We start from the raw sequence: 113076 nt of genomic DNA, 5'->3' as shown, positions 1-113076 counted from the left end.
ACTTCGGTATGGAACAGCGCGGGTCTGCGACTTCAACGAGTAACTTCATTCGTTCGTTAGGAATGACACTAGGCATTACAATCTTCGGAATGATCCAAAGAACAGGTTTCCAAGATCAATTAGAAGAAGCATTTAAAGGGATGAGCGGGGGAATGAATACAAACGCTTTAGGGGATTCAAGAGCTATTCTATCAGAATCGGCAAGATCTCAAATCCCTCCGCAAATATTAGATAAGATTATTGACGCTCTTTCTAGTTCAATTGTTCAAACATTCATGTGGGCATTGGTACCAGCTGGATTAGCATTCATATTCATTTTCTTTATGGGAAATGAGCGCATGGTAATTAAGAAACAACAAACGAATAAAAAGAGTGAAACATCAAAAGCGTAATGAAAAAGCTCCTTTCTAATTGGAAAGGAGCTTTTTCGTATGTACGGATTTAGATTAGCCTTCGATAATTTCGTATTCTTCGTCTGCTAATAGTAAAATTTGTGTTTTCTTACCTTTGTTTTGAACTTCGATTACATCGTAAGCACCTAAGTCTCTTACTTTGCTTTGAGAAGCGTTAACCATAACTTCAATAGAATCAATTAAGATATCTTCTTCAATGTATGATTCAGGCAATGCCATATCTTCAGTATCTAATACACATGCGTATAGATTTTGTAAGTTTTCAGCAGTTGGGTTTTGTTCCTCAACATCAATGATGTTTTTTACTGCTTCCATATTTTCCTCTTTTGCTTGGTATACTTTAATTTTAGCCATTGTTTTAATCTCCTTTATAACGTAATCGTAGAGGCTACACCTTATTATAACGTTTTTTTTATGAAAGATGAAATTGTTATATGTATTTATAGTAAAAATTATGTGTCCTTACTCAAAAATGGTGTGATTTCCATATAAATGTACGAGTAGGTAACGATATTACTACGTTAACGTTATATTGTCCAAGCTTTTCTTATTTTCTTCTCATATATATGTAGTAGCAATTCTATATAGAGAAGGGATGGAGTGTAAGTGGGGTGTGAACCGAAACGTGATTGTGGGTGTTGCCAAAATAGTATATGTGAGTTTTTACAGAGTCTAGAACCGTATACAAAAGTTGAAAGTATCATAATAGCAGGAAACGAAATTGCTGTATCTTATTTTCTTTCATTTAATAAGAAAACAGGTATCGTATCATTCGTACAAGAAGACAATGAGGTTATATTTGTCGATTGTTCAAAGATTGATGCAATTCGAATAGGGAAAGTATGTAGTTGCAAAACAAAAGTTAAATATATTGAAGAGGACTTTAGCTTGCTAGGAAATGTTTGCCCGCATTGTTTAACGGAGGGGAGTACAATCTTTTTCGATTTTAACAATCCTGAATTAAATGTGTCTTTCCAAGCAACAACAATTAATCCACCTAGATGTACTGAATTTACAGATGATCTCGGGAATGTAGTAAAGCAAATTACTATAGTAGGTGAGGCGAGAGTTTCTAGAGATTTTGTTCAAGTACCTGAACTGGTAGGTTTTCGATTACTTTTATCACATCCAGCTGGAGACCCTTTAAACTACGGATTATTATTTATTAATTTTCCTGATACGATTTTTATTTTTATATTGGCATCAAGCGGATACCTTTCCATTTCGAACTGTTTAAAAATAGAGGGCGGAACTGGTGATGCCGAAATAGAAGAGATGAAAAAAATGATAGAGGATGACGTTAACACGTACAAATCAGTTGTTAAATTGACTAAAGTATATAAGAACGGTGAGACGGAATCTTTTATTTATAAAAATGAGTTATAACACATGTATTTAAATGCACCCTCAAACTATTGTTGAGGGTTGTTACATAATTAATTATGTTGGTCCTTCAAACCGTTTGTTAACGGGTAAGAAATATATTTATTGTTGACTTATTTTATATGTTGATCATTTCATAGTTAGTAGATGTTATAATCATTTTATGTTTACTGATATTTTATAAATATTCGAAGTTTTAATTTAATAGTCAATTGCTTTTATGATGAACAGGTGGGTATGTATATGAATACGAATTATGGAGCGCTCATGAAAATGTTAAGAGTAGTTGATTCTAAAGAAGGCGGGAATGTAAATGATGTATGAAGCGAATATACATACAAGAAAAAAACTAGTTTCTATGTTTGAGGATTTCAATAACGTTGTTTTACTTTCTTATTTACAAGGGCATATGGGTACTGCTTGGGTAAATGATCTTGAAAATCCAAAAGTAGCACAAGTTACGGTAGGGATTTTTACATTTTACGCTGGAGACCCAAATACGAAAGAAACAGAAGAGTTATTACGTAATATTCCAGAAAGAATTTTAGTTATCGTAAATAGTGAAGAGTGGAAACAACGCTTAGAAACATTCCATGAAAGAAAAATAGATAAGTTTTTACGTTATAAATTCAAACGAAATCCAGAAGTTTTTAATCGTTCAAAATTAAAAACTTTTATATCAGCACTTCCAAAAGAATATGAGTTAAGAAGAATAGACGAGTATATCGCAAATAGCCCTACATTACATAAGATATCTGAAGATTTCACAAGTCAATTTCATTCGGTAGAAGATTATATAAACCGTGGTATAGGTTATAGCATTTTATATAACGGAGAAGTTGTATGCGGTGCATCCTCGTATAGTATTTATAATGATGGGATTGAAATTGAAGTTGCGACTGATCACAATCATAGAAGAGAGGGCTTGGCAACTGTAGTAAGTGCAGCTCTTATATTGGATTGCTTAGAAAATGGAAAGTATCCAAACTGGGACGCAGCGAATACTACATCTGCTAAACTAGCAGAAAAGTTAGGATATGAATTTGATAAGGCATATGATACTTATTTTGTGGATAATAGATGAGTGAAGGAGTTACATACTAAAAAATAAATACGCCCTAGTACGTAAGTCTAGGGCGCATTTATTAGTTGGTAAATATCTTCATAACAATCATATCATATTTTATCTTTTGAATGTTTGGAATTAAAGATATTTATGTGACTTTTTGAAAAAATAAAAGAGCAGCTAGCAAAAGCCAACTGCTCCTCTCCAAGGGGAAATGGAGAAATACAATCATCTTATCTATAGTATTGACGGAACATAGAGTTTTAATCAAAGCCCGATTGGTGAGGGATTTGATTAAAACTCTCACTGATTAAAGTTTCACTTTATTACATTTACAATTTAAATAGTAGAACGTGTTTATCGTAGTTCTCCAAACACCAATTATATTTTTTTAGAATAATTGGATGGACTGCTTCTGTCGTAGTATCGACTTCAGTATATCCATATTTCTTATAAAAGTTTTCTAATTCCTCAAAAGGAAGACAATATACATTTTGTATTTGTGATTTTTTCGCAGTTTCTACTAAAAATGAAACAAGCTCACCAGCTAATTGAAGCCCTCTAAATTGAGGCAGAATAAAAATCCCGCCCATTTCTAAAGTATCTTCATCTATTTGGACTAATCGGCCAACACCTGCATACTCGTTGTTATATGTAATAATTGCAACTTTATCTCTCTTTAAATCACTTCGTACAAATCCTATTGAGTCATATTGACTATTAATCCATTTTAAATCGTTAGATGTGGCCAATTGAATACTCATATATATCCTCCTTCGGAATACTAGCGCTCTCTTCATTATATAGAACATAAGATACTATATCAAAGGAACCTTGAGGTAGCCCATTTGTTTAAGTTATTAGTTAAAAGTGTGGGGTTGCTGGCATTGAAATGATGGATTCACCAAACATAGGATAATAATCTTGTGAATTTAGTGTTACATAGTCAAAATAAAAATTAATTCATGCGTTCGGTAACGCACGATGGTTTAAGTGTAGAGAAGATCATAGGGGTATTTTAATTAGTAGCTACTGTATTCATTGAAGTTATTAAGGAAATGTCGTAATCCCTAGCCTTAGTGATACAAATCAGGGTTTAGTAAAAAAACTCTTCCTGAAAAAGAGGGGGATTAAAGATAGGAGCACTTCGAAAAGTGCCCTTCAGTAAACGACTACTTATTCTAAAAAGAAAGGATGCAATATATTATATGAAGTTTAGTGTATTTAAGTATGGGTCTTTTATATAAATGTGAAATAAAAGAGGGGTGTCTTCTTATTAGAAGGCAGCCTTTTGTTATTAGAAAAAAGAATTAGAAGTAAAATAGAAAATCAAGTTACTTGTCCAAACAAATTTTTTAAAAATACATAAAATGCTAGTAGTTAGCCAATATTTTCATATTGCTAATTTTTTAGTCTAAAAGGGGTGATTTTATGTGTGAATGTGAAGTTTGTAGAAGAAAGAAAAATCGGGATCCATTAAACCGGGAGTTTGAGCCGAAAAAACGAGTTCCTGAGCCAAAAAAAGAGGATTGCGAGCCAAAAAAAGAAGATTGCGAATCATTAAATGATTATTCGTTTAGTAAAAATGCAAATTTTTTAGAGGAAGCTATACAAACAGATGAAATCGATCAAATTTCTGAGGAATATATTGAAATAGTTGATTCAGCAGATGTACAAGTTACTACTACAGATACAAAAGCTGCGCTATCTATCCAAGCGGCATTACAAGCAGCTATCGTAGTTGTAGTAAGTATTTCTATAGCAGATAGTGAAAAGGCAGATAAAATAACACAAGAATTATTTCAAAAATCAGCTATTAAACAAATTAATAGACAAAAAACATTTATTAAAAATTCTAGAAACGTAACCGTAACAACTACTGATACAGATATTGCAGTGAATATTCAAATTCTCCTTCAAATTTTATTAGCGCTATTAGTTAAACTAAACATTTTATAAAGTTTAGCTATAAGGGTTCACTCTAAGTAAATATTTTTTGTTGTAATATGTGGTACAAGCTTGGACTTCTCATTATGACCGAATTAATATTCAAGATTTATGGGAAATTAAGTGTGGAAAACTACACAATAACAAAGATGAACTTATTATTTAACAGTGAATAAAACTTAAATATGTGAAGTAAAGGAGGGCTGTCTTCGTATTAGAAGACAGCTTTTTGATTTTATTAGTAAAAAAAGTAAAAATAGAAGATTAAGTTACTTGTCCAAGCAATTTTTATTTAAATACATATAATGCTGGTAGTTATTTGAAATTTTTATAGAAAACTGATAGGAGTGAACATTGTAAATGGATGATTTAAATAAATTTTCTTCCTTTAAGTTTGATAAGGATCAAAAGAATATAATTATAGACCTTTTACTCTCAGATATTTTTAATAGGCATGGGATAAATGAAGAAAAATTAAAAAATTTATCACCAGAAAAAAAGCAGCAAATTAAAAGTATTGTTTCTGAAATACAATCACAAGTTAATAATTATTTAGATTGAAGGGGGGTGAACATATGGACAAAACATGTCATTCAGATGAAAATAAAAAGTGGAGTGCATTAGATTCCTCAAATCCTCATCCATCTTTTAAAAATGCTAGCGTTTCAGAAGCAGCTGCGCAAGAAAGTAAAACGTATCAAATTTCTGAAGAATCTATTACAATTGTAGATTCCGCAGATGTAGAAGTTACTACTACAGATACAAAAGCTGCTTTATCTATTCAAGCAGCATTACAAGCAGCTATCGTGGTTATAATAAGTATTTCTATAGCAGATAGTGAAAAAGCTGACCGTGTAGCACAAGAACTGTTTCAAAAATCATCTATTAAACAAATTAATAAACAAGAAACTGTTATTAGAAATTCTAGAAATGTTACAGTTACGACTACGGATACAGACATAGCAGTAAATGTTCAAATTCTTCTCCAAATTTTATTAGCTTTACTAGTAAAATTAAATATTTTATAAAATGTTTAACTTGTTTTTATCTAGTGATTCTTACAGGTGAATATTCACTGTTTTAATTATAGTACAGGCTATAAATATTTATCATAACTGGACTAATATTCAACATCACCAAAGTATGAATGTAAACAAACAATTTGATGGAAAATAAAGTTTGGTTATTTTATGAAAATGTAAAAGCCATTTCCTTTATTGGATTTGGCTTTTAAATTTTAAACAGTATGAATTTGAAAAGATTATATTAAGATAAAGAATTAAAATATAATGATACAAAATACTTATAAAATTATTCGTGTTTTAGAAAAATAATAAGAAAAAGGTGTTTAAAATAGAATCATTTTCATTAATAGTTCAAGTTTTGAAGAATAGTGCATACAATATAAAGTGTTTTCCTTTCTTCATTTAAGTTTTACGTATATAATTTAAAAGTACTATTTTTATTTTATTATTTTATATTTATAACAGAATAGAGGTTTAAAAATGGGTGTTAAAATCATTACGGATAGTGCGGCGGATTTACCAGTAGAATTGCTGCAAGCATATGATATTGATTTAATTCCACTCCGTGTATATGATGAAGCAGAAACAGAGTATTTAGATGGAGTAACATTAGAGTCAGTTACATTATTGCAAAAAATGAGAGAAGGCGCTGTTTATAGAACGTCATTGCCTTCACTTGAAACGTTCCAAGAAAAATTTGTTTCTTATGCAAAAGAAGGTAATCCTTGTATATATTTAGCTTTTTCATCTGAACTGTCTGGTACATATCAATCATCAGTTGTCATTAAAGAGGAAGTAAAAGAAACATATGCTAACTTAGATTTAGAAATTATTGATACGAAATGTGCTTCGCTTGGTCAAGGTCTTGTCGTTTTAGAAGCTGCTAAAATGGCAAAAGACGGCGCATCAAAAGAAGATATTTTAAAGCGTGTTGATTTTCTAATGAGCCATATGGAACATATCTTCACTGTAGCTGACTTACAGTACTTAGTGAGAGGTGGACGTTTAAGCAAAGTCGCAGGATTTATCGGTGGTTTACTAAACATTAAACCGATCTTAAACGTGGAAGAAGGAAAACTTGTACCACTTGAAAAGGTACGAGGGAAAAAGAAAGTATTAAGCCGTATTGTTGATATTATGGAAGAACGTGGTAAAGACCTTAAAGGTCAAACAATCGGTATGACTCACGGTGACGATTTAGAAACAGCGGAAGCATTAAAATCATTAATTACGGAAAGATTTGGCTGTGAAGTATTTATCGTAAATACAATTGGTGCAGCAATCGGTGCACATACAGGACCTGGCGTTATAACGTTATTTTTCTTAAATGAAGTAGAGTAAAGGATTGATCTTTTGATCAATCCTTTTTTATTTTTTAATCTGTGATAATCGGTCGATATGGTATTGATGAAGATAAAATCTTTGAAGTTTTCCTATATCAAATGCAATCTTGTAGAGGGAGTATTTTTTATATGTGTAATGATACTTAATGGTAGAAGAAAAGAGTATAAATAAGAATATATTTATAGGAATTTAAATATTTGGAGATATCAAAATTTTTCCATTTCATATATAATTGTGTGGGGAGAAATATCTGTAACTATTTGTAAAAATAGGAGGCGGCTATAAAAATGCAAGAAAGTGCTAGATGGGATTTAAATCGCTTGTATTTGAATGAGGATATTCTATTTCCGATTTTGGAGTTGAAAGAGCAATATTTTGTAACAAAAGATGTAGAGATTCTTTCAAAGCTTATACAAGCTATTGAAAAAGCAGAATACTATTTGTACTGTCGATCGGTTGAAAAAAGTGTTCCATCTGACCTTACTAAATTGACCGTGAAAGTGAAGGAACTAAAAAGTGAATTACAGCAAGTAATAAAACATAATGAAGTGGAAACTTCAGATAATACTAAGCTAATAAAAGATGAACTCAATGCGTGGGAAAATATGTACATACAATTACGGAATAGGATAGAAATAGAGCACAATAATAAACTATTATCCTTTGGACAAGCAAATACTATTGTAATGAATAGTGATAATGAAAAGGAAAGATTAGAAGTATTCGAGTCATTAACATGTGCTTTACATAAGGAAAAAGAAATCTTTGCTACTGTATTAAATCAAGTAGGGAGATTGCGTAATACAAAGGGTAATGAATTAGAAGATAGAGAGATTTTAGCAAGGTCCCTTCATGCGAATAGTATTTCAGAAACTGTATTATTCCAAATGTGGAATGTGACAGAAGAAAACCTTGATAAATTAGTAAGTGCTTTAAACGTGTATAAGAAAGGGAAAGCTTCGATTACATGGCATGAACTTATGACAGTAAAGGAAAGTAATGAGGTTACTATTCCTTTTTCAGTAGCAGTACAAAACGTTTATGATGCATGTAAGAATATTGATGAAGAATTAGCAGAATTTGCACGTAATGCGATAGAAAGTGGATGGATAGATGCTGAACCGAGAGAGAATAAACCACCAGGTGGGTTTTGTGCTCCATTTTTCAGTGAGAAAGAATCGAGAATCTCCATGCGTTATGATGGGAGTATAGATAGTGTAAGAGTGCTCGCTCATGAATTAGGACATGCTTGGCATTTTTATAATATGAGTTTTGAACAATCTACATCTTTTTTAGATGATTATTTGCCGATGAGTACGGCTGAATCAGCATCTATTTTCTTTGAAACGGTACTCTTAAATTATCTAATTGAAACAACGGATAGTAAAGATATGAAAAAGTCATTACTTAGCTGGAAAATAAGAAATAGTTTTAATTATGTAATGGCAATACGAGCATCGTATCAGTTTGAAAAAACATTTTATGAAAAATGTAAAGAGGGTCCATTAAGTGCTGCTGAAATTGAGAAATTATCTATAATTGCACAAAAAGAAGCTTATGGAAATGCTTTAAGTGAATACCAGCCGTTTGTATGGATGAAATATATTCAATTTTATATAGCAGATGTTCCTTTTTACAATTATCCATACACATTTGGATATTTAGTAAGTTTTAGCTTATTAGAAATAGCTCAAGAAGGTAAAAGTACTTTTCATTCGAAATATAAAGAGTTCTTACGAGAAACAGGAAAGGCTCCAGTAGAGGAGCTTATGAAAAAACATTTTGAAATAGATATAAGAAATTATGAATTTTGGAATAAAGCATTTATTCAAATTTCTAAAGACATTGATGAATATTTACAGCTTATGTAAGGGGAGAGTATAGTGGATCAGCAGTTTATAAAAGGTATACCTTTTTCAACTTTAGAATATGCAAAAGCTATAAGTTTATTAAAAGGTTGGCTACATGAACAACAAGAGAAACCAAGGTTTGTAGTAACTGCAAATCCTGAAATTGTTATGTCTGCAAAGGAAAATACGGAAAAATCAAAGCAGTTTAAAAAGATGTTACTATCTGCGGATTTAATAACAGCCGATGGGATTGGTGTCATAATTGGCTCGAAAATATTAAAAGGAACTTTGAAAGAACATGTTACTGGGGCGGATTTAACTCACGATTTAATAAAATATTGTAACGACAATGAATATCGTGTCTTTCTTTTTGGAGCTGCGCCAGAAAGTAATAAAAAGGCATTAGAAAAATTAAATGAGCAGTTCCCAGGAGCACAATTTAAAGGACAGCATGGATTTGTAAATGGTGAAGAAATAGAAGAAATAAAAATGAAAATTAAGCAATTCAAGCCGCATTTATTACTTGTAGGACTAGGTTCACCAAAACAAGAAGAGTTCATTTATGAAAACATACAAACATTAAACGTTCCGCTATCTATTGGTATCGGAGGAATGATTGATATAATATCTGGTACTGTAAAAAGAGCACCGAAAATAATGAGGGATACTGGAACTGAATGGCTGTATAGGTTACTCTCACAGCCGAAAAGATTAAAGAGACAACTTGTACTTCCGAAATTTTTATTGTCGGTTATGTCAGAGAGGATTAAAGGGATTAATTAATAAAGGGGACTACATACATGAACAGAATCGGCATTATCGGAGCAATGCAAATTGAAATAGATTTACTTTTAGAAAAGCTAGTAATACAAGAAGAACAGACAATAGCGGGAATGCCATTTTATATTGGAGAATTCATGGGAACAGAAGTAATTATTGCACGTTCTGGTGTAGGGAAAGTAAATGCAGCTGCATGTGCGCAAACATTAATTCATAAATTTAATGTAGACTCTATTATCAATACGGGCGTTGCTGGTGGATTACATCCAGATGTAAAAGTTGTCGATTTAGTTATTTCAACTAATGTTACCCATCATGATGTAAGTAAAAATCAAATGAAAAAATTATTCCCGTTTCAAGAGGAGTTTATTGCAAGTAAGGAATTGATAGAGTTAGCACGTAAAGCATGTAACAGTAATAGTTCAAATATTCAAGCTCACGAAGGAAGAATTGTAAGTGGTGAATGTTTTGTTGAAGATTCAAAGTTAAAGGCAAAATTAATAGACGAATACGCACCTCATTGTACAGAAATGGAAGGTGCAGCAATTGGACATGTTGCCTACATAAATGATATACCGTTTCTTGTTATACGATGTATTTCTGACAGTGCAGATGATGAAGCTCAAGTTTCTTATGATGATTTCGCGAAAACTGCTGCAAATTATTGCTCAGAAATTATTATTGAGATGCTTAAAAATATATCTGGTAAAACTATAGTCCAAAAGGAGAGATAAGAATGTTACAGGCATTAATTTTTGATATGGATGGAACATTATTTCAAACAGATAAAATTTTAGAATTATCGTTAGATGATACTTTTGATCACTTAAGATCACTTCAATTATGGGATACGGTAACACCGATTGAAAAATACCGTGAAATTATGGGTGTGCCGCTACCGAAAGTTTGGGAAGCTTTATTACCGGAACATTCTATTGAAATAAGAGAACAAACAGATGCATATTTTTTAGATAGACTAATTGAAAACATAAAAAGCGGAAAAGGCGCTTTATATCCAAATGTAAAAGAAATATTTACATATATAAAAGAAAATAATTGTTCCATTTACATTGCTAGTAATGGTTTGAAAGAATATTTACGAGCAATCGTAACGTATTATGCTTTAGACAAGTGGGTGACTGAAACGTTTAGTATTGAACAAATACAATCGCTAAATAAAGGTGACTTAGTTAAAAGTATTATGAACAAATATGATATAAAAGAGGCAGCGGTAGTCGGTGACCGGCTATCTGATATAAATGCAGCGAAAGACAACAGTTTACTTGCAATTGGATGCAATTTTGATTTTGCGCAAGAAGAGGAACTTGCTCAGGCTGATATAGTAATAGATGATTTAATAGATTTAAAGCGGATACTGCCTGCTGTACAGAGATAAATAAAGTGTGTGCATTTTTTTCGAGTCCTATATGTCTTATTTTATGGAGGGGAATATGCTTAAAAATAATTTTAAAATTAGTAATATTCCTGCGGTTTTGTGGGGAGATAAGAGTGAAAAATTTTTTATTGCAGTACATGGAAATATGTCAAATAAGGAAGATGCAGTTATTCAAATATTAGCTGAAGAAGCCGATCGAAAAGGTTATCAAGTATTAAGCTTTGATTTACCTGAGCATGGAGAAAGAAAGAATGATAACACTCCTTGTAAAGTACAGTTTTGTGTTAATGAATTATCTATAATTATGAACTACGCAAAAGAACATTGGAAAGAAATAAACGTGTTTGCATGTAGTATGGGAGTGTATTTTAGCCTTTTAGCTTTTCAAAATGATGTGATAGAAAAGGCATTATTTTTATCACCAGTAGTTAATATGGAACGAATTATCGAAAATATGATGAAATGGTTTAATGTAACACCGGAGCTTTTACAAAAAGAAATGACTATAGAGACACCTATTGGTCAAAAGTTATATTGGGATTATTTACGCTATGTAAAAGAGCATCCTATTAGTACATGGAATACAGATACATATATTATGTACGGAGCTAAGGATGAACTGTGCGAATTTGAAACTATTAACTATTTTACAAAAAAAAATCGTTGTGAATTAGAAGTTATGGAGACGGGTGAACATTATTTTCATACTGAAGAACAGTTAAAAATATTTGAACAGTGGTTACACAAACATATTGATTAACAAATTACAATTTATCTTGAACCTGTTAGAGAAGAATGGGGAATATATAAACTGATATTATATTTGAGAGACATTATAAATGTATATGTATTCATTTAAGTAAACAGGTGCTTTAGTTCAATAAGAATTACACAACTTTAAAGAGCCTTACCACACACTAGATTGTAGCAAGGCTCTTATATTTTCATAATAAAATTAATTAACTGTATTATCGATTTACATATGAAGTGAAGTATATGCATACTATGAATTAAATAAAGTAACAACCATAAAAATGCTCAGAATAAATGATTCTCGAGCATTTTTATGTATTTTCGTACTTAGGGGGAATGGACTTGAAAGATATACATATTCAACAAATAGAAAATTTAATGGAATATGAATTCAGTCATCTCGTTCAAGACAGTGAAGAAGAAGGGTTTAATTTCCTTATAAGACTAATAAATGAATATAAAAACAAAGTAAATGTATTCAATAAAACTGGAGAATGTTTATATGGTATTTTCCAAGGGGATATGTTAATCGGAGTTGGAGGTTTAAATAAAGGTCCGTACACAAAAGACAATAAGATTGGGCGGTTGAGGAGATTTTATATTTCCAAGGATTATCGGCGTATAGGGTTAGGGAATTTATTATTAAATCAACTATTATGTCATGCGGAAAAGTATTTTGAAGTGATTGTTTTACATGCTGACACGAAGCAAGGGGATGTGTTTTATACTGCGAATGGATTTGTAAAAGGGGGATTATATAAGGGATCGAGTCACTACAAACTATTATAGAGATTGCTATCCAAAGAATAGCTACGAACAGGTTTTTTGTTGGTAAATCGATATATCTTAAAAATCGCTGATATATGAAGTTGCGATCCTTATATTAAAAACCAACTTTTATAATTTCATTTACTAAATTGTTATTATAAAAAAGAGCACCTTAGCTTTTAAAATTTAGCTTATAAGGTGACTCCTTTTCAGTCAATTACGTTTTAACGTTCATTTGTTTCAATAATAATCTTGGTTTACCTTTTACATAATAAAAATGCGGATTATTTTCATCATCATAAAGCATAATATAAGGCTTTTCATTTAGTGGGAGCAGTATAAGTACTTCGTCTATTGTAGTGTGTAACCATTGATTAGTAATAGAAACCGGCTTAGATAAAGGGATTTTTATCATATAGCCATCTTTTGGAACGACATTTAAGTTTTTAAATGGACCAGTTATTGCTTTAGCGTATTGAACTGCTTCTTTTTGGATTACTGGATCTAAAGATTGTTTTTGAATGACCATTTCTTTTTGACAATCAAATACTTCAATTTGTTGATTTGTATTTGCGAACACATTTGTTGATAATAGAAATAAAAGAAGAGAAATGACCCCGATTTTTTTTATCATAATACAACACCTCAACATTACTATCCCCTCAAAAGCTTTAAATATTTTTCTGTCACATTCATGTAACAAAGATGTTGTATGATACAATTGGTTTTTGTTTAAAAGCAATGGAGGAAAAAATATGAAAGTATTAATTGCAGATGACGAACAAGATATGTTAAGGATTTTAAAAGCTTATTTTGAAAAAGAAGGCTTTGAAGTATTATTAGCGAAAGACGGAGAGGAAGCACTTCAAATATTTTATGATGAAAAAATTGATTTAGCTATTTTGGATTGGATGATGCCGAAACATAGTGGTATTACTGTCTGTCAGGAAATAAAAAAGAATTCAAGCGTAAAAGTATTAATGCTTACGGCGAAAAGTGAAAGTGAAGATGAATTAGCAGCGCTTCAAAGTGGGGCAGATGAGTACGTAAAAAAACCATTTCATCCAGGAGTACTAATTACGCGAGCGAAAAAACTTATTCAGCATGATGATATTATTCAAGTACAAGATGTAAAGATAAATTTTGCCAAAAATAAAGTATATAAAAATGATATAGAGTTAGAAATTACAAAAACAGAGCTCGAATTAATAAAATGCTTTTTAAATCATAAAGGAACGATTTTAACTCGTAAAAAATTGTTAGACATTGTATGGGGATTTGACTATTTTGGAGAAGAGAGAACGGTTGATACACATGTAAGAAGGCTGCGTAAAAAAATTGGAGAAAATATTATTAAGACGCATCGTGGGCTGGGTTATAGTTTGGAGGAACAAAGTGAATAAACTTGGGAAAAAGCTATTTCTCAGCATTTCTTTAACCGTTATTCTTATATTTACAATTTCTTTATTATTAATTAACTTTCTCCTGCCGAAATATAATATTTATAAAACACGTGAAAACTTAAATGAATTTACAACTCAAATACAAAATGCGCCAGTCAATGATTTAGAAGATGTTATTCATACAATTGAAAGTGAAAATAACGTTACAATTGCGTATACGCCAATTAATCAGTCAGAAGATGCTATGAACGACGCGTTACGCATGCAACTTACGAAAAAGAAAGTAACGTTAAATAAGCTTTGGATTACGAAAGACGAAGTTATGAAAGTGAAGACGGAAGGTCAATCGAATAAACTGTACGATCAAGGAAAGGTAAAAGCGAGTTTTTTTGCTAAATATATTGCGAAAGATGATACGATAATTTTAATTGGGACTTCCATTGCGAATTCAAATGAAATTATAAATACGTTAAATACATTTTACTTATATATCCTATGTTTCTCGCTCCTTCTTATTATTTTACTTGTGTGGATACTTTCAAAAATAATAACGACACCACTGAAAGAGTTAAGTGATGTGGCTCAGGATATTTCACATTTGCAGTTTAAAAGAACGAAAGTGAAAACGAATGATGAAATAGGAGAGTTGGCCAATAGTATTAATATCATGAGTGAAAAACTACATGAAGCACATCAAGACTTAACTGATCGTAATGAACATTTAAAACGATTTATGGGTGATGTAACGCATGAATTAAAGACACCGATCGCATTAGTAAAAGCATACTCTATGGGGATTAAAGATGGATTAGATGATGGGACTTATGTAGATACAATTATTAAACAAACAGATCAAATATCAAACTTAATTGAAGAACTATTACGATTTTCTAAACTAGAAAGAGATATTTTACAAAAAGAAGAATTCCCCATTGAACCACTGGTTCAGAGTATATTAGATAAGCATCAGATTGAACTGGATTCGAAAGAAATTAACTTGCAAGTAAATTGTAATGCGGGCGATACAATCGTTTATGCAGATTTAAATAAAATGAGAATGGTGTTTCAAAATTTAATTTCTAATGCGATAAAATATACAGCAAATCAAAACATAATAATTACATTAGAAGATAGAAATAAAAGTATATATTTCCAAATAAAAAACGGCATTCCTACGGATAAAATTAAGGATATCGAGAAAATTTGGGAGCCTTTTTATGTACTAGAATCTTCTCGTAGTAAAGAAAAATCAGGTACAGGATTAGGACTAGCGATAGTGAAAAGTATTTTAGAAAGGCATGGTTTTGAATATGGAGTTTCCTCTATAGATGGAGAAATTCAATTTTATATAAATGTGAAAAAGGACTAATGAAAATATTAGTCCTTTTTGCAGCTTTAGAGATTAGCGATATAGGATGAATCACCATAATTTTCGAAATTGATGTATTAAATAGAGAATTAGCAAATGTTCTACTTTCATTAAATTCACGTGAAGTTCACAGGAAAACGTTATATTTACATAGTTATATTTGAATTTAATGAAGTGAGGTATTCAGATTTGAAAAGAAAGAAATTAGTAATTGGTAGCATTTTAATGGGTATGACGTTATCTTTATCTGCATGTGGTTCATCAGATAATATTGTAACGACAAAATCAGGAAGCATTTCAGAAAGTGATTTTAACAAAAAATTAAAAGAAAACTACGGTAAACAGAATTTATCTGAAATGGTAGTAGAGAAAGTATTACATGATAAATATAAAGTTACGGATGAAGAGGTAACGAAACAACTAAAAGAATTAAAAGACAAGATGGGCGATAATTTTAATACATATATGGAATCCAATGGTGTGAAAAATGAAGATCAGTTGAAAGAGAAATTAAAGCTTACTTTTGCTTTTGAAAAAGCTATTAAAGCAACCGTAACGGAAAAAGATATTAAAGATCATTATAAGCCAAAGCTTCAAGTTAGCCATATTTTAGTAAAAGATGAAAAGACAGCAAAAGAAATTAAAGAAAAATTAAATAGTGGCGAAGATTTCGCGGCATTGGCTAAACAATATTCAGAGGATCCAGGTTCTAAAGAAAAAGGTGGGGAACTATCTGAATTTGGACCTGGTATGATGGTGAAAGAATTTGAGGATGCTGCGTATAAGTTAGAAGTTGGTCAATTGAGTGAACCTGTTAAATCTTCTTTCGGATATCATATTATTAAGCTAACGGATAAAAAAGAGCTTAAACCGTATGAGGAAGAGAAAGAGAATATTCGTAAAGAATTAGAACAGCAACGTATACAAGATCCTCAATTCCATCAACAAGTTACTAGAGATCTGCTAAAAAATGCAGATATAAAGGTATCTGATAAAGACTTGAAAGATACCTTTAAAGAGTTAGAAAAATAATAAATGGAATGTAAGGCAATCGATAGAAATATTGGTTGTCTTTTTCTCTATTTATCCCGCTATTTGCCGGGCAGTAAGACCCCATCTCAAAATTCAGCGAAAGCAAAGAAGTGGCCCTGCTGATCGTAAACGCCCAATTGGTGAGGGTTGATTAAAGTTTCACTTTATAAAGAAGGTGGGAGTGGGAAAATAATTTCACACCTCCATTAAATTTTACTTAATAAGAAATCTTTGAGTTTCTCAACTTTTATATAAAAATAAAACTGAATTTTCAGTTATTTTGTTATATAGTAAAAGAGAACGAATAAGGGGAGGGAATATTTTGAGTAAAAAGAAAATGGCAATTACACTGTCAGCAATGCTATCTGCAACAATTATACCTAGCTTTACTATGGATGTGCATGCAGAGAAGAAGGAAGAGACTAAAAATACGAAAATTGAATTAGAAAATGGGATGACAAAACCGATTTATTCTCTCGATGAAGCTATTATCGAAAATTTATATGTAGAGACAGAAGTTGATAGTGATCGAGACGGTAAGAAAGACAGAGTATCGATAAAAGTTATGCGTCCAAAGACAGATCCGAATGTGAAAGTTCCTGTTATTTATGAAATGAGTCCATATCGATCTGGATTAAAAGATGTTCCTGTATATAATGTAGATGAAGAATTGTATGCGTATGAAGGAAAACAGTATGGAGCGATTAATCTTGGTTCGTATGGGAACTATTACGTGCCAAGAGGTTATGCAGTTATTTTAGGCGAAAGTATCGGTACTGGAAAATCAGATGGATGCCCTACAACTGGAGATGAACAAGAGATACTCGGGACAAAATCTGTTATTGATTGGGTAAACGGTCGCGCGAAAGCATTTACAGAACAGGGTGAGGAAGTTCAGGCAAATTGGTCTACAGGCAATGTAGGTATGACTGGAGTTTCTTATAATGGTACATTACCAAATGCTGTTGCGACTACTGGAGTTGAAGGTTTAAAAACAATTATTCCAATCGCAGCAATTAGTAGTTGGTATGATTATTATCGTGCAAATGGTGCAGTCATTGCTCCAGGCGGGTATCAAGGAGAAGATACAGATAATATGGCAGAAGCAGTACTGACAAGGGAAAACCCTGAAGTTTGCGGACAAGTTATAAAAGAGTTAACGGCTGGACAAGACCGAAAAACAGGTAATTATAATGATTTTTGGGATAAACGTAACTATGTAAAAGATGCTAAAAATGTAAAAGCGAGTGTATTTGTTGTTCATGGTTTAAACGATTGGAATGTTAAAACAAAACAGTTCGCGCAATGGTGGGAAGCACTTGGAGAAAATAATGTTCCGCGTAAAATGTGGCTACACCAAGGTGGTCATGGTGGGACATCAAGTAATAGCTGGCAGCAAACACAAAATAAATGGTTAGATTATTGGTTATACGGAATTGAAAATGGAATTATGGATGAACCAATGGTTGATGTGCAAAGAGAAAATAAAACGTGGCAAAAGATAAAAAATTGGCCAGATCCATCAGCTATACCTTCAAAAATCCGTATGTATTTAAGTAATAAATCAGTCAATTTTCCATTAAGTATGGGATCGGCTAATAAAGTTTTCTCATTCTTAGATGATGCACAAATGAAATCAAACCAATTAGTAGCAAATCCAGAATTAGAAGTAGCAAATCGATTAGTATATACAATGCCTGTACTGCAAAAAGATACGCGTATAAGTGGTACACCAAAGATTTCAATTACAGGAAATATTGATCGATCTGTATCAAATTTAACAGCATTACTTGTTGACTATGGAGGAGCGAAGCCGGAAATCGTAACGAGAGGCTGGATGGATCCACAAAACGTAAAGAGTATAGAAAATTCAACAGCGATTCAAGCGGGCAAAGATTATACATTTACATGGGACATGCAGCCAGATGATTATGTATTTAAAGTGGGGCATCAAATCGGAGTTGTTTTAATTGCAAGTGATTATGATTATACAATTAGACCGAAAGCTGGCACGAAACTTACAGTGAAATTAAGTGAAGTGACATTGCCGATTGTGAAATAAATATTTTTTCTAAAGAGCTTACTAAAGTAAGTTCTTTAATTTGTAGTCTGAATTTTTAATTTTTACATTTCAAATTGGAAGGTTATGTAATACAATATCATTATATTCTATGGAAAGTGAGTGATATATTATGATAGTCAGCTCTTTCGAAATCTCATTAAAATTAGAGGTACAGGAAGATTAGTTGAATTGAAATCTTCCGTACGTAAAAACGGAGGAGAAAATAAATGTTTAGCTTTTATAGTACACTTTGTACGGAACTGTATGATTACACAAAACCAGTCGGCTATTCTTTAAATGGTGATATTGAGTATTACAAAGAACGTTTAAAAGATTGTAGAGGAAGAATCCTCGAAGCCGCAGTAGGTTCAGGGCGTGTCATCATTCCGCTTCTAGAGGCTGGTTTTAAAGTGGATGGGATAGATTATTCACCTGAAATGCTAGATTCTTGCCGTAAGCGCTGTAAAGAGAGAGGCTTACATCCTAATTTATATGAAGGAAGCTTGCAACAATTTTCACTTCCGCATAAATATGAAGCAATTATCATTCCTACTGGATCTTTTTGTTTAATTGAAAATCGTTTGGATTCTATAAATGCATTAAAATGTTTTTATGAACATCTTAATCCAGGTGGACGATTAATCGTAGATATTATGCTCCCGCATAAATGGAAGACTGGGGAAATTCATACATCGACTTTCTCTTTGCCAAGCGGAGACGGAATCACATTAGAAAATAAATCAATTGAAATAGATTGGCTGAACCAAGTTACTGTATCATATTTGAAATATGAAAAGTGGAGTAAAGGACAGTTAGTACAAACAGAATTGCAACGCTTTGCGCTGCGCTGGTATGGAATAGAAGAGTTTATACTTCTTTTAGAAAGTATAGGTTTCTCAAACATTACTTGCTCTGCTGAATATGTTTATGAAAAAGAACCGTCAAATGCAAATCAAATGATTACTTTTGAAGCTGTGCGAAAAGAATAGAACTAAAACTATGAATAAAAAATAAGGCAATCGTTTTAAAATCGGCTGTCTTATTTTTTATTTTATGTAATGGTTTATAGAGAAAGATTGGAGGGAAATAAATGAAACTTATATTAATATTTGGCCCACAAGCAGTTGGGAAAATGACAGTGGGGCAAGAATTAGCAACATTAACTGGTTTAAAACTTTTTCATAACCACATGACAATTGATTTAGTAAGTCCAATTTTTGATTACAGTACGAAAGAAGCAAAAAGACTAGTAAGTTTATTTCGTAATGAAATATTTGAAGACGTATCTAAAAGTGATTTATCTGGAATGATTTTTACGTATATATGGGCATTTGACCTCCAAGAGGATTGGGATTATATACATCATGTAGAAAATATTTTTGAATCAAAAGGTGGGACAGTGTATTTTGTAGAGCTGGAAGCGGAATTAGATGAAAGATTAGAACGAAATAAAAGCCCGAATAGATTAGAACATAAACCGAAAAAAAGAGATATTGAGTGGTCTGAAAATAATTTGAAAGAAACGATGAAAATGCATAGATTAAACTCTCTTCATGGTGAAATTGAAAAAGAAGAGTATATAAAAATTAATAACACGTATTTGAGTGCAAAAGAAGTAGCGGAAATGATTAAAGAGAAGTTTCAATTGTAAAATTCCCGAAGTCTATTTCGTTTCTATTGTCCAAGCATTCTCCTACTAATTACATATACTATTTATGTTAAAATCGGTCACTATTTTAGATGGTGCTATTTTAATATATATAACTATGCAGGGAAGAGGGGAGAATAAATTTGGAAAACGTAGAACAAGATAGAATTGAAAATCAAGTGTATTCAAATCGTGTAGTAAGATCAGAATTTGATGCGAATTGGGAAACTTGTATATCAAAGAGTGGTTATGTAATTTATATAGCAACAAGTAATAATGCTGAAGTAATAGTGCTTCTTGCAGATGGTTCAAGTAAATTATTAATTTTCGAAAAAGGCGGTAAAGTAGTTGTAGGTGGCGGTGGAACAAGTCATTACAGTAAGCCTCATATTGCAAGAAATATTTAAGATAGAACATGTTAATTAAGAAGAAACTAGAAAACGGTTGTCATTCATGTTTAGGGCATGATAGACGAACCGTTTTTTATTTGTTTATAAATTTAGAAGAACTTCATTGATTACCAATACATCGAGATGACCAGCGAAATTAGAAGAAAACTTGGCGGATAATGGTACAAAATATTATGTAGGTTTGCAAGAATCTTATAAGCGATATAAAAAAGCATTTCCTATTTGGGGAAACACTACTTCTATGTTATAGTATAATAGTGTTTTTAGATGGTACTATTTTAATATATCTATAATTTTGTTATGTATTATTTTCATATTAAATTAGCACCTAAAGTATTTTTTTATATAAGGAGTAGTAATTAGAGAAATGAAAAATATAGACTTTATACTAGAAAGTGACGAGGCATTAAAACCGTCTGAACGATTAGTACTATTATTATTAGAGAAGCATAGAATGTTATATACGAACGATCTATTGGCATTATCAAATTTATCATATAAAACATTAACAGATTCATTAACGGCGCTAGTTTTAAAATCGTATGTGTTAAAGGAAACAGGTAAGGGAAGAAGACAGAATTGCTATAGATTAGTATGATAAGGCAGCTGTTTTAGAAACTTTTACATATGTTTTTTTCAATTGTAAGGTGAAATTGTATTTTTGTTTTCGAACTAAAAACTTACTATAAGAGGGGCTAAGATAGTAGCGTTTCATTTTTGTAAATATAATTATTCTATCATTGAAAATACAAAAATAAAATAAACCGCATAAAACAGAAATAAAAAAACAATCCATTTTTAAAATGGATTGTTTTTTATTGGAATAATATTATTTGATATGTTGAAAGCATAAATAGCAGAATAAACATTACCTGTTTTAGTTCATGCAACTGAACAAATATGATGAAAACTATGTGTATAGTTTTTTGCTTGCTTTTTCAGTCATTCTAATGAAATCATGGTCTTCATTGTTTAAAGGCAGTATTTTTAACATTATTGCTATTCAGCATTAAGCACAAAAAGTGATATATAATATTATTATGTAAACTTAAGATTTTAAAAGGAAAATATAATAATGAATAGAACATGTAGAAGGAGATGCTTAAATATTTTGAAGGATGGGAGATTATTATGGAGCATTTACAATCAATAGCACAAGCTGTTATAAGTGGTAATAAGGAAAAAGTAGTGAAGTTTATAAAGGCGAGTCCAAGTATTGTTAACGAATGTAGTGAAGATGGATGGACACCACTTCATTTAGCAGCTTATTTTGGACAGAAAGAAATAGCGAGTTTTCTTTTAGAAAGTGGTGCAGATATACATAGTAGAGCGAAAAACGAAAATGAAAATATGCCTTTGCAAGCAGCAATTGCGAACAAGCAAAGTGAACAAGCAAAGTGAACTTGTTGCTTTCTTAATTGAAAAAGGATCAGATGTAAATATTATGCAAAGTGGTGGCTGGACAGGACTTCACGAAGCGGCATTATTAGGAAATGAAGAAATAATTATGTTACTCCTTAAAAATGGAGCTAATAAGATGATAAAGAAAAATGATGGGAAAACAGCGTATGATATTGCATTAGAAAAAGGATATTATCATCTATTACATCATTTGAAACAGGAAGTGAACTTATGATGAATAAATGGAGTGTTGGTATATTTTTATTTAATGAAGTAGAAGTGTTAGACTTTGCAGGGCCATTTGAAGTTTTTTCTGTAACTGAGGTGAATGAAGAAAAACCATTTACTGTTTATACAGTTAGCGAGAATGGGGAAATGATTACAGCAAGGAACGGATTGAAGGTACAGCCAGATTATAGTATTGAAAATTTACCACCAGTGGATATTTTAATAATTCCGGGTGGGCTAGGTGCTAGAGAATATGAAATAAAAAATGAAATAGTAATAAAATGGATTCGCCAACAAATGAAAGAAGTAAAGCTGATGACTTCAGTTTGTACAGGAGCGCTATTACTGGCGAAAGCAGGTTTACTGGAAGGTTTAAAAGCAACAACACATTGGGCTAGTATTGAAAAGTTTAAAAATGAGTTTCAAAATGTTGAAGTTATAGAAAATGTAAAGTTTGTAGATGAAGGACATATTATAACATCTGCCGGAATTTCAGCTGGAATTAATATGGCATTTCATATTGTGAAAAACTTGTTAGGTGTGCATGTTGCGGAGGACACAGCGAAGCGAATGGAGTATGATATTAGTTTCCCAAATTAAAAAGCCCGGATTGGGCTTTTTATATTGAATGAATATAACTAAGCTCTTCATCACTCAACATAGGGCGAACAGATGCATTTGCATTTTCTTGTGCTTGTATTCCTGTTTTGGCACCAGGAATTACAACACTTACTGCCGGATGAGAGAGTACATAGCGAAGTGCAAGTTGCCCTAAGGTCTGATTTTTATTTGAGAGCAACCGAAGTTTCTCTACAGTTTGTAAGTCTTCTTGAAACCAAGTTTCATTTGGCCAATCTTTGCGTAAATCTCCATCCGGAAAAATTGTTTTATTTGTGAATTTTCCAGTTAAAATGCCCATTTTTAATGGACCACGAATAACAGCTCCTAAATTTTTCTCTTGTAAAAATGGTAATATATCTTTTTCTGGTTTTCGATTTAATATATTGTAATCAAGCTGTACGATATCAATTTCGTTGTTGTTATTGAAATGATGAATGTATTGTAAATCATGAGTCGAAACACCGACTGCTCTTACTTTGCCATCACGTTTTAATATGTCAAATGCACGTAGAAATGCTTCTGTTTCCCTACGATTATGCCACCAAATATGACAAAAATAAAGATCAATATAATCTGTTTGAAGACGTTGTAAACTTGTTTCGAATACGGCGATGATTTTTTCGGGAGTATCATATACAGGAACTCCATTAGGGTCGTAGTGATGCCCGATTAAACCACCTTTCGTTGATAGGATAATATCATTACGATGTCCTTTAATCGCGGTAGCCACCAACTTTTCGCTATGTCCTAAACCATACACATCCGCAGTATCAATAAAATTCACACCACACTCAATTGCTTTTTTTATAGCGGTTATAGATTGTTTATCGTTAACAGGTCCCCATTCATCCCCACCGATTGCCCATGCGCCAAAACCTATTTCAGAAACAGTTATTCCAGTTTTACCTAATGTGCGGTAATGCATATTCCCCCTCCTTGTAAGCATGTTATAACATGGATATGTGGGGAAGGAATTTTTTGTGTGAAAAAACTCTTCTACAATAGTAGAAAAAGAATTACAGAAACTACTATTTTATAGCAGCATGTATAAAAAAAATCGGTGTAAATATGGAAATGTCGTCGAATGCTATCTTTAATTGGTTAATTTATGGGATATTTTTGTGAAGGAGTTTATTTTATAAGAATAGAATTTAATTTAGTAAGAAAACGTGCCGATGGTAGTGAAAAATATGGGTTAGGGGGATTTGAATGAGGAAACTCGAGCGAGTAAATGTTCCTAATATACCAGAGCAATTATCACAACCTAGTGACAAGCGTAGGATAAATAAAAAGAAGTTAAGGCGACTTATTTTAATGGTCCTTTTTATTGCGGCAACTACTCTATATGTTCAATATATTTTAACGAAACAACAAGAAGTAATTGATAAAAAGAAAGATACGATTACGGATCAAAAGAAGCAATTAGTATCTTTAAAGAAAGATAAAGATTCTTTAAAGACTAACATAGAAAATTTAACAGACGATGAGGAAGAAATTTTGAAGTTAGCGAGAAAAGAGTATCAATTTTCTAAGTCAAATGAAACTATATTTGTGATGCCAAAGTAATAAAAAAACAGTTAGCCATTGAACTGCACCTCCAATTGTTAGGCAGCGTCTAACAATTGGGGGTGCAGTTTTTTATGTATGAATGTCATGGTACAAGGAACAATCACATATTGTAGAAATGAAGAGTTTAAGCTATTTTCATAAATATGGAATATGCACTAAAATAAATGTTGTAAAAATTCTGTCAATTATATTATAATACAAGGTAAGCGGATACATTTTTTAATCAACGTTGAGTTCCTCGCTCATACGACTATTAAGAAACCCGTTATCCTTGTATAAGAAAGGAAGATAGCTGTGTACGCTTCAAATACAATTTATATCGTAGGGGATGCGAAAGCACCTCAAAATAATCCCATTACTGAAAAGTATAAAAGCTATTTCGTAGCATTTATACTTGTTAAGGATACAGGGGAAATTGTAGATGCAGACTGCTCAGCGACAATTGCATTAACATCTCAATTTGTTAAATATTTATTTCTACATAAAAATATAAATGACCCGGCGTTAGTAATGGAAGTAAAGAACCGATATTTCGGTTCTTCTCAAAAAGCGTTACTTGTAGCGCTAAAAGATGCACAGAAAAAATATAATCAGATTGCTGCTTTGTCTACTCAATCATAGACAAAATCCAGCCGTAAGAATCATTCTTATGGCTGGATTTTTTTATTTCGCATTATCGTCCTACATCAAAAGTAAACGAAAACAAAGTAGAGAGATAGAAGAGTAAATGCCCAATAGGTTTACCTAATAATCCGTGGGTATAAATCTCCGGTGGATTAAAATTTCACTTCATTGGAGAATGAAAGGATGAACAAAATGAAAATTACAGATGTAAAAGTAAATCGTAGACGTATAAAACTGCATACACCGTTTAAAACCGCGCTTCGTACTGTAACAGAAATTGAAAGTATAGATGTTTATATTCATACAGACGAAGGAGTTATTGGTAAGGGGGCTGCAGCCGCAACGCCAGTTATTACGGGGGATTTCACCAGCGGAATGGAAGAAGCGATTTTAGGACCGATGCGTTCATGTTTAATTGGTCAAAATATCATTCAGTTTCAGCAGTTACTACAGGGCATTCAAATGAGTTGTATTGGAAATTCAAGTGCGAAAGCAGCGGTAGATATCGCTTTATATGATGTATATTGCCAATATCAAAATGTGCCGTTATATGCATTGTTAGGCGGGAAGAAAGAAATTCATACCGATATTACAGTGAGTGTGGATGAGCCTGTATTAATGGCAAAAGAAGCGAAGAAACATATAGAAAAAGGATTTCAAACATTAAAGATTAAAGTGGGTAAAGAGGCGCATTTAGATTTGGAACGTATTGAGGCAATTCGAAATGTGGTACCAAGAAATACGACATTACGTTTAGATGCGAATCAAGGTTGGAGTCCAAAAGAAGCGGTCTCTATCATTCAAGAGATGGAAAATCGTAATTTAAATATAGAATTTATTGAACAACCAGTACACGCGAAAGATTGGGGTGGGTTAAAGTACGTCAAAGATCGTGTGCAAACGCCAATTATGGCCGATGAAAGTATATTTTCAGCAAGTGACGCATTAAAGCTCGTTCAAGGAAGATATGCAGACTTCATTAATATTAAATTAATGAAATGTGGTGGCATACGTGAAGCATGGCGTATTGCTGATATCGCAGAAACAGCTGGTGTGAAGTGTATGGTGGGCAGCATGATGGAGTCTTCACTTTCCGTTAGTGCTGTTGCGCATTTAGCGGCAGCGCATCCTAATATTCATTATTTTGATCTTGATGCACCGCTTTGGTTAATGGAAGAGCCAGAAGGAATGACTTATTCTGGATCAAAGGTAAACCTTCAATCGACAGTGAATAGTAAATCTTAGGAGAAGAGACAAGTAAACTATCTTTTAAGGGGGATATATATGAAAAAAGTAGGAACTGCATTTTTAACAACTTTATTTATATTTTCATCGTTTACATCGGCAAATGCTGAAGAAAAGAAGGATAATAAAGCATTTATAGATGTATCTGCTGCAACGTTATGGACAGCACCTGATTCATTAAGACCAATCGATACACCGAGTGCAACAAATCCAGTGGATCTATGGAAATGGACGAAATCAATGACACTTGACGAGAAACTATGGTTAACAAATGCAAATAAATTAGAAACACAAGCTTTACTCGGTCAAGAAGTAACTGTTATTGATAAGAAAGGCGAATGGGTGAAGGTATTAGTGCATGGACAGCCAACACCACGAAATGAAGAAGGTTATCCGGGCTGGATGCCTGAAAAACAATTAACATATAATCAAGAATTTGCAGATAAAACAAATGAACCTTTTGTCTTAATAACCAAACCAACAGCGATTTTATATATAAATCCTTCTGAAAAACATAAATCACTTGAAGTCAGTTATAATACAAGACTGCCGCTATTAAGTGAAGACACAATTTCATACCGTGTATTGTTGCCAAACGGTCAGAAAGCATGGCTACGAAAAAATGATGGAACAGTTTACCGATCTCAAACTGATATTCCAACTCCGGCGGCCAATGATTTAATTAACACAGGGAAAATGTTTTTAGGCTTACCGTATATATGGGCTGGTACAAGTGGTTTTGGATTTGATTGCTCTGGCTTCACACATACGATCTATAAATCGCACGGCATTACAATTCCGCGAGATTCTGGACCGCAATCAAGAGCAGGGGTTGCAGTTGATAAAGAAAATCTACAAAAAGGAGATTTAATTTTCTTTGCACATGATCAAGGGAAAGGTAGTGTCCATCACGTTGCAATGTATATTGGTGATGGCAATATGATTCACTCACCAAGAGCTGAAAGGTCGGTAGAGATTATACCGCTAAATACACCAGGATATATAGAAGAATACGCTGGTGCTCGTCGTTACTTACCTTAAAAATAGAAGGGGGTTTTTAAATGAAAAAAGTTATTCGTTACTCATTAGTTAGTACTCTATTCGTTTCTTCATTTTTAGTTGGTTGCGCAAAAGAAAAAACTGCAACAAAGCCGAAAGATGAGAAGAAAGTATTACAGTTACTAGAAACAGGTGAAATTCCGTCGTTAAATTCAGGGAAAGTAACAGATGCAGTCTCGTTTAACGTTTTGAATAACGTAATGGAAGGACTATTCCGTCTATCGAAAAATGATGAAATAATTGAAGCCGGCGCACAAAAATATGAAGTGAGTAAAGATGGAAAAACATATACATTCCAATTGCGTGATGCGAAATGGTCTAACGGAGAGCCAGTAACCGCTCATGATTACGTATACGCTTGGAAGCAATTGATAAATCCAGATACTGCTTCTCAATATGCATACATTGCGTACGATGTAAAAAATGCTGAGAAGATAAATAAAAAACAACTAGGTCTAGATGAATTAGGAGTAAAAGCGAAGGATGATAAAACATTCGTCGTAGAGCTAGAACATCCTGTACCGTATTTTACGAAATTATTAATTTTACCATCCTTCTATCCAATTAACGAAAAATATGCGAAAGAGCAAGGTGATAAATATGGATTAGAAGCAAATAAAGCGGTATATAATGGACCGTTTACATTATCAGAGTGGAAGCATGAAGCTAGCTTTACAATGAAGAAAAATGATAAGTATTGGGATAAAAAAGAAGTGAAGTTAGATGAAGTAAACTATCAAATTGTAAAAGAAATTTCAACTGCGGTAAATTTATATGAAACAGATAAAGTTGATAGAGCTGTTATTTCTACAGAATTCGTAGATAAATATAAAAATAATAAAGAGCTAAAACAATATACAGATCCAGTTATGTACTTCTTCCGATTTAATGAAAATGTACCGATTCTTAAAAATAAAAATGCACGTCTTGCGCTAAGTACAGTTTTTGATAAGAAGGGACTCGCAGATTCATTTTTAAATGATGGATCGGTTGCAGCAAACTATTACGTACCAAAAGGATTTTTAAAGGGCCCAGATAAGAAAGATTTTAGAAGTACGGCAGGTGAGTTTAATAAAACTGATGTAAAAAAAGCGAAAGAATATTGGGAAAAGGCAAAGAAAGAAACAGGTACAGATGAAGTGACGTTAGAACTATTAAATTATGACTTGGAAAACTTTAAAAAAGTTGGAGAGTACATTAAAGAGCAGCTTGAGAAAAACTTACCAGGATTAAAAGTGAATGTGAAATTACAACCACATACGCAAAAATTAGCACTTGAGAAGAAGAAAGAATATGAAATGTCGTTATCACGCTGGTTACCAGATTATCCAGATCCAATGACTTACTTAGAAGTATTCCTTTCTGGAAGTAGCGTCAATAATACAGAATATGCAAACCCAGAATATGATGCGTTAATTAAGAAGATTAAAACAGAATTAGGTAATGATGAAAAGGCTCGCTGGAAAGCAATGCAAGAAGCTGAAAAAATGCTACTTGATGATGCAGTAATTGCACCGGTATTCCAGCGCGGATTATCTTACTTACAAAAACCATATGTGAAAGATTTATATGTACATCAATTTGGTCCAGCTACAAGTTTAAAATGGGCAGATGTACAAAAATAAAAGAATGGAGAAACAGACTTCATGTATGTGATAGTCTGTTTTTCTTATTTAAAGTTAGAAAAATAGTTCATGGTATAATTTATTAGTCTGTAAACAGTATTTGGAGGGGAAATGATGTCTATGTTTGAAGAAGAGAAAGTAATTTATACAAAAAGATTATTTATGAGGAAACCAATTGTAGAAGATATTGATCAGTTTTATAAAATATTAAAAAAAGATACTGTTGGCAAATGGTTGGCTAAATCAAGAGGAATGTCGAAGGAAGAAACAAATGATTATATTGGGCAACTTATCTTACATTGGGAACAGTATGACTTCGGGGTATGGTTGTTATTTAATAGTGAAACAGGAAAGCTTTTAGGACATTGTGGTTTAAGAAAGGTAGATGAAACAGGTGCAATAGAAATTATGTATCTCCTTGACCCAGAACATTGGAGGAATGGGTATGCATTAGAAGCAGCAGAGGCTTCCATTAAATATGCAATAGAGACTTTGAATGTAACAAGAATAATTGCTAGAGTTAAAGTAGCAAATGAGAGCTCGAAAAAACTTTTACGAAAGCTCGGGTTTATATATACTCATGAAGTTAATCATAGCGGGCGTTTATTATCATATTTTGAACTTCATACATCATCCGAAGAATTCTAGACATTTCATATGTTTTTTTATTGTTAAAAAATAAAATTATTAATGAAATTCCAGTGTGAAATTTATGTAGAATCTTGTATAATTAACGTGTTTCTATGGAAACATTTTCTTGTGCTATTTATATAGGACTTAATAGAACAGTAAGGAAATACATACATGTATATAATAGATAAATAGAATGGAACATGTATAGAGAAAAAGGAGAGAAAAGATGACGTGTCAAAAACAAGGGTTACAATTTAATAACGATAGAAAGAGGGACAGAAGATGAAAATGAAGCATGCTTTTGGTCCTATAATTTTAGCGTGTGTGCTTTTTTTTATTATCATTCTAATCCCATCGAAAAGTTTAGTATCGCTTATTAGTGATAAGAAGGTAGAAGACGCGGCAACTTCTTTACAAAAAGAGAAATTACAAAGTGTTTTCTTACAGCAAAAAATGTTAGAGAATTCACAGTATTTACCGATGTACGGTTCATCAGAATTTTTACGAATGGATGCATATCATCCGTCTAATTATTTCAAAGTAAATCCAGCTGGTTTTACACCGTTTTTAATTGGAACTGGTGGTACACAAAGTTTAGCTCATATTTTAAATGTGACATCTACTATGGATGAATTAGAAGGTAAAAAAGTAGTCTTTGTTCTTTCACCACAATGGTTTACAAAGACTGGTGTATCACAAGGGGATTTCACTAATAATTTCTCCAAACAACAAGCATATCATTTTATTTTTAATGATAAGATAAATCCAGAAATGAAGAAGCAAATCGCGAAACGGCTATTAGATTATAAAGTTGTTCAAGAAGATGATATATTAAAAAATTCATTAGAAGGTATTGTATATAATGATACGAAACATAACATAAAAGCAGGTTTAGTTAAACCACTTGCTTATATGCATCGAAATATTTTAGATCATAGAGATATATTTAACTCTTTATTTAAAATCGAACCGATGAAGGAGAAAACAAATATCGGACTTCGTTCAATTTCTTGGGAAGACGCACGTAAACACGCAGAACAAGAAGGGAAAGCTGAGTCTACTACAAATACATTCGGAATTGAAAATCCGTATTATCATAAGAATAATCTGAAGAAAAAACTAAAAGGTTTAAAAAACTTTAGAGCAAATGAAACATATGATGAATCACCAGAATACGATGATTTACAAATTATTTTAGATTTATTTAAAGAGAAAAATGTCAAACCACTCTTTATTTCTGTACCTGTAAATGGACCTTGGTATGATTATACTGGCTTCCCGAAAGAACGCCGTGAAGTGTATTATAAAAAAGTTCGAGAACAGGTTGAGAAAGCAGGATATCCAGTAGTTGATTTCTCTGGTCATGAATATGATAAGTATTTCTTAAAAGATACGATTCATTTGGGCTGGAAAGGTTGGATTTATTTTGATGAAGCAGTGCAGAAATTTAATTCTGAGAAATAAAGTATAGAAATCGGAATGGCTATGAGCCGTTCCGATTTTTTTAGTATAGAGGATTTTGGTGAGGACAATTTGGGAATGCATGTATATCTTGAATCTGTCTATAATCATAATGTTTCATTGCAAACTGAGCTTGATAAAGGTATTCATACACATATAATTGACCATCATGCGCTGAACATAATACACCAGAAGTTCCTTGCCCATTTATGAAGGAAATGCCGATAGGGCGTCCGATTAAGTACGGTATTTTTTGCTGCCAATGCATAGGGGAATCACTCCTTTTTGAGATAATATACGAAAGAAATGATCAAATGGTTGCTTATCCATGTAAATGTAGATGGAAAGGTATTATATAATTCCTGAAGATTAATTCATATATAAATAAAAAACCGCTATAATTCCGAATGAATTTATAGCGGTTTTTATTATATTCTTAAGCGAGATTTTTACGCTTTTTTGTCCATTTTTTTATAACGAAGTATAAAAGTATAAGTAAGACGCCACCAATTGCGAATGATTTCACATACGGACCAGCAATATCGTTTATATTCTCCCAATTTTCACCTAGTTTTTCACCTAAATAAATGAAAATAATAGACCAAGGGATAATCGCAAGTGCTGTTAATGTAGTGAAACGTAGTAATGGCATTTTTGTAATACCAGCAGGAATTGAAATCGCATGACGCACTACTGGAATGAAGCGTGCTGTAAAAATGACGCCAGTTCCGTAACGATTAAACCAATCTTCTGCAGCATCTATTTGTTTTTTATGTATGAAAATATATTTTCCGTAACGTTCTAATATAGGGCGTCCGCCGTATCGTCCAAGCCAATAAATAAAGATTTGAGCAATAACACCGCCAATTGTACCGAATACAACAGCGCCTATAAATGAGATACTTCCATTGAATACTAAGTATCCTGCATAAGCAAGGACAATTTCACTTGGGATAATTTCAATCATAAGTCCAAGCATAATGCCCCAATAACCTAATCCTTCAAAAAACGTTAATACTGAATGAATAAAACTACTTAACATTGTTGCACCTTCTAGTTTATGAATTTTTGAGTATAAGAACCTTTTATTTAATGACGTAAAATGTTCACTATATGTAGATTATACCTTATTTACATAGGGGATTGCTATTTCAATTCTTTTATGTCTCTCATAATTATTATAGTAATAGATATAAGCCGCGTTTTCATGAAGGGTTAATGAAAAGATTATTAAAAATTTCTCATATATCAATGATAATAGACTGAAAATTAAGTATAATGGTATAGGTCTTTCATTTACAAAAATAGGAGGAGAACGTATGTATATTACAGATCCGATTTATGGACCAATCTCTATTCGTGATAGAGATATCCTTCGATTGATAGATACAAAAGCATTTCAAAGGTTGGCGAATATTAAACAACAAGGACATACTTATTTTTTACATGAGAACGCAATACATACGAGGGAAGAACATTCGATAGGTGTATATGTGCTAGTAAATAAAGTGATAGAACATCTTACTGAGATTGGTGACATACATTTATCGAAATATGAACGAAAGCTAGTATCTACTGTAGCCCTTCTACACGATGTTGGACATGGGCCATATTCACATTGTTTTCAGCAAATATCGGGTGAAGATCATGGTGAGTGGACGGTACGAATCATTCAAGAGGACGAAGAAATACGTACGATTTTAAATCAAACACATAGATTATTAGATGATGTAACAAAAGCTTTAACAGAAGATGGAGTTTTTCCAATTATAGATGAGCTCTTATTTAATTCATTAGGAATGGATCAATTAGATTTTTGGAATAGAGATTTATATTACTCATCGCTTGAATTAGAAGGTTTACAGATAGAAGAATTGATTGCTAACATGCGTTTAATTGACGATAAACTTGTTATTGAAGAATCAGGAATCCCCTTCATCGAACAATTAATGAAAATGAAAGAAGAGCTTTACAATAATGGATTTGGCCACCCGTTTGTGATAGGAAAAGACATATTGCTGCAAACAATTTTAAAAATGATAGAGGAGAAAAATCTTTCGTTCTATACTCCTGAACTTCAAAACTTCTTTCATAAAGGAGAGAAGTTAGAAGTAGAAGACTTTCTTCCGTTACAAGATGAAATGATTTTAAATGAAATAAAGTACTTTGCAAAATCAGAGGACGTACAATTAGCGACGTTAATTCACCTTTATTTTTCAGAAGCCAAAAGTTTATCTTTTGAAAAAGGACTAGAGGGTGATTTTAAAAAGGAAAATAGCACCTTAGCAGTAATAACTGAGAAAAAGGCGTACAGTTCATATGTAGGTGGTATTTACGTCTATAGTGAGGGGCAGTTAGAGGACATTTTAGAGAAATCAAATTTCATTCAAGAGATAGTAAAATTGCCTAAAAAAGAATATGCCTATTCAATTTGATTTGGTTCGAAAATAAAAAATGAATGAGATGGAAACGTAAATTTAGAGGAGGGAATAAAATACATGAAACATAAAATTGCTGTACTGGCAGATGTACATGGAAATGCAACTGCTTTAAAAGCAGTTATCGAAGATTCTATGAAAGAAGGTGTGACTGATTATTGGTTTTTAGGAGATTTAATTATGCCTGGTCCTGGATCGAATGATTTATTTGAAATATTAGAAAGTATTAACGTTGATACTTATGTACAAGGAAACTGGGAAGATAGTTTTCTTGACGTTCTTAATAAAAATATTGATATTGATAACGCAACTGATATTTATGTTTCTAGATTAGTTCAGTATCAATGTGAAAACTTGGATGAAAACTATATTAAGCATGTTAAAAATTTACCATTACATATAACAAAACAGGTTAATGATTTATCAATCAGTATTAGTCATAATCTACAAAATAAAAATTACGGGGGAGATTTGTGGCCCACTAATAATCAGGGACAGTTTGATCGGTTATTTGATCGTGATTATGATATTGCGATTTACGCTCATACCCACCATCAATTATTGCGCTATAGTAGCAATGATCAATTAATTATTAACCCAGGAACAGTTGGACAACCTTTTTACAAGTGGAATAAGCTAAACTCTGACTTACGTGCTCAGTATGCAATTCTTGAAATTGATGAGGCAGGGATTACTGATGTGAGGTTTAAAAAGGTTTTTTACGATGTAGAAAAGGAATATAAAAATGCCATAAATAAAAATCTTCCTTATATTGATTTATATCGTGAGCTGTTAGAGACAGGAAAAACTCATACGCATGATATTGAATTATTACAAGAAATTAATGACAAATATAATTATAAAGATGAAGTAATTAAGTTTATTGAGAAAATCTGATGGGAATTTAATAAAAAGAAATGAACATTGTTGAATGTTAGGTTAGTCATGATTTTTACATAATCAAGAGCTATTGTAGAATGAAACTTAGATGTAAAATGATTTTTGTATTTTATATTGATTGAAAACAAGCATCCCCCTGTACTACGTATATGACGGGGGGATGCTTGTTTTTTAAGGCTTCACATCTAAGTTCTGTAAAAATAAAGTTGCTGTTACGTAACGTTTTGCTAACATTTGTACATATGCGGTATGTACAGAAAGGGTCGCAATAATAATAGCGTTACGAATTGCTTCGCGTTGTTCGTTATTAATTTGATCGAACTTGCTTGCGATTTTATCAGCTTTTTCTTTTACGATGTTTTCAATTGTATGAACGGTATCTGTTGCATTTAATTGTAAGCAATTCCCTTGATTGAGTTCTTCAAATAGAGAAGAGTATGCTACATATAAATGAACAGGATTGATTAAATCATCACTTCGATCGGCTGGGTCATTTACAATAAGGCGTAATAGCTTACGAATGGATTCAAAATCAAGTGCTGTTTTTAAATCTTCGACAATAAATAGTAAGGCTGCTTGTTCAATTGAATATTTTTTCCCCTTTTGAGGAGAGCCAATCATTTCTTTTATATCTCGTTTCACCCAGTTTTGCATAGCAGTTACAGAGAAACTTGTGTTTTCAATCTGATTGCCAAGCGCAACTATTTCATTTAAAGAAAAACCGACATCAGTATCGTCAATTTTAATCAGCTTTTCAAAAATAGGTGAAAGTGCGGTAGTAATAAAAGCTGTAACGCTTTGTCCGCTTTCAATATCTTTTTTATGTGACTTTGCCCAAGCTTCTTGTAAAATACCGAGAGGCTTTTTCGTATTCCATCCTCTTAGTGATAGAAGAAGGGTAGCCATTTCGTTTCGTGTGAGATGAAATGTTTCCATCTTTTCACCTCCAAAATAATAAAAAGTTCTTATGAACTTATAATATGTTTTGTTTCATTTAAAGTCAATTCTGTTTTGCTTAATTTTTCCTTTGTCACCAAACTGTCGGAAGTAAATAATACTTGCATATTTCGACAAAAGTTCATATAATAAGTTCATAAGAACCTTTAAAATGTTCTTAAAAGCAAATCTATCATTCTGAATTTACTAGAAAGATAGATTTCACATATATCTATATAAAAGGAGAATGGATATAATATGTTGAAAAAACTTGTAGCAGTAATGACAGCATTCATGGTTATCTTTGGGGCTAGCAGCTTTATGTTCGTAGATCATGCGGCAGCGAAAAGTTACAAATCTGGTAAAAAATCATTTACACCAAGTTCAGGTCAAAAGTCAAAAGTTGATTTAAACAAAAAAGACTCAAATGTAAATTCTCAAAAAACGACTCCAGATTCAAAAACGAAAGCAACAAATACAGCACCAAAAAGTAATAAAGGAAGCTTTATGAAAGGTTTATTACTAGGTGGTCTTGGTGGTTTACTAATGGGTAGCTTATTTGCAAATATGGGAGCTCTTGGTTCTGTATTAGCGTTTATGGTAAATATGTTAGTAATGGCTGGTATCGTAATGTTAGCAGTTCGTGCATTTAAATACTTCAAAGACCAACGTAAGAAGAAGGCAGATGAAGTAGCATGGAAACAATAAAAATTTCTGAACAAGAGCTTATAAATGCGCTTTGTATATATATCGCTGAAAAAAGACAAGTGGGTCCAGAAGAAGTATTAGTTGAACTTATGTATGATGATGACTACGGTTTCTCTGCGGAAGTAGAGGTAAATGGTCGCCAGCAAATTTTAATTCAAGCAAACTTAATCGAAGCTTTACGCTTATTGCTTGACAGAGAATATAATGTCAATCCATTCGCAGCGAGATTGCAACTTGAATTAGATGATGAAGAAGGAATTTACGCATTAGCGAAATTTAATAACTCAGATGAGTAGAGAAAAGAGCTGTTGAGAATAATCTCAGCAGCTCTTTTTAGTATGTGCATATGTAGAAGAATAATCACGCCAAATTTCATTCATTTTTCGTCTACCGATATCTACCATCGGATTAAACTGAATTGCAGCTTTCTGACGAACAAAGTGAACGTTTTGCATGGCGTGAGATAATTGTTGGTCGACTATATCACGTTTTTTACTTGCATATTTTGCGATAGATAGACCTGCAACTGTTCCTTGCGCCATCGCAATTTTTCCGCTTTCAATGCCTGTAATATTGCCAGCTACAAATAAACCAGGAAGAGGAGTTTCCATTGTTTCGGAATGGAGAGGAACGTGTCCGCCTAATTCTGAAATGTAATGGAAGGGACAACCGGCTACAGCTGCAAGTTCGGCAAGTGGGTATAATCCCCCAGCAATACAAACAAAATCTGCTTCATATATTTTCTCTGATCCATTAATAACATTTCCTTTAGAGTCAATATTAGCAACACATACACCTTCAACTTGATCTGTTCCGATAATTTCAAGAGCTGCTTTCCGAAGGTGAAGTGGCGTTCCGTTTATTTTCATTCCGCTGTTTGGATAGAATGTTAATCCAGCTTTTCGAATCCAATCAAATTTCATAAAGTGGCTACCTATACGCAAAATAGCAGAAGGAGCGAGATGTGCTGCATTTAAAAGAGAGTTTAAAACTTCTTCAGGTTCACCAGCTTTTTGACTTAACTCGCTTTTTTCAGGGAGTATAATATGATCTACTTTAATTCCCGCTAATTGCAATTCACTTAAAATGGCGAAAGACAAAATGTTAGCACCAATAATGATTCCTTTTTTTCCAACTTGCACGCGATGAACATTTGTCATAACTTGAGCTGCTCCAATTGACATCACTCCTGGAAGTGTCCAGCCTGGAAGGGGAATAGCATATTCCGCAGCTCCAGTAGCAAGTAGTACGAAAGGTGCTTCTAACGTACCGATATTAGTATGTACAAACCAATTGTTTTCATCTCTATCTAAATTATAGACCGAAACACCGCATCTGATATGTACTGAAAGTGATTCTGCTTCCTCATGAAGTCGCTTCGATTCTTCTATTCCGTTCCACCATTCTCCAGTAGGCTCTTGATGCAACTGTCCTAACAATCTCCCGCCCGGCTTCATAAATTCATCAATAACGAGCACTTTTAGTCCGAAACGAGCACAAGTGATAGAAGCTGATAATCCAGCTGGCCCTGCACCTATAATAATTACATCACTCATCGCTTTTTCACCATCTCTCTCACGATATTCGGATGCTGTTTCCCGCTTTCAACAACCATGTTTTCTTCTACAACAGTTAAGCATGCGCGTACATTTGTTTGATTATTTACTGTCACGCGGCATTCAGAACAGTGCCCGATATTACAATAAATACCTCGCGGTGTTCCGCTATCTTCATGAAGTCTTAATGTTCTTATTCCATTTGCTAACAGGGCAGCAGCTATCGTTTCATGTTCATATGCTTCGTATTGATGACAGTTAAATTGAAAAGTAATACGCTCACTACTTTGTAAAGTACCTAAAATCGGGTGATGTGTAATTCTACTCATTTACTTTCACCTACTGATCCAAAAGTAACTGCACGTATTGGTGGTTGATATTTTAACGGTAGTTCATTAAGAGTTACGTCAGGATTCGCATTTTCAATCATTCGATCTATCATTATTCTGCATGTGCGACCACCGCAAAATCCCATGCCAGCACGTGTTCTTAGTTTTAATTCTCTTGCTGAGCAGTTATATTCAGCAATTGTCGATTGAAGTTGTCCATATGTAACCTCTTCACAACGACAAACGATTAAGTTGTTTTTATTTGTCATGTGTATTCCTCCTCTAGTTCGGTTTTCACAAATTATATATGCAAAAATCATGCCAATATAGAGGGGGAGAGAGGGCTATCTGTAAACGCCTGACCGGTGCATACTGATTCTTTATTGAAGTCCAAGTTTCTTTAAACGGTTATATAAAGTAGCCCTTGTTACACCAAGTTGTTTCGCGCATTCTAATTTATTCCCATTTAAAATTCGTAAAGCTCTTTCAATAACTTTTTTCTCATGCTCATCCATCTCTTCTTGTAAAGAAAGGATTGTATTATTGTTGCTGAGTAATAGGGAATGGGCTGTATGGTTGTCTAAAGTTTCAGTCGTATGAAATGGTAGATATTCTTGTTTTATAATTCCGTCTGTTGCAAATACCACAAGCCGTTCAACAACGTTTCGAAGTTCGCGAATATTACCTGGCCAATTGTAATGAAGCAGTTCATGCATAATGCTTGAAGGTAAGTCACGAATTGGTCTGTTATAGTTGATTGAAAAATCGTTTAAGAAAGAATAAGTTAATTCAATAATATCCTCGCGTCTTTCGCGCAGCGGTGGAATCTGCAAGCTAACTACATTTAAACGGTAATATAAATCCTCTCGGAAAGTTCCTTTTCTCATTTCTTCTTGTAAATCACGATTTGTAGCAGCGATAATGCGGAAATCAATATTAATTTCTTTTTCACCACCAACTCGGTAATACTTTCGCTCTTGCAGTACACGTAACAGTTTTACTTGCATATCAAGTGGCATTTCACCTATTTCATCAAGAAATAAAGTACCGCCTTGCGCGAGTTCAATTTTACCTTTTTTTCCTTTACTATTTGCTCCAGAAAACGCCCCACGCTCGTAACCGAATAATTCACTTTCAAATAACGCTTCTGGAATTGCCCCGCAGTTAATCGAAATGAAAGGCGCCTTCGCTGCCTCACTTGCTTCATGAATTGCTTTCGCAAATACTTCTTTTCCAACTCCGCTTTCCCCAAGTATTAAAACAGTTGATTTCACCGAACAAACTTTTCTAGCTAATTGTATCGTTCTTTGTATAACAGGGCTTTTCCCATTCATCGCAAGGAATGGATCGGATTCATCTTTATACTTTGCCACTTCTTGTTCTAAACGGTGCATTTCATGTGACATATTAAATAGTTTTTCATTTAAAGCGACTTGATTTGTAACATCTGTTTCTGAAACGACTGCTCCTATAATTTCATCATTACAATAAACTGGATTTGAATTAATTAATACGAATAAATCGGGACGAGGCTGATGGAACTGAGCGACTATGCTTTTTCCATCATGTAAAGATTGTAAAATTTCCAAGTCTTTATAATCAAAAAAACGAGTAATCGGTTGTCCAATAATCTCATTATGGTTGACTGAAAATATTTTTTCAGCACCATCTGTCCAAGTTCGAACGCATTCGTTACTATCAATGACTGTAACAGAAGAGTCAGTTGTTTGTATTACAGTGTCATAAAATGACTGTAGTTCATTGTAGGACTTATAAAGAAATGGAATCATTTGCTGAGAAGTTATACAGCATATCGGCTCATCGTTTTCGTTAAGGATGATAACAGCTAATTCATAAGAAAAAGCGTCAATTAATGCAGTGAATGAGTCATCTGCATAAATAATTGCGCAATTATATTCTTCTGTAGTAGAAGAGAGATAATAAAACCTTTCGTTTATTTTCTTAATGCGATCAAGGCTACATGTATGATGGATTAAAACACTTTCCAAAAACTCTTGTATAGTCGGAAATGAAAATTCCATAATGTCCTCCTGTTATGTATAAAAATTTTGACAGTGATAAAAAAATAATACACCTATTTACTATAAATTTAAAATATTTTTACAAATAAAAATATTTTTTATAAAAATTGTATATGTACAGAATTGGCACGTCAATTGCATAAAAGAAAGTGAGAGGTTTAGGGAAAGGAGGAGTATAGTGTGAGGCACTGCGACGTTTTAATTATAGGTGGTGGAATAATAGGGTGTTCTATCGCTTATTACACTTCAAAATACGGAAGAGACGTAACAATCATTGAAAAAGGAGAATTTGTCAGCGGGACGTCTTCACGGTGTGATGGGAATATTTTGGCCATTGATAAAGACCCAGGGTTTGATAGTCAAATGTCTTTAGTAAGTCAAAAATTAGTAACTGATTTAAGTGAAAAATTAGAGCATTCATTTGAATATAGGGCACCAGGAAGTATTCTCGTATGTGAGTCAGACGAAGAGATGGAAGCTGCGCAGCAATGGGTAAATCGGCAAAAAGAAGCTGGATTACCGTTTCGAATGCTTGATAGGCAAGATATAAGGGAAGAGTCGCCTTTTTTTGCTGAGGATTTATTAGGCGGTTTAGAATGTGCGACGGATTCAACTGTGAATCCATATATCCTTGCTTTCTCGCTTCTGTCAGAGGCACAAAAATTTGGCGCAAAAGCTTTTAAGCAGACGGAAGTAAAGAGTATGGAAATAGAGACGGATGGTTCATTTGTTGTAGAAACTACGAATGGAACTTTTACAGCACAACAAGTTGTAAATGCAGCCGGTGTGTGGGCTCCTAAGATTGGTCAGATGTTAAATATAAATATACCAATTGAACCGAGAAAAGGGCATATTATTGTAGCTTCAAGGCAACAACACGTAGGATGCCGTAAAGTAATGGAATTCGGTTATTTAATTTCTAAATTTGGCGGAAAACGAAAAGTAGATGCTTTAACTGAAAAATACGGGGTTGCGCTCGTATTTGAGCCTACTGAAAGTCAAAATTTCTTAATTGGAAGTAGCCGTGAATTTGTAGGGTTTCATACGAGAATAAACAATGAAGTCATTAAATGTATTGCAAATAGAGCGATTCGCTTTTATCCGAAAATGGCAGATATGATGGTAATTCGTTCTTACGCTGGTTTACGTCCGTGGACAGAAGATCATTTACCGATTATTTCACGAGTGGAACATATTCCAAATTATTTCATTGCCGCTGGGCATGAAGGGGATGGGATTAGTCTTGCAGCAGTTACTGGGAAAGTAATTGAAGAGTTATTAAATGAAAAAGAGACAATTATTCCTATTGAACCACTTCGTTTGAGTCGTTTTACAGAAAGGGTGTTAAACGGATGAAGTCACAAAGAGTCTTTACGACAATTGATACACATACGGGTGGGAATCCAACGAGGACATTAATTAGTGGACTTCCAAAGTTGATTGGAGAGACGATGGCAGAAAAGATGTTACATATGAAAAAGGAGTATGATTGGATTCGAAAATTGTTAATGAATGAACCGCGTGGTCATGATGTAATGTCAGGGGCATTATTAACAGACCCGTGTCATCCTGAGGCTGATATAGGTGTTATATACATAGAGACAGGTGGATATTTACCGATGTGTGGTCACGATACAATCGGTGTATGTACAGCGTTAGTTGAATCAGGTTTAATTCCGGTAGTTGAACCGATTACTTCTTTAAAACTAGATACACCGGCTGGCTTAGTTGAAGTAGATATTGCTGTTCAAGATGGAAAAGCAAAAGAAGTATCTTTCTGTAACATACCAGCTTTTTTATTGAAAAATATTACTGTACAAGTGAAAGACATTGGGACTATAGAGGCTGATATTGCGTATGGAGGGAATTTTTATGCCATTATTGATGCGAAATCAGTAGATCTAGAATTAGTACCAGAAAATGCATCTACAATCATCGATAAGGCGATTCATATAAGAAACACAATTAATGAGAAGTTTGAAATCACTCATCCAGAGTATTCGTTTATAAGAGGATTAACACATGTTGAATTTTATACAGATCCTACTCATGAATGTGCGCATGTGAAAAATACAGTTGTTGTACCACCAGGCGGAATAGATCGATCTCCATGCGGTACAGGAACATCTGCGAAGCTAGCTGTATTATACGCTCAGAAAGAAATCGAAATTGGTGAAGAGTTCATTCATGAGAGTATCGTTGGTTCTTTATTTAAAGGATATGTCATGAATACGACACATGTTGAAAATATTGAAGCTGTCATAACGAAAATTACGGGATCAGCTTGGCTTATGGGTATGCATAAATTTTTTTACAATGAAATGGATCCACTTAAAGAAGGATTTTTGCTAATTCCGCCGATGGAACATGAAACGGAGGATATAAAATGAACATTCAAAAAATGTATACAGCAGTAGACGTACATGTAAATGGCGAGGCATTTCGTGTAATGAAAGACGTACCATGCAAATACTACTACAGTTTGGAGCAATTAAATGAACAATTTTCAGGTGAATTAGCAGAAGAGATGAAGCTTTTATTAAATGAACCACGTGGTTTTATCGGTTTGAATGGGTGTATTGTCGTTCCATCTATCCATAATGAAGTGGATGCAGCTGTATTATTTTTTAATCATGAAGGTTCGATTCCGCTTCATTATGGAGGCATTGTTGCAGTAATAACGATGTTACTCGAAAGTGGGTATTTAAAAAAGAGAGAGTCCAATCAATACAAAATTGAAACGTTATCTGGAATATTTTTAGTTCATGCGTATGTAGAGAATGATGAAGCTATATCGGTTTCGTTTGAAAGCAAACTATGCTATTTGATTGAGGAAAATTTACAGGTTGGTAATGTAAGTTATTCTCTCATACAAGCAGATAAAGTATATGCAGTTGTAGAAAAAGGTGCGTATTCGCCAGAAATTCGTGTTGAAAACATTTCAGAATTGAAAAGATGGGGAGAAGCTACACTGCAGGCTATACAAAAACAGTCGCTAATAAAAAGGCTTATTTTAGTAGATCCTTCGCAAAAAGAAAAGAACCATATAAAGTCGATTACATTTCATGAAGATAACTTTATCGTACGTTCGCCAGGTTTTGTTTCTACTATCGTTTCCTATGTTCATGCGTTATTTAAAAATGATTATATGGCGGATAAACCTTTTAAAAATGAAAGTATATTTAATAGTTTTATAACTGTGGAAAAAGTGAAGAAGGAGGAACTAGGATACATTTTCCGTTTTGAAAGTAGAGGATTTATTACAGGGATGCAGACGTTTCTATTAGACCCTACGGATCCATTTCCGGCAGGTTTCTTATTAAAATAAAATGTGATAAGGAGAGATAAATATGCAAAAAATTAAAGGGGCATTTCCAGTATTAATAACACCGATGGATGAATTTCAGGAAATTAATTGGGATGGGGTAAAACAAAATGTAAATTACTTTATCGAACAAAAGGTTGCAGGTGTCATCATTAATGGAAGTACAGGAGAGTTTGTAAGTTTATCAAAAGAAGAACGATTTAAAATGGTAGAAACCGTGTTGAAAGAAATTGATGGCCGTATTCCGGTCATTGTTGGAACTGCAGCAGAGACGACGAAAGAAACAATTGAATATACGAAACATGCAGAAGCGCACGGAGCGGATTGTGCATTAATTATAAACTCTTACTATTGTAAACCGAAGGAAGAGGAGATTTATTTTCATTTTAAAGAAATCTCAAATTCTGTAAATATACCAATTATGCTATACAATAACCCATTTACTTCTGGTGTTGATATGAGTACAAAGCTAATGCTCCGTATTGGAAAAGAGTGTGAAAATGTTACACATATTAAAGAATCTAGCGGAGATATTCGAAAAGCGAGAGATTTAGTAAGACAAAGTGAAGGGGCTTTCCAAGTCTTCTGTGGTTCTGAAGATTTAGTTATGGAATCATATTTAGTTGGTGCTTCGGGATGGGTTTCAGTAGCAGGAAATATCGTTCCTGGTCTCGTTACAAAAATGTATGAGCATTTTCAAAATGGTGAATTAGAAAAGGCGTGGGAAATAAACGATGCTATTTTACCACTTTGCGAGTTTCTTGAAGGATCAGGGAAATATGTTCAAATCGTTAAACGTTCCATGGAATTACATGGGCAAGCGGGAGGATCTTCTCGCTATCCAAGACTAGGATTAACTGTTGACGAAGATCAAAAGCTTCAAACGATTTTATCAAATATTGCAGCTCATGTAGCTGTTTAAATAAGGAGGAGAACATAATGTTAAAGACAAATATTGAGCTGAAACCAAAAGTGGAAGCGTTTTTAAATGAAGAAATTAAAATGTTTATTAATGGCGAATTTGTTGCTGCTATTGGGGGAAAGACGTTTGAAACGTATAATCCAGCTACAGAAGATGTTCTAGCTGTCGTATGTGAAGCGCAAGAAGAGGATATTGATGCTGCAGTAAAAGCGGCAAGATCTGCATTTGAATCCGGTCCGTGGGCAGAAATGACTACTGCTGAAAGAGCGCATCTTATTTATAAATTAGCAGATTTAATTGAAGAACATAGAGAAGAATTAGCGCAACTAGAAGCTTTAGATAATGGAAAGCCATATCAAGTAGCACTTGATGATGATATTTCAGCAACTGTAGAAAATTATCGTTATTACGCAGGGTGGGCTACAAAAATTATTGGGCAAACAATCCCAATTTCAAAAGATTACTTAAATTACACGAGACATGAACCTGTGGGTGTTGTAGGTCAGATTATTCCGTGGAATTTTCCGCTCGTTATGTCTTCTTGGAAAATGGGAGCTGCACTGGCGACAGGTTGTACGATCGTATTAAAGCCAGCAGAGCAAACGCCTTTATCTTTACTATATACAGCAAAACTCTTTAAAGAGGCTGGATTTCCAAATGGCGTTGTAAACTTTGTACCAGGCTTTGGTCCTGATGCAGGAGCGGCAATTGTAAATCATCATGACATTGATAAAGTTGCTTTTACAGGATCTACTGTTACAGGAAAGTATATTATGCGTCAGTCTGCAGAAATGATTAAGCATGTAACGTTAGAGCTTGGCGGAAAATCACCAAATATCATTTTAGAAGATGCGGACTTGGAAGAAGCAATTAATGGTGCATTCCAAGGTATTATGTATAATCACGGTCAAAATTGTAGCGCAGGATCACGTGTATTTGTTCATCGTAAACATTATGAAACTGTAGTAGATGCACTTGTGAAAATGGCGAACAACGTAAAACTTGGAGCAGGTATGGAGAAAGGAACGGAAATGGGTCCACTCGTATCTAAGAAACAACAAGAGCGTGTGTTACATTACATTGAGCAAGGGAAGAAAGAAGGCGCTATAGTTGCGGCTGGTGGTGAACGTGCACTTGAAAAGGGTTATTTCGTTAAGCCAACTGTATTCACAGATGTTACAGACGATATGACAATCGTTAAGGAAGAAATATTTGGACCAGTTGTTGTTGTTCTGCCATTTGATTCGACAGAAGAAGTAATTGAACGAGCGAACAACTCATCCTATGGCCTTGCTGCTGGTGTATGGACGCAAAATATCAAAACGGGTCATCAAGTGGCAAATAAATTAAAAGCAGGAACAGTGTGGATCAATGATTATAACTTAGAAAATGCAGCTGCACCATTTGGTGGATACAAACAATCTGGTATTGGCCGCGAATTAGGTTCATATGCGCTTGATAATTATACAGAAGTGAAAAGTGTTTGGGTAAATATAAAGTAATAGGGTGTTTTACTGACAAAAATTGAGGGATGAAATAATGAAAGATGCGGACAACTAGAAAGTTTGATAATAGTTGTCCGTTTTCTTATATATAAAATTGCTTTTCCAAAGAATGATAAGGGGGATTTGGATGGAGAATTTAGTAGAATGGTTAGTAGGGCAAGTGTGGAGTATCGGTTTAGTTGTTTTTGCATTAGGGGCAGGCGTATATTTCACGATTGCAACACGTTTTTTGCAAATTCGTTATTTTAAAGAGATGATTAAACTATTATTTGAAGGAAAGAGTTCCGAGACGGGAATATCATCTTTTCAGGCATTTTGTTTAGCCTTATCAGGAAGAGTTGGAATTGGTAATATTGCAGGGGTAGCGACAGCGATCGCTTTCGGCGGGCCTGGAGCTGTATTTTGGATGTGGGTAATGGCTTTGTTAGGGGCAGCGAGTGCGTTTGTTGAATCAACATTATCTCAAGTATACAAAAGTAAAGTAGGGAATGAATATCGCGGCGGTACTCCATATTTCATTGAGAAAGGTTTAAAAATGAAATGGTTTGCAGTCATTGTAGCGGTAGTTGTAACACTTTCATATGGCATGTTGTTACCAGGTATTCAATCTAGTAGTATCGCAGTTGGATTCGAAAACTCTAATGGTATTAACAAATATATAACTGGTATATTTTTAGTCGTGTTACTAGCGGCAATTATTTTTGGTGGTGTAAAGAGAATTGCTGGCGTTTCTCAAATGCTTGTGCCATTTATGGCAATTGGTTATGTAATTGTTACATGTATCATATTAATTGCGAATGTAACGGAGATTCCAAGTATGTTTGCTTTAATTCTCTCTAGCGCATTTGGTGTAAATGAAATGTTTGGTGGAATTGTTGGTGCAGCTATTGCATGGGGCGTAAAACGCGCTGTATTTTCAAACGTTGCTGGTGTCGGAGAAGCGACGTATAGTTCGGCTGCTGCTGAAGTATCGCATCCTGCAAAACAAGGGTTAGTTCAAGCGTTTTCCGTATATATCGATACAATTGTCGTATGTACAGCGACAGCTCTTATGATATTAATTACAGGTATGTATAATGTTATACCTGAAGGGAAAAGCGCTATTGTAAAAAACATAGGAAATGTGGAAGCAGGTCCAATTTATACGCAACAAGCAGTTGAAACTGTGATGACAGGGTTTGGTCCAATATTTATTTCAATTGCAATTTTCTTTTTTGCATTTACAACGTTACTCGCTTATTACTATATCGCTGAAACGACACTTACTTATTTAGATCGTCAATTGAAGTATGGCTGGTTAAAACCAGTTTTAAAATTTGGATTTTTAATTATGGTTTACATTGGTAGTGTTGAATCAGCGTCGCTTTTATGGAATCTTGGAGATTTAGGAATTGGTAGTATGGCATGGTTAAACTTAATCGCAATCTTACTTTTAAGTAAAACCGCATTAAAAGTGTTAAAAGACTATGAAAGGCAGAAAAAAGAAGGGAAAGATCCAGTATTTAATCCTAAAAATGTGGGGATTGAAGGATTAACATTTTGGGAAGAAAGAAGTAAAGAGGTTGAAAGAAAAAGTTCTAGAGAAAAAGTTATTGTAGATGATAATTTAAAATTATAACATAAATTAACTGAAAATTCTTAATTTAAAAGAAGGTATATTGCCTCCATTTCATCACATACTACAATAGGTATGGATAATATGACTGGAGGGAATAAGATGGAACATGAGCAACATAGTTCGATAAATGATATTCTACATCATTATAAAGAAGGTATAGGTAGTTTTACAAATCAAATTCCTGAAATCGCTGAGACATATAATGCGTTCACGCAAGCTTGTTTTCAAGAGGGTGCTTTAACAAAAAGAGAAAAGCAACTTATTGCATTAGGAATTAGTTTAGCAACGCAAGATGAGTATTGTACAATTTATCATACAAAAGGTTGTCTTGATCAAGGATGTTCAGATAAAGAGATTCTGGAAGCATGTGGTGTTTCAGCAGCATTTGCTGGCGGAGCTGCGATGAGTCAAGCGGTAACTTTAGTGCAAGAGTGTTTAACAGAACTGAAAAATCAAAAGCATTGAATAAAAAACGTTTTAAACTTTATGTTTAAAACGTTTTTTATTTGAAATTAAATTTGTATTCAATTTAATATTCTATATCTTCATAAATAGATTTTTCTACATCAGGAAGAACTGTGTATATACTCTTACCGATTAAAGCTTCTAATTCTTTCTTAATCGCATAAAACCCTTTCCAATGTAAAGATGTATGAGATGTTGTACCATGACGCAAACCAACAGAAATTAATCTTCTTTCCAGCGTAGTAAAGCCACCCGCATCAGCAAGAGCGTCACAAAGAGTAATTACTTTATTGTATAAGTCGTAGTTACAATGTTCATTTAATATTTCAACTAACCGGCTTCTCATATGGTCAGGAACGAGACTCCATTCCGCTGCGATATCTATATGTTCATTTTTGCATGGGAATGAGTGTGTCACACAAATAACAGCGTTTCCTGTATACCCTAAATCATTCATATATATATAACCATCATAGGAATGAATGACCGATTTGGTAAAACCTTTGTATCTTCCGATATCATGCAAAAGGGCAGCGTTATATGCTATGTCAGCATCTAGGTTATACCCATTTTTAATAAGTTCTATAATTATGTTTTCAGTTGCATGAGCAACATGTAGTGAATGTTCAAACCAAGGACCCGGGTTTTTTTCATATGCCCATTCGAGTAATTCTTTTGCGTACGTTCTATCTAATATATATTTCATATCGTTATCCTTTCACAAAAAGTCATATCTTTCTATAAATTCATCTTATTATTTCATTATTCCTTCTTTAAAAATTGTTACAATGAAACAAAAGGGGGAAAATTAATGCGAAATTTAGTAATTGAAGAAATAAAGCAACTAGAAAATGATATGGAAGAACTTTCGAAACTTTTGAAAATGGTTGTAAATGATGGGGCATCAATTGGTTTTTTGCCTCCACTGGAACAAAAAGACGCAACAAAGTATTGGCAAACAGTATTAGCGCCAGAAGTGATATTGTATGTGGCTAAAATAAACAACGAAGTAGCAGGGAGTATTCAATTACAATTAGTTACTAAGCCTAACGGAATTCATAGAGCCGAGATTTGCAAATTAATGACTCATCCAAACTTTAGACGTAACGGTATTGGACGATCGCTTATGCAAAAAGCAGAGGAACGAGCAAAGCAAGAAAACAGGTCTCTTTTAGTATTAGATACTAGAGAAGGAGATCCTTCCAATAAACTGTACAAATCACTAGACTACCAAGAAGTTGGAACAATACCAGGGTATGCAATTTCTCCGAATGGTAAGTTAGATGCTACGATTATTTATTATAAAAACATTTAAGGTATAATCAAACGGGGAGAGTGCTTAATTATTAGTAAGTGAATAATAAACGACTATTTTTAACACCATCTATATTTTTCTGGCGGTGTTAAAATAGTTAATTATAATCTAATTAACGCACTAAATGAATTTGAGAAAGTTTCTAGAGGGTTCTTTTAGTAATGATTCTCGTCTTATAATAAATGTAGAGAAGATGACTAGCCAACTATAGTTATTTTCGCTTTATTATCGGAAGGGGATGAAAGTATGAAAAAGAATAGTTTACAAAAGATGAAGAAAGTTATTTTAAGTGGTGGAGTATTACTTACGGGATTATTAACATTTGGATTTTCAGAAAAGGCTTCAGCTCATGGATATGTAGAATCACCAGCGAGCCGATCTTATTTATGTAAGCAAGGGGTAAATGTAAATTGTGGACCGATTCAATATGAACCACAAAGCGTAGAAGGGATAGGTGGATTTCCGCAACTAGGACCTTCTGATGGACAAATTGCAGGGGCTGGTCATTTTCCCGCTTTAGATGTTCAAACTGTAGATAGGTGGAAGAAAGTTACGTTAAATGGCGGGACGAATACATTCAAGTGGAAACTAACGGCTCCTCATAGTACAAAAGAGTGGAAATATTATATTACGAAAAAAGGTTGGAATCCAAATAAACCTTTAACGCGATCAGATTTAGATTTAGTGCCATTCTATGTGAAAAATGACGGTGGAGCTAGACCAGGGACAACAGTAACGCACGAAGCAAATGTACCAACTGACCGTAGTGGATACCATCTTATTTTAGCTGTTTGGGAAATTGCAGACACTGGAAATGCGTTTTATCAAGTTATAGATGTAAACCTTTTGAATAATGGCTTATCCTCAAATTTCGCTTTTAACAATGTAGTGCAAGCTCCTACACTATTTTAATTGAAACATACATTTCGATCATCTAATTCATTTTAGATGATTTTTTTTATGAAAATGATGAAAAATATAGAAGAAAGTGCAATTATTTATAAAAAAATATGCTTTAAATATTGTCATATTTGCTTCTTTAAGATATCCTTTTCATGAAGAGGTGGAAAACATGGAAAAAGTACTAGTTTTCGGGCATAAAAACCCAGATACAGATGCAATTTGTTCTGCAATTGCTTATGCAGAATTGAAAAAAGAATTAGGAATGAATGCTGAGCCTGTACGTTTAGGCGAAATCAGCGGTGAAACTCAATTTGCGTTAGACTATTTTAAAGTAGAAGGACCGCGTTTTGTTGAGACAGTAGCAAGCGAAGTGGACAACGTTATTTTAGTTGACCATAACGAGCGTCAACAAAGTGCTAACGATATCGAATCAGTTCGTGTGTTAGAAGTTATTGACCATCACCGTATTGCTAACTTTGAAACAAGCGATCCTATATACTATCGTTGTGAGCCAGTTGGCTGTACAGCTACAATCTTAAACAAAATGTACAAAGAAAATGGCGTAACAATTCGTAAAGAAGTTGCAGGTTTAATGTTATCTGCAATCATTTCAGATTCTTTACTATTCAAATCTCCAACTTGCACAGAACAAGACGTAGCAGCTGCTCGTGAATTAGCGCAAATCGCTGGTGTAGATGCAAATAACTACGGCTTAGAAATGTTAAAAGCTGGTGCTGACTTAAGCGGAAAAACAATGGAGCAATTAATCTCTCTTGACGCTAAAGAATTCCAAATGGGTAATGCGAAAGTTGAAATCGCACAAGTAAACGCTGTTGATACAAACGACGTTCTTGTACACCAAGCGGAACTTGAAAAAGTAATCTCTGCAGTAGTAGAAGAAAAAGGTTTAGACCTATTCTTATTCGTTGTAACTGATATCTTAACTAATGATTCTGTCGGTCTTGCGATCGGTAAAGCAGCAAACGTTGTTGAGAAAGCATACAACGTATCACTAGAAAACAACACAGCTACTTTAAAAGGTGTTGTATCTCGTAAAAAACAAATCGTACCAGTATTAACAGAAGCATTCCAAGCTTAATCGTATTGCGTACAGATGAACAGTAAGGACAAGTAGTCAGATTGGCTACTTGTCTTTTTTTATCTCTAAAAAACAGAAAATTAAAAACGGGAGGATTGTGTATGTTTAATGATTTGGAGAGTAAATTACAGTCACTTTTAGAACGAAATATTACGTCGGTTTCAGAATTAGAGAGCTGGCTCTCGGAGGAGCTACGTTTAAACGCTGAAATACAGAAGTTGCGTTTGACTTTTTAGAAGAAAGGATATAAAGTACTGTAAGGGTCATTCTAAATTTGATTAACGAATTAAAATAAGGATAGCGTTAGCTATCCTTATAATCGTTTATTCGTAAGATTTTTTCTTGTTTATATAAAATGTAATTATAGCAGTAATGAAGAAAATAGGTATCGCATACACTTGCCCAACAAATAACTTCCAGCCGACATAATTATAGCCTTCAGATGCTGGGATGATAACGGAAATAACGCAAACAATAAAATAGACTAATAGTGCAGGGATAATATTTTTCATTTTTATGGACCTCCTTCCTAATTTAATTTATAAATCATAATATTTCAATTTAATTATAAAAATTTGAAGAAAAAATGCAAAAATTTTTATGGTATTATAATATTTGCAATGAGAGTGATCCATAGTACATATATGGTAAAATGTGTAATTTAAACTTTTCAGAATTATTATATAGTATTTTGAGAGAAAAATGTACAAAATAACGAATTTTATTTACCAAAGTAAAGGGAGTAGAAATATATATGAAAAGGATATGTATAATTCCATGTGGAAAAAAGAAAATTTGGGATAAACATTCAGACTACGGACCGATGGAAGCAAAAGATGTGTATATTAGTCCGTTCGGAAAAGCATGTCAGGCGTACGCAACTATGTTTTTCGAAAACTGGGTTATATTATCGGCGAAACATGGATTTTTAAGACCAAATGATATTGTATTAGAAAACTATGATCTTGCATTTGATTCAAAAAGCGATGAGGTAATAAATATAGAGCAATTACAAAAACAGATGGTAGATAAAAGTTTATTACAGTTTGACGAAATCGTCTTACTAGCAGGGAAGAAGCATAAAAAAGTAGTGACAAAGTTATATCCAGAAGAAATGATTACATATCCGCTAGAGGGGTGTAAAGGGATTGGATATATGTTGCAGAGTTTGAAAGAGGCAGTGAAGGAAGGAAAGGAAGTATAGGTGTAGTTTCGGTCACCATGGTCTTAAACTTTATTTAGGGGACTAAAACGTAAAATAGAGTTTTTAAGCATCGCCAAAAAGGTGATGCTTTTTTGTTTGTGTCACCATTCAAGTTAATGCAATTTAGAGAATAAAGAACCTGATTTGTGAAGTGACATCACTTTTTTATATCAAAAACGAATTGCCGTCACTTTTAGAAAATGTAGGACATATGGGTACAGTTGAGGTTATAAGTAGGAATAGCAATAAGACAAGTTTTGAATATGATATTAAGAAAGGAGATGTTGATAAATAATGGCCAGATATAGCTTGCACGGAGGACACAATAGTATTGTTCAAGGTGCTAATTTTGGGAATCGGAAAGAACACGTTCTAGATAGGCAAGTTAAAGATGCTGTGGCGACTAAGTTAAGATCCCTAGGACACACGGTTTATGACGATACGGACGAGGTAGGGACAACTCAATCACAAAATTTAAATAATATCATTCGGAATAGCAATTCCCATGCTGTGGATTTAGTTATTTCTTTTCATCTTAACGCAAGTGATGGAAATGGACAGGGTGTTGAGGTTTTGTATTATGATCAGAAAGATTTGGCGGCTAAAATCTCAGCTCAACTAGCAAAAGATATTGGATGGCGTAATCGAGGTGCGAAACAACGTACAGATTTAGCAGTATTAAATGGAACGAAGGCACCGGCTATTCTTATTGAATTAGGATTTATTGATAATGAATCCGACATGGCAAAATGGAATGTTGATAAAATCGCTAATTCTATTGTATTTGCTCTTACAGGACAAACTGGAGGAGGTGCAGCGGATTTGCTCAAAGTAAAAACTGGTGGTGTAGCATTTAGTAATTTACAAGCTTTGGCTCAAGCTATGGTAGATGCGGGTATTGATGGACAAATTGTCGTTCAGAAAGATGGCATTGGTTATGCTATAACGAATGACTATCCGTCTGGAAATATCGATAAATTTACAGCTTGGTTAGATGCACGAAAATGGTACTATGAGTACGTGAGATAAAATGAAAATTAGTTTGATTAAAAACTAAAAATTGTCTTATATTTAGTTAGCAAGTATATTAAGTAACTAATAATTATGTAACTATAAAAATATGGACAATGTATATGTAAATTAGTAAACAAAACCACCTGTCAGAAAGGTGGTTTTGTTTATCTAGCAATTTGTGGGCAGTAAAATTCTTATCTCAAAATTCGGATGAAGCTAAGAAATTAAGTGGGAATTTCACTGCTCGTAGCCTCCTACTAATTATAGTTTCACTTTATATAGTTTAGAGCTTTGTAAATCTTTACTTGTTAAACCTGTAATAATATTTTGTTTTCTCAATACATAAGCCGAATTTTAAATTATTACCCAATAATATACTACCTCTCATACTATTTATTAGTTGATAATAGCAAAAAAACAAGCTTTGAATATAATAATGAAAAAGGAGATGTTAAATAATGGGTTATATTGTAGATATTTCGAAATGGAATGGCGACATTAACTGGGATATCGCAGCACCACAATTAGATTTCGTAATTGCACGTGTGCAAGATGGTTCAAACTATGTAGATCCTTTATATAAAAATTATGTACAAGCAATGAAAGCAAGGAATATTCCGTTTGGTAATTATGCGTTCTGTCGTTTCGTTTCAGTAGAGGATGCACGGATAGAAGCAAGAGACTTTTGGAACCGTGGTGATAAAAATGCAACAGTTTGGGTAGCTGACGTAGAAGTAAGAACAATGAACGATATGAGAGCGGGTACACAAGCTTTTATTGATGAATTACGCAGATTAGGAGCTAAGAAGGCTGGTTTATATATTGCTCATCATATGTATGCTCCATTTGGAATGGCAAATGTCAATTCTGATTTTGTATGGATTCCTCGTTATGGTGGTAACAAACCGGCATATCCATGTGATATTTGGCAATACACAGAAACAGGCAATGTGGCTGGTATCGGCAAATGTGATTTAAATAAGCTGATTGGAAATAAGCCGTTAGCTTGGTTTACAAATCAAATTGTTGAGCCGATAAAAAAACAAGAAGGGGTTGGAATTATAGTGAATAAAGATAACAAAGTAGTTACTTATGAATTTGGTGTAAATTTAATTCCTGACATGATTCAAATGATGGATAAGCTTGGATATACTTCTAAAATAATATCTCGTGGAGATAATCAAGGGCTTGTGTATTTCGAAACAGATTATCGTCAAGGGAACGAACTGGACAAAGCAACTGCTTGGTTAGATACGAAAGGAATTAAATATTTTTATACAAAAGAGTAGTTTGCTAAATAAAAAGCCGTCATGTGACGGTTTTTTATTTTTATGTAATCTTTTAACTCTACTTATAATATGGAGAAAATAGACTAATAAACAAGCCTTTGTATACTTTCAAACATAGAATATGATGAATTCTATTAAGGAGGAAGCAGATTCATGGGGAATACTTGTCATTGTGGGCATTCCCGAAATTGTAATACATTTTGGGATAATTTAATGTTTGGGAGATGTAGATGTAGATGTAAACGCAATGATTTTCACGAATGTTGTTGCAAAGAGAAACCGAAATGTGAGTGTGAAAAATGTCATTGTAAAACAAAACCGAAATGCCATTGTATTCATGAAGAGGAAGGGTATTAATAATAAAAAAGAGTACGATACGTACTCTTTTTTTGGGTGATTATATTCCATCTTGAACAGATTTCTTTACAATTACCCATGTGTCTTTCTTTTTAACCGTTATAGCTACATTAGTTCCATTAGATTCCTTATAAAAGATATATCCATTGTTTGAGTTTACATATGTTACTGGTTCGCCTATGCAATCTCGCGAGCAGGATTTGTTGACCAGTTCAATTAGGGATAGTTCACTTGGATCGGTTTTGCTTGCTTCTATAACAGCATCAAGGCTTGTTTTTCGATAACCTTGCAAGTTTATATGAAAAAGCTGCTCTATTTCTCCTGTAATGCTAGTGTTCATTACTTCTACTGAATTCTTTTTTTCTTGAAGAAAGCCGTTTTCATAAAGTAATTTTGTATAGCCAATCCATGCTATTAACACTAGCATGAAAAACATACCCGTCATTTTAAGTATTCGAAGTCGTTTGCTTATAATTGTTTCTGAGTATTTCATTCACTCTAATCCTCCAATGTTTTTAATTTAAAATATGCTTGGATACATACTTTTAGAAGAGGATGAAAGTTAATGAGTTTTCAATAAAAAAGAAAACATCCAGAGTTAGATGCTTTCTTTTTTTGTATTTTTGGCTATCTGTTCGTTACTTGTTTCATAAGTGGTCTTATTTCTTTAACTGGTGGTTTCTTATCATAGGCATCAACGTAAGAAAAGTAGTAGTTTAAGTTTCTTAGAAGACCTTTTCCTATTTTTGCACTTAAGAAAGGAAATACTTGTCCGGTATAATCATCGAGAGATTTACAGTAATATTTTTCATCTAAATATATACTGTATTTACATGTTAGCTCTACTAAAGGATTCCCTTCATCATCAAATACTTCTTTAGAATCAATAATATCTATTAGTGCAAATTTTTCATTTAAGTAAACTTTCTTTTTTTTCTCGTGTTTATTTGTAAGTATAAAAACGAGACCAATCGCGTTAATCAAACTATTTCCTCCTATAAAAAACGGATATTAATAAAATATATCGATATAAGCTAAATGTAAAGAGGAGAGGTGAAATATCATGGAGAGAAAACTAAATAAGCCGATTTATGTTTGGAAACCGACTTATTTTTATCAAGTATTACTTAGTAGTAATACCTACTCTGATTAAAGTTTCACTTTATTGAAATATTTGCGGGAATTGTTTTACGATTGCGTTTGTTATCATGTCGGCCATTTCTAATGCTTCTTTTTCAATTTTATCGTAAAGTTTTACTCCTGCTTCATAATCTTTATTTAGGAAGGAAAGTGCTTCTGCTTTTGTTAGTGCTAAATGTTCATAAAACCTTTTTCTAAATTCTTCTTTATCTATATATGGGTTGATACTGTTAAGAAATGCAATAATTTCATCACCATTAGCGTACCATTTTTTCTCTATAGCGGCCGCTGCATTTTGATTACCAGCTTTTGCGGCTTTAACAAGATCCGCTGCAATTACTAAGTGATCTTTAATTAATGCACTATATTTTTTCACTGCATCCTCACCGTAAAATGGTTCAAGTGATAGTCCCATATGTGTTGCGTTTTGTAGAAGTCGTCCAACAGTAACGTTAACATCTGGTAAATTAAAGACTATACTTATAATAGCCAATCTCGTCCAAGCGACGTGTTGTTCCCATAAAGAACGCATATACCCTTTTAAAAAATTCTCATTTTTACTAATTCGGTAGTTCCGTACGGATAAATCATAGTTTACATAAGGGTTATGGTAGGGGGAGTAATACGATTGCCAATAAGAATACATAAATAGTAACACTCCTTTGAACATGTATAACTCAAAGTATGATGAAGATTTATTTTTAGTTACGTGTCCTAGATTATTTTTAGGGAATTTGAAATGGAGAAATTCAATGAATGATGTTGTGGTATATATAAATAAATTGAATATAAAGTAAAAGAGGGTCTGCAAGGGAAGTTGCAGACCCTCAAAAGGGTATTGCCGAGATGTCGGACTCGACTACGTAATGTTATCATAAAATTCTTTTGAAAAAACCTGGTAAATGTGTCCAAATGAAATTAGGACCTTCATACAGTCAAAGGGACCTGCTTCCCGCGGCAGGCCCCAATAACTAGATAATGTTGATGAGCAAAAAACTCATCTGGAGTACTTTTATAGTAACAAGTAAAATGCCTTTTGTGTATTGAGAAAGAAGAATTGCATAATTATATGTGAACAATTTAACTCCCAACAATTCATGATAATCATGAATTGTTGGGAGTTAAATATGGTTATAAAATGGAGAAAAGACTTGGAAGTGAGATCGAGGTACACAGAAGTATGTAATCATGAAAAAGACCTGCTAATATAAGCAGGTCAACTTAAGGGGTTTATCCAACAGATTATTATATATGGTAACAACTGAATTGTAGTAAGTCTATACATTTAATAGTGAGAAAAATTCTGTGAATGATATATTTTTTGCGCATATATTAACGTCTAAAAAGTTGAGAAAGAAAATGTAAAAGCTTTTTATAAGAGAATAATGGCTGATACTTATAGTATGATTCATATTTCCACGCATCATTATTAGAGAATTGGAGTTTTTGTGTTTTCGTTTTCGCTGTGATGGAACTCATATTACGATGCTTCATATAGTAACCTCCTGAATTTATATGTATACGATTAGTAGTATTCAAGAAAGGGAAATAAAATGAACATTTAAATTGAAACTCTTTCTTCTTGTGTACTGGATTTACGTTATAAATGTTGTAAAACATATAAAACACGGATGCTAATTCATATTAAATATAGAATAATGAAAAAACAATAAGCGTTTATCCATCCCTTTCAAGTCGCATAAGTGATTGATATAATAGAAGTAGATGAAAGATAAAGAAAAGCAGGTGACTCTTTTTTGTTTACTAAAGCACAAGAACTTTTAGCGTCCTACTTTGGTTATTCTTCGTTTCGAAGAGGACAAGATGAAACAATTAAAAACGTATTAGATGGGAAAGATACAGTTTGTATTATGCCAACGGGTGGCGGTAAGTCAATTTGTTATCAAATTCCGGCATTAGTATTTGAAGGCACGACGTTGGTTATATCTCCTTTAATATCACTTATGAAGGATCAAGTAGATACATTGGTACAGAATGGCATTTCAGCTACATATATTAATAGTTCTATTTCTATTGCTGAAGCAAATCAGCGAATTCAATTAGCGAAACAAGGACATTACAAATTACTTTATGTCGCGCCTGAGCGTCTTGATTCGATGGAGTTTGTTGACCAACTTATCGATATGAAAATCCCTATGATTGCGATTGATGAAGCACACTGTATTTCACAGTGGGGACATGATTTCCGTCCAAGTTATTTACATATACATCGCATATTAGATTATCTTCCAGAAAAGCCGCTCGTATTAGCATTAACAGCAACAGCAACACCGCAAGTACGTGATGATATTTGTAATACACTTGAAATTAATAAAGAAAATACAATTATGACAACGTTTGAGCGTGAGAACTTATCGTTTTCTGTTATTAAAGGGCAAGATCGAAATGCATATTTGGCGGATTATATTCGTCAAAATCAAAAGGAATCTGGGATTATATATGCAGCTACTAGAAAAGTAGTCGATCAGTTATATGAAGATTTAATGAAGGCAGGAGTTTCTGTATCAAAATATCACGCTGGTATGAGTGATATTGATCGAAATGAGCAACAAGAACTCTTTTTACGAGATGAAGTAAGTGTAATGGTAGCAACATCTGCATTCGGGATGGGTATTGATAAATCGAATATTCGTTACGTAATTCATTATCAGCTTCCAAAAAATATGGAAAGTTACTATCAAGAAGCAGGACGTGCTGGTCGTGACGGATTAGATAGTACATGTATATTGTTATATTCTTCTCAAGATGTACAAGTACAGCGTTTTTTAATTGATCAATCAACTGGAGAATCACGTTTTTCAAATGAACTTGAAAAATTGCAAAATATGACCGATTACTGTCATACAGAACAATGTTTACAATCATTCATTTTGCAATACTTTGGAGAAGAACCGAAAGAAGATTGTGGACGCTGTGGTAATTGTACAGACAATCGCGAGAGCATCGATGTGACAAGGGAATCACAAATGGTTTTATCATGCATGATTAGAACGAACCAACGCTTTGGAAAGCAAATGATAGCGCAAGTATTAACTGGGTCGAAGAATAAGAAAGTTATTGAATTTAATTTTCATACTTTACCAACGTATGGGCTTTTATCGAACCGTAGTGTAAAAGAGGTCAGTGAGTTTATTGAGTTTTTAATTTCAGACGAGTTAATTGCAGTTGAGCATGGCACTTATCCGACGTTAAAAGTAACTGAAAAAGGGAAAGAAGTATTACTTGGTAAAGAGAATGTTTTACGAAAAGAACGAGTAGAGACAAGACAAATTGTTCAAGACCATCCTTTATTTGAAGTGCTTCGTGAAGTACGTAAAGAAATTGCACAAGGAGAAGGTGTACCTCCGTTCGTTATTTTCTCTGACCAAACATTAAAAGATATGTGTGTGAAAATGCCGCAAAGTGATTCCGAATTGTTGACGGTAAAAGGTATCGGAGAACACAAACTTGTGAAATATGGCTCGCACTTCTTACAAGCAGTTCAGCATTTTATTGAGGAAAATCCAAATTATGCTGAAACGATTAAGACAGAAGTAGTTTCAGAGCGTAAAAAGTCAGGAAAAGCGTCCGCAAATTCTCATTTAGAAACGTATGAAATGTATAAACAAGGTATTGATTTGAATGAGATTGCAAAAGAACGTAACTTATCAAGACAAACAATCGAAAACCATTTAATTCGCTGTTATGAGGATGGAATGGAAGTAGATTGGCAAAGCTTTGTTCCAGCAGAGTATGAATCTCTTATTGAAACTGCCGTTCAAAATGCAGATGGTGGTCTGAAATCTATTAAAGAACAGCTTCCGAATGAAGTGAGTTACTTTATGATTCGTGCTTATTTACAAATAAGAAAGTAGAGGCATATAAAGGGGATAAGAATTTATGTATCATGTTTTCGTTTATGGCACGTTAAGAAGAGGACAAACGAATGCTCATTATATGCTAGGTGCAACATGCATCGCAGACAGAGCTTGGACATATGGCAAATTATTTGATACGAACGAAGGATATCCGGCCATGACTTATTCGATTGAAGAACAGGTGTATGGAGAAGTTTATGTAGTAAATGATGAGATATTGTGTAAGTTAGATGAACTAGAAGAATATACAGGTAATGCGGAGACTGATTTATATGATTGAATCACGCAAACAGTATATGTTGCTGATAGGGAAATTGAGGCATATGTGTATATCGCTCAAGATAAAAAGATATTAAAGAAAGTGATAGACTCTGGTGACTGGCTTATGTATCAAAAAATATAATAAGGTAGTTTTAAAAATTGGAAAGCAGATAATGACGAATTCATTATCTGCTTTTTATTGTGTGAATAATTGTCGTTCTCTTTTTATTCTTATAGTTCTTAGTACGATTCCAATTCCGAGAAATAAAACAGTAGCAGCGACCCCGCTAATAGGATTTAACCAAAAATCACTACTGTTTGTAAGGGTAATAATCCCTGTTATGGTAACTAAAACAGTAGGAACAGCATCCTCGATCGCATGCATGATAACGCATGGCCAGACGGATTTTGTAAGTCTATATATTTCAACATACATAATTGACCAACAAACCATAAGGATACAGCCAGATAAAAGCATATTTAATCTTGAGATAGATTCAAAATATTCATTTGGCAAAAAGACTATATAATATGCAGCATGCCAAAGTGCCCAAATGAAACCAGAAATAATATAAATGTACCAATCGTTTAGATTTAGTTCAATCAACTTTGGAGTTAAATAACCGCGCCAAGAAAACTCTTCAAAAATGTTTTTAATAAAGTTACCAATAGAAGACATGACTATGAGTGACAATAACGTGGATATATCAAAACTAGAAATATGAGCTACTCCAAAAATGAGCGATATGCTTATCGTTATTACTGTAACGAATGGATAAATAAGTAGTGCAGTGAAATACCATATAAAGTTTCCTTTCAAATTTGGTTTGATGCCAAAATCATTCCAATCTCGGCTAATAACTCTAAGTAAAATGCTTACGAGGAAAGGTAATATTAGCCATAATCCCATACCTAAAGTGTTTCCTTCAGGTTGATTTGTTAGAAGAGAATCTAGAAATACCCCAATCCATCCACTGGCCAAAACAGTGAATACAAAAATAAGTAAATATAACTTTAGTGATTTCTTTTTCGCGACATTCATTTGAAGAGCCTCCTTTACTTTTATTTATCCTACTATTTATGGGCAGTAAAACGCCCATTGATTAAATTCTTTAATTTTTACAATGTTTTTTAATAGATAAATTAAATAGGAGACAAATAGAAAGTAGTATCTTTTGCATGCATCATTATACTATATGTGTATTTGTGTGATTTAGATGTTGCATATTCTTTTTAAATTAGAAAGATGAAAAGTAAGTTTTTTCGGAAAATTTAAATGGAAACTATTGACTTTATGATTGGATTTTTAATACAATGATACTTCGACTGAAAAATTAGAACGGACAGGAGGGAATCGTCGAAATGAGCAACATATTTGAAGATGAGTTACAAAAAATGAAGGCTACTTTACATACGATGGATGAGCAATTGGATAAGCTTGAAAAAATCCCAGTTTATTATGGAGAAGATTTTAAAGAGCAAATTCTTGAAAGTATGAGGGAGTCTAATAGACAAAACTTACGTATTGGTGTGCAAGAGCCGTACTTTGGAAGGTTAGATTTTCAGGAAGATGGAAAAGAAGAAGTTATGCCGATTTATATCGGAAAAGTAGGGGTTTCGGATATGGACACGATGAAGCCAATCATTATCGATTGGCGGGCACCTGTCGCAAGTATGTTTTATTCATTTACCGGTGGAGACGAATTAGCATTTTATCAATCACCAGATGGGTTAGTAGAAGGTGATGTGTATTTAAAACGAAACATTTCCATTCGAAAAAGAGAACTTGAACGTGTTGTTGATACATATGTAAAAGGAAATGAAGATGTATCGCATGCCGATGATTTTCTTCTATATCGATTAGGTGAGAATAAAGATAATAAGCTAAAGGATATTGTTTCAACGATTCAATCGGAACAAAATGATATTATTCGAGCGGAAAGAAATTTACCATTACTTATTCAAGGGGTTGCAGGGAGTGGAAAGACAACAATTGCTTTACATCGCCTTGCTTTTTTAATTTATGAATATCGTGAACAACTAGAAGCAGAAAGAATGATCGTATTTGCGCCGAATAGTCTGTTTTTAGACTATATTTCGAGTGTACTTCCTGAATTAGGTGTAGGGAATATTAATCAAACAACGTTTCCGGATTGGGCATTACGTACGTTAGATGATTCAGTGAAACTAAAGCAGACAGAAGAAAAATTGAAAGAAGCATTTTCAATTAATCGTGATGAAAAGAAGGTAATGCTAGGTAAATTAAAGGGTACGTTGGAATTTAAGACGTTTATTGAAGAGAGAATGATCCAATTTGAAAATGAGTTAGTTCCGACAAAAGATTTTGAGGCGTGGGATAGAGCGATTATTCCAGTAGAAGATATTAAAAAATGGATGCAAGTTGAATATAAACATTATCCTTTACAGAAAAGAAGAGAACGATTAGTAGGACGAATGAAGCGCTGGATTGAAATTGAGCTTAAAAAATTCGGGGAAACAAACGAGAAAAAATTACTTAAAAAAGAAGCGACTAAGAGACTGAACGCATATATGAAGTTTTGGCCGAAAATGAGTGCTCTTTCACTGTATAGTTCAATAGTAAAAAGTAAAGAAATACTTGAGGTATTACCTGAAGAACTTGTTAAAGAAACAGAAAAGAGTTGTCGTAAAAAAGAAGTGTATGTAGAAGATTTACCAGCTTTAATATACATACATCATCGTATAACAGGGATTGAAATCGGGCAGAAGTTTCATCACGTTGTTATTGATGAAGCGCAAGATTTTTCGCCTTTCCAAGTTTATGTATTAAAAGAAATTACATTAGGTAATTCTTTCACTATATTAGGTGATTTATCGCAAGCGATTTATGATTACCAAGGAATTGAAGATTGGAATGCTTTTAAGGAAGTATTCCAAGAAACCGGTTATTATGAATTGACAAGAAGTTATCGTTCTACAAAAGAAATTATTGAATTTGCAAATGAAATAATTAAAAATGCAGAAATCCCAGTAGGACTCGCAACACCAGTCTTCCGCAGTGGAGAAGATGTGAAAGTAATTCATGCAGAAAATCAATTTACTGAAATTATGAAGACGGTAAAACATTTGCAAAATGCAGATGTGAAAACAATTGCGGTAATCGGAAGAACAGAAGATGAATGCCGTGATATATATGTGAAATTAACAAATGCAGGATTAACGGTCAACGTAATTGAAGCAAACCAAAGTAAATATGAAGGTGGTATATCAGTAGTACCTGTCTATTTAGCGAAAGGTTTAGAATTTGATGCGGTGCTTTTAATTGATGTGGATGAAGAACATTACAAAAACACAAAACATGATGCAAAATTACTATATGTCGGATGTACGAGATCACTTCATGACTTATGGATTTTCCATAGTGGGGAAGCGTCACCTTTAATTAAAGGATTAAAATAAAGTGGAACTATAATCAGTGGGGAGTTTTACTGCAAGCTAATGTGGGATAAATATAAAAAGAGGATTTCTATTACTGTCTACTTAACAGGGAGATGACTATGAAGATCCTCTTTTTATATTGAAATTAATGTTCAATTTTAAACGAATAAAGCCATTAATATTAAATTTTGATAGCTATCATCCAATTTTACACCCTTTGCTTTTCTACCCTCTTCAAAGAAGCCTAGATTCTTATATAACTGGATTGCACCTAGATTATCTTCCATTACCTCAAGACAAACTTTTTCAATCTTACTGTTATTTTTAGCCCAATTGATTAACGTTTCTAGAAGAGCTCTTCCAATACCATAATTTCGATATTCAGGTAGTATGGTCATCGCAAAAGCCCCTTGATGACTAATTTTTTCTTTGTTTCCGTTCTTAAAATCTATTGCACCGACTAACTTACCATCAACTTCAGCAATAAACTGTACATAATTTGGATTTTCATGATAAGCTTTTAACGTTTTTTGAATAGCATCGATACGTACCTTTTTTACATCCTCAACCGTACTTAGCATGTATGGAGCGTTTATTAAAGCTTTTGAAGCAGAATCTAGTATTCTTTCTGCATCCTGTTCTTTAGCTTCTCTAATTATTACTGTTTTTCCATCCTTAGATTTATAAGTAAAAACATTAGTTGATAAGATACTACACACACCCTTTCGGAATATAATTAATTAAAATTTTCAACTGTTTCGCGATTCTTAAGTAAGAAAAAGTCGTATCACCTTTTTCTGCAATCGTTCTGCTTCAACTTAATAACGATTATTTCAAATATTTCTAATTTTTACAAGGATTCATTCCATTATATAGTCCGATTGTTGAATAACATGACTGGCGTTTTTTAAACAATTTTATTATGTTTTAAACAATTTTATTATCTCTGTACAAGATGAATTAACGACTTGAGCTGTTGTGTAAATAATATACAATGACCATTTCTAATTCCTTAGTTTGTTCTTTTTCCCATATACGAACAGCATCTACTGGAATTTGTGTATGTTTTAACCAATCTAGAATTAAGTGTAGTTGTTCTTGTATTTGACCAATGTTTTGCTCCTTTATGTTCTTATTCTGAATTCTATTAATTAATTGAAGCATATAGGGAAGTTTTTCTATACATTCGCTTAAATCTCCGCAATAACCTGAAGGGAATTCATGAGTACCAAAATCTAAAGTATTGATGTAATTAGAAACTAGGTATATCATAGCTTCTTGTTCGGTATCACCACCTAATTCAATCGCTTTTCGAAGGAATTTTTCTAAATCGTCTTCTTTATTGCTAGAGTCCATATAAATTCCTATCCATCTAAAAGGTCTTGAATCAATCGGGTTGTTTTCTGTCCATCTATATAGAATGTCAATTAGAAAACTATTTAGTGCGAAAGTTAAGACCTCATCTTTTTCGTTTAATGCATCTAAAATAGTAAACAGTGAAATGGCAAACTCTTCTTGATCTTTTGATTCCCATTTCTTTGCATTTGAAATAAATGTCTCTAAATGTTTATAAGCTAATTTTCGAAGTCCCGCTTCGCGATGCTGACAGTAACAAATAAAATCTTGCCAATGCTCATTTGTATTCATATTTATAATAATGGTTTGTAATGCAGTGTGAGGTTTATGTATTATAAGTCCCCCAATCTATTAAGAACGTGTTGAAAATTTAGTGTTATTATATCATTACATAAATTAAAGTAGGAAGAATTTAAGATGGATTTTATTGGTCACGGGATCCAATCGATTGGTAATGAAGCAGTTCTAACAGGACTCATTATAGACTTTGAAGATGAAACGTAAAAAAAATATTATGTTTATCTGAATATTGAGGGAATACAAGAGTTTTATTTATTTAATTTTTAGAAAACATAGACTATAACATTGATAAATGGTATAATTTCCTTGTTATTGGAATTAAAATGAAAATATTAGAAGAAAAAGGATTGGGTTGGTTTTAATGGGGGATTCTGATCACAAAGAAACAAAGGCAATATTAAAGTTATGGTTTATTTATATACCACTTGCATTTGGAGAGTTTGTCTTTTCTAATATCATAGGTTATTTAAAAAAATAAAGATTTTGCATTTGAAAAACAATTAACCTAATTTAATTGTTTTTTTATTTTTCTCTAATAAACCAAATAAAAATAAAGATTTTGAACAAGATGAAGTTTATGAAGGAAATAACGTTGATTAGGTGCTGAAAACGGGAATCATTCAAGCATGGTAATTCGCCATTTTTATAGCTTCCTATAGTGAGATGTTATGTTCACATCATATGTATACGATATTTGTAACTTAATATAGCATTACTGCAACTTCAAAATTAGTAGTTAAGGTTGCTATCTTTTAGAGTGTTATATATATAACTTAGCTAAAAAAGTACAAATCATATAATTTGCGCTTTTCATTATCCGTTTTTCGGTAAAAAATATAGTTTTTGTCACATTAATACTGTACGATACATAGTATAAAACACATACTGTATGACATATAGTAATGGAAATGAGGTGAGTGAATGGATACTTTATTAAACTCGTTAATTACTGAGTTAAGAAGAGGGACATTAACGTTAGCTGTTTTAAGTCAATTAAGAACGCCGCAGTACGGATATTCACTTGTCCAGTTATTGGAGCAATCAGGGATTACAATTGATCAAAGTACTTTATATCCGCTACTTCGCCGATTAGAAAAGCAGGAGTTAGTGACGAGTAGTTGGGATAAAACAGAGAGTAGACCTCGTAAGTATTATGTTTTAAGTGAATATGGATTAGAGATATTTTTACAATTGAAAAAGCAGTGGGTAAAGGATTCGAAAGAACTTTATAACTTATTAAAGGAGGAGGACGAAAATGAGTTTGATTGATATGTATGTCCATGAAGTTGCGAAGAGATTGCCTGAACAAAATCGTGAAGATATTACACTTGAACTACGGTCAACAATAGAGGATATGTTACCAGACGATTATAATGAGGAAGATGTGAAGAGCGTACTCGAAAAATTGGGAAGTCCAGTTTCATTGGCTAATGGGTACTTGGATAGACCAATGCATTTAATTGGACCACGTTATTTTGATGTATATACGACGCTATTAAAAATGATTATACCAATTGCAGCTGTTATTGCGCTCATTTCAATGGTTGCAGAAAATTTTATAGGCTATAATGGTGATCAAGCGGTATTAAATGTTATTTTACAATTGATAGGTAAAGGTATAGGGGAAATTTTTGAAGTGGGTCTCCATGTATTTTTCTGGTTGACACTTGTGTTTGTTATTTTAGAAAGAACAGATAAAGACAAAGGTATCGAGCCGTTGACGACAAGTTTAAAAAAATGGACACCAGATGATTTGAAAAACATCTCGTATATCCCAAAGAAAAAAGCAATCTCGAAGTTTGAAGTTTTTGGAGGTTTAATGTGGACGGCAGTTTGGACTACACTTTACTTTTATGCGAATCATCTTGTAGGCGTATATCATGGTACAGAAAACGGATTGAAGTTTGTCGCGCCAACGTTTAATCAAGATGTTTTGCTTCAATACTGGCCCCTAATTTTGGTTATGATCGTTTTCGAAGTAGCTATATCACTTTATAAGTTAGTACAGGGACAATGGACGAAAAGGTTGGCAATTGGAAATGCTATTCTTCAAGTAGTCGGAACAATCATATTCATTGTAATTGTAGTAAATCCACATTTATTAAACGAAGGATTCATTACGTATTTGGCAAATGCATTTACTATTTCCTCAGAGGAGTTTAAAACGTGGCTCATTGGGGGAGGAATTTTCTTCTACATGTTATCTGCTGCAATAAATATACTTGATGGTTTCCGAAAAGCTAGTATTCGTATGTAGATAAAAATCGGAAATTTCGATAAAATAAAACTATTGAAAAGATATTGAAATAAGATGAACATGATGAAAGGAAGAAAACAATGATAAGGGAAGCAACGAAAAGAGATTTAGCATACATCTTAGATATTTATAACGATGCGATACTTTATACAACAGCTGTATATGCGTATAAACCTGTAACCCTTGAAAATAGAATAGATTGGTATGAACAAAAAAAGGCTGAAGGGTATCCAATTTTCGTATATGAATTAGATAATAAAGTAGTAGGATTTGCGACATTTGGACCATTTAGAGCTTGGCCTGCTTATAAATATTCAATTGAGCATTCGGTGTATGTTGATAAGGATTATAGAAAAAATGGGATTGGGACGTCTTTAATGAAAACATTAATCGAAATTGCAAAGGAAAGAGAGTATATGACCTTAATTGCTGGAATTGATGCAGAGAATGAGAAAAGTATTGCCTTGCATCAAAACTATGGATTTATTCATGCAGGAACAATAAAAAAAGCTGGTTATAAGTTTAATAAATGGCTAGATTTAGCTTTTTATCAGCTGGAACTTAACGGTCCTGAAAATCCTATAGAAGAATAAATATTTTTCGGTAGCAAGAAAAAATTCATGCTACCTTTTTCTTATTTTAATAGCTAATGAAAAGTTTTTTTACATTCAATGTTGAAATATTAGAAGTTAATATAACGATATAAAAAGAGGGATGGAAATGGAAACTGTTATAAATAAAATAAAAGAGGTACAATCTAATTATGTGGGAATGGCAATTTATTCTACAAAAGATAATCGGATAGTTGCTTCATATAATAATGAATTAAATATTCCGTTAGCATCAGCAGCAAAATTAGTCATTGGATTTGTAGTAACGCAAATGGTGAAGGAAAATAAACATAATTGGAATGATATACTTCATCACATTAAATTTAATCCGCATGAAGATAGTGCGCAGTTATATCCGCATTTACAAGGAAGAACTTCTTTAACACTTAGTCAAGCGGTAGAGGTAATGATTGCTTGTCATGATAGTTGCGTTGCACAGTCAGTTGTAATGCACTGTGGTGGATGGGATGTTGTGAAAATGTACGCACAAACGTACTTTTCAAAAATTTATATACAAGAGAATGCTAGAGATGAGAAAAATGTTGGAGAATTAAGTGAAGTTCTTGCCCTTTTCATACAAACCTTTCAAGGTTATAAATCAGAACCAGAATTATGGGAACCAATTATTAGCGGCATGGTAAGACAGCAAGGAGAGTATGAAGAAATCCCATATTATCATTTAGCTCATATGACAGGTGGATTACTCACAGCTACAATAAATATTGGTATTATAGGAATGTTTAACGAATTTCCGCTTCTTTATGTGATGGGGGGAAAAGATTTACCGAATCGACGTGAAAATAAAGAGGTAGATGAAGCTTTTGCAGCAGTTTTAAAGTACATATACAAAGAATATAGTGAAAGCATGCTAGGAGTGAGCGATTGAAAAGAAACTTAAAGACTTCAACAATCATTATTTTAATTTTAACGATTATTGCTCTTGAAGTTGGAATCGCACTATATGATCACAATTTGTCATTAGATACAATTTACTTTGCAGCGATCCTTATTTGTATTGTATTGCTTTTTGGCACACGTGTTTCTGAAGTGAAAGAAAGTACATCGAAACGAGGACGAAGAAAAATAGCTGTTATATTTTGGCCATCTATTTTATTGTCTATCGCTTGTTTTGCAGTTATAAGTTACATAAGGGTAGGCTATGTCTCTGTATCAGGGATAATTGGCTTTTCATGCTTTATTACATATGGTGGATTCGTTTTGATTAGTATTTTAAAGGGGAAAAATAAAGTGTAGCTTACTAAGTTGAAAGGAAGCAATGTATATGAAACATATAGAGAACGGTACACGTATTGAAGGAGAATACATTAAAAATAAAGTTATTCAATATAATATGTCCATCTTAACAGATGAAGTAAAACAGCCGATGGAAGAAGTAAGCCTCGTAGTAAAAAATGAAGAAGGAAAAATATTTGGTGGTGTAACAGGTACGATGTATTTTTATCATCTTCATATCGACTTTTTATGGGTTGATAAATCAGTTCGTCATGACGGTTATGGTAGCCAACTTTTACATAAAATTGAAGAAATTGCGAAGGGAAAAGAGTGCAGATTAATATTGCTAGATTCATTTAGTTTTCAAGCACCAGAATTTTATAAAAAGCACGGTTACAGGGAGTATGGTGTCGTTGAAGATCATCCGAAAGGTCATAGTCAGCACTTTTTTGAAAAGAGATTATAATAATATTATGTATACTGATTGATGGGAGGAAGCATATGTACACGTATAAATTGCAACAAGAACAACCAATCTGTGCAGAAAAAATAAAGAAGCTTTATGATTCTGTCGGTTGGTGGCCAGAAAGAAAAGAAGTCGATATTGAAAAAATGTTAAAGAATAGTATAGCCATTGGAGTATGGGAAGAAAATGAATTAGTTGGATTTGCTAGAGTCGTTTCTGATGGTGTTTTTCGAGCATACATTGAAGATGTTGTCGTACATGAGAGTGTAAGAAATAAAGGTATTGGAGAGAAGATGCTTACAATATTACTTCGAGAAATATCTCATATTCATATTGTTAGTCTATTTTGCGGAGAGAAGCTAATAAAGTTTTACGGTGAGCAGCAATTTCAAGCAACGAAGCAAATTGTGATGCATCGTAATCAAACAGGGAAAGAATAAGAGGTGCCAATTAAAATGAATGCAACAAGAGCGTACTGTTTATCGAAAAGAAAAGCGACAGAAGATTCTCCAGATGGTTGGAGTGCAACATGTATGAGGCTTAATAATAAAATATTTGCGATAGTAAATCATGAAGAAGGCGAAAAAGCTGCGATTACATTGAAGTGTGATCCAGAAGTCGCATTAAGAATAAGAGAAGATTATCCAGAAACCATTATTCCAGGGTATCATATGAATAAAAAACATTGGAATACTGTTTATATTCATAAGGATATAGAGAAGGAGCAAATTAATAAAATGATTGATTGGTCGTATGATTTAGTACTACAATCATTTTCAAAGAAAAAGCAGCAGGAGTTAATGGATTAATATGTATTAGGAGTGTGTGTAATGAAAGATTCGATTAAAGATACGTATGATAAATTAGCGAGTACATATAAAGAAAATCTAGATTTCGCAAATCCATATAACAGTTATTATGAAAGACCGGCGATGATGGAGCTTATTCCAAAGGAACTAGAAGGAAAAAAGATACTAGATGCTGGATGTGCAGCTGGATGGTATACTTCTCAATTCATAAAAAGAGGAGCAAATGTTACAGCAATTGATGTAAGTCCTGAAATGGTAAAAGCAGCAAAAGAAAATATAGGAGAAGAAGCAACGTTCCTTTGTCATGATCTGCAAGAAACATTGCCATTTGAAGATAATACGTATGATGTGATTGTAAGTTCGTTAACTCTTCATTACTTAGAAAATTGGAATCAAGTATTTCAAGAATTTCGTCGTGTATTGAAGCCAGGTGGGGAACTTATTTATTCTATTCATCATCCTTTTATGGATTTCACAAAGTTTCCATGTGAAAATTATTTTGAAAAACAGTTATTAATAGATACTTGGGTTAAACCGAATATTACTATTGAAGTCAAGTTTTTTAGAAGATCATTACAAGACATACTAAATGAAACTACAAATTATTTTGTATTAGAAGAGATAGTAGAACCGAAGGCAATTGAAAAAATGAAAGAAGTAGACGAAAAATCATATTATTATCTAAATACGAATCCACATTTTCTTATCATTAAAGCAACTAATAAATAGCTAGTAAAATAACTTTGTTTTACTAGCTATTTACAGTTTTACATTACATATTAGGGGACTTTAAAATGAATACGAAACGAAATAGAGTAGTATATGCACTATTTACTATAGTTATTATTATTTTAGGTCTTAGCTTAAGAAAGTTTGCTTTTGCACTACCACATCTATTAAATGATTACTTAGGCGATGCTTTATGGGCATTAATGATTTTCACTGGCTTTGGATTTTTGTTTCCTAAAACAGAGACGAAGAAGTTGGCTTTTATTAGTCTAATGTTTTGCTACGGGATTGAAGTGAGCCAATTGTATCATGCGGAATGGATAGATAATATTCGTGCAACGACTTTAGGTGGACTTGTGTTAGGGTACGGATTTTTGTGGAGTGATTTAGTTGCTTATACAATTGGTGTTGGAGTGGGAGTACTGTGTGAGGTTATTTTTCGGAAGACATAAGAATTGTAAAAGGGGTATTTGTAAATGGAACAAGCACTGGAAATTGCAAAGTTTTGGTTTCAAAATGAACATGTCACAGCTACTGTAATTCAACAAAAAGTAGCGAAGGTTATATGCAAGAATAAAGAGTATATTTTAAAGAAAACAGGATCAATAAAGCAACTTCTAGTTGAATTCGATGTTTTGAAGCAACTGTATGAAAAGGGAATTAAAGTACAGAGAGTAGTAAAGACAGAAAATGATGAACAATATGTATTATATAAAGAAAAATATTATTGCTTATATGAGTATGTTGCCGGAAGTGTTTTAGAAATAAAAGATACGAATAAGCTGGAAAGGCTAGCAAGTACAATTGGAGAAGAAATAGCTAATCTGCACAAAGCATTACATTCGGTGAATAGTGACCATGAGTTAATAAAAAGAGATTTATATAGGATGGTATTTGAATGGGCTATACCGATTTTAGAAAAGAATGAGTATGTTCATCGAGAGGTAATTCAAAAGATGGAGCGAATGCACGCAGCTTTCAAGGAAACAGTCCATCCATTACCGAGACAAATTATTCATCGTGATATGCATCTATCAAATGTAATCTTTAAAGATGATAAACTGGAAGGGTTTATAGATTTTGAGATTTTAGAAAATAATGTAAAAATATTTGATTTATGTTATTGTTGTACAAGTATATTAAGCGAGCTATTTAGTGATGAAAGATTAAGAGGGAAATGGTTACATATCGTTAGCAAAGTCTTTGAAGGTTATTATAAACAAAATGATTTAACGAAAGAAGAACTAAAAGCCATTTGGTATGTTATGCTTTCAATTCAAATTATCTTTATTGCTTATTTTGTCCAGTTACCAGATTTATTAAAGTTAAATGAAGAAATGTTCTCCTGGATTTTCGCTAATAAGGAAGCTATTGAAGAAGTTATAGAAGGTATCGTAAAGGTATGAAAAAAATAATATTAATTGGTTCTGGTGGTTCAGGAAAATCTACATTACCAAGGCAGTTAGGGAATAAATTAAATATTAAGGTGCATCATCTTGATGCATTATTTTGGAAACCGAATTGGGAAGGTGTTCCGAGAGAAGAACAAATAGCAGTTCAAAATAACTTAATTAAAGATGAGAAGTGGATTATTGATGGGAATTATGGTGGGACGATGGGTATAAGACTGAATGCAGCTGATACAATTATCTTCCTTGATATTCATAGAACAATTTGTATTTATCGTGCTTTTAAAAGAATTGTAAAATACCGGAATAAAATAAGACCAGATATGGGCGCGGGATGTGAAGAAAGATTTGATTTGCAATTTTTTAAATGGATATGGGAATATCCTAATGCTAAACGACCTACAATTTTAAAAGGGTTAGAGCAATTGCCGGAAGAGAAAAAGGTTATTGTTTTAAAATCTCCAAATGAGGTTCGGAAATTTTTAGAGCACATATAATAATAGAATGTGACACAACAATTCTTTTTGGATCTTACCGATTAGTTTAATTAAACTAATCGGTTTTTATTATGAAAAATTTAACGCTTTTTGAAAATTGTATTTTGTAATGAGTATATGACTTTAAGTTCATATAAAATGAACGTTTGGAGGAATAGAAAATGACTAACGATTTAATTCAACTAATCGATTCATTAATGGTCAATATTCCAGCTGGAGAGGTAGTATTAACAGATGATCGAATAAAAAAAGAATGGCTAGTACAAATTCAACCATTTCTTCTTGCAAAGTATGCTGTAACAATGGAACTATATGATGCTATTACAAATAGTACATTAAATAATTTTGATAAAAATCATAAACCAGTTGTCAATATTTCATGGAACGATGCCATTGCGTTTTGTAATGTACTTTCAAAAAAAGCGGGATTAAAAGAATATTATTCTATTAGTGATGGTGGTCAAATTGTGAAATGTAATTTAGATTCAAATGGCTACCGATTACCATCTGAGGCGGAGTGGCAATATGCATGTAAAGCAAGTACAACCGGATATACATACGGGAAACTTCATGATATAGCGTGGTATAATGAAAATTCAAATGGAGAGATTCATGACGTTGGCCAAAAAGAACCGAATGCATGGGGACTTTATGATATGCTAGGGAACGTTTGGGAATGGTGTTATGATTTGTATGATGAAACAGTGTACGGATCATACCGTATTTTTCGTGGTGGTAGTTGGGCTGAAACAGCGAGAGGGTGCGGCGCTACTTGTCGTCGTCGAAGCCATCCTACATTTCATATAGATGATCTCGGTTTTAGACTCGCTAGGTCAATTTAGTAGGAACATGATACGAACAGCTAGGAAAAGAGTATGGAAAGAATCCGTACTCTTGCCAACATAGAAATGATTTAACGTAAGGAGTGTTTATTATGGCGCGTGTTTTATTTATTAATGCTGGATCAGAAGGACATATAAATCCAACTTTACAAGTTGTAGATGAATTGATTTCTCGTGGTGAAGAGGTCGTTTATTTTTCAATAGAAGCTTTCAGGGAGCGGATTGAGAAGACAGGTGCTACTGTACGAACGATTGATGATCAAAAATTTATAAAAACGTTTCTATCTGGAGGCAGAAATTATTTGCAGGAAAGAATAAATGGCCTTCTACATACAGCGGATATTGTAATACCTAGCGTTTTAGAACAAATTGAAGGTGAACATTTTGATTACATAATTCATGATTCTATGTTTGGCTGTGGCCATTTAATTGCTTAAATCCTTAAACTTCCAGCCATAAATTCATGCACATCTTTTGCGCAGGATGAAAAATCCTTTGAGCAAATGTTAGGTCATCTATCAAAAAATATCCCAGTAGAAATTTATGATAAAATACAGAATGATTTTCAAAACTTAACGAAGGGAATTGCTGAAAAATATGGTGTTGAAATAAAATCATCGTATGAAGTTTTCTGTAATCCTGCACCCCTTACTATTGTATATACAATTAAGGAGTTCCAGCCTTTTGGTGATACGTTTGATGAAACATATAAATTTGTAGGACCATCTATCTCTGCACAAATGAAAAACAGAGACGTTGATTTTACTTCAATTGAAGAAAAAAGTCCGATTTATATTTCATTAGGTACTGTTTTTAATGAAGCGATTGACTTTTATAAACTGTGTATGAAGGCCTTTGAGAATAGTGAGCATACAATTGTTATGTCTATTGGTAGTAAAACAAAAATAAGTGATCTAGGCGAAATTCCTAAAAACTTCATTGTGAAAAACTATGTACCCCAAACTGAGCTGCTTACATATACGAAACTATTTATTACACACGGCGGGATGAACAGTGCGCATGAAGGACTGTATAACGGGATTCCGCTCGTTGTAATACCGCAAAGTGCAGATCAGCCAGTAGTCGCAAAGCAAGTGGAGAGTCTTGGAGCAGGAATAAAATTACAAATGCAAGGATTAACTGCGGATCAACTAAGTGAAAGTGTAGAAATGGTATTAAATAATCCGTCATTTAAAGAAGTTGCTTTGAATTTGAAGAAATCTTTCCAAAAATCAGGTGGATATAAGGAAGCTGTTGATGAAATTTTTATATTTGTAGGTCAGTGAAAAAATGAAATTATACATTAGAAAAGCATCTAAATAGGATGCTTTTTATTTAACTTTATAATTCTTATTTTTAATATCTAGTATGGTTAAAACTAAGGCACTGAGAGATATAAGTATAAGAATAAAAGTTAACCAGTTAAATGTATTGTCAATTATGAAGTAAAGATGATAGATAAATATATTCGAATTTTATTTTAAAATGTTAGGACTTAGTTTTACATGTTAGTAATAATTTCACTGTTTCTGCACAACTTCTGCACATACTCAGGTAATTTCTATGTCATGATATATTCATAAAGTGAAATATTTCACAAGAAAAATATAATTTCACTGCGGTGTATGCATAATTAACACATACATCGGTACAAGTTTGTCTCTTGTTATTCTTTTACATCAAAGCCCACATTCCACTACAAAGTATAACAAGAAGGAGACATGAACATGAATAATCGATTTTTAAAACAACTACAAAATATGAAAATGAACAAAAAAAGTTTAGGAGCTGTAGCATTAACAGCTGGAATTATTAGTACGACACTTATTCCTCAAAATGCTTATGCGCACGGTTTTGTTGAAAAGCCCGGTAGCCGATCCGCTTTATGTAGTTCAACTTATGGTGCGCTAAATGTAAACTGTGGAAGTGTTATGTATGAACCACAAAGTTTAGAAGCTCCAAAAGGGTTCCCAGAAGGTGGTCCAGTAGATGGACAAATTGCTTCAGCAGGCGGAAAATTTGGTGGTATTTTAGATCAACAAACAGCAAATCGTTGGTTTAAAAATACAATCACTGGTGGGGAAAATACATTTACTTGGAAGTATACTGCGCCTCACTTAACGAGTAAGTGGCATTACTATATTACTAAAAAAGGATGGAATCCAAATAAAGCGCTAACAAGAGCAGATTTTGAACCAATTGGAACAGTACAACATGATGGTTCTGCAGCTTCAAATAATTTAACTCATAAAATCAATGTACCTACTGATCGTAGTGGATATCATGTGATTTTAGCAGTATGGGATGTAGCTGATACAGCAAATGCATTCTATAATGTAATTGATGTTAATCTTATTAATGATGTGAAACCAGACATAGAAGCGCCAAGTATTCCAAATGGACTTCAGACGCAAAAAGTAACAGCGAATAGTGTAGAACTAACATGGAACGCTTCTACGGATAATGTAGGGGTAAAAGGATATCAAATCTTCCGTAACGGAGAGATGATTGATACAGTACTAGGCACTCATTTTATTGATAAGAAATTACAACCAAGTACAGAATACTCTTATACTGTAAAAGCAATTGATGCAGCTGGAAATGTATCGAAAGAAAGTGCAGCGCTTACAGTAAAAACGACAGTTGAGACTCCTGATACAGAAGCACCAACACAACCAAAAGGATTACATAGTATGGGAACGACAGCGTCAAGTGTGGATTTAATGTGGAGTCCATCTGACGATAATATTGGTGTAGACCATTACGATATTTATAGAGAAACAGAAGGATCAATGAAAAAAATTGCAACATCCAATACAACTTCTTATATGGATAAAAATCTGCTCGCTAATACTACTTATAAATATGTAGTAAAAGCTGTTGATGTAGCTGGAAATGAATCCGTACAGAGTGATATATTCACAATTACTACAAAAACCGAAAGCGCTTCATATGAAGCGTGGGATGCAAAAAAAGCATATAAAAAGGGAGATAGAGTTCTACACGAAGGAAAAGTATATGAAGCAGTCCAGAGTTATCAAGGAAATAGTGATCCGAACTGGATTTATGCATTATCATTATGGAAAACAGTGTAAGCTTTACCTAGGTATGGACTAAGAGATGATGGGCTTTGATGAAAAAGGGAATCTTGAGAATTCACTTTTCTATTAATAAAAAAGGGTAGTGTATGAATACATAAGATTCATATACTACCCTTTTTATTATGATAACACTTTCGTCATAAGTATATGCGGAATGCCATCTTCCATAAATATATCAGAAGAAGTTTCATAACCTAATTTTTTATAAAATCCTTCAGCTTGTGTTTGCCCGTGTAGTTTCACTTTTGTAGCTTGTTCGTTACGAGCAATTTCTTCTAACGTTTGAATGATGACTTTACCTAATCCGTATGTACGATAATCTTTTAAAATGCAAATACGTTCTAATTTTCCGACGCCATCAACAAATCGTATACGCCCTGTACCTACAGGAAGCTCATGATAATAAACTAAAATATGTTTACATTGCTCTCCGATTTCATCGAATGTATCGAATTCATCTGTAAGAGGAACACCTTGTTCTTTTACAAATACTTCTTTTCGAATATGAAAGGCAGTTTCTAAATCAGTAAGTTCTGTTATAAGTTTGGATTGCAAAATGTTCAGTCCTTTCTAGTGTAATCAGTTTGCGTTTTCCTAGTATATCATAATAAAGCACTATTAAGAGAAGAAGAACATACTAAAAAGCCAACTTTAAAAAGTTAGCTTTTATTACAATTTCTTTATCCCATTTTTAGTACCAATAATTGCTGTACTCGTCATACTTATAAACAACCCTGTTTCAACTACACCAGTAATCATTTTTAATTGGGTGTGTAAATGAACAGGATTAGAAATATGATTAGGGAATATACAATCGATAATCATGTTATTGTTATCGGTTATATAGGTTTCATTGTTTTTCAAACGTAATGTTGTTTGACATCCTAAAGACTGAATTTTATTTTCGGTTTGTTTCCATGAAAAAGGGATGATTTCAATAGGTAATGGAAAAGTACCTAAATGTGTTACAAGTTTCGATTCATCAGCAATGATAATTAGTTCTTTAGAGGAAGAGGCAACGATTTTTTCACGAAGTAATGCACCGCCACCGCCTTTTATAAGTTGTAAATTTGAATCAATTTCATCCGCTCCATCAATTGTAAGATCAAGACTTTGTACGTCGTTTAACGAAATTAGGGGGATATTTAGTTGATGTGCTAATGCTTCAGTTTCCTTTGATGTCGGTACAGCTTGAAATGATAATCCTTCTTTTACACGCTCACCTAATTTTTGTATTGTCCAATATACAGTAGAACCTGTACCAAGCCCAATCTTCATGCCATCATTTACAAAGTTAGCGGCATATTCGCCAGCGAGCTGTTTTAAATTCATCGCTTTACTCCGCTGGACGCGGTCCAGCATCAAGACCTGAATTTTCAACTGTAAGTACCGGACGAACGACTATATCTTTATGTACACGCATTTGACAAGATAATCGTAAATGATCTTCAATCCCTTTTTCCGTCATTGCATGTTTCTCATTCGCACTCGCTTCACAGAAATCACCTGCTAGTATTTCTACTCTACAAGTTGTGCAACGTGCATTCCCGCCGCAACGATGAAGAATGTTGACACCGCTATCTTCAATTGCTAATACTAACTTTGTTCCTTCTTTCACATCAAAAGTTCCCGCACCTTCAATTGTTAATTTTGGCAAATTTGTTCCTCCTCACGTAAAATTGTACATAACATATTTATGACCGCGAATTATTGAACATAAACATTATTTTTTTATATCCCCGTAACTTTTTTTAATGTTGAATCGTTTATTAAGTAAGCGCTGAAAAGGAGTGGTTATTTTGTGCACAAAAGTAACTCATGTTTTAAAGAACCATATCGATATGAATCATTCAAATATAAACTTTTTAATTGAACAATATGGAGAGTTAAAAAGATACTGTACTTTTTTAACGAAAAACAAATGGGATGGGGAAGATCTCGCCCAAGAAACAGTGTGTAAAGTGCTTCAAAAATATAGAAATAAAGATATTTGTATGACACTCGTCTATAAAATAGCAAGAAATCGTTGGTTAGATCAGATAAAGTCTAAGTCTGTTCATGAAAAAATAAGAGAACAAATCACTTTTGAAGAACCACATGAGAACATTGCAGATTTGCATGAAATGGTAGGGAAAGTATTGTCTTCATTAAATGTACAGCAATCCGCAATTTTATTATTAAAAGATGTTTTTCAATATAGTATCGCTGATATTGCTAAAGTGTGTTCTGTATCAGAAGGTGCAGTAAAGGCTTCTTTATTTCGGAGTAGAAATAGGCTGAAAACTGTAAGTGAAGAAGGGATTGAGATAGTCGAATTCACAGAGGATATTGAAGTTGTTGTAACATCTATTCGTGAGGAAAGACCAGAATTGTTAACGAAACTTCTTCCGACAATAGATTTTACTAAGTTACCATCTAAACAGCCAGTGTTATTATTTAATGTGAAAAACCCTTCTTCCTACAGTTGTATGCTTTGCGCAGCATAACAAGTATTGGAGGAATTTAAAATGAATACAATTCCATATGTAGTAGAACAAACAAAATTAGGAGAACGTTCCTATGATATATATTCAAGGTTATTAAAAGACCGCATTATTATTATCGGCTCAGAAATTAACGATCAAGTAGCGAGTAGTGTCGTAGCGCAATTATTATTTTTAGAGGCAGAAGATGCAGAAAAAGATATATATTTATACATCAATAGCCCAGGAGGTTCAACGACAGCAGGTTTTGCAATATTAGATACGATGAATTTAATTAAACCAGATGTGCAAACGCTATGCATGGGCTTTGCGGCATCATTCGGTGCATTGTTATTATTATCAGGAGCAAAAGGAAAACGGTTTGCGCTTCCTAACAGTGAAATTATGATTCATCAGCCGCTTGGTGGTGCACAAGGGCAAGCAACAGAAATTGAAATAACTGCGAAAAGAATATTAAAGTTAAAGCATGATATTAATAAAATGATTGCAGAAAAAACGGGGCAACCGATTGAAAGAGTAGCACATGATACAGAAAGAGATTATTTTATGACCGCAGAAGAAGCAAAGGCATATGGGATTGTAGATGATGTTGTTACGAAAAAATAAGATGAAAAAGGCTAGAGGATATGTTAATTCTCTAGCCTTTTTATTAATCCTTTACCCATTCATCAACTAGCGCTTGATTGTTCTTAATCCATTTTCGTGCCGCTTCTTCGGGATCTTTCGTTTTATTTAACTCGACCATTAATGTACCAAGCTGCTCATCGTTCATTTTCCATTTATCAAAGTATTTTATGATATCCGGGTGATCTTTTTCGAAACCTTTACGAACGGAGTAATAAATGTCATCTTTTTCACCATATACTTTCTTAGGGTCTTTTAAATATTTTAAGTCAAATTCTGAAAAACCCCAATGCGGATTCCAAAGCGTAACAGCGATTGGTTTCTTTTTTGTATATGCTTTCTTTAGTTCACTCATCATCGCAGCTTCAGAAGATTGGACAAGTTTTAGTTTTATATCATATTCTTTCATTGCTTTATTCGTTAAATTCATAAGACTACTACCGGGTTCGATACCGACAATTTTATTATCTAGTTCATCTTTATGAGCATTTAAATCTTCGATACTGTTTATGTTTTTCATATAAGAAGGGACGACTAAACCTAGTCCAGTACCTTCGTACCATTTTGATTTTAAGACAATATCATCTTTATAACGATCGTTTAGCGGTTTATCTGTAACTGGTAGCCATACTTCTAAATTCGCATCAACATCGCCACGAGCGACACCAGTCCAAATTGCGGCTTTTTCTAAATACATGAGCTCAACTTTGTAGCCTTTTTCTTCTAATAAAACTTTCCACATGTTTGCAGTTGCAATATTTTCTTTCCAACTTGTTACACCAAGTTTAATTTTTCCTTTCGAATTTGCATTTGTTGCATTACATGAAGTGAAAATCATAGTAATAAATAATGCAAGGCATATAAACCAAATTTTCTTTCGCATCGAAAACCTCCTAAGTAACGTTTGCCTTATAAAATAAATGTATAAGTAAGCATTCTTATTATGAACGGAAACGAGAATTTTAAAGAAATCTTATGAATGTCATTTTTATGTAATATTTCTTTGTAAAATCGCAACACTATATGAATAGATGGGTAGAAAAGGAGTAGTGACATGGATAATACAAAGGTGCGTGTTGAAAACGTAACAAAAGTATTCGGGAAACATCCGCAAAGAGCCCTTTCCTTATTAAAAGAAGGAAAAAGTAAATCGGAAATTTTAAAAGAGACAGGAATGAACGTTGGGGTGAAAAAAGCAACGTTTGAAGTTTACTCTGGAGAGATTTTCGTTATTATGGGTTTGTCTGGTAGCGGGAAATCTACGCTAGTTCGTATGTTAAATCAATTGATTAAACCAACTGCAGGTCATATATACATAGATGGTGAAGACATCGCAACGATGGGAAAAGAAGAGTTACGGAGAGTAAGAAGAACGAAAATGAGTATGGTATTTCAGAAATTTGCTCTATTTCCGCATCGTACAGTTATACAAAATGTTGCATATGGTTTAGAAATACAAGGAGTTCCGGTTGAAGAGCGAGAGAAAAAAGCGTTAGAATCGCTGCAGTTAGTAGGACTCGATCATCATAAAGATAATTATCCAAGTCAACTTAGTGGTGGTATGCAGCAGCGCGTTGGAATCGCAAGGGCACTAACGAATAATCCAGATGTATTACTAATGGACGAGTCATTTAGTGCATTAGATCCACTTATTCGAAAAGAAATGCAAGATGAATTGTTAGAGTTACAAGATAAAATGGAAAAAACGATTATATTTATTACGCATGATTTAGATGAAGCGCTTCGAATTGGAGATCGTATTGCATTAATGAAAGATGGAGAAATCGTCCAAATTGGAACGCCAGAAGAAATTATGATGAGCCCCGCAAATGAATTTGTAGAAAAGTTTGTTGCGGACGTGAATTTAGGAAAAGTAATTACGGCTGAGTCTATTTTAAAACGACCAGAAACTTTATTAATTGATCGTGGACCTCGTGTGGCTCTTCAAATTATGAGGAATGCAGGCGTCTCAACTGTATATGTTGTAAACAAAAAGTATGAGTTTTTAGGTATATTAACTGCGGATGATGCGAGTAAAGCAGTACAAAAACAGTGGCCGATTGCTGATTTATTACTTAATGATATTCCGCATGTGTATTTGGATACTTTACTGGAAGAGACATATGCAAAAATGGCAGAGATGAAATATCCGTTACCAGTAATCGATGAGAAGAAAAGGCTAAGAGGAATTATTAAACGTGAAAGTGTCATTCAAGCTCTTGCAGGAAACATTGAGGAAGAGGTGAAAGACGATGAATAGTATACCACGTATTCCATTAGGGGAATGGGTCGACTCATTTGTTGCAAGTTTATATGAGCACTTTGAAGGCTTATTCCGAGGATTCTCTTATATTATTGGTGGATTCGTTGATTTACTCACTAATTTTTTAATAATAATACCTGCCATATTGATGATTATTATCTTGTGTTTCTTCATTTGGTACACAACGAGGAAATTATCTTTAGTCATTTTTACGCTTATTGGATTATTATTCATTTTGAATATTAACTACTGGGCACAAACGATGCAAACATTAGCACTCGTACTTACGTCTGTTATTATTTCAATTATTGTCGGAATTCCAATTGGTATATTAGCATCTCAAAATGAACGTTTCTCAAAATTTTTAAAACCAACATTAGATTTTATGCAAACAATGCCTGCATTCGTATACCTTATTCCAGCGATCACATTTTTCGGAGTCGGTGTAGTACCTGGAATTATTGCATCAGTAATCTTTGCAATGCCACCGACAATTCGTTTTACTGACTTAGGAATTAGACAAGTTCCAGAAGATTTAATTGAAGCAGCGAATGCATTTGGATCCACTGCATCACAAAAACTATTTAAAGTACAATTACCACTTGCAACCGGAACGATTATGGCTGGTGTGAACCAAAGTATTATGCTTTCGTTATCGATGGTTGTAACAGCGTCACTTGTAGGAGCTCCAGGACTTGGAGTTGATGTATATCGCTCTGTAACACAAGTTAATATCGGAATGGGCTTTGAAGCTGGATTAGCTATCGTAGTAATCGCAATTATATTAGACCGTATTACACAAGGGTTCCATACGAAAAGAAAATAATGACCAAAAGACACACTTTTATAATACAAAGTGTGTTTTTTATTGCATCCAGATCACATACGAACGATAACAGAACCTCCAGCTGGTGCGCAAACTTGGTTTTTTATTTCATTGATTTAACTCTTCGATGAATAACGATATGTTTGTTTAATAGCGACTTGAAAATCTCTTCTTAAGAAGAGGATTATGCGCTGGAAAAGTATAAGTAATAAAGTACATTTTTTGGAAAATATTAAGTGGAATAGCGAATATATTAGGAGACAGTGAAGTCATGTAAATAGATATTATTTTAGAAGAAATTATGAGAGGAGATGCTATTTTGTCTAAAAAGAAAAAAAGCAATGATGCCTTGGCAATAGGCGTCGGTATAGGGGTTGTAATCGGTGTAGTCCAAGGTTATTTTACAAATAATTTAGTAATCGGAATTGTGATTGGGATTGTAATTGGAGTTGTGGTTTTGAAGAAATAATGAGGTTTAAATTCATTTCAAAAATTGCTGTATCAAAAGAGTGAATCTTCGGAATATAAATCCTGTTTTTCCTTTTTTTATGATATTATATATGAAAAGGATGGTGATGAATATGTCAACAAACGATCAAGTAAAACTAAACTGTTTTATTTGTGAAAAGCATAAAGGAAATATTATAGTTCCAGGTGGAGCTATTTACGAAGATGAACTGGTTTACGTTGGACATGTCCACTGGGATAGTGAAGAAACATACTTGGGTTATGTAATGATAGATATAAAAAGGCATGTACCTGGCCTCGCTGAACTAACAGATGAAGAAGCGAAAGCGTTCGGACTTATAACAAGTAGAGTAAGTAAAGCGCTAAAAGCAAGTGAAGGTGCGGAACATATTTACACTTTTGTTTCAGGAAATGGTGTACCACATATGCATATGCACATTATTCCACGTTATCCCAATACACCAAAAGAATTTTGGTCACCAACCGAAGTAGCGAAATGGACTGGCGCACCATATGGTGACGCAGCGAAAATCAAAAAACTATGCGAAAGAATACGAGAGTATATGGTGAGTGAATATGCATACAAAAAATAATAGACAACATTCATGGGTTGGAAGTAGAGAAATGTGTTTAGACGAAATTTCGGTAAAGCAATATGGTGATATCGTGCTCGGTGCATATGGTGGGAATATTAGTGCCGGAGCGAAAAAGAATGAAGATGGTGCATTAGTTTGGTCAAATGGTGAGTGGGAATTTGCAGCTATATTAGATGGACATAATAGTGCAGAAAGTGTTGAGTTAGTAGTGAATACAATCGAAAAAGAATATGAAAATATAAAAGTAATTTTGAATGAACCAATTAATTCAGTATTTCAGTCTGTTGAAAATCATATACTTACAATTTTTCAGTCATCTTCATTTAAGGAAAAGTGCAAAAAAATTAAAGGTGAAACAGCTTGCTTACTATGTGTAAGAAAAGAAAATTATATATGGTGGCTATCTATTGGAGACTGTTTAGTTTATGTATTTCATGAAGAGTTACATAAGTTAGGACAATATGCATTAAATCAACGTCATTTTTACGAATGGATTGGAAATGTAAACACATTTGATTTACCTGTTCCTTGTTATTCAACAGGCATTCGTGAATTACGTAATGGAAAGAATCGAATTGTAATGGTGACAGATGGAGTATTAGAATGCGGGGAACGTCGGTATGAAACTCCTGTAAATCTGTATAGTGATATGAATAGAAATAATAACGTACTTAAAGTAAATATCCATAATGTTTTAGAACACGTTCACCTGCAATTAGGAAGAGATAGTGCGACGATTATTAGTTGGGACATTGATAATAAAGGAAAAGCTACTTATCCGAGTGATCAGCCAGATAAAAAGTAAAGGAGGAGACATCACTGTTTTTAGTTAAAGGAATTTTATTAATAGTATGGATCATATTCTTAGTTGTTTTGGAAAAAGTAGTGAGAAAAAAATTAAATATACCGAAACAAACAGACTGGAATAGTAAATATGTAAACAACGCTCATAAATGGGGCACTAGGGCTCTTATCGTTTCTTATATAATTGTTACGCTGATATGTGCTACTTTAAATCCTATTTATATTAGTAATTTACCCATTTTATTTTTAATAACCTTATACTGCTTTCAATCATATATGGAATGGAAATTTGATAAAGAATCGAGGGAATATGTCATTTCTTTAGGAACGGTTCCGTTATTAATAATAACAGGAATTATGCTTAATCTTTTCTTTTATAGATATTGGATTTAAGTATATATGGAATGAATGGGGAGACAAAATGAAAATGCCTAAATTACGTGCTGAAGCAATGATTGTAAATAAAGATCATTCTAAAGTACTAGTACAATGTGATTTAAGTGAAACATTTTATCGTTTTCCAGGAGGCTCTATTGAATTTGGGGAACCAGCAAAAGAAGCGATAATACGAGAATTAATGGAAGAATACGATTTGAAAATTGATGTCCAAGAGCTAGCTGTTGTAAATGAGCGTATTTTCGAGTGGAACAACGAAAAAGGACATCATTGTACATTGATACATTGGGGAACTGTTCAAGAGATGGTTACAAATGAAATAAGGCATAAAGAACATGAGAATATTATATTAATATGGATGAGCATAGAGGAATTAAAGGAGAAGCCAACATATCCTGAAGGAATTGTAAGTTATTTAGAAGAGAATAACCATAATATAGTCCACTTTGTTTCTAAAAATATATAAAGTAATTGGAGGGATAACAATGGATACCTCTACAATTTTAATTATTATTATTGGACTGGGTATAGGTGGTTACTTTTTAGAACAGTTTTTAAGAAGAAAATTAAATATGGAGAAAAGAGGCTTCTTTGGATATAAGCATGTGAATAGTTTACATGTAAAATTAGAAATAGGTCTTATTATTATTTATGTAATAAGTAGTTGTTATTATATGTTTAAATTTGAAAACGCTAAAATGGCTCATGTCATGTTCACTTATTTAGGGATATCATGGACTTTAAGAGCATGGATGGAATGGAAATATGATAGAAAATCAAAAGAATATATACTTTCGATAACGGGAATGGTTTCTTTTATATTGATGCTCTCGATACTATTTTATTTCGTTCCACCTGCTGTATAATTAAAAATTTGATTATAAATAATGAGATAACTAATAAATAAGAAACCATTTACTGCTAAATGGTTTCTTATTTAATTTAAACATTTAATTTCGCTAATACGGATTTAATGAAATTTGTTTTATCCTCTGCATATTGATGTTTATCATTAGGATTAGCTTTTGAAAGTTGAATCTTCAACTGTTCATACTGTATACGAGCAGTCTTATTGTCTATTAAGTAATCTCGAAATTGTAATTGTTCTATTAAATGTTTATTCCTTTGTTCATACATATGAATTTGATGAGTTCTTGGTTCACCTTTATTAAAATAATATCTTTCGGGTAATACATCCTTTCTATATTTATAATTTAATAGTTCTAACTTTTGAATACATTTTAAACCGTCTTTATAATCTTCTAGTTCGATTGCAATATCAATAATTGGCTTTGCACTTAAATGCGGAATAGCAGTACTGCCAATATGGTGTATGGCTAAAATATGTTCGCCAATTTGTTTCTCAATGAATTGTTTCTCTTTCATAAACTCAAATTCCCATTCCTCAGTCCACGGAACTAAAAATACTTTCCCGTACGGTAAACCTAGCATTTGTTTAGCACCTCTTTCAAAATGGTTTTCAATAAAGGTAATTATATTTTCTTAAAGCTTCTCAAAACAAGATATTCCCACAATCTCCAAGGAAGAATTTTTCTTGCTAAGATCATAAATTTTACACCTTTTCCAATTGGGTATCGTAATGTTGTGCGCTTAGCTTCAGCAATATCAACGACTTTTTTAGCAACATCTATCGGATTACCAAATGTATCACTACCGCTATTAATATGTTTTTGTATTTTATCCATATATTCTTTGTAAGGAGATGTTGTATCAGATTGGTTTTCAGCTAGTTGTTTACCAACCTCCCATATATTTGTGTTGTAAGAACCAGGTTCAATTAAAGCGACATCTATTTCGAAAGGTTTTACTTCTAAGCGAAGCGATTCACTCCAGCCTTCTAATGCATATTTTGAAGATACATAAGGAGATAAACCAGGGAATCCAACTTGGCCGCTAATGCTGCTTATATTAATGATTTTTCCACTTCTTTGTTTTCTCATATACGGTAAGACAAGCTGGGTAATTGATATAGCTCCAAATAGGTTCGTTTCAAATTGTTTACGGTATTCCTCTACTGGAATTTCTTCTACAAAGCCGCCATTTGCATATCCTGCATTATTAACAAGAAGGTCTACTTTTTGTATTTCTTTTAAAAATAATTGGAAATTATGTATAGAATTTTGATCTGTTACATCTAATTGTTGAACTTTTATATTTTGTTGTAAGTTAAGTTGAGTAACTTGGGATAGTAAGGTTCCTTGTTTTTCAAGGTTTCGCATTGTAGCGATAACTAAATAATCTTTTTTTGCGAGTTCGAGTGTAGTTAATAGTCCAAATCCACTTGAGGCTCCAGTAATTATTGCGATTTTTTTATTCATTTTTCGCCAGCTTTCTTTTTCTTTTATCATAACGAGTTATGATAAGAAAATCTATTATTCTTACATTCATTATGAAATCAATTTGTATGTAAAAAAAGGGGATTATAGGGAATCAGCGTATATAGAGTAGTGTATATTAATATGATAATGAAATGAGGGAAGAAAAATGGTCCATGTAAAAGCTGTATTAGCAGATCAGCTATTAGCGAATGCAAATGATCCCAGTTGGTATATGCCATTTTCAGATGCAGTTAAGGATTTATCTGAGAGGGAAGCTTTCTGGAAACCGAATGAAGAGAGTAATAGTATAGCTGAAATCGTACAACATTTACTGTATTGGAACTCTACGTGGCAAACTAGGTATAAAGAATCAAATGTGAATGCAGTACCCGCTATAGGAGATAATAACAAAAGTTTTATGCTCTCAGATAATCAAACTTTCGATGAATTACGGGAAAAACTACTAGAAAAACTGTTACAATGGCAAAATCTCATAAATGAAGAAAAGGTTGAAAGTGATGTAGTGGGATTTCCTGTTTCTGCAAAGTGGTGGGAAGTGCTAGCGAATGTAACAACTCATAATGCATATCATATTGGTCAAATTATTTACATCCGAAAATTACAGAAGAGCTTTGATAATGAATAAAGTAACAATTCTCTTATTAAGGGAACAAAAGTGGACAAAACGAGACAAACGTCTCATTTTGTCCACTTTTTTATTGTTAAAAGATAGAGAAAACCTATTAAAACAAGGATTCGAAATTGGCACAATACTTGCAATATAAAAGGCGAACAAGAAAATAGGAGGGCTGGACATGTTAAAAACAACTGAAAGTAAAGGGAATGAAATTACGAAAGAACAAGCTCGTTGGATGTACGAAAAAATGTTAGAAATTCGTAAGTTTGAAGATAAGGTGCATGAATTGTTCGCGCAAGGCGTTTTGCCAGGTTTCGTTCATTTATACGCAGGTGAAGAAGCGGTAGCAGTTGGTGTATGTGCCCACTTAACAGATAGTGACAGTATTACAAGTACACATAGAGGTCATGGACATTGTATCGCAAAAGGTTGTGATTTAAATGGTATGATGGCTGAACTTTTCGGGAAAGCGACAGGATTATGTAAAGGTAAAGGCGGTTCCATGCATATTGCCGATTTAGATAAAGGAATGCTTGGTGCGAATGGCATTGTAGGCGGGGGTTTCCCACTTGCTTGCGGTTCAGCATTAACAGCTAAATATAGAGGAACAAAAGATGTAAGTGTTTGCTTCTTCGGTGACGGAGCAAATAATGAAGGAACATTCCATGAAGGGGTTAATTTAGCGGCGATTTGGAAGTTACCAGTTATTTTTATTGCAGAAAATAACGGTTACGGTGAAGCAACTACATTTGAATATGCTTCAAGTTGTGATTCTATCGCTGATCGCGCAAAAGCTTATAATATTCCAGGTGTTCAAGTAGATGGAAAAGATCTTCTAGCTGTATATAAAGCTGCTGCAGAAGCAGTTGAACGTGCGCGTAATGGTGATGGTCCAACAATTATTGAATGTATGACATATCGTAATTATGGTCATTTCGAAGGTGAAGCGCAAACATATAAAACATCAGAAGAAAAAGAAGAACATTTAAACGAAAAAGATGCAATTGTGAATTTCCGTAAGCATTTAATTCATGAAGGTTTATTAACAGAATCTGAACTTGTTGATATGGAAAAAGCAGTAGATGATGCAGTACAAAGATCCATTGAATTTAGTGAAAATAGTCCATACCCAGACGATGAAGAATTATTAAAAGATGTATACGTTTCTTACAAATAAGAGGAGGGTGAAAAATTATGACTAGAACAGTAAGTATGTCAACTGCAATTAATGAAGCGATGAAAATCTCAATGCGTCGTGATGAAAATGTAATTTTAATAGGTGAAGATGTTGCAGGCGGTGCACAAGTTGATCACCTGCAAGATGATGAAGCTTGGGGTGGTGTTCTTGGTGTTACGAAAGGACTTGTACAAGAGTTTGGCCGAAATCGTATATTGGATACACCAATTTCTGAAGCGGGTTATATGGGAGCTGCGATGGCAGCTGCTGCAACTGGGTTACGTCCGATAGCTGAGTTAATGTTTAATGATTTTATCGGTAGTTGTCTTGACCAAGTATTAAACCAAGGTGCGAAATTCCGTTATATGTTTGGAGGTAAAGCAAAAGTACCCGTTACAGTACGTACGATGCATGGCGCTGGTTTTAGTGCAGCAGCTCAACATTCACAAAGTTTGTACGCATTATTTACGAGCATACCAGGTATTAAAGTTGTTGTTCCTTCCACACCGTATGATGCAAAAGGCTTATTATTAGCGGCAATTGAAGATGATGATCCAGTAATCTTCTTTGAGGATAAAACACTTTACAATATGAAAGGTGAAGTGCCAGAAGGATACTATACAATTCCATTAGGAAAAGCAGATATTAAACGGGAAGGTTCTGATGTAACAATTGTCGCAATCGGAAAGCAAGTTCATACAGCGCTTGCAGCTGCAAAGCAATTATCGAAAAAGGGGCTTGAAGTAGAAGTAATTGATCCACGATCTTTATCACCACTTGATGAAGATACTATTTTATCATCTGTTGAAAAAACAAATCGTCTTATCGTCATTGACGAAGCGAATCCTAGATGTAGTATTGCAACAGATATTGCGGCAATTGTAGCGGATAAAGGTTTTGATTTGTTAGATGCACCTATTAAACGAATTACAGCACCACATACACCCGTTCCGTTCTCACCACCACTTGAAAAGTTGTATTTGCCAACACCAGAAAAAGTAATTGAAACTGTATCAGAGATGATCGGAGACCAATCTTTATTACATGTGTAATAAAACGATGAGAAGGGAGAGAGAGACATGGCTGTAGAAGTTGTAATGCCGAAGTTAGGTATGGCGATGAAAGAAGGTATTATTACGAGCTGGAATATTAAAGCAGGCGATAATGTAGCAAAAGGAGAACTAATTGCTAGTATTAATTCAGAAAAAATTGAAACGGAAATTGAAGCGCCAGCTGATGGTACAGTACTTGATATAGCTGTAAGTGAAGATGAAGGAGTGCCGCCTGGTACTGTAATTTGCTACATCGGTAAACCGAATGAAAAGGTAGAAATGCAGGAAAGCACACATGTTGTAGAAGAAAAAACATCTAATATAGAAGTACAAAATGTACAAAATCAAGAAGCAAATGGGAAAGAAGTATCGAAGCAAAGAATTAAAATTTCACCTGTAGCCAAGAAAATTGCAAAGTCTGAAAATCTGGATATCAAGGCATTAGTTGGTACAGGTCCTGGCGGAAGGATTACAAAGGCAGATGTATTAAAAGCACTTGAGGTAAGAGTAAACGTTCCGGAAATATCTGAACAAGAAGAAAGTAACGTGATTCCTGTTACTGGTATGCGTAAAGCGATCGCAAATCGTATGCACGCAAGCTTACAAAATAGCGCACAATTAACGTTAACGATGAAAGTAGATGTAACAGATTTAGTTGCTTTACATAAAGAAATAGCGAAAGTTGTACAAAAAAGAGATGATAATAAATTAACCATTACGGATTTTGTCTCGCGTGCTGCTGTATTAGCACTTGGAGAGCATAAAGAAATGAACAGCGCTTATATAGATGATGCAATTCATCAATTTGAACATGTGCATTTAGGCATGGCAGTCGCATTAGAAAAAGGGTTAATCGTTCCAGCTATTCGCTTTGCAAATAATTTATCTTTAGTAGAATTGTCTAAAGAGATTAAGAATGTGGCACAAAAGGCGCGAGCAGGTAGCTTAAGTAGTGATGATATGCACGGAACGACATTTACAATTAGTAATTTAGGTAGCTTTGGTATTGAATATTTCACACCGGTATTAAATACACCTGAGACTGGCATTTTAGGTATTGGCGCAATTGAACATGTTCCTGTATATAAAGGGAAAAAATTAAAAAAAGGTAGTATGTTACCTTTAAGTTTAACATTCGATCATCGTGTACTAGACGGTGCACCAGCAGCTGCATTTTTACGCACAATTAAACATTATTTAGAAGAACCTATAACAATTCTTTTATAAAGAGAAGGTGAGAGAATGAGTAAACTAGTTGTAATTGGAGGCGGACCAGCTGGCTATGTAGCAGCAATTACCGCGGCTCAAAATGGCAAAGATGTCACTCTTATTGATGAAGCTGACCTTGGCGGAACATGTTTAAATGTTGGGTGTATGCCGACGAAATCACTGTTAGAAAGTGCTGAAGTACATGACATTGTGAGAAAAGCGAATGATTATGGAGTTATGCTTAATACAGGAAGTATATCAATTGATTGGGATCAAATACAGGCGAGAAAATCACAAATCGTAATGCAACTCGTCCAAGGAATACAATATTTAATGAAGAAAAATAAAATTAAAGTTGTAAAAGGAAAAGCGAAATTCGAAACGGATCATCGTGTGCGAGTTGTACAAGGAAATAAAGAAGAAGTAGTTGATGGAGAGAGCTTTATTATCGCATCTGGTTCCGAACCTACAGAATTACCATTCGCTCCGTTCGATGGAAAATGGATTTTAAATAGTAGCCATGCCATGTCTCTTGAGAGTGTACCATCTTCATTGTTAATCGTTGGCGGTGGTGTAATAGGATGTGAGTTTGCAAGTATTTATAGTAGACTTGGCACAAAAGTATCGATAGTTGAAATGGCACCGCAATTACTACCTGGTGAAGATGAAGATATCGCGAATACTTTAAGAGAGAAATTAGAAAAAGATGGTGTGAAAATTTTTACGGGAGCAGTTTTAAAAGGATTAAATAACTATAAGAAGCAAGCTTCATTTGAGTACGAGGGAATTACTCACGAAGTAACTCCAGAATTTGTTCTTGTTTCTGTAGGAAGAAAACCACGAGTGCAACAATTAGGATTAGAAAAGGCAGGGGTTCTGTTTTCAAATAAAGGGATTGCTGTGAATGAACATATGCAAACGAACGTATCGCATATTTACGCAGCTGGTGATGTAATCGGTGGAATTCAGCTTGCTCACGTTGCCTTCCATGAAGGAACGACAGCAGCATTACACGCAAGCGGAGAAGACGTGAAAGTAAATTATCACGCTGTGCCCCGTTGTATATACACAGCTCCAGAAATAGCTAGTGTCGGGTTAAGTGAAAAAGGTGCAAGAGAACAATATGGTGATATTCTCATCGGAGAATTTCCTTTTACAGCGAACGGAAAAGCTCTTATTTTAGGAGAACAAGTAGGTAAAGTAAAAGTCATTGTAGAACCTAAATACCAAGAAATTGTAGGGATTTCTATTATCGGTCCTCATGCAACTGAACTTATTGGTCAAGGAACCGTAATGATTCATACAGAAGTTACCGCTGATATAATGAGAGATTATATTGCAGCACATCCAACTTTATCTGAGGCGATTCATGAAGCGTTAATGCAAGCAGTAGGACATGCTGTACATGCTTAAATAGAAATATGATAAACCACTATTCTCTAAATGAAAGAGAGAATAGTGGTTTGAATTTTTATAGAAGAAATTAAATATCTTATTACTATTTAATTTCAATCGCTGAAGTAATATCGTTCCAATCAGCAGCTAAATTAGCAGTTTTACCGTACCAATCAGCATGTTTAAATAAAACGCCTTTTCCATATCCTTGTGTTGAAGTGTGCTCCCAAAGTGTAGTTGAATAACTTGCAGAAGGTGACGCTGTACTTACAGAAGAAATTCTGTCATTCCAGCTAGATGGTAAGTTTTTAAAGCCGCTACTCCAGTAAATATATTGTCCACCTTTATCTTTATGTTCATAAAAATCAGTACTACCAGCACCGCTACCTAAAGGATTAATTTTATTTTTAATTGCTTTTTTATCCTTTTCAATATACGCATCTAATGTTTCACGGCTAGTAAAACCATAAGCTAGCCAATCTCCATTTTCATTTTGCTCTGGTAATACCATAGTAATTTGGATATCTTTCTTATCCTGCTCACTTAATTTTGCAAATGAATTAACATTTTGTTCATCCACTTTTAAATAATCAAATGACTTAATTGTGTTACTTTTTTCTTCAGCACTTACCGCACCTAGTCCTCCAGTTAGTGCAAAACCCGCTACTAATGTCCCTGCTACTAATTTCTTCAACATATAACCATTCCTTTTTGTTTGAATTTTTGTACAGGTGAATCTTGTACAGCTAAAATGTATTCTAATTTTATACTTTTGTAAATATTCTGAAGTTTTAGAAATAATAGGCGGAATATTTACAGTTTTACATTTTTTCTTTAGAAAGAATGGTTATTGGAATGATATAATAAGTGGATATATTGTTTTTACTGGATGTAAAGATGTTTTAGGAGAGGTGTCATTGAAATATTTTACAAGAGATTGGTATAAAGAAATGCAAGTTTTAGAATTTGTAAGTTTTATAGATTCTATAAAAGAATGGTCGGAAATGGATATAGAAAGTTTAAAGGAGGAAATTGAGAAAAGGAAAATAGATTTATTAAAGTTCCTTCCTGAATCGATATACTCAATTATACAAAACATCACAACTAATTCAGAATACCCATCAGGTGAACTGAAAAAACGTATGCGAAAGTGGTCAACAGATTATGAGAAAAGAGTGGCACAATTAGATCAATCATACGTAGAATATTTTAATTCCATTGAGAAAAAACTTCCGTCAAATGTCGTTCAGTTACACAAGACATCATTACACGACAGTGTAATTAAAGTAGTAAAGAGAAAGTCAGAAGATACTTTGTCTATCGTATTAGATTGCAGTGGTACTTTTAGTGAATTTGATAAACTTGAAGTAACCTTTATAGGAGTAACAAAGTGTTCTATGCCGGAAAACTTTGAAAATGCTTGGTGGTTATATCATGAAATAGCTCTTACTGAAGATGGTTTTGAACTAGGTGTTTTATTCGACTGTCCATTTAGAGAAGTGACGATTTGTGCGACAGATGTATTACTTGTGAAGAAATAATTTTTTATGGAGCATTACAAACGTTTGACATAATAAAAAAATAAAGTTATTGTAGATACATGAAGTCTACAATAGGGGCTGTACTATGAAATATTCTAAAGCTACAAATTATGCTCTTCATACAATGCTTTTTCTGGCAAAGGCTACACCAAATAAGTTAGTTAGTGTTCACCAATTAGCAGAAATGCAAAATGTTTCACCAACGTACTTGTCTAAAATACTAACTAAGTTGACGAAGGAAGGGATGATACATTCATCATCTGGTCCAAAGGGAGGTTACTCGCTTAGTAAGAATTGGGAAGATATTTCATTTTTAGATATTATACATGCAATTGAAGGTAAAACATCATTGTTTGAATGTTGTTTACATGACAAACCGGGATGTTTAATTAATGAAGTAATGCTTGCAGCAGAAGAGAAAATGGAAGAAGAGTTACGAAATCAAAAAATCGTAGATCTTGCGAAAAAAATAAAAGTGGATTTTTAATCTGCTTTTATTTTTAAATTAATTAAGGATAAAAAGGCTCTTTAATATCTTTAATTGTAGTTAGAAAATGATATGAAGAAGGAGAGAAGATGATGACTAAATTTTGGAATGATCGATATAAATCAGATGAATATTTTTACGGGGAAGAACCTAATACATTTATTAAAGAACAAGCATTTCGTTTAGCAAATCACGATAAAGTAATAGCTTTCGCGGAGGGAGAAGGTAGAAATGCTGTATTTCTAGCAAGACAAGGGAACGAAGTAACAGCTATTGATTATTCGGAAGATGGATTAGAGAAGACAAAAAAATTGGCAGAGAAGCATAACGTAAACGTGCATACAAAAAAAGTAGATTTATTAGCTGATAGTTTGCCAGAAAATGAATATGATGCAGCAATTATGGTATTTGGACATTTTCATGATGATTATAAAAAAATGATATTAGGTAAAATGATACAAACAATAAAGCCTGGTGGTTTAATTATGTTTGAAGTTTACTCAAAAAAACAAATAAACTATGGTACTGGTGGACCAAAAGATGTTGATATGCTGTATGATCCAATTGATATCCTTACTTGGTGTGAAGAACATAAGGTAATTCATTTCTTTAATGGCGAACAAGAGCGAATTGAAGGGAAAGGGCACACTGGTTTAGCTGATGTTATTCAAGTTGTTATTAGAAAATGAATATAAGTGTTAATGAAAGTTAAATGTATGAATGTAAAAGACCAGTCATGTAAGACTGGTCTTTCTATTTAGATACTAAATTATCAAGCTTCCAATATGTATCTGTTAACGGCGCTGCTTTGCTATCTATGTATAAATACATATTATTTAAATCTTTTGGTGAAGTTTTCAGTTCAAATACAACGTCAGTAGTTAAAGAGAACTCGTGTGGAACATTTTTATAGTGCTCGTCATCTATCGGATGAGCTTCACCTTCATATTTCTCACCAGTTTTTTCATCTTGTATGAAATATTTTATTTCCGAAAGATCAATAGTTTGTCCATCGTCTCGAACATTATTAATCATAACACGAGTAGTAAGGCGCCGCTCTTTGTCTATTTTTTCAAACTTTGCATTCTCAACTGTCGCTCTATAGTATTCGTTTTTAACTATTTCTCCATAGTGCATTGCATTCTTTTCGAGAGCGCTCTTTTCTTGTTTTGATGTAGTATTGCTATTACATCCTGTTAATATTCCAGTAAATAATAATGCTGTACATGTCGTTTTGATTAATGATTTCATAGTAATCCCTTTCTGTATTAAAAAGTAAAACATAGGAATAATTTTACATCAATAGGAAGGTAAATAGAAGTGTTTTTGCGTAATATACAGATATACATTTATTTGGTTGTCAAGTTAACAGGATAGAAAGAGGAAGAAGACTGTATAAAACGGAATAAATAAGAATTGAAAATATTGTAAAACGGAAGAGGCATGCATATAATTAAAATAAAGTTTAAGTTTCTGAACTTTCAATAACGGTGGTGATAACATGTTTACTGAAGAACGTCGAGAGAAAATTTTAGAACGACTTAATACAGATGGAAGAGTAATAGCAAAGGATCTTGCGGAAAGATTTGATATGTCTATTGATTCTATAAGAAGAGATTTGTCTATTATGGAAAAGGATGGTTTATTAAAAAGAACGCACGGAGGTGCAATTGAACTTACGCGAGTGAGAAACTTAGCTGCGGAACCAACTAAACGTTATAGTGATAGCTCAATATATGAGGACACAATTGCAAGAGTTGCGGTATCTTATATACAAGAAGGTGATTCAATTTTTATTGGCGGGGCTCCCGTTCATAATGCGATGCTGAAATATTTACCGGAAGTATCATTTACGGTTATTACGAATTCTATAGAAATAGCTGGTTATCTACGAGAATATAAGAATATTGATACGTATTTAATTGGCGGAAAAGTAAAACCTTCAGGGAATATTACTGATACACTTGCCTCTGAATTGATAAGTAGATTTTCTATTGATCTTTATTTCTCCACAGGTGGAGGCATTTCATTACAAGGTATTAGTACTGCAACACCTGAAGTTGCTTATTTTAGTAAAAGAGTAAGTGAAATTGCTAGAAGAAATATTTGTTTAGTTCCGCATAATAAACTTGGAATAGATTGTTTTATAAGAGGAGAGTCTCTAAAAGAAATTGACATTATTATAACTGACGAAGAGGCTAGTAAAGAAACTGTTCAGGACTTTGAGAACCAAGGTAAACAAGTTGTAATAGCACCATTATATTTATTTGAAAGGAGTTTGACATGATTGTAAAAGAGCAAGAGTTTTATATAAATGGATTAACTTATGCAATTCGTTCTGCAGCTGAGAAAGATGCTGAGCAGTTATCAAAAATTAGAGTTCAGATTGATGGAGAAACTGAAAATATGGATAGAGATGCTGGAGAGGGATTTATAGATGACCTAGGGTTTCAAAAAATAATAAAAACAGATAGTGAAGAGACTAAGAATCTCTTTTTAGTTGCAGAAGTGCACAATCGAATCGTTGGATTTTCAAGATGTGAAGGATCAAATTTTAAGAGATTATCTCATAAAGTGGAGTTTGGCGTTTGCATTTTAAAAGAGTTTTGGGGATATAGAATGGGGAAGAGCCTATTACAACAATCTATTAAATGGGCTGACGAAAATGCAGTAAATAAAATATCTTTACAAGTATTAGAGACAAACGAGAAAGCTATTCATCTTTATAAAAAATTAGGTTTTGAAGTAGAAGGCGTTTTGAAAAATGACAAAAGACTATCGGACGGAAAGTATTATAATACGGTAGTGATGGGAAGGTTTACTGATACTTTTCATAAAAGAGGTGAAGAAGTATGTTTTACAGAAGGAAGTACTATGTAGTGAAAAATGAATTCATAGAAGTATTTAATGATCATTTCAATAACACGAACTTACCTAATCAATTAAAGCATGGTTCTAGGCTAATAGGACGCTGGATGAAAGATAATAAGAATGGTACGTCTGAAGTATTTGCCATATGGGAATATGATAGTTATGAACAGTATAATGAAATAGAATCGAAAATTAGAAGTGACGAGAGGCATATTAAAGGAATACATGAATGGTATGAAAACCATGGCGGGAAAGAATATGTTTTACAGGAGTACATAGTAGAGATGAAAAATGAAGAGTTAGTATGTACTGTAAAGTAACAGAGGGGTGAGGGATAATAGGAATGAAAACAAAATTATATTTTAGTTTAGCATCCGCTATTTTATTTGCAATAGCCGTGATTGTTTTCTTTATAAACGGCAATCCACAAAAGTGGTTTTGGTTATGTATTTTCTTTGCGTTCATTATACAAAATATAGTACTACTAAAAAAGAATAAAGAAGTGCATTAGGATATTCAAATTATTAACATATTTGTGTCGTCTTGCTAGTTATATTGAAAACGCTTTTATTCAGTTTTATAATAAAAGTATGTTTTATAAATCTCCAAAATAATTAAAAGGGAGATGATACAATGTTAGCTTCACCTTTTTACTTACATACATGGAAAAAGTTTATTGATGAAGGAGTCCTTGATTCGAACCGTATAAACGAAAGAATTTCAGAGTCATGGCATCGATGTAAACAAGCAAATGTGAATCCTCACATGAATAAAGGTCAGAAAATTTTGTCTTCTCATGTTTTTCGAGAACAAAAGAAAAAGAGTGAAATTTTCCTTGATATAGCATTACCCCAAATACAAAATTTGAGAAAAACCATTGATGAACTACAAATGATGGCATTATTAATCGATCCAGATGGTTATGTTCTATCCTTAAGTGGAAATAAACAAACGTTAAAGCGAGCGAAACATATTAATTTTATTGAAGGTGTAAAATGGACGGAAGCAGCTGTGGGGACAAACGCAATAGGAACAGCGCTAGAAATTGAAGAAGCTATTATGATAAGTGGTACTGAACATTACTCCGTGGCATCTCATAGCTGGAGTTGTGCGGCTGCTCCCATTCATAACGATGACGGGAAATTAATTGGTATTCTAGATTTCTCCTGTCCAATTGAATTTTCACATCCATATATGCTCGGTATGGTAACTTCAATTGCACATGCGATTGAACGTGAATGTAGCATAAGAGTTCATCAAAATGAATTACACTTAATTCATCGTTTTTTAGATGTCATTGATAGTGATGAACAAGTAGTTATTTGTAATCATCGTGATGTTATCGTTTCTGCGAGTAAGAGCGTTCGTGAGCGAATAAATAATTGGTCAAGAATGAAACTTGAAGAGTTAATGCACCATGGATTAGAAACTAAATTAGAGATACCAGTATATAGTAATGAAAGAATGATTGGGAAATGTATGTATTTAAAGGAAAACGAACAAATGAATACATATTCTGCTCTCACATTTATAAAAGGAATTACTTTTCCAGGAGTTACTGGGACAAGCAAAGCATTTCAACACACACTAGAAGAAATTAAGCTTGTTTCACCGACTGATGCTAGTGTGTATGTATGTGGTGAGACAGGAGTGGGAAAGGAATATGTCGCGAGAGCGATTCATGAAAATAGTCCAAGAAAAGACGGGCCCTTTATAGCTGTTAACTGCGGTTCTTTGCCTAAAGAATTAATAGAAAGTGAATTGTTCGGTTATGCTGAAGGTGCATTTACAGGTGCGCGACGTCAAGGATATAAAGGGAAATTTGAACAAGCGAATGGAGGAACATTATTTTTAGATGAAATTGGTGAAGTACCACCAGAGATGCAAGTAGCATTATTGCGTGTTTTACAAGAACGTACAATAACTCCAATAGGAAGTTCAAAAGAGGTACCAGTAAATATTCGTATTATTACTGCCACACATAAAGATTTACTACGGTTAGTAGAAGAAGGGAAATTCCGTCAAGATTTATATTATCGTTTGCACGTTTATCCGTTATATGTTCCATCGTTAATAGAAAGAAAAGAGGATATCCCATATTTTATACAACACTTTTGCGAACAGAAGAATTGGAATGTTGTATTTCCGAAGAGTATTTGCAATCAATTTTTACAACATACATGGCCCGGAAATATTCGAGAACTAGTAAATGCATTAGAACGCATTTACATTTTGTCGCAAGGACGGGAAATATGCGAAAAACAAGTCGCTCTTTTGATACAAACATTGATGGGAAATCAACAACAACTTGAGTTACAAGTTGAAAATAAAACCGAACATACATTGAATTTTCGCGAAAAAATACAGCGTGATAGCATGATTGAAGCATTACAAAAGACAAATGGAAATGTTTCATTAGCTGCAAAACTATTAGATGTACCCCGTAGTACATTTTATAAACGAATGCAAAAATATAAGTTATAAAGTAGATTTTTGTAATCTACTTTTTCTTTGTGGGCTCATGTTCTGTCGGAATGTGCGCTTACCGGGGAAATAATAGAATTGTTAGAAGGGAAATTTCCTAATGGGGGTTAGTGTGTGAAGTATATTGAAATTGGCTTCGGAAATAGGTGGTTCGTTCGAACAGAAACTGAAAATAAAGATGGAACTGAATTTGAAGAACGAGGAATTATAAAACCTATTTATTTTGAGTCTTTATATGTACGAGTGTGGTTTCGGAAAACGTGTTTAATTTTTGATACGAAAGAAAGGTTTAAAAAGGTTAAGAAGAGGAGGATTGAATATAAATTTATAGTTGGAATTGTAAGTAGACTGGATAAAGAAGAAGTGGGCTAACATGCGTAGTTATATTGGACAGGAAATTCTTTTGACTTATATCAAATTCATGAAAAGCACATTTACTAAATATAAATTGTTAATAAAACCGCTAAGGAAACTTAGTGGCTTCTTTTTTTATAGGAAGGATTTTCATATGAATAGGATCTTAACGATTGTACTTGCAATTATTGTAATGGGGTATTCCATTTATAGTTGGAATGATACTTCGGAACTGAGTATGCTAATTTTACAAACGCTTTTAGGGTTTATGTTAGTTAGCTTAGGCGTGCAAAATTTAAAAAATAACGAAAAAGAAAATAGAAGTATAGGGATTGCTTTACTACTCGTGGCTTTTTTTAATTGTTGTATCTTTAATAAAATATTTTGTATGAATAAGTTTTTAAATTAATAAAAAATGATTATTTATTGAATCCCCCTCACAATAAAAAGTTAAAATTCTACTTGTATTTCACTATATAAAATATGGCATAATGATTTAGTTAAAATAGAAATGGATAGGGTATTTGAGAGGGGCAGTATAATGAGTTTTGCAATTGAAATAGTAATAAAAGCACCATTGGATGTTGTATGTGACTACATATTAGAAGATGAAAAAATAAAAGAATGGAATACGTTTATAATAGAAAATCGCTATCCTTCAAATATGGATAAAGAGAATCCACGTGTAGGAGATAAATATATTACTGTTCAAAAAGTCGGTAAGAAAATATTCGAGGCTGAAGTAGAAATCCTTGAATACGATGCACCGCATATTATTTCACTTGGTAGTGAAATGAAGCAAGGATATTCAGCAATGACTTATATGTTAGAAGAAGATGAGGAAGGTACAGCACTAACATTAATTTCAGAATATGAACCTAGTAATTTTTATTATAAAATGATGTATAAGTTAACAGGTTGGATTTCACGAGGTTTAACTATGGAACAAATGGAACGTCTAGCAGAATGTGTAGAAGCTGCTTATCATAAAGAAGATTAATATTAAAAATATATTAAGGTAAAAGCGTTACTCAATCTCATGAGTAACGCTTTTACTGTTTGAAGATTTTTCATTGAAAATCTCAATAGCTCTTTCATATATTTCTTTATCAACACAAAATCTTTCTGTTATCCAATAATTAAGTTCAGAAGATGTAATGATTTGTTCTCTTTTCTTACCTTGGAAATATCGTTTTAAAACATTATCATTAATAGAAGTTGGAATACCATCGATATAACCGAAAATCTGAATTTTCTTTAATACAGGAGATGTATGCCAATCGTTAGACTTTTTAATGAGTTCTTTCATACTTGATAAATGTATTGGATCTGTATGTAAGATTTTTGCTGGACCTGGATTTCTAGCAATTTTAATCCGATTATTTGAGACTTCATAAGTGAAAGTTTCTCTTACATTACTTACTTGAAATGATTCATAAAGTGGGTAAGCTTGGAATAAAGGTGCACAATAACCAACATCAACATAATAAGGTTGGTCTAAGTTAACCCGTAAGCATAAATGTCCGGGATCCATATACATATAATGAACATTAAAACCAAGATTTGATAATAACCAATGGAATCCAATTGAGTGCGTCCAACAAGTACCCCCGAGACCTTTTGTTGTAATACGGTTTATGTATATCTCAATGGAAGGAAAATAATTACCTGTTTCATTACCCTTTTCCCAGTCAATTATTTTAGTAAGGGTTTCCCATTTTATTTTTTCTTGATGAGCTTTAATAAGCTCATTTAAAAACTTTAAGCTAGTAGGCTGTTTTGTCGTACCTAAAAATGATAGAAAGCTATTTACTAGTTGTACTTGGGTCATTTTCTTATCCTTTCTATATAGAAATTGCTATTGGTATTATTATACAATAGGTGTCAGAAAATACAGTTGTTTATTATTGGAGTGGGAGAGAATTATATGTCGATGTCGCTATATTATAAAAAAATCCGTGAGCAATTAGGCCATGAACTAATTCTAATACCGAGTGTAGCTGCTGTTATTAAAAATGAGCAAGGGAAAATCTTATTTCAATATCCTGGTGGAGAATACTGGAGTTTGCCAGCTGGAGCAATTGAACCTGGGGAAACTCCAGAAGAAGCAGTAATTCGGGAAGTATGGGAAGAAACAGGATTGAAAGTACAAGTAAAAAAACAAAAAGGGGTATTTGGAGGGGAAGAGTTTCATTATACATATGCAAATGGAGATAAGGTAGAATATATTATTGTTGTGTATGAATGTGAAATTACTAGTGGAAAACTGAAATCGATAGATGGTGAATCTTTAAAACTACAATATTTCTCATTTTCTGAAAAGCCTACTTTAGCACTACCATACCCAGATAATATATTTTTATAGATGTAAAATAACACACCTTACTTATTGAAGGTGTGCTATTTATATAACCCGGTTGTATACATCTCCGTTAACGTATACACAATTTCCTCTAAGTTAATCTTTTTATCATTTTGCGTAATAGTCCAAAGAAACGATTCATTCATCGCGAACCAACCGCGTGCTACAATCTCTTTATTTAAATTAGGTTGTGCTAATCCACTTTCTTGAGAGTAAGTAATATCTTGTTTAATACTTGTTATAAAACGTTCCCGAATCTCATCCCATTTTTGCCGTATTTCTCTTGATAATCCTATCGCTTCCTCTACAACTTGCAAAATAGCGCGTTCTTCATCTGCTAATTGCAGGAATGCTCTAACTTGATTTTGGATCATTATACGTGCTTCCTCTTTTGTTTGTGGAGAAAAAGAGCGCTCAGCAATATTATAAAATTGATTCATAACATCTTCCATTAAACTAATTAGGAGATCATCTTTGTTTTTGAAGTATACATATGCTGTTCCATAACCAGTTTCTGCATGTTTAATAATTTGTGTAATTGTCGTTTTTTGAAATCCATTATTTATAAAAATAGTGTAACCAGAGTGTAATAGTTTCTTCTTCGTTTCTAAGGAGCGGTGTTTTCTTGATGAAAGAGTAGAATTTTTCAAAGAATCACCTCTTTATACTGAAATATCTGAAAATATAAGTGTATTGTAAAAGAAGTTCATATATAAAGTCAACTGACATAATATCATTGACGTTGTATCAATTAAGGTGATATATTTCAATTAGTTAGAATAAAAAGAAAATTAAGAGAAGGTGACACCATGTATAAAGAGCCATTTCAACCAACTTATGAGTATGCGCTTGAATGTGATAAACATGATGAACTGAAAGATTTTCAAACTGAATTCTATAAAAACGAAGGTACTATATATTTAGATGGAAACTCATTAGGGCTACTTTCAAAAAGAGCAGAGAAATCGTTACTTACGTTGCTAGATTCGTGGAAAGAGTATGGCATTGACGGCTGGACAGAAGGTGAGCACCCGTGGTTTTTCCTTTCAGAGAAATTAGGTAAACTTACAGCCCCTCTTATTGGTGCTTTACCGGAAGAAACTATTGTAACCGGTTCTACAACTACAAATATACATCAAGTTATTGCGACGTTTTACGAACCAAAAGGAATACGTACAAAAATACTTGCGGATGAATTAACTTTCCCATCAGATATTTATGCACTTCAAAGTCAAATTCGTTTAAAAGGATTAGATCCAGAGGAGCATTTAGTAAGAGTGAAAAGCCGAGATGGTAGAACACTTTCTGAAGAAGATATTATTTATGCGATGGAAGATGATATCGCTTTAATTTTATTACCTTCTGTTTTATATAGAAGTGGTCAAATTCTGGATATGAAACGTTTAACAGCGGAAGCTCATAAACGTGGTATTCATATCGGATTCGATTTATGTCACTCAATCGGTTCTATTCCGCATCATTTTAAAGAATGGGATGTTGATTTTGCTGTTTGGTGCAATTATAAATATTTAAATGCAGGACCGGGTAGTGTTGCAGGCCTTTATGTAAATAGTAAACATTTTAATAGACTGCCAGGATTGTCTGGATGGTTTAGTTCTAGAAAAGATAAGCAGTTTGATATGGAGCATACATTAACAGCCGCTGATCATGCAGGTGCTTATCAAATTGGTACACCTCACGTTTTAAGTACAGCACCATTAATTGGTTCACTTGAAATTTTCAAAGATGCTGGTATTGAACGTTTACGTGAGAAATCTTTACATATTACGAGGTACATGCTGAATTTAATTGGACATGAATTAAAAGATTTCGAATTTACAATTGGAAATCCATTAGAGGATGAAAAACGAGGCGGGCACATTTATTTAGAGCATGCAGAAGCAGCACGTATATGTAAAGCACTAAAAGCAAATGGAGTAATTCCAGATTTTAGAGCGCCAAATGGGGTGAGACTTGCGCCGGTCGCTTTATATAACACATACGAAGAAGTGTGGAAATCTGTACAAATATTAAAGAAAATTATGAAAAATGAAGAGTATAAGCAGTTTGAAAATAAGCGAGAGGTTGTGGCATAAATATGAAAACATCAGAGTGGATTGATATTTCACAACCGCTAAATAATAATATTGCAACGTGGCCAGGAGACACACCGTTCTCGTATGAAGTTTCATGGTCAAAAGAAGAAAGTGGCTCAGTAAATGTCGGAAAGTTAACGATGAGTATTCATACAGGCACTCATATTGATGCACCATTTCATTTTGATAATGATGGAAAGAAAGTATTGGATTTAGATGTTCAAGTTTATGTTGGCTCCGCACGGATTATTGACGTTTCTAATCTTGAAAGCATCGGGAAAAAGGAATTAGAAAGCTTTCATTTAGAAGGTGTAGAACGATTATTATTACGTACATCTTCACATGGAAAAGCTGAAGAATTTCCAGAGGTGATCCCTCATTTACGTGCAGACATAGCGTCGTTTCTTTCAGAGAAAGGTATTCGTTTAATCGGAGTAGATGTACCATCAGTTGATCCGCTAGATGATAAAGAATTAGCAGCGCATCATCAATTATTTAAACATGGAATTCATATTTTAGAAAATGTCGTACTAGATCATGTAGCAGACGGTGATTATGAACTTATTGCATTACCACTTGCATTAACTGATGCAGATGGAAGTCCAGTTCGAGCCGTTATTAGACCAATATAAGTAGAATCATATAAAAGGGGCGTTTGGCTAATATGAAAGAAAATGAAAAAGTAATTATGGAAAAAGGGATTCATACGGATTTTAAAGAGAATATGACGTATGGGGAGTATTTACAATTAGATAGTTTACTATCTTCTCAAAAAAGATTATCGGACCATCATGATGAAATGTTATTTATCGTTATTCACCAAGCAAGTGAGCTTTGGATGAAGCTCATTTTACATGAGCTAAATGCGGCGATTGAATATATTAAACAAGATAAATTACAACCAGCTTTTAAAATGTTAGCACGTGTATCAAAAATTCAGTCTCAAATTATTCAATCTTGGGATATTCTTGCGACATTAACACCATCAGAATATATTGAGTTTCGTGATTCACTCGGTCAAGCTTCAGGTTTTCAATCGTATCAATATCGTATGATTGAGTATGCACTTGGCTATAAAACGCCACACGCATTAAAAATTTATGAAAAGGATCCAGAATTACATGCACGACTTCATAAAGCGCTACATGCACCAAGTCTATATGATGTCGCGATTCAAGCATTAGTAAAAGAAGGATTCCCTATTCATAAAGATGTATTAAACCGTGATATTACGCAGCCTTATGAAGAAGATGCAACAGTAGAAGCGGCATGGCTTGAAGTGTATGCGGATGTGAAAAAATATTGGAATTTATATCAGCTTGCTGAAAAATTGATTGATATTGAAGACTGGCTACAACAATGGCGTTTCCGTCATATGAAAACAGTAGAAAGAATTATTGGACATAAAATGGGTACAGGTGGATCCTCCGGTGTTTCTTATTTAAAGCGAGTACTTGATCAACAATTCTTCCCAGAGCTTTGGAATGTTCGTACGAAATTATAAAAATAAACCTGTCAGTTCATTATGGCTGACAGGTTTATTTTTATTTGAGCACAATTATGTTTAAAATGAAGGAACAAGATATAATAAATGGAGTAACTATTTAAATGGAGGTAAAGTTTTTGGATTTCAAGCAACTAGAAAATAAATTCGAAAAGAAAAAAGTGAATACATTTCTTGTTTATCAAAAAGGGGAATTAACAACTGAGTATTATAAAACACCCGAATGTGCAAATAACTTATATAAAATAAATTCGATTACAAAAAGTATCGTATCTTTATTAATTGGTATTGCAATTGATAAGGGCTATATAAATGATATACATACATCAATTACAGAGTGGATTGAAAATGTACCTGGGGAAAAACATGATTTAACGCTATATCACTTATTAACAATGACTACTGGTGAGGACTGGAAAGAGTTTGGGAATGGAGTAGTATTCCCAAATGACTTTGTAGAATCAGAGAACTGGGTACAGTACATATTAGAAAAGCCAATAATTGAAGAACCTGCTACAAAAATGAATTATAATTCAGGTTCTTCTCATTTACTGAGCTATATTATTCAAGAAGCTACTGGAATGTCGACAGAGCGGTTTGCAAAGAAATATTTATTTAATCCATTAGAAATTAACGAATACGAGTGGCAACAAGATCCGCAGGGTATATATGTAGGTGGCTTCGGTATGAAAATGAAATCTACCGATTTATTAAAGTTAGGAAAATTATGTTTGCAAAATGGATATTGGAATGAAAAAGAAATTGTATCAGCGAAATGGTTAGAAGAGTCAAGTAGGGCGCAATTTGAAACATATGAACATGTCGGCGCATATGGATATCACTGGTGGGTATTACATAACGAAAGATTTCACATACCGTATTGTATATATTTCGCTATGGGATACGGCGGACAATACATCGTTATCATTCCTCAATTAGAAGTAGTATCTATTATAAGTAGTCATATGCCAAAACGTGGGCTCGTTCCGTTAAAATTATTTATTGAGCATGTACAGGGAAATTCTAATTATATATAAGAAAAGGAGGGAATGTATGAAGGATGAAAAAATTTTATCTTTATTTAGATTCTGTTTAAGTCTTCTAGTATGTAGCGCCATTATTACGCAATTCATAATCAGGGCACAAGTGAAACCGTTTAATCCAGTTAACTTTTTTAGTTTCTTTACGATCGAAAGTAACATTTTGGTTGCATGTATTCTCCTTTTAAGCAGTATCGGAACAGCTACATTTGGTCGCTCAGAACAGTTTAGTATACTTCGTGGTGCAGCAACGGTATATATACTTACGACTGGACTCATTTATTTTTTATTATTAAGAGGGTTAGAAGAATCACTTCAAACGGCAATACCATGGGTAAATACGGTGTTACATTATATCATGCCAATTGCTATGCTTTTAGATTGGATATTAAATCCACCAAATAAGAAAATCACTTGGAAAAAAGCTTCAAGTTGGCTCTTATTCCCGTTTTTTTACGTTGTATATAGCTTAATTCGTGGTCCAATCGTGAATTGGTATCCTTATCCATTTTTAGATCCGAGAATAGGTGGATATGGTAGAGTACTTTTATACAGTATAGGGATAGCAGTTGTAATTGGCACTATTTGTATATTGGTAAGATTTTTAGGGAATCGAAACTTTAGAAAAGAATTTTAGAAATGAAAGAAACCCGGCTGTTATGAATCTAAATAGCCGGGTTTCTTTCATTTTATCTACTCGTCTTCTGAAACGACATTTTAATAAATTTCTCCGTCTTCGTTTCAAATTCCACATCAACAAAAACACCATATTCTTTTCCGTCTTCACGTAGCCACAATTTGAATTTTTCAACTGTTATTTGAACGGTTTTTGGTTTTCTACCTATATGAAGGTAATCAATAATCTCTGCTTTTGGGTACTGTTCTTTCGTTTTCTCTACAGCAAGCTTACCCCATTTTGCATACGGCGGCTGCGCATGAACAATTGATGAGCCTGTATATACATTTGAACATGTTGTTAGGAACAGAAGGACGAGTGCGACACGCTTTAACAAATTCTTCATGATGAACTCCTTTTATCCTTTTTTTATATTGTTTACATTTTCTTTCTACGATATTAGTTTGGATTTTTTTGTCTTCTTTACATAAAAGCGAGGCTTTTACAAAACATAACCAAGAAATCATTTACATAATTAAGGAGGGAAAATTATGCGCCAAAAAGCTATTTTTAAAATAGCGGTTTTACTTGCGTTCATAGGACTGTCTTTAATGGTCAGTAGTATACAACTAAAGAATGTAGAAGCATTTTCTAATCAAGTCATTCAAAGAGGAGCCTCGGGCGAAGATGTCATTGAACTGCAATCTCGTTTAAAATATAACGGATTTTATACGGGAAAAGTAGATGGTGTTTTCGGATGGGGTACATATTGGGCACTTCGGAATTTTCAAGAGAAATTTGGATTACCCGTTGATGGTTTAGCTGGAGCTAAAACGAAGCAAATGCTCGTGAAAGCAACGAAGTATGACAAGTCAACTGCTAATAAAGGGACGACAACGAATAAAGGAAATAGTGGTGGCACTGCACAAGAGAATAAACCACCTCAAAATAAAGGGACAAATGTTCCGAATGGTTATTCTCAAAATGATATTCAGCTTATGGCAAACGCAGTATACGGAGAATCACGCGGTGAACCATATTTAGGACAAGTTGCAGTAGCTGCTGTTATTTTGAACCGTGTTACAAGTGCGTCATTCCCAAATACTGTTTCAGGTGTAATCTTTGAACCTAGAGCATTTACAGCGGTAGCCGATGGACAAATATATTTAACACCAAATGAAACAGCAAAAAAAGCAGTTTTAGATGCGATTAACGGATGGGATCCAACAGGAAATGCTTTATATTATTTCAATCCAGATACTGCGACTAGTAAATGGATTTGGACTCGTCCACAAATTAAAAAAATCGGTAAACATATTTTCTGTAAATAGAGCGGAGGTGGGACAATGTTACGAGGTATTATCATTGTATTATTAACAGTCGGTGTAGTAGGAACAGGCTATTGGGGCTATAAAGAGCACCAAGAGAAAAATGCGGTTTTAATTCGAGCGGAAAATAGCTATCAACGTGCATTCCATGATTTAGCATACGAAGTCGATTTATTACACGATAAAATTGGCACAACACTTGCGATGAATTCACGATCATCTTTATCACCTGCATTAGCGGATGTATGGCGTTTAACATCTGAAGCTCGCTCAGATGTAGGACAACTACCTTTAACATTAATGCCATTTAATAAAACGGAAGAATTTTTAGCGAATATCGGTGATTTCAGTTACCGTGCAGCCATTCGTGATTTAGAAAAAGAGCCGTTAAATGAGCAAGAATATAAAACGCTACAAACTTTATATTCAAATGCAGGAAATATACAAGATGAACTAAGAAAAGTACAACATCTTGTTTTGAAAAATAATTTACGCTGGATGGATGTAGAAATGGCACTTGCATCAAATCGCGATCCAGCAGATAACACAATTATTGATGGATTGAAAACTGTAGAGAAAAACGTAACATCATATTCTTCTACAAACTTCGGACCGACCTTTACAAGTGCGCAAAAAAATAAAAAAGGTGGATTTGAAGCGGAAGGAAAGGCAATTTCTAAAGATGAAGCGGCGAAAATTGCCAAATCGTTTTTGAATTTAAAAGGAAATGAAAAAGTAGATGTTGAGAAAAGCGGAAAAGGTGCGAAAGAATCCTTCTATAGTGTGAAAATTAAAGATGAGGCAACGAACAATGAGTTCTATATGGATATTACCGGAAAAGGCGGATATCCAATTTGGGTTATGAATAACCGCGAAATTAAAGAACAGAAAGTTAGTTTAAACGATGCAGGTAGTAAAGGTTTGAAATTTTTAAAGGACCATAAGTTTAATAATATGGAGCTTTATGATAGCTCTCAATATGATAATGTTGGTGTATTTACGTATGTAGTAAATGAAAATGGAGTACGAATTTATCCAGAAGCAATCCAAATGAAAATTGCTTTAGATGATGGTTCTATCGTTGGGTTCTCCGCAAAAGAATACTTAGCGTCACATCAAAAGCGAACAGTTCCATCGGCAAAGCTAACTGCAGCAGAAGCAAGAAAGAAAATCAATCCGGATGTAAAAGTCATGGAAGAACGTAAAGCTTTAGTAGTCAATGATTTGCATAATGAAGTGCTTTGCTATGAATTTGTAGGCACTTTAGGAAAAGATACGTACCAAATATTCATTAATGCTAATAGCGGGGCCGAGGAAAAGGTAAAGAAAATGCAAGCTGTTGAAAAAATTTATGATTAAACCTTAATAGTGAAGTGGTGAAAATAATGAAAACTCTAATATATATATTGATGCTTTGCTTCGTTATAACTGGATGCAGTATTGGAAAAAAAGACAATCCAAACGAAAAGCCGGAACAAAAAAATGTTTCAATGAAAAATGTTAATTATACGAATAAATCAAATAAGCCAAATGAAAAAGCAGCAGATCATTTAGCATCTTTAGCAGCAAGTGTGCCAGGTGTGAATGATGCAACAGCGGTCGTTGTTGGAAAATATGCTATTGTAGGTATTGATGTAAAAGCAAAACTTGATCGAACTCGAGTTGAATCAATTAAATACTCTGTTGCAGAAAGTTTAAAAAATGACCCTGACGGTGCTAATGCAGTCGTTGTAGCAGATGTTGATACGTATGAACGCCTCAAACAAATCGGAAAGCAAATTAAAAAAGGAAAAACAGGTGAAGGTATACTAGATGAATTAGCCGCTATTGTGGGCCGAGTAATGCCACAAGTTCCAAATGATATGATAGAAAATAGAGAAACGAATCCAATTAAAGATAATGATAAACAATTACCAAAAGATGAAGAACAAGAGTTAAGAAAAGAACAGGATGATCAATCAAATAATCATTTGAATAAATGAAATTAGCCTCGTACTTAATTGTACGAGGTTTTTAAATATAATATTAAATATTCAGTTTATTTTTAAGGGAATATATGGTTTAATTATCATGGGAGGGACAACTGTTATGATGAAAAAAAGCGCATGTATATTGTTTAGTTTATGCTTAGGTTTCAGTATGACAGCGTGTGAACAGAGAAAAGAAGTGAAAAACCAAACAGCAACTTCTTCTACTGTGATGGAAAGGCAACAGAAAGAGTCTATCAATATAAATCATTTCTCGAGTATAAATGAAGGAATGACTTATACAGAAGTGAAAGATTTAATTGGTTTTGAAGGAGATTTACTTATAGAAGAAGGGGTAGAGCATTCTACACAAATTAAACAAATTTTTGCTTGGAAAGGGAACGATCCAAATTCATTTGTTGAAATTACCTTTTTAGATGGAAGAGTGCATTCAAAAGCACAGCAAGGTATAAGTTAATAAGCTGAAAAATGGGAGAGTTTAGCATGAACATACACACAGGGGAAATTCAATTAGCTCCGTATAAGGAGAAATATAAAGAAGTTATACAAACATTTACTTTACCAAGTGAACAAGTTCAGTTTACATCAGATCCAAGCGCATTACTGGAGAAAGCAAAAAGTGATTATACAAAAAATGTGATTGTTATTTTAGATCACAATGGGGTACCGGTGGGTCTTTTCGCATTGGAAACGGGAGATAGAGTAAAGGAGTTCACAGATAATGAGGATGCTTTACTTTTAACGTCATTTTCTATTAATCACAATAGACAAAGAAAAGGATTCGCTAAAA

132 protein-coding genes and 4 pseudogenes (2 of these 136 running past the window's edge) are annotated in these 113076 nt (G+C 33.4%); 105 read left to right on the top strand and 31 right to left on the bottom strand.

Annotation, left to right across the window (positions count from 1 at the left end; translation table 11 throughout):
- Positions 1–392, top strand: partial view of an MDR family MFS transporter gene (locus tag ACS2QP_RS07975; RefSeq protein WP_000229612.1) — the 3' end only. It extends 1144 nt beyond the left edge of the window; 392 of the gene's 1536 nt are visible here — the last part of the coding sequence; its start codon lies off the left edge, out of view; its stop codon occupies positions 390–392.
- 54 nt (positions 393–446) lie between these two features.
- Here ACS2QP_RS07975 and ACS2QP_RS07970 read toward each other — a convergent pair whose 3' ends face one another.
- Positions 447–767 carry a hypothetical protein gene (locus ACS2QP_RS07970; protein ID WP_001062733.1) on the bottom strand — a complete coding sequence of 107 codons (321 nt, stop codon included), beginning with the start codon at positions 765–767 and terminating at the stop codon, positions 447–449.
- A gap of 252 nt (positions 768–1019) precedes the next feature.
- Between ACS2QP_RS07970 and ACS2QP_RS07965 the strand changes: the two genes are divergently transcribed.
- Positions 1020–1799 carry a BC_2878 family exosporium-associated protein gene (locus tag ACS2QP_RS07965; protein WP_000501710.1) on the top strand — a complete coding sequence of 260 codons (780 nt, stop codon included), beginning with the start codon at positions 1020–1022 and terminating at the stop codon, positions 1797–1799.
- A gap of 310 nt (positions 1800–2109) precedes the next feature.
- A complete protein-coding gene (locus tag ACS2QP_RS07960) occupies positions 2110–2880 on the top strand; it encodes a GNAT family N-acetyltransferase (RefSeq protein ID WP_088338710.1) in 771 nt (256 codons plus the stop codon).
- A gap of 314 nt (positions 2881–3194) precedes the next feature.
- Here ACS2QP_RS07960 and ACS2QP_RS07955 read toward each other — a convergent pair whose 3' ends face one another.
- Positions 3195–3626: a GNAT family N-acetyltransferase gene (locus ACS2QP_RS07955; RefSeq protein WP_000027166.1), complete on the bottom strand. Its 432-nt coding sequence runs from the start codon at positions 3624–3626 to the stop codon at positions 3195–3197.
- Between the two features lie 667 nt (positions 3627–4293).
- Between ACS2QP_RS07955 and ACS2QP_RS07950 the strand changes: the two genes are divergently transcribed.
- The 10 genes from ACS2QP_RS07950 to ACS2QP_RS07905 all read left to right on the top strand — a co-directional run bounded on the left by ACS2QP_RS07950 (position 4294) and on the right by ACS2QP_RS07905 (position 12746).
- Positions 4294–4821, top strand: coding sequence for a spore coat protein (locus ACS2QP_RS07950; RefSeq protein WP_127064007.1), 528 nt, complete (start codon positions 4294–4296; stop codon positions 4819–4821).
- Between the two features lie 348 nt (positions 4822–5169).
- A complete protein-coding gene (locus ACS2QP_RS07945) occupies positions 5170–5370 on the top strand; it encodes a spore coat protein W (RefSeq protein ID WP_000342253.1) in 201 nt (66 codons plus the stop codon).
- 14 nt (positions 5371–5384) lie between these two features.
- Complete coding sequence (locus ACS2QP_RS07940; protein ID WP_000361676.1) at positions 5385–5837, top strand: spore coat protein; 453 nt, start codon at positions 5385–5387, stop codon at positions 5835–5837.
- A gap of 477 nt (positions 5838–6314) precedes the next feature.
- On the top strand, positions 6315–7175 hold the full coding sequence (locus tag ACS2QP_RS07935; RefSeq protein WP_000538278.1) for a DegV family protein: 861 nt from the start codon (positions 6315–6317) through the stop codon (positions 7173–7175).
- A 290-nt stretch (positions 7176–7465) separates the two neighbouring features.
- The gene (locus tag ACS2QP_RS07930; RefSeq protein WP_438882305.1) at positions 7466–9049 is read left to right on the top strand and encodes a M3 family metallopeptidase; all 1584 of its coding nucleotides are present in this window, start codon (positions 7466–7468) and stop codon (positions 9047–9049) included.
- Positions 9050–9061: 12 nt separating this feature from the next.
- Positions 9062–9811: a WecB/TagA/CpsF family glycosyltransferase gene (locus tag ACS2QP_RS07925; RefSeq protein WP_438882303.1), complete on the top strand. Its 750-nt coding sequence runs from the start codon at positions 9062–9064 to the stop codon at positions 9809–9811.
- 17 nt (positions 9812–9828) lie between these two features.
- On the top strand, positions 9829–10542 hold the full coding sequence (locus ACS2QP_RS07920; RefSeq protein ID WP_438882301.1) for a 5'-methylthioadenosine/adenosylhomocysteine nucleosidase: 714 nt from the start codon (positions 9829–9831) through the stop codon (positions 10540–10542).
- Positions 10543–10544: 2 nt separating this feature from the next.
- Positions 10545–11204 (top strand): HAD hydrolase-like protein, encoded by a 660-nt coding sequence (locus ACS2QP_RS07915; RefSeq protein ID WP_061457349.1) that lies wholly within the window; start codon positions 10545–10547, stop codon positions 11202–11204.
- A gap of 55 nt (positions 11205–11259) precedes the next feature.
- Positions 11260–11964 carry an alpha/beta hydrolase gene (locus tag ACS2QP_RS07910; protein WP_438882299.1) on the top strand — a complete coding sequence of 235 codons (705 nt, stop codon included), beginning with the start codon at positions 11260–11262 and terminating at the stop codon, positions 11962–11964.
- A gap of 287 nt (positions 11965–12251) precedes the next feature.
- Entirely contained in the window at positions 12252–12746 is a 495-nt protein-coding gene (locus ACS2QP_RS07905; RefSeq protein ID WP_326265177.1) for a GNAT family N-acetyltransferase, read from the top strand.
- A gap of 196 nt (positions 12747–12942) precedes the next feature.
- Here the strand turns inward: ACS2QP_RS07905 and ACS2QP_RS07900 are convergent, their stop codons facing one another.
- A complete protein-coding gene (locus tag ACS2QP_RS07900) occupies positions 12943–13359 on the bottom strand; it encodes a hypothetical protein (RefSeq protein WP_000591780.1) in 417 nt (138 codons plus the stop codon).
- Between the two features lie 121 nt (positions 13360–13480).
- Here ACS2QP_RS07900 and ACS2QP_RS07895 point away from each other — a divergent pair, with 121 nt between their 5' ends.
- The 10 genes and pseudogenes from ACS2QP_RS07895 (at position 13481) to ACS2QP_RS07850 (ending at position 22878) form a co-directional block, all read left to right on the top strand.
- Positions 13481–14128: a response regulator transcription factor gene (locus tag ACS2QP_RS07895; protein WP_000865979.1), complete on the top strand. Its 648-nt coding sequence runs from the start codon at positions 13481–13483 to the stop codon at positions 14126–14128.
- Entirely contained in the window at positions 14121–15497 is a 1377-nt protein-coding gene (locus ACS2QP_RS07890; protein WP_001037252.1) for a sensor histidine kinase, read from the top strand. Before ACS2QP_RS07895 ends, ACS2QP_RS07890 begins: the two co-directional genes overlap by 8 nt.
- 189 nt (positions 15498–15686) lie before the next feature.
- Positions 15687–16529, top strand: coding sequence for a peptidylprolyl isomerase PrsA (locus ACS2QP_RS07885; RefSeq protein WP_000823433.1), 843 nt, complete (start codon positions 15687–15689; stop codon positions 16527–16529).
- Between the two features lie 322 nt (positions 16530–16851).
- On the top strand, positions 16852–18591 hold the full coding sequence (locus ACS2QP_RS07880; RefSeq protein ID WP_438882296.1) for a Xaa-Pro dipeptidyl-peptidase: 1740 nt from the start codon (positions 16852–16854) through the stop codon (positions 18589–18591).
- Between the two features lie 227 nt (positions 18592–18818).
- Entirely contained in the window at positions 18819–19580 is a 762-nt protein-coding gene (locus ACS2QP_RS07875) for a class I SAM-dependent methyltransferase (protein WP_000490913.1), read from the top strand.
- Positions 19581–19681: 101 nt separating this feature from the next.
- Entirely contained in the window at positions 19682–20242 is a 561-nt protein-coding gene (locus ACS2QP_RS07870) for an AAA family ATPase (RefSeq protein WP_438882294.1), read from the top strand.
- A 140-nt stretch (positions 20243–20382) separates the two neighbouring features.
- Positions 20383–20646: a hypothetical protein gene (locus ACS2QP_RS07865; RefSeq protein WP_000432421.1), complete on the top strand. Its 264-nt coding sequence runs from the start codon at positions 20383–20385 to the stop codon at positions 20644–20646.
- A 370-nt stretch (positions 20647–21016) separates the two neighbouring features.
- Positions 21017–21247, top strand: coding sequence for a hypothetical protein (locus ACS2QP_RS07860; RefSeq protein WP_000789031.1), 231 nt, complete (start codon positions 21017–21019; stop codon positions 21245–21247).
- Positions 21248–21780: 533 nt separating this feature from the next.
- Positions 21781–22285: pseudogene (locus ACS2QP_RS07855) on the top strand (ankyrin repeat domain-containing protein).
- A complete protein-coding gene (locus ACS2QP_RS07850; RefSeq protein ID WP_000981423.1) occupies positions 22282–22878 on the top strand; it encodes a DJ-1/PfpI family protein in 597 nt (198 codons plus the stop codon). The pseudogene ACS2QP_RS07855 and the gene ACS2QP_RS07850 overlap by 4 nt, the downstream one beginning before the upstream one ends.
- A gap of 19 nt (positions 22879–22897) precedes the next feature.
- Here the strand turns inward: ACS2QP_RS07850 and ACS2QP_RS07845 are convergent, their stop codons facing one another.
- On the bottom strand, positions 22898–23824 hold the full coding sequence (locus ACS2QP_RS07845) for an aldo/keto reductase (RefSeq protein WP_063245518.1): 927 nt from the start codon (positions 23822–23824) through the stop codon (positions 22898–22900).
- 284 nt (positions 23825–24108) lie between these two features.
- Between ACS2QP_RS07845 and ACS2QP_RS07840 the strand changes: the two genes are divergently transcribed.
- From ACS2QP_RS07840 to dltD, 7 genes are all read left to right on the top strand, one after another.
- Positions 24109–24465 carry an FtsB family cell division protein gene (locus tag ACS2QP_RS07840; protein ID WP_001228371.1) on the top strand — a complete coding sequence of 119 codons (357 nt, stop codon included), beginning with the start codon at positions 24109–24111 and terminating at the stop codon, positions 24463–24465.
- 297 nt (positions 24466–24762) lie between these two features.
- Positions 24763–25089 carry a DUF3870 domain-containing protein gene (locus tag ACS2QP_RS07835; protein WP_000271318.1) on the top strand — a complete coding sequence of 109 codons (327 nt, stop codon included), beginning with the start codon at positions 24763–24765 and terminating at the stop codon, positions 25087–25089.
- A gap of 186 nt (positions 25090–25275) precedes the next feature.
- Positions 25276–26337, top strand: coding sequence for a dipeptide epimerase (locus ACS2QP_RS07830; protein WP_438882291.1), 1062 nt, complete (start codon positions 25276–25278; stop codon positions 26335–26337).
- Between the two features lie 39 nt (positions 26338–26376).
- Positions 26377–27378 (top strand): C40 family peptidase, encoded by a 1002-nt coding sequence (locus ACS2QP_RS07825; RefSeq protein WP_000755417.1) that lies wholly within the window; start codon positions 26377–26379, stop codon positions 27376–27378.
- 20 nt (positions 27379–27398) lie between these two features.
- Positions 27399–29021: a peptide ABC transporter substrate-binding protein gene (locus ACS2QP_RS07820; protein ID WP_332282911.1), complete on the top strand. Its 1623-nt coding sequence runs from the start codon at positions 27399–27401 to the stop codon at positions 29019–29021.
- A gap of 114 nt (positions 29022–29135) precedes the next feature.
- Entirely contained in the window at positions 29136–29669 is a 534-nt protein-coding gene (locus ACS2QP_RS07815; RefSeq protein WP_438882289.1) for a GNAT family N-acetyltransferase, read from the top strand.
- A gap of 267 nt (positions 29670–29936) precedes the next feature.
- The gene (gene dltD, locus ACS2QP_RS07810; protein ID WP_332282914.1) at positions 29937–31118 is read left to right on the top strand and encodes a D-alanyl-lipoteichoic acid biosynthesis protein DltD; all 1182 of its coding nucleotides are present in this window, start codon (positions 29937–29939) and stop codon (positions 31116–31118) included.
- A 40-nt stretch (positions 31119–31158) separates the two neighbouring features.
- Here dltD and ACS2QP_RS07805 read toward each other — a convergent pair whose 3' ends face one another.
- On the bottom strand, positions 31159–31383 hold the full coding sequence (locus ACS2QP_RS07805) for a hypothetical protein (RefSeq protein ID WP_000558689.1): 225 nt from the start codon (positions 31381–31383) through the stop codon (positions 31159–31161).
- A gap of 168 nt (positions 31384–31551) precedes the next feature.
- Positions 31552–32157, bottom strand: a complete 606-nt coding sequence (locus ACS2QP_RS07800; RefSeq protein WP_438882288.1) for a DedA family protein — start codon at positions 32155–32157, stop codon at positions 31552–31554.
- A gap of 277 nt (positions 32158–32434) precedes the next feature.
- Here ACS2QP_RS07800 and ACS2QP_RS07795 point away from each other — a divergent pair, with 277 nt between their 5' ends.
- Both ACS2QP_RS07795 and ACS2QP_RS07790 read left to right on the top strand, forming a co-directional pair.
- A complete protein-coding gene (locus tag ACS2QP_RS07795; RefSeq protein ID WP_000275987.1) occupies positions 32435–33550 on the top strand; it encodes an HD domain-containing protein in 1116 nt (371 codons plus the stop codon).
- Positions 33551–33613: 63 nt separating this feature from the next.
- A complete protein-coding gene (locus tag ACS2QP_RS07790; RefSeq protein ID WP_000680868.1) occupies positions 33614–34450 on the top strand; it encodes a metallophosphoesterase family protein in 837 nt (278 codons plus the stop codon).
- Positions 34451–34624: 174 nt separating this feature from the next.
- On the opposite strand, the gene ACS2QP_RS07785 is transcribed toward ACS2QP_RS07790, so the two are convergent.
- A complete protein-coding gene (locus ACS2QP_RS07785; protein ID WP_000447231.1) occupies positions 34625–35389 on the bottom strand; it encodes a DUF1836 domain-containing protein in 765 nt (254 codons plus the stop codon).
- Between the two features lie 258 nt (positions 35390–35647).
- Here ACS2QP_RS07785 and ACS2QP_RS07780 point away from each other — a divergent pair, with 258 nt between their 5' ends.
- Together ACS2QP_RS07780 and ACS2QP_RS07775 are read left to right on the top strand one after the other, a co-directional pair.
- Positions 35648–36097 (top strand): hypothetical protein, encoded by a 450-nt coding sequence (locus ACS2QP_RS07780; protein ID WP_000914478.1) that lies wholly within the window; start codon positions 35648–35650, stop codon positions 36095–36097.
- Positions 36085–36393, top strand: a complete 309-nt coding sequence (locus tag ACS2QP_RS07775) for a YxcD family protein (RefSeq protein ID WP_000447747.1) — start codon at positions 36085–36087, stop codon at positions 36391–36393. Before ACS2QP_RS07780 ends, ACS2QP_RS07775 begins: the two co-directional genes overlap by 13 nt.
- A 24-nt stretch (positions 36394–36417) precedes the next feature.
- Here the strand turns inward: ACS2QP_RS07775 and ACS2QP_RS07770 are convergent, their stop codons facing one another.
- From ACS2QP_RS07770 to ACS2QP_RS07755, 4 genes are all read right to left on the bottom strand, one after another.
- Positions 36418–37653 carry an NAD(P)/FAD-dependent oxidoreductase gene (locus ACS2QP_RS07770; protein ID WP_438882286.1) on the bottom strand — a complete coding sequence of 412 codons (1236 nt, stop codon included), beginning with the start codon at positions 37651–37653 and terminating at the stop codon, positions 36418–36420.
- Positions 37650–37982, bottom strand: a complete 333-nt coding sequence (locus tag ACS2QP_RS07765) for a (2Fe-2S)-binding protein (RefSeq protein ID WP_332282922.1) — start codon at positions 37980–37982, stop codon at positions 37650–37652. Before ACS2QP_RS07765 ends, ACS2QP_RS07770 begins: the two co-directional genes overlap by 4 nt.
- Positions 37979–38251: a (2Fe-2S)-binding protein gene (locus tag ACS2QP_RS07760; RefSeq protein ID WP_000182619.1), complete on the bottom strand. Its 273-nt coding sequence runs from the start codon at positions 38249–38251 to the stop codon at positions 37979–37981. Before ACS2QP_RS07760 ends, ACS2QP_RS07765 begins: the two co-directional genes overlap by 4 nt.
- A gap of 111 nt (positions 38252–38362) precedes the next feature.
- Positions 38363–40024 (bottom strand): sigma-54 interaction domain-containing protein, encoded by a 1662-nt coding sequence (locus tag ACS2QP_RS07755; RefSeq protein WP_438882285.1) that lies wholly within the window; start codon positions 40022–40024, stop codon positions 38363–38365.
- Positions 40025–40204: 180 nt separating this feature from the next.
- Here ACS2QP_RS07755 and ACS2QP_RS07750 point away from each other — a divergent pair, with 180 nt between their 5' ends.
- The 7 genes from ACS2QP_RS07750 (at position 40205) to ACS2QP_RS07720 (ending at position 47859) form a co-directional block, all read left to right on the top strand.
- A complete protein-coding gene (locus ACS2QP_RS07750) occupies positions 40205–41380 on the top strand; it encodes an NAD(P)/FAD-dependent oxidoreductase (RefSeq protein ID WP_438882284.1) in 1176 nt (391 codons plus the stop codon).
- Positions 41377–42414: a proline racemase family protein gene (locus ACS2QP_RS07745; protein ID WP_000842047.1), complete on the top strand. Its 1038-nt coding sequence runs from the start codon at positions 41377–41379 to the stop codon at positions 42412–42414. Before ACS2QP_RS07750 ends, ACS2QP_RS07745 begins: the two co-directional genes overlap by 4 nt.
- Positions 42411–43352 (top strand): proline racemase family protein, encoded by a 942-nt coding sequence (locus ACS2QP_RS07740; protein ID WP_332282928.1) that lies wholly within the window; start codon positions 42411–42413, stop codon positions 43350–43352. Before ACS2QP_RS07745 ends, ACS2QP_RS07740 begins: the two co-directional genes overlap by 4 nt.
- A gap of 22 nt (positions 43353–43374) precedes the next feature.
- Positions 43375–44271, top strand: coding sequence for a 4-hydroxy-tetrahydrodipicolinate synthase (gene dapA, locus ACS2QP_RS07735; protein WP_332282929.1), 897 nt, complete (start codon positions 43375–43377; stop codon positions 44269–44271).
- Positions 44272–44288: 17 nt separating this feature from the next.
- Positions 44289–45773 carry an aldehyde dehydrogenase family protein gene (locus tag ACS2QP_RS07730; RefSeq protein WP_438882283.1) on the top strand — a complete coding sequence of 495 codons (1485 nt, stop codon included), beginning with the start codon at positions 44289–44291 and terminating at the stop codon, positions 45771–45773.
- Positions 45774–45903: 130 nt separating this feature from the next.
- Positions 45904–47394, top strand: coding sequence for an alanine/glycine:cation symporter family protein (locus tag ACS2QP_RS07725; protein ID WP_078421236.1), 1491 nt, complete (start codon positions 45904–45906; stop codon positions 47392–47394).
- A 72-nt stretch (positions 47395–47466) separates the two neighbouring features.
- On the top strand, positions 47467–47859 hold the full coding sequence (locus ACS2QP_RS07720) for a carboxymuconolactone decarboxylase family protein (protein WP_001999958.1): 393 nt from the start codon (positions 47467–47469) through the stop codon (positions 47857–47859).
- A 64-nt stretch (positions 47860–47923) separates the two neighbouring features.
- Here the strand turns inward: ACS2QP_RS07720 and ACS2QP_RS07715 are convergent, their stop codons facing one another.
- Entirely contained in the window at positions 47924–48565 is a 642-nt protein-coding gene (locus ACS2QP_RS07715) for an HD domain-containing protein (RefSeq protein WP_088338697.1), read from the bottom strand.
- Positions 48566–48670: 105 nt separating this feature from the next.
- Between ACS2QP_RS07715 and ACS2QP_RS07710 the strand changes: the two genes are divergently transcribed.
- From ACS2QP_RS07710 to ACS2QP_RS07695, 4 genes are all read left to right on the top strand, one after another.
- On the top strand, positions 48671–49174 hold the full coding sequence (locus ACS2QP_RS07710; protein WP_078385980.1) for a GNAT family N-acetyltransferase: 504 nt from the start codon (positions 48671–48673) through the stop codon (positions 49172–49174).
- A 246-nt stretch (positions 49175–49420) separates the two neighbouring features.
- Positions 49421–50086, top strand: a complete 666-nt coding sequence (locus ACS2QP_RS07705; RefSeq protein ID WP_000742279.1) for a lytic polysaccharide monooxygenase — start codon at positions 49421–49423, stop codon at positions 50084–50086.
- Between the two features lie 160 nt (positions 50087–50246).
- Positions 50247–51176, top strand: a complete 930-nt coding sequence (gene ppaC / locus ACS2QP_RS07700) for a manganese-dependent inorganic pyrophosphatase (protein ID WP_088338696.1) — start codon at positions 50247–50249, stop codon at positions 51174–51176.
- Between the two features lie 101 nt (positions 51177–51277).
- A complete protein-coding gene (locus tag ACS2QP_RS07695) occupies positions 51278–51412 on the top strand; it encodes a hypothetical protein (RefSeq protein ID WP_000481362.1) in 135 nt (44 codons plus the stop codon).
- An 87-nt stretch (positions 51413–51499) separates the two neighbouring features.
- Here the strand turns inward: ACS2QP_RS07695 and ACS2QP_RS07690 are convergent, their stop codons facing one another.
- The gene (locus ACS2QP_RS07690) at positions 51500–51688 is read right to left on the bottom strand and encodes a DUF4017 family protein (protein WP_000789485.1); all 189 of its coding nucleotides are present in this window, start codon (positions 51686–51688) and stop codon (positions 51500–51502) included.
- Positions 51689–51930: 242 nt separating this feature from the next.
- On the opposite strand from ACS2QP_RS07690, the gene ACS2QP_RS07685 reads away from it, so the two are divergent.
- From ACS2QP_RS07685 to ACS2QP_RS07670, 4 genes are all read left to right on the top strand, one after another.
- The gene (locus tag ACS2QP_RS07685) at positions 51931–52380 is read left to right on the top strand and encodes a DUF6884 domain-containing protein (protein ID WP_088338695.1); all 450 of its coding nucleotides are present in this window, start codon (positions 51931–51933) and stop codon (positions 52378–52380) included.
- A gap of 294 nt (positions 52381–52674) precedes the next feature.
- On the top strand, positions 52675–53409 hold the full coding sequence (locus ACS2QP_RS07680) for an N-acetylmuramoyl-L-alanine amidase (RefSeq protein WP_088338694.1): 735 nt from the start codon (positions 52675–52677) through the stop codon (positions 53407–53409).
- Between the two features lie 443 nt (positions 53410–53852).
- On the top strand, positions 53853–54683 hold the full coding sequence (locus ACS2QP_RS07675; protein ID WP_017673264.1) for a GH25 family lysozyme: 831 nt from the start codon (positions 53853–53855) through the stop codon (positions 54681–54683).
- A gap of 217 nt (positions 54684–54900) precedes the next feature.
- Entirely contained in the window at positions 54901–55080 is a 180-nt protein-coding gene (locus ACS2QP_RS07670; protein ID WP_078421234.1) for a hypothetical protein, read from the top strand.
- Here ACS2QP_RS07670 and ACS2QP_RS07665 read toward each other — a convergent pair whose 3' ends face one another.
- From ACS2QP_RS07665 to ACS2QP_RS07650, 4 genes are all read right to left on the bottom strand, one after another.
- Complete coding sequence (locus ACS2QP_RS07665; protein ID WP_000877572.1) at positions 55081–55533, bottom strand: hypothetical protein; 453 nt, start codon at positions 55531–55533, stop codon at positions 55081–55083.
- A 134-nt stretch (positions 55534–55667) separates the two neighbouring features.
- Complete coding sequence (locus tag ACS2QP_RS07660; RefSeq protein WP_000606231.1) at positions 55668–56024, bottom strand: hypothetical protein; 357 nt, start codon at positions 56022–56024, stop codon at positions 55668–55670.
- Positions 56025–56202: 178 nt separating this feature from the next.
- Positions 56203–56826, bottom strand: coding sequence for a hypothetical protein (locus ACS2QP_RS07655; protein ID WP_017673266.1), 624 nt, complete (start codon positions 56824–56826; stop codon positions 56203–56205).
- A 686-nt stretch (positions 56827–57512) separates the two neighbouring features.
- Entirely contained in the window at positions 57513–57674 is a 162-nt protein-coding gene (locus ACS2QP_RS07650) for a hypothetical protein (RefSeq protein ID WP_000682744.1), read from the bottom strand.
- A 263-nt stretch (positions 57675–57937) separates the two neighbouring features.
- On the opposite strand from ACS2QP_RS07650, the gene recQ reads away from it, so the two are divergent.
- Positions 57938–60055 carry a DNA helicase RecQ gene (gene recQ, locus ACS2QP_RS07645; RefSeq protein ID WP_017673267.1) on the top strand — a complete coding sequence of 706 codons (2118 nt, stop codon included), beginning with the start codon at positions 57938–57940 and terminating at the stop codon, positions 60053–60055.
- 25 nt (positions 60056–60080) lie between these two features.
- Positions 60081–60461 (top strand): annotated as a pseudogene (locus tag ACS2QP_RS07640) (gamma-glutamylcyclotransferase family protein).
- A gap of 54 nt (positions 60462–60515) precedes the next feature.
- On the opposite strand, the gene ACS2QP_RS07635 reads toward ACS2QP_RS07640, so the two are convergent.
- Positions 60516–61361, bottom strand: a complete 846-nt coding sequence (locus ACS2QP_RS07635; protein ID WP_438882282.1) for a CPBP family glutamic-type intramembrane protease — start codon at positions 61359–61361, stop codon at positions 60516–60518.
- 320 nt (positions 61362–61681) lie between these two features.
- Here ACS2QP_RS07635 and ACS2QP_RS07630 point away from each other — a divergent pair, with 320 nt between their 5' ends.
- Complete coding sequence (locus ACS2QP_RS07630; RefSeq protein ID WP_017673269.1) at positions 61682–63757, top strand: HelD family protein; 2076 nt, start codon at positions 61682–61684, stop codon at positions 63755–63757.
- Positions 63758–63894: 137 nt separating this feature from the next.
- Here the strand turns inward: ACS2QP_RS07630 and ACS2QP_RS07625 are convergent, their stop codons facing one another.
- Entirely contained in the window at positions 63895–64455 is a 561-nt protein-coding gene (locus ACS2QP_RS07625) for a GNAT family N-acetyltransferase (protein WP_000337118.1), read from the bottom strand.
- 241 nt (positions 64456–64696) lie between these two features.
- Positions 64697–65425 carry a hypothetical protein gene (locus ACS2QP_RS07620; RefSeq protein ID WP_088338690.1) on the bottom strand — a complete coding sequence of 243 codons (729 nt, stop codon included), beginning with the start codon at positions 65423–65425 and terminating at the stop codon, positions 64697–64699.
- Positions 65426–66313: 888 nt separating this feature from the next.
- Here ACS2QP_RS07620 and ACS2QP_RS07615 point away from each other — a divergent pair.
- From ACS2QP_RS07615 to ACS2QP_RS07545, 15 genes and pseudogenes are all read left to right on the top strand, one after another.
- The gene (locus ACS2QP_RS07615; RefSeq protein ID WP_000380296.1) at positions 66314–66661 is read left to right on the top strand and encodes a PadR family transcriptional regulator; all 348 of its coding nucleotides are present in this window, start codon (positions 66314–66316) and stop codon (positions 66659–66661) included.
- Complete coding sequence (locus ACS2QP_RS07610) at positions 66648–67649, top strand: HAAS signaling domain-containing protein (RefSeq protein ID WP_119683528.1); 1002 nt, start codon at positions 66648–66650, stop codon at positions 67647–67649. The genes ACS2QP_RS07615 and ACS2QP_RS07610 overlap by 14 nt, the downstream gene beginning before the upstream one ends.
- 80 nt (positions 67650–67729) lie before the next feature.
- A complete protein-coding gene (locus tag ACS2QP_RS07605) occupies positions 67730–68242 on the top strand; it encodes a GNAT family N-acetyltransferase (RefSeq protein ID WP_000617521.1) in 513 nt (170 codons plus the stop codon).
- 127 nt (positions 68243–68369) lie between these two features.
- Positions 68370–69146 carry a serine hydrolase gene (locus tag ACS2QP_RS07600; RefSeq protein ID WP_088338688.1) on the top strand — a complete coding sequence of 259 codons (777 nt, stop codon included), beginning with the start codon at positions 68370–68372 and terminating at the stop codon, positions 69144–69146.
- Positions 69143–69514, top strand: coding sequence for a hypothetical protein (locus ACS2QP_RS07595; RefSeq protein WP_088338687.1), 372 nt, complete (start codon positions 69143–69145; stop codon positions 69512–69514). Before ACS2QP_RS07600 ends, ACS2QP_RS07595 begins: the two co-directional genes overlap by 4 nt.
- A 28-nt stretch (positions 69515–69542) precedes the next feature.
- Positions 69543–69959: a GNAT family N-acetyltransferase gene (locus ACS2QP_RS07590; RefSeq protein WP_025689365.1), complete on the top strand. Its 417-nt coding sequence runs from the start codon at positions 69543–69545 to the stop codon at positions 69957–69959.
- A gap of 35 nt (positions 69960–69994) precedes the next feature.
- Entirely contained in the window at positions 69995–70399 is a 405-nt protein-coding gene (locus ACS2QP_RS07585; RefSeq protein ID WP_000288973.1) for a GNAT family N-acetyltransferase, read from the top strand.
- A 15-nt stretch (positions 70400–70414) separates the two neighbouring features.
- Positions 70415–70768 carry an MmcQ/YjbR family DNA-binding protein gene (locus ACS2QP_RS07580; RefSeq protein ID WP_088338686.1) on the top strand — a complete coding sequence of 118 codons (354 nt, stop codon included), beginning with the start codon at positions 70415–70417 and terminating at the stop codon, positions 70766–70768.
- A gap of 21 nt (positions 70769–70789) precedes the next feature.
- Positions 70790–71497 carry a class I SAM-dependent methyltransferase gene (locus ACS2QP_RS07575; RefSeq protein ID WP_000655261.1) on the top strand — a complete coding sequence of 236 codons (708 nt, stop codon included), beginning with the start codon at positions 70790–70792 and terminating at the stop codon, positions 71495–71497.
- 65 nt (positions 71498–71562) lie between these two features.
- The gene (locus ACS2QP_RS07570) at positions 71563–71949 is read left to right on the top strand and encodes a DUF2809 domain-containing protein (protein ID WP_438882281.1); all 387 of its coding nucleotides are present in this window, start codon (positions 71563–71565) and stop codon (positions 71947–71949) included.
- A 24-nt stretch (positions 71950–71973) separates the two neighbouring features.
- Positions 71974–72903, top strand: coding sequence for a phosphotransferase enzyme family protein (locus ACS2QP_RS07565; RefSeq protein WP_000434081.1), 930 nt, complete (start codon positions 71974–71976; stop codon positions 72901–72903).
- Positions 72900–73403, top strand: a complete 504-nt coding sequence (locus ACS2QP_RS07560) for a DNA topology modulation protein (protein WP_088338684.1) — start codon at positions 72900–72902, stop codon at positions 73401–73403. The genes ACS2QP_RS07565 and ACS2QP_RS07560 overlap by 4 nt, the downstream gene beginning before the upstream one ends.
- A 161-nt stretch (positions 73404–73564) precedes the next feature.
- Positions 73565–74245: a formylglycine-generating enzyme family protein gene (locus ACS2QP_RS07555; protein ID WP_088338683.1), complete on the top strand. Its 681-nt coding sequence runs from the start codon at positions 73565–73567 to the stop codon at positions 74243–74245.
- Positions 74246–74337: 92 nt separating this feature from the next.
- A pseudogene (locus ACS2QP_RS07550) lies at positions 74338–75531 on the top strand (macrolide family glycosyltransferase).
- 441 nt (positions 75532–75972) lie between these two features.
- Positions 75973–77340 (top strand): lytic polysaccharide monooxygenase, encoded by a 1368-nt coding sequence (locus ACS2QP_RS07545; protein WP_088338682.1) that lies wholly within the window; start codon positions 75973–75975, stop codon positions 77338–77340.
- A gap of 126 nt (positions 77341–77466) precedes the next feature.
- Here the strand turns inward: ACS2QP_RS07545 and ACS2QP_RS07540 are convergent, their stop codons facing one another.
- The 3 genes from ACS2QP_RS07540 to ACS2QP_RS07530 form a co-directional block, all read right to left on the bottom strand.
- Positions 77467–77901 carry a GNAT family N-acetyltransferase gene (locus ACS2QP_RS07540; protein WP_001190883.1) on the bottom strand — a complete coding sequence of 145 codons (435 nt, stop codon included), beginning with the start codon at positions 77899–77901 and terminating at the stop codon, positions 77467–77469.
- Between the two features lie 114 nt (positions 77902–78015).
- Positions 78016–78678: a ribose 5-phosphate isomerase A gene (rpiA, locus tag ACS2QP_RS07535; protein ID WP_079004353.1), complete on the bottom strand. Its 663-nt coding sequence runs from the start codon at positions 78676–78678 to the stop codon at positions 78016–78018.
- A gap of 4 nt (positions 78679–78682) precedes the next feature.
- Complete coding sequence (locus tag ACS2QP_RS07530; protein WP_001125388.1) at positions 78683–79003, bottom strand: 2Fe-2S iron-sulfur cluster-binding protein; 321 nt, start codon at positions 79001–79003, stop codon at positions 78683–78685.
- Between the two features lie 142 nt (positions 79004–79145).
- Between ACS2QP_RS07530 and ACS2QP_RS07525 the strand changes: the two genes are divergently transcribed.
- Together ACS2QP_RS07525 and clpP are read left to right on the top strand one after the other, a co-directional pair.
- Positions 79146–79832, top strand: coding sequence for an RNA polymerase subunit sigma-70 (locus ACS2QP_RS07525; RefSeq protein ID WP_000337509.1), 687 nt, complete (start codon positions 79146–79148; stop codon positions 79830–79832).
- Between the two features lie 21 nt (positions 79833–79853).
- Positions 79854–80435 (top strand): ATP-dependent Clp endopeptidase proteolytic subunit ClpP, encoded by a 582-nt coding sequence (gene clpP / locus ACS2QP_RS07520; protein ID WP_001092372.1) that lies wholly within the window; start codon positions 79854–79856, stop codon positions 80433–80435.
- 43 nt (positions 80436–80478) lie between these two features.
- Here the strand turns inward: clpP and ACS2QP_RS07515 are convergent, their stop codons facing one another.
- Positions 80479–81336 carry a glycine betaine ABC transporter substrate-binding protein gene (locus ACS2QP_RS07515; protein ID WP_001227613.1) on the bottom strand — a complete coding sequence of 286 codons (858 nt, stop codon included), beginning with the start codon at positions 81334–81336 and terminating at the stop codon, positions 80479–80481.
- Between the two features lie 171 nt (positions 81337–81507).
- Between ACS2QP_RS07515 and ACS2QP_RS07510 the strand changes: the two genes are divergently transcribed.
- From ACS2QP_RS07510 to ACS2QP_RS07475, 8 genes are all read left to right on the top strand, one after another.
- Positions 81508–82713 (top strand): quaternary amine ABC transporter ATP-binding protein, encoded by a 1206-nt coding sequence (locus ACS2QP_RS07510; protein WP_000370606.1) that lies wholly within the window; start codon positions 81508–81510, stop codon positions 82711–82713.
- Positions 82706–83542: an ABC transporter permease gene (locus tag ACS2QP_RS07505; RefSeq protein WP_134207500.1), complete on the top strand. Its 837-nt coding sequence runs from the start codon at positions 82706–82708 to the stop codon at positions 83540–83542. Before ACS2QP_RS07510 ends, ACS2QP_RS07505 begins: the two co-directional genes overlap by 8 nt.
- A gap of 301 nt (positions 83543–83843) precedes the next feature.
- On the top strand, positions 83844–84011 hold the full coding sequence (locus tag ACS2QP_RS07500) for a hypothetical protein (RefSeq protein WP_044792184.1): 168 nt from the start codon (positions 83844–83846) through the stop codon (positions 84009–84011).
- A gap of 100 nt (positions 84012–84111) precedes the next feature.
- Complete coding sequence (locus tag ACS2QP_RS07495; protein WP_438882329.1) at positions 84112–84603, top strand: HIT family protein; 492 nt, start codon at positions 84112–84114, stop codon at positions 84601–84603.
- Entirely contained in the window at positions 84587–85411 is an 825-nt protein-coding gene (locus ACS2QP_RS07490) for a PP2C family serine/threonine-protein phosphatase (protein ID WP_438882280.1), read from the top strand. The genes ACS2QP_RS07495 and ACS2QP_RS07490 overlap by 17 nt, the downstream gene beginning before the upstream one ends.
- Positions 85412–85479: 68 nt before the next feature.
- Positions 85480–85803, top strand: coding sequence for a DUF4181 domain-containing protein (locus tag ACS2QP_RS07485; protein WP_002197847.1), 324 nt, complete (start codon positions 85480–85482; stop codon positions 85801–85803).
- Positions 85804–85831: 28 nt separating this feature from the next.
- Entirely contained in the window at positions 85832–86272 is a 441-nt protein-coding gene (locus ACS2QP_RS07480; protein WP_438882279.1) for an NUDIX domain-containing protein, read from the top strand.
- A 19-nt stretch (positions 86273–86291) separates the two neighbouring features.
- Complete coding sequence (locus tag ACS2QP_RS07475; RefSeq protein WP_000381557.1) at positions 86292–86672, top strand: DUF4181 domain-containing protein; 381 nt, start codon at positions 86292–86294, stop codon at positions 86670–86672.
- Positions 86673–86748: 76 nt separating this feature from the next.
- On the opposite strand, the gene ACS2QP_RS07470 is transcribed toward ACS2QP_RS07475, so the two are convergent.
- Entirely contained in the window at positions 86749–87258 is a 510-nt protein-coding gene (locus ACS2QP_RS07470; protein ID WP_000901197.1) for a GrpB family protein, read from the bottom strand.
- Between the two features lie 41 nt (positions 87259–87299).
- Complete coding sequence (locus ACS2QP_RS07465) at positions 87300–88145, bottom strand: oxidoreductase (RefSeq protein ID WP_438882328.1); 846 nt, start codon at positions 88143–88145, stop codon at positions 87300–87302.
- A 166-nt stretch (positions 88146–88311) separates the two neighbouring features.
- Between ACS2QP_RS07465 and ACS2QP_RS07460 the strand changes: the two genes are divergently transcribed.
- Genes ACS2QP_RS07460 through lpdA form a run of 6 tightly spaced genes read left to right on the top strand, consistent with a single transcriptional unit; the run spans position 88312 to position 93633 of the window.
- Positions 88312–88791 (top strand): DinB family protein, encoded by a 480-nt coding sequence (locus ACS2QP_RS07460; RefSeq protein ID WP_000233778.1) that lies wholly within the window; start codon positions 88312–88314, stop codon positions 88789–88791.
- On the top strand, positions 88784–88930 hold the full coding sequence (locus ACS2QP_RS07455; RefSeq protein ID WP_162900592.1) for a hypothetical protein: 147 nt from the start codon (positions 88784–88786) through the stop codon (positions 88928–88930). Before ACS2QP_RS07460 ends, ACS2QP_RS07455 begins: the two co-directional genes overlap by 8 nt.
- A gap of 30 nt (positions 88931–88960) precedes the next feature.
- Entirely contained in the window at positions 88961–89959 is a 999-nt protein-coding gene (gene acoA / locus ACS2QP_RS07450) for an acetoin:2,6-dichlorophenolindophenol oxidoreductase subunit alpha (RefSeq protein ID WP_078420820.1), read from the top strand.
- A 17-nt stretch (positions 89960–89976) separates the two neighbouring features.
- Positions 89977–91011, top strand: coding sequence for an acetoin:2,6-dichlorophenolindophenol oxidoreductase subunit beta (acoB, locus tag ACS2QP_RS07445; protein WP_000198898.1), 1035 nt, complete (start codon positions 89977–89979; stop codon positions 91009–91011).
- A 27-nt stretch (positions 91012–91038) separates the two neighbouring features.
- Positions 91039–92238, top strand: a complete 1200-nt coding sequence (locus ACS2QP_RS07440) for a dihydrolipoamide acetyltransferase family protein (protein ID WP_000257774.1) — start codon at positions 91039–91041, stop codon at positions 92236–92238.
- 15 nt (positions 92239–92253) lie between these two features.
- Complete coding sequence (gene lpdA, locus ACS2QP_RS07435; RefSeq protein ID WP_438882278.1) at positions 92254–93633, top strand: dihydrolipoyl dehydrogenase; 1380 nt, start codon at positions 92254–92256, stop codon at positions 93631–93633.
- An 85-nt stretch (positions 93634–93718) separates the two neighbouring features.
- Here the strand turns inward: lpdA and ACS2QP_RS07430 are convergent, their stop codons facing one another.
- Positions 93719–94312 carry a hypothetical protein gene (locus ACS2QP_RS07430; protein ID WP_000914443.1) on the bottom strand — a complete coding sequence of 198 codons (594 nt, stop codon included), beginning with the start codon at positions 94310–94312 and terminating at the stop codon, positions 93719–93721.
- Positions 94313–94532: 220 nt separating this feature from the next.
- Between ACS2QP_RS07430 and ACS2QP_RS07425 the strand changes: the two genes are divergently transcribed.
- From ACS2QP_RS07425 to ACS2QP_RS07415, 3 genes are all read left to right on the top strand, one after another.
- Positions 94533–95156, top strand: a complete 624-nt coding sequence (locus ACS2QP_RS07425; RefSeq protein ID WP_139365824.1) for a DUF4085 domain-containing protein — start codon at positions 94533–94535, stop codon at positions 95154–95156.
- An 85-nt stretch (positions 95157–95241) separates the two neighbouring features.
- Positions 95242–95643 (top strand): Rrf2 family transcriptional regulator, encoded by a 402-nt coding sequence (locus tag ACS2QP_RS07420; RefSeq protein ID WP_000877650.1) that lies wholly within the window; start codon positions 95242–95244, stop codon positions 95641–95643.
- A gap of 89 nt (positions 95644–95732) precedes the next feature.
- On the top strand, positions 95733–96332 hold the full coding sequence (locus tag ACS2QP_RS07415) for a class I SAM-dependent methyltransferase (protein ID WP_002178251.1): 600 nt from the start codon (positions 95733–95735) through the stop codon (positions 96330–96332).
- A 64-nt stretch (positions 96333–96396) separates the two neighbouring features.
- Here ACS2QP_RS07415 and ACS2QP_RS07410 read toward each other — a convergent pair whose 3' ends face one another.
- Positions 96397–96894: a hypothetical protein gene (locus tag ACS2QP_RS07410; protein ID WP_000838466.1), complete on the bottom strand. Its 498-nt coding sequence runs from the start codon at positions 96892–96894 to the stop codon at positions 96397–96399.
- 250 nt (positions 96895–97144) lie between these two features.
- Between ACS2QP_RS07410 and ACS2QP_RS07405 the strand changes: the two genes are divergently transcribed.
- The 8 genes and pseudogenes from ACS2QP_RS07405 to ACS2QP_RS07370 all read left to right on the top strand — a co-directional run bounded on the left by ACS2QP_RS07405 (position 97145) and on the right by ACS2QP_RS07370 (position 102352).
- Positions 97145–97930 (top strand): DeoR/GlpR family DNA-binding transcription regulator, encoded by a 786-nt coding sequence (locus ACS2QP_RS07405; protein WP_438882277.1) that lies wholly within the window; start codon positions 97145–97147, stop codon positions 97928–97930.
- Entirely contained in the window at positions 97927–98523 is a 597-nt protein-coding gene (locus tag ACS2QP_RS07400) for a GNAT family N-acetyltransferase (RefSeq protein ID WP_438882276.1), read from the top strand. The genes ACS2QP_RS07405 and ACS2QP_RS07400 overlap by 4 nt, the downstream gene beginning before the upstream one ends.
- Entirely contained in the window at positions 98496–98834 is a 339-nt protein-coding gene (locus ACS2QP_RS07395) for an NIPSNAP family protein (RefSeq protein WP_000499992.1), read from the top strand. The genes ACS2QP_RS07400 and ACS2QP_RS07395 overlap by 28 nt, the downstream gene beginning before the upstream one ends.
- A gap of 23 nt (positions 98835–98857) precedes the next feature.
- The gene (locus ACS2QP_RS07390) at positions 98858–99025 is read left to right on the top strand and encodes a hypothetical protein (protein WP_438882275.1); all 168 of its coding nucleotides are present in this window, start codon (positions 98858–98860) and stop codon (positions 99023–99025) included.
- 122 nt (positions 99026–99147) lie between these two features.
- Positions 99148–100998 (top strand): sigma-54-dependent Fis family transcriptional regulator, encoded by a 1851-nt coding sequence (locus ACS2QP_RS07385; RefSeq protein ID WP_438882274.1) that lies wholly within the window; start codon positions 99148–99150, stop codon positions 100996–100998.
- Positions 100999–101112: 114 nt separating this feature from the next.
- Positions 101113–101370, top strand: coding sequence for a DUF3977 family protein (locus ACS2QP_RS07380; RefSeq protein WP_000873830.1), 258 nt, complete (start codon positions 101113–101115; stop codon positions 101368–101370).
- A gap of 136 nt (positions 101371–101506) precedes the next feature.
- A pseudogene (locus tag ACS2QP_RS07375) lies at positions 101507–101744 on the top strand (DUF3953 domain-containing protein).
- Positions 101745–101893: 149 nt separating this feature from the next.
- Complete coding sequence (locus ACS2QP_RS07370) at positions 101894–102352, top strand: SRPBCC family protein (protein WP_016098610.1); 459 nt, start codon at positions 101894–101896, stop codon at positions 102350–102352.
- 27 nt (positions 102353–102379) lie between these two features.
- On the opposite strand, the gene ACS2QP_RS07365 is transcribed toward ACS2QP_RS07370, so the two are convergent.
- A complete protein-coding gene (locus ACS2QP_RS07365) occupies positions 102380–103183 on the bottom strand; it encodes an arylamine N-acetyltransferase (protein WP_438882273.1) in 804 nt (267 codons plus the stop codon).
- Positions 103184–103279: 96 nt separating this feature from the next.
- On the opposite strand from ACS2QP_RS07365, the gene ACS2QP_RS07360 reads away from it, so the two are divergent.
- On the top strand, positions 103280–103717 hold the full coding sequence (locus tag ACS2QP_RS07360; protein WP_326265137.1) for an NUDIX domain-containing protein: 438 nt from the start codon (positions 103280–103282) through the stop codon (positions 103715–103717).
- Between the two features lie 35 nt (positions 103718–103752).
- Here ACS2QP_RS07360 and ACS2QP_RS07355 read toward each other — a convergent pair whose 3' ends face one another.
- A complete protein-coding gene (locus ACS2QP_RS07355; RefSeq protein ID WP_000798537.1) occupies positions 103753–104364 on the bottom strand; it encodes a TetR/AcrR family transcriptional regulator in 612 nt (203 codons plus the stop codon).
- A 159-nt stretch (positions 104365–104523) separates the two neighbouring features.
- Between ACS2QP_RS07355 and kynU the strand changes: the two genes are divergently transcribed.
- The 5 genes from kynU to ACS2QP_RS07330 all read left to right on the top strand — a co-directional run bounded on the left by kynU (position 104524) and on the right by ACS2QP_RS07330 (position 108991).
- The gene (gene kynU, locus ACS2QP_RS07350) at positions 104524–105810 is read left to right on the top strand and encodes a kynureninase (RefSeq protein WP_326265135.1); all 1287 of its coding nucleotides are present in this window, start codon (positions 104524–104526) and stop codon (positions 105808–105810) included.
- Positions 105811–105812: 2 nt separating this feature from the next.
- Positions 105813–106442, top strand: coding sequence for an arylformamidase (gene kynB, locus ACS2QP_RS07345; protein WP_438882272.1), 630 nt, complete (start codon positions 105813–105815; stop codon positions 106440–106442).
- 32 nt (positions 106443–106474) lie between these two features.
- Entirely contained in the window at positions 106475–107314 is an 840-nt protein-coding gene (gene kynA / locus ACS2QP_RS07340) for a tryptophan 2,3-dioxygenase (RefSeq protein ID WP_326265710.1), read from the top strand.
- 119 nt (positions 107315–107433) lie between these two features.
- Positions 107434–108351, top strand: a complete 918-nt coding sequence (locus tag ACS2QP_RS07335) for a serine hydrolase (protein WP_326265712.1) — start codon at positions 107434–107436, stop codon at positions 108349–108351.
- A 16-nt stretch (positions 108352–108367) separates the two neighbouring features.
- Positions 108368–108991 carry a Pr6Pr family membrane protein gene (locus ACS2QP_RS07330; RefSeq protein WP_326265379.1) on the top strand — a complete coding sequence of 208 codons (624 nt, stop codon included), beginning with the start codon at positions 108368–108370 and terminating at the stop codon, positions 108989–108991.
- 52 nt (positions 108992–109043) lie between these two features.
- On the opposite strand, the gene ACS2QP_RS07325 is transcribed toward ACS2QP_RS07330, so the two are convergent.
- The gene (locus ACS2QP_RS07325; RefSeq protein ID WP_000793373.1) at positions 109044–109376 is read right to left on the bottom strand and encodes a DUF3889 domain-containing protein; all 333 of its coding nucleotides are present in this window, start codon (positions 109374–109376) and stop codon (positions 109044–109046) included.
- Between the two features lie 145 nt (positions 109377–109521).
- Between ACS2QP_RS07325 and sleB the strand changes: the two genes are divergently transcribed.
- From sleB to ACS2QP_RS07300, 5 genes are all read left to right on the top strand, one after another.
- Complete coding sequence (sleB, locus tag ACS2QP_RS07320) at positions 109522–110301, top strand: spore cortex-lytic enzyme (RefSeq protein WP_001249053.1); 780 nt, start codon at positions 109522–109524, stop codon at positions 110299–110301.
- 15 nt (positions 110302–110316) lie between these two features.
- Positions 110317–111657: a germination protein YpeB gene (gene ypeB / locus ACS2QP_RS07315; protein ID WP_000943727.1), complete on the top strand. Its 1341-nt coding sequence runs from the start codon at positions 110317–110319 to the stop codon at positions 111655–111657.
- A 26-nt stretch (positions 111658–111683) separates the two neighbouring features.
- A complete protein-coding gene (locus ACS2QP_RS07310; protein WP_000854053.1) occupies positions 111684–112280 on the top strand; it encodes a YhcN/YlaJ family sporulation lipoprotein in 597 nt (198 codons plus the stop codon).
- A gap of 106 nt (positions 112281–112386) precedes the next feature.
- A complete protein-coding gene (locus ACS2QP_RS07305; RefSeq protein WP_000976446.1) occupies positions 112387–112743 on the top strand; it encodes a hypothetical protein in 357 nt (118 codons plus the stop codon).
- A gap of 11 nt (positions 112744–112754) precedes the next feature.
- Positions 112755–113076 carry the 5' portion of a GNAT family N-acetyltransferase gene (locus tag ACS2QP_RS07300; RefSeq protein WP_002025890.1) on the top strand. It continues 191 nt past the right edge of the window, so 322 of the gene's 513 nt are visible here — the first part of the coding sequence; the start codon lies at positions 112755–112757; the stop codon falls past the right edge of the window.

It is taken from the genome of Bacillus cereus group sp. Bce019 (genome assembly GCF_051781745.1).
In the GTDB taxonomy this organism is placed as follows: domain Bacteria; phylum Bacillota; class Bacilli; order Bacillales; family Bacillaceae_G; genus Bacillus_A; species Bacillus_A cereus.
Note: the sequence above shows the minus strand (reverse complement) of the source record. Positions and strands in the feature narration are given on the sequence as shown.

Excerpts from the sequence above, each read along its gene's own strand:
- ACS2QP_RS07675 (WP_017673264.1), top strand. The coding sequence starts at position 53,853 with ATGGGTTATATTGTAGATATTTCGAAATGGAATGGCGACATTAACTGG.
- ACS2QP_RS07820 (WP_332282911.1), top strand. The coding sequence starts at position 27,399 with ATGAAAAAAGTTATTCGTTACTCATTAGTTAGTACTCTATTCGTTTCT.
- ACS2QP_RS07780 (WP_000914478.1), top strand. The coding sequence starts at position 35,648 with ATGTTGAAAAAACTTGTAGCAGTAATGACAGCATTCATGGTTATCTTT.
- ACS2QP_RS07715 (WP_088338697.1), bottom strand. The coding sequence starts at position 48,565 with ATGAAATATATATTAGATAGAACGTACGCAAAAGAATTACTCGAATGG.
- ACS2QP_RS07770 (WP_438882286.1), bottom strand. The coding sequence starts at position 37,653 with ATGAGTGATGTAATTATTATAGGTGCAGGGCCAGCTGGATTATCAGCT.
- ACS2QP_RS07685 (WP_088338695.1), top strand. The coding sequence starts at position 51,931 with ATGAAAAGGATATGTATAATTCCATGTGGAAAAAAGAAAATTTGGGAT.
- ACS2QP_RS07360 (WP_326265137.1), top strand. The coding sequence starts at position 103,280 with ATGTCGATGTCGCTATATTATAAAAAAATCCGTGAGCAATTAGGCCAT.
- ACS2QP_RS07610 (WP_119683528.1), top strand. The coding sequence starts at position 66,648 with ATGAGTTTGATTGATATGTATGTCCATGAAGTTGCGAAGAGATTGCCT.
- ACS2QP_RS07545 (WP_088338682.1), top strand. The coding sequence starts at position 75,973 with ATGAATAATCGATTTTTAAAACAACTACAAAATATGAAAATGAACAAA.
- ACS2QP_RS07740 (WP_332282928.1), top strand. The coding sequence starts at position 42,411 with ATGAACATTCAAAAAATGTATACAGCAGTAGACGTACATGTAAATGGC.
- ypeB (WP_000943727.1), top strand. The coding sequence starts at position 110,317 with ATGTTACGAGGTATTATCATTGTATTATTAACAGTCGGTGTAGTAGGA.
- ACS2QP_RS07560 (WP_088338684.1), top strand. The coding sequence starts at position 72,900 with ATGAAAAAAATAATATTAATTGGTTCTGGTGGTTCAGGAAAATCTACA.
- acoA (WP_078420820.1), top strand. The coding sequence starts at position 88,961 with ATGTTAAAAACAACTGAAAGTAAAGGGAATGAAATTACGAAAGAACAA.
- ACS2QP_RS07385 (WP_438882274.1), top strand. The coding sequence starts at position 99,148 with ATGTTAGCTTCACCTTTTTACTTACATACATGGAAAAAGTTTATTGAT.
- ACS2QP_RS07390 (WP_438882275.1), top strand. The coding sequence starts at position 98,858 with ATGAAAACAAAATTATATTTTAGTTTAGCATCCGCTATTTTATTTGCA.
- ACS2QP_RS07895 (WP_000865979.1), top strand. The coding sequence starts at position 13,481 with ATGAAAGTATTAATTGCAGATGACGAACAAGATATGTTAAGGATTTTA.
- kynA (WP_326265710.1), top strand. The coding sequence starts at position 106,475 with ATGAAAGAAAATGAAAAAGTAATTATGGAAAAAGGGATTCATACGGAT.
- ACS2QP_RS07650 (WP_000682744.1), bottom strand. The coding sequence starts at position 57,674 with ATGAAGCATCGTAATATGAGTTCCATCACAGCGAAAACGAAAACACAA.
- ACS2QP_RS07455 (WP_162900592.1), top strand. The coding sequence starts at position 88,784 with ATGAATAAAGTAACAATTCTCTTATTAAGGGAACAAAAGTGGACAAAA.
- ACS2QP_RS07760 (WP_000182619.1), bottom strand. The coding sequence starts at position 38,251 with ATGACAAATAAAAACAACTTAATCGTTTGTCGTTGTGAAGAGGTTACA.
- ACS2QP_RS07940 (WP_000361676.1), top strand. The coding sequence starts at position 5,385 with ATGGACAAAACATGTCATTCAGATGAAAATAAAAAGTGGAGTGCATTA.
- ACS2QP_RS07465 (WP_438882328.1), bottom strand. The coding sequence starts at position 88,145 with ATGAATAAAAAAATCGCAATAATTACTGGAGCCTCAAGTGGATTTGGA.
- ACS2QP_RS07575 (WP_000655261.1), top strand. The coding sequence starts at position 70,790 with ATGAAAGATTCGATTAAAGATACGTATGATAAATTAGCGAGTACATAT.
- ACS2QP_RS07515 (WP_001227613.1), bottom strand. The coding sequence starts at position 81,336 with ATGCGAAAGAAAATTTGGTTTATATGCCTTGCATTATTTATTACTATG.
- ACS2QP_RS07860 (WP_000789031.1), top strand. The coding sequence starts at position 21,017 with ATGAAAAATATAGACTTTATACTAGAAAGTGACGAGGCATTAAAACCG.
- rpiA (WP_079004353.1), bottom strand. The coding sequence starts at position 78,678 with ATGAATTTAAAACAGCTCGCTGGCGAATATGCCGCTAACTTTGTAAAT.
- ACS2QP_RS07635 (WP_438882282.1), bottom strand. The coding sequence starts at position 61,361 with ATGAATGTCGCGAAAAAGAAATCACTAAAGTTATATTTACTTATTTTT.
- ACS2QP_RS07825 (WP_000755417.1), top strand. The coding sequence starts at position 26,377 with ATGAAAAAAGTAGGAACTGCATTTTTAACAACTTTATTTATATTTTCA.
- ACS2QP_RS07720 (WP_001999958.1), top strand. The coding sequence starts at position 47,467 with ATGGATAATATGACTGGAGGGAATAAGATGGAACATGAGCAACATAGT.
- ACS2QP_RS07580 (WP_088338686.1), top strand. The coding sequence starts at position 70,415 with ATGAATGCAACAAGAGCGTACTGTTTATCGAAAAGAAAAGCGACAGAA.
- ACS2QP_RS07875 (WP_000490913.1), top strand. The coding sequence starts at position 18,819 with ATGTTTAGCTTTTATAGTACACTTTGTACGGAACTGTATGATTACACA.
- ACS2QP_RS07900 (WP_000591780.1), bottom strand. The coding sequence starts at position 13,359 with ATGATAAAAAAAATCGGGGTCATTTCTCTTCTTTTATTTCTATTATCA.
- ACS2QP_RS07470 (WP_000901197.1), bottom strand. The coding sequence starts at position 87,258 with ATGCTAGGTTTACCGTACGGGAAAGTATTTTTAGTTCCGTGGACTGAG.
- ACS2QP_RS07555 (WP_088338683.1), top strand. The coding sequence starts at position 73,565 with ATGACTAACGATTTAATTCAACTAATCGATTCATTAATGGTCAATATT.
- ACS2QP_RS07785 (WP_000447231.1), bottom strand. The coding sequence starts at position 35,389 with ATGGAAACATTTCATCTCACACGAAACGAAATGGCTACCCTTCTTCTA.
- ACS2QP_RS07325 (WP_000793373.1), bottom strand. The coding sequence starts at position 109,376 with ATGAAGAATTTGTTAAAGCGTGTCGCACTCGTCCTTCTGTTCCTAACA.
- ACS2QP_RS07905 (WP_326265177.1), top strand. The coding sequence starts at position 12,252 with ATGATTCTCGAGCATTTTTATGTATTTTCGTACTTAGGGGGAATGGAC.
- ACS2QP_RS07830 (WP_438882291.1), top strand. The coding sequence starts at position 25,276 with ATGAACAAAATGAAAATTACAGATGTAAAAGTAAATCGTAGACGTATA.
- ACS2QP_RS07805 (WP_000558689.1), bottom strand. The coding sequence starts at position 31,383 with ATGCATTGGCAGCAAAAAATACCGTACTTAATCGGACGCCCTATCGGC.
- ACS2QP_RS07565 (WP_000434081.1), top strand. The coding sequence starts at position 71,974 with ATGGAACAAGCACTGGAAATTGCAAAGTTTTGGTTTCAAAATGAACAT.
- ACS2QP_RS07870 (WP_438882294.1), top strand. The coding sequence starts at position 19,682 with ATGAAACTTATATTAATATTTGGCCCACAAGCAGTTGGGAAAATGACA.
- ACS2QP_RS07410 (WP_000838466.1), bottom strand. The coding sequence starts at position 96,894 with ATGAAATCATTAATCAAAACGACATGTACAGCATTATTATTTACTGGA.
- clpP (WP_001092372.1), top strand. The coding sequence starts at position 79,854 with ATGAATACAATTCCATATGTAGTAGAACAAACAAAATTAGGAGAACGT.
- ACS2QP_RS07590 (WP_025689365.1), top strand. The coding sequence starts at position 69,543 with ATGAAACATATAGAGAACGGTACACGTATTGAAGGAGAATACATTAAA.
- ACS2QP_RS07790 (WP_000680868.1), top strand. The coding sequence starts at position 33,614 with ATGAAACATAAAATTGCTGTACTGGCAGATGTACATGGAAATGCAACT.
- ACS2QP_RS07370 (WP_016098610.1), top strand. The coding sequence starts at position 101,894 with ATGAGTTTTGCAATTGAAATAGTAATAAAAGCACCATTGGATGTTGTA.
- ACS2QP_RS07795 (WP_000275987.1), top strand. The coding sequence starts at position 32,435 with ATGTATATTACAGATCCGATTTATGGACCAATCTCTATTCGTGATAGA.
- ACS2QP_RS07305 (WP_000976446.1), top strand. The coding sequence starts at position 112,387 with ATGATGAAAAAAAGCGCATGTATATTGTTTAGTTTATGCTTAGGTTTC.
- kynB (WP_438882272.1), top strand. The coding sequence starts at position 105,813 with ATGAAAACATCAGAGTGGATTGATATTTCACAACCGCTAAATAATAAT.
- sleB (WP_001249053.1), top strand. The coding sequence starts at position 109,522 with ATGCGCCAAAAAGCTATTTTTAAAATAGCGGTTTTACTTGCGTTCATA.
- ACS2QP_RS07745 (WP_000842047.1), top strand. The coding sequence starts at position 41,377 with ATGAAGTCACAAAGAGTCTTTACGACAATTGATACACATACGGGTGGG.
- acoB (WP_000198898.1), top strand. The coding sequence starts at position 89,977 with ATGACTAGAACAGTAAGTATGTCAACTGCAATTAATGAAGCGATGAAA.
- ACS2QP_RS07955 (WP_000027166.1), bottom strand. The coding sequence starts at position 3,626 with ATGAGTATTCAATTGGCCACATCTAACGATTTAAAATGGATTAATAGT.
- ACS2QP_RS07420 (WP_000877650.1), top strand. The coding sequence starts at position 95,242 with ATGAAATATTCTAAAGCTACAAATTATGCTCTTCATACAATGCTTTTT.
- ACS2QP_RS07460 (WP_000233778.1), top strand. The coding sequence starts at position 88,312 with ATGGTCCATGTAAAAGCTGTATTAGCAGATCAGCTATTAGCGAATGCA.
- ACS2QP_RS07710 (WP_078385980.1), top strand. The coding sequence starts at position 48,671 with ATGCGAAATTTAGTAATTGAAGAAATAAAGCAACTAGAAAATGATATG.
- ACS2QP_RS07400 (WP_438882276.1), top strand. The coding sequence starts at position 97,927 with ATGATTGTAAAAGAGCAAGAGTTTTATATAAATGGATTAACTTATGCA.
- ACS2QP_RS07605 (WP_000617521.1), top strand. The coding sequence starts at position 67,730 with ATGATAAGGGAAGCAACGAAAAGAGATTTAGCATACATCTTAGATATT.
- ACS2QP_RS07630 (WP_017673269.1), top strand. The coding sequence starts at position 61,682 with ATGAGCAACATATTTGAAGATGAGTTACAAAAAATGAAGGCTACTTTA.
- ACS2QP_RS07730 (WP_438882283.1), top strand. The coding sequence starts at position 44,289 with ATGTTAAAGACAAATATTGAGCTGAAACCAAAAGTGGAAGCGTTTTTA.
- ACS2QP_RS07665 (WP_000877572.1), bottom strand. The coding sequence starts at position 55,533 with ATGAAATACTCAGAAACAATTATAAGCAAACGACTTCGAATACTTAAA.
- ACS2QP_RS07695 (WP_000481362.1), top strand. The coding sequence starts at position 51,278 with ATGTTTAATGATTTGGAGAGTAAATTACAGTCACTTTTAGAACGAAAT.
- ACS2QP_RS07600 (WP_088338688.1), top strand. The coding sequence starts at position 68,370 with ATGGAAACTGTTATAAATAAAATAAAAGAGGTACAATCTAATTATGTG.
- ACS2QP_RS07505 (WP_134207500.1), top strand. The coding sequence starts at position 82,706 with ATGAATAGTATACCACGTATTCCATTAGGGGAATGGGTCGACTCATTT.
- ACS2QP_RS07910 (WP_438882299.1), top strand. The coding sequence starts at position 11,260 with ATGCTTAAAAATAATTTTAAAATTAGTAATATTCCTGCGGTTTTGTGG.
- ACS2QP_RS07405 (WP_438882277.1), top strand. The coding sequence starts at position 97,145 with ATGTTTACTGAAGAACGTCGAGAGAAAATTTTAGAACGACTTAATACA.
- ACS2QP_RS07840 (WP_001228371.1), top strand. The coding sequence starts at position 24,109 with ATGAGGAAACTCGAGCGAGTAAATGTTCCTAATATACCAGAGCAATTA.
- ACS2QP_RS07415 (WP_002178251.1), top strand. The coding sequence starts at position 95,733 with ATGATGACTAAATTTTGGAATGATCGATATAAATCAGATGAATATTTT.
- ACS2QP_RS07930 (WP_438882305.1), top strand. The coding sequence starts at position 7,466 with ATGCAAGAAAGTGCTAGATGGGATTTAAATCGCTTGTATTTGAATGAG.
- ACS2QP_RS07920 (WP_438882301.1), top strand. The coding sequence starts at position 9,829 with ATGAACAGAATCGGCATTATCGGAGCAATGCAAATTGAAATAGATTTA.
- ACS2QP_RS07945 (WP_000342253.1), top strand. The coding sequence starts at position 5,170 with ATGGATGATTTAAATAAATTTTCTTCCTTTAAGTTTGATAAGGATCAA.
- ACS2QP_RS07480 (WP_438882279.1), top strand. The coding sequence starts at position 85,832 with ATGAAAATGCCTAAATTACGTGCTGAAGCAATGATTGTAAATAAAGAT.
- ACS2QP_RS07970 (WP_001062733.1), bottom strand. The coding sequence starts at position 767 with ATGGCTAAAATTAAAGTATACCAAGCAAAAGAGGAAAATATGGAAGCA.
- lpdA (WP_438882278.1), top strand. The coding sequence starts at position 92,254 with ATGAGTAAACTAGTTGTAATTGGAGGCGGACCAGCTGGCTATGTAGCA.
- ACS2QP_RS07960 (WP_088338710.1), top strand. The coding sequence starts at position 2,110 with ATGATGTATGAAGCGAATATACATACAAGAAAAAAACTAGTTTCTATG.
- ACS2QP_RS07775 (WP_000447747.1), top strand. The coding sequence starts at position 36,085 with ATGGAAACAATAAAAATTTCTGAACAAGAGCTTATAAATGCGCTTTGT.
- kynU (WP_326265135.1), top strand. The coding sequence starts at position 104,524 with ATGTATAAAGAGCCATTTCAACCAACTTATGAGTATGCGCTTGAATGT.
- ACS2QP_RS07395 (WP_000499992.1), top strand. The coding sequence starts at position 98,496 with ATGTTTTACAGAAGGAAGTACTATGTAGTGAAAAATGAATTCATAGAA.
- ACS2QP_RS07585 (WP_000288973.1), top strand. The coding sequence starts at position 69,995 with ATGTACACGTATAAATTGCAACAAGAACAACCAATCTGTGCAGAAAAA.
- ACS2QP_RS07500 (WP_044792184.1), top strand. The coding sequence starts at position 83,844 with ATGAGAGGAGATGCTATTTTGTCTAAAAAGAAAAAAAGCAATGATGCC.
- ACS2QP_RS07310 (WP_000854053.1), top strand. The coding sequence starts at position 111,684 with ATGAAAACTCTAATATATATATTGATGCTTTGCTTCGTTATAACTGGA.
- ACS2QP_RS07765 (WP_332282922.1), bottom strand. The coding sequence starts at position 37,982 with ATGAGTAGAATTACACATCACCCGATTTTAGGTACTTTACAAAGTAGT.
- ACS2QP_RS07755 (WP_438882285.1), bottom strand. The coding sequence starts at position 40,024 with ATGGAATTTTCATTTCCGACTATACAAGAGTTTTTGGAAAGTGTTTTA.
- ACS2QP_RS07845 (WP_063245518.1), bottom strand. The coding sequence starts at position 23,824 with ATGCATTACCGCACATTAGGTAAAACTGGAATAACTGTTTCTGAAATA.
- ACS2QP_RS07475 (WP_000381557.1), top strand. The coding sequence starts at position 86,292 with ATGGATACCTCTACAATTTTAATTATTATTATTGGACTGGGTATAGGT.
- ACS2QP_RS07495 (WP_438882329.1), top strand. The coding sequence starts at position 84,112 with ATGGTGATGAATATGTCAACAAACGATCAAGTAAAACTAAACTGTTTT.
- dapA (WP_332282929.1), top strand. The coding sequence starts at position 43,375 with ATGCAAAAAATTAAAGGGGCATTTCCAGTATTAATAACACCGATGGAT.
- ACS2QP_RS07950 (WP_127064007.1), top strand. The coding sequence starts at position 4,294 with ATGTGTGAATGTGAAGTTTGTAGAAGAAAGAAAAATCGGGATCCATTA.
- ACS2QP_RS07800 (WP_438882288.1), bottom strand. The coding sequence starts at position 32,157 with ATGTTAAGTAGTTTTATTCATTCAGTATTAACGTTTTTTGAAGGATTA.
- ACS2QP_RS07655 (WP_017673266.1), bottom strand. The coding sequence starts at position 56,826 with ATGTATTCTTATTGGCAATCGTATTACTCCCCCTACCATAACCCTTAT.
- ACS2QP_RS07330 (WP_326265379.1), top strand. The coding sequence starts at position 108,368 with ATGAAGGATGAAAAAATTTTATCTTTATTTAGATTCTGTTTAAGTCTT.
- ACS2QP_RS07570 (WP_438882281.1), top strand. The coding sequence starts at position 71,563 with ATGAATACGAAACGAAATAGAGTAGTATATGCACTATTTACTATAGTT.
- ACS2QP_RS07725 (WP_078421236.1), top strand. The coding sequence starts at position 45,904 with ATGGAGAATTTAGTAGAATGGTTAGTAGGGCAAGTGTGGAGTATCGGT.
- ACS2QP_RS07705 (WP_000742279.1), top strand. The coding sequence starts at position 49,421 with ATGAAAAAGAATAGTTTACAAAAGATGAAGAAAGTTATTTTAAGTGGT.
- dltD (WP_332282914.1), top strand. The coding sequence starts at position 29,937 with ATGAAAATGAAGCATGCTTTTGGTCCTATAATTTTAGCGTGTGTGCTT.
- ppaC (WP_088338696.1), top strand. The coding sequence starts at position 50,247 with ATGGAAAAAGTACTAGTTTTCGGGCATAAAAACCCAGATACAGATGCA.
- ACS2QP_RS07815 (WP_438882289.1), top strand. The coding sequence starts at position 29,136 with ATGTCTATGTTTGAAGAAGAGAAAGTAATTTATACAAAAAGATTATTT.
- ACS2QP_RS07490 (WP_438882280.1), top strand. The coding sequence starts at position 84,587 with ATGCATACAAAAAATAATAGACAACATTCATGGGTTGGAAGTAGAGAA.
- ACS2QP_RS07365 (WP_438882273.1), bottom strand. The coding sequence starts at position 103,183 with ATGACCCAAGTACAACTAGTAAATAGCTTTCTATCATTTTTAGGTACG.
- ACS2QP_RS07915 (WP_061457349.1), top strand. The coding sequence starts at position 10,545 with ATGTTACAGGCATTAATTTTTGATATGGATGGAACATTATTTCAAACA.
- ACS2QP_RS07850 (WP_000981423.1), top strand. The coding sequence starts at position 22,282 with ATGATGAATAAATGGAGTGTTGGTATATTTTTATTTAATGAAGTAGAA.
- ACS2QP_RS07680 (WP_088338694.1), top strand. The coding sequence starts at position 52,675 with ATGGCCAGATATAGCTTGCACGGAGGACACAATAGTATTGTTCAAGGT.
- ACS2QP_RS07430 (WP_000914443.1), bottom strand. The coding sequence starts at position 94,312 with ATGTTGAAGAAATTAGTAGCAGGGACATTAGTAGCGGGTTTTGCACTA.
- ACS2QP_RS07615 (WP_000380296.1), top strand. The coding sequence starts at position 66,314 with ATGGATACTTTATTAAACTCGTTAATTACTGAGTTAAGAAGAGGGACA.
- ACS2QP_RS07935 (WP_000538278.1), top strand. The coding sequence starts at position 6,315 with ATGGGTGTTAAAATCATTACGGATAGTGCGGCGGATTTACCAGTAGAA.
- ACS2QP_RS07690 (WP_000789485.1), bottom strand. The coding sequence starts at position 51,688 with ATGAAAAATATTATCCCTGCACTATTAGTCTATTTTATTGTTTGCGTT.
- ACS2QP_RS07510 (WP_000370606.1), top strand. The coding sequence starts at position 81,508 with ATGGATAATACAAAGGTGCGTGTTGAAAACGTAACAAAAGTATTCGGG.
- ACS2QP_RS07440 (WP_000257774.1), top strand. The coding sequence starts at position 91,039 with ATGGCTGTAGAAGTTGTAATGCCGAAGTTAGGTATGGCGATGAAAGAA.